Below are 81039 nucleotides of genomic sequence, written 5' to 3'. Positions count from 1 at the left end.
TGGAACACCCAGAGCGGCCCCGGCACGATGACCCCCCACAACGCCATGGTCAACGGCGCCGGCTTCGGCCAGACCATCCGCTCCATCAACGGCTCCCTCGAGTGCGACGGCAAGAACCCCGCGCAGGTGCAGAGCCGGGTGAGCGCCTACCAGAAGTTCACACAGATTCTCGGTGTCGCGGCGGGCAACAACCTCTACTGCTGACCCGTCCCGCGGTGGCCCTGTGCCAGACTCCGTCGATGACCTCCGAAACGATCACCGCGGACGCCTCCGGCACCTGGAGCCTCGGCGATCTGCCCGTCCACCGTCTCGGCTTCGGCGCGATGCGGTTGACGGGCAGCGTCGCCTTCCACCGCGGCACACCGAGCGACCGCACCCGCTCGGTCGCCGTACTGCGCAAGGCCGTGGAACTCGGTGTGAACCACATCGACACGGCCGCCTTCTACTTCTCCGCACTGCGCTCCGCCAACGAACTCATCAACACCGCGCTCGCCCCCTACCCCGACGACCTGGTCATCGTCACCAAGGTCGGCCCCTTCCGCGACTACTCCGGCGAGTGGGCCACCTCCGCCCGCCCCGACCAGCTGCGCGGGCAGGTCGAGGAGAACCTGCGCCAGCTCGGCCGCGACCACCTCGACGTCGTCAATCTCCGCCGGATGGGCCAGGACTCGATCGCCGAGCACTTCGGCGCCCTCGCCGAACTCCGCGAGGCGGGACTGGTCCGGCACCTCGGCGTCTCCGACGTCACACCGCGCCATCTCGACGAGGCGCTGGCCATCGCCCCCGTGGTGTGCGTGCAGAACCGCTGGGGACTCGACCTGCGGGACGCGGCCACCGACGAACTGGTCCGCCTCTGCGGCGAGCGCGGCATCGCCTTCGTACCGTTCTTCGCCGTCGCCGGCGAGGCCGGGGCGGGCGGCGCCACCGAGAACGACGACGACGCCGTCCTCGCGGTCGCCCGCGCCCATGACGCCAGCCCCGCCCAGGTCCGACTCGCCTGGACCCTGCACCAGGGTCCGCACGTCCTCGCCATCCCCGGCACCGGAAACCCGGACCACCTGGCCGAGAACGTGGCGGCGGGCGCCGTCCGGTTCACCGAGGACGAGCTGACCGAGCTGAACGCCCTGCACACCAGGGCCGTCTGACGGTCCGGCTCAGTCGGCCCGCACGCCGCCCCGCATCGGACGCCGCGGCCGCACGGCCCGTGCTCCTCGTGCCATGCCCCGACCGCGTACGGCCGGATCCGGAACCAGGCGTGCGCCGGGCCGGCCCCGCACGGGCCCCCGCCCGGCCCGGCCCGCGGTGCCTCGACGTCGGCCCCGGTACGTCGTCCGGCGAGAAAAGGGGCCCCTCCCCGGCCGCGCCGCCTCCCATAATGGACGGACGTACAGGACGGACGTACAGGACGGACGTACAGGACGGACGGACAGGACGGACGGACAGGACGTACAGGCGGACAGACGGACAGACGGTGCCGGCCGACCGTCCGACTACACTCACGTAGACGGTCTGCCGGACTGTGGACGAAGAAGAGGTGACAGACCTTCCATGGCCGACGCGAAGGACGAACGCCGGCCCGCCGGCGAGCTGGAGGCGAGCGTCATGGCCGCCCTCTGGGCCGCCGGTGCGCCCCAGACCCCCGGACAGGTGCAGCGCAGCCTCGGCGCGGACCTGGCCCGCACCACCGTGACGACGATCCTCACCCGGCTGCACGACAAGGGCGTGGTCGACCGGCACCGGCAGGGCCGCGGTTTCGCCTATTTCCCCGTCCAGGACGCGCAGGGCCTGACCGCGAAGCGGATGCACAGCGAACTCGACCGTGACAGCGACCGGGAGACCGTGCTCGCCCGCTTCGTCGCCCAGCTCAGCTCCGACGACGAGCGTGTCCTGCGGAGTCTGCTCGACGGCGGCGAGCAGCCCGGGGCGTCATGACCGCCCTGCTGATCCTGCCGCTGCTGGTGCCGTTCGCGCTGCCGGCGCTCTCCCGGCGGGCCCTCGACCGGCTGGCGCCCACCGCCGCGCTCTGGGTGATCACCGTCTCGGCCGTCGCCCTCGCGGGCTGCGCCCTGGCCGCGCTCGGCGCGTTCGTCCTGACCGGACTGTTCAAGCTGCCGTTCTTCGCGGCGCTCGGCGAGCTGGTCCGGCCGCTGCACACGGTCTCCGACCGTTACGCCATGCCGCTCGCGGCCCTCTCGGTCGGCGCTCTCGCCGTCTGCGTCTGGACCGGCACGCGATCGGTGCTCCGGCAGGCACGTGCCTTCCGTGCGGCCCGTGCGGAGGCCGGGCGCGGGCCCGCCGCGGGCGACCTGTGCGTGGTCGACTCGCCGGGTCCGGACGCGTACGCGCTGCCCGGCCGGCCGCACCGGATCGTCGTCACCACGGGGATGCTGCGCAGCCTCGACGGGGCCGAACGGGAGGCGCTGTTCGCGCACGAACGGGCGCACAACGCCGGCGGCCACCACTTCTTCCTGGCCGCGGCGGAGCTCGCGGCGCACTGCCATCCGGCGTTGCGGCAGGTCCGGGACGTGGTACGGCTGGCCGTGGAGCGGGTCGCCGACGAGGCCGCGGCGCGCGCGGTGGGGGACCGGCGGCTGACGGCCCGTGCGATCGCCCGGGCCGCGCTGGCGGGACAGGGCGGGGGCATCGAGCGGCCGGCGTTCGTGTCGGGGGCGTCGTCGGGGCCGGTGCCGCGGCGGGTGGCGGCGCTGCTGGCCGCGCCGCGGGGGCGGCGCCGGGCCGGTTCCGGGGTTGCGGTGCTGCTCGCGGCGTGCGCCGCGCTCTCGTGTGCCGCGTCCGCGACCGGGATGATCGACTTCCATCATCGGGTGGAGGTCGCGCAGGGGGAGGCGGAGCGGTAGGCCGAGCGCCGTTCGGAGGGCGCGGGTGCGTAGTGGCTGGTCGCGCAGTTCCCCGCGCCCCTGTCGGGGCGCCCCGGCGGGCGCCTCCCGAAAATACCGCCGTGGGAAGAGGGCGACTGGCGTCCGTCTAGTTTTACGTATAACCTCTCCCGCTAACCGCTCCACCGAAAGGCCCCCATGCGACGCGTCGCCCTGGTCACTCTCGTCGTCGGCGACTACGACGAGGCGATCCGCTTCTACACCGAGGCTCTCGGGTTCCGGCTGGTCGAGGACGCGCCGCGGCCGGACGGTTCCCGTTGGGTCGTCGTGGAGCCCGGGACGGAAGGGCAGGGCACCGGACTGCTGCTCGCCCGCGCCAAGGACGACGGACAGCGCGCCCGGGTCGGCGACCAGACCGGCGGGCGCGTCGGGTTCTTCCTGCACACCGACGACTTCGCCCGCGACCACGCCCGGATGACCGCCGCCGGCGTGACCTTCCTGGAAGAGCCGCGGCACGAGCCGTACGGCAGTGTCGCCGTCTTCCAGGACCTGTACGGCAACCGCTGGGACCTGCTCCAGCCCACCGACTGACCCGCCACCCCGAATCACCCGCCGAGGAAAACCCCGCCATGACTGCTACGCGCGTAGACTCCGATGTGATCCGCCGCCTCCCCAAGGCCGTCCTGCACGACCACCTCGACGGCGGCCTGCGCCCCGCCACCCTCGTCGAGCTCGCGGCCGAGGTCGGTCACACCCTGCCCACCACCGACCCGGACGAGCTGGCCGCCTGGTACTTCGAGGCCGCCAACTCCGGTGACCTGGTGCGGTACATAGCCACCTTCGAGCACACCCTCGCCGTCCTGCAGACCAAGGAGGGGCTGCGGCGCGTCGCCGAGGAGTACGTGCTCGACCTCGCCGCCGACGGTGTGGTGTACGGCGAGGTGCGCTACGCCCCGGAGCTGAACGTCAAGGGCGGGCTCACGCTGGGCGAGGTCGTGGAGAGCGTGCAGGAGGGGCTGGCCGCCGGTATGGCGAAGGCCGCTGCCGCCGGCACGCCGGTCCGGGTCGGCACCCTGCTCTGCGGGATGCGGATGTTCGACCGGGTCGGCGAGGCCGCCGCGCTGGCCGTCGCCTACCGGGACGCCGGAGTCGTCGGCTTCGACATCGCGGGCGCCGAGGACGGCTTCCCGCCCGCCGACCACCTCGCCGCCTTCGAGCACCTGCGCCGCGAGAGCGTGCCCTTCACCATCCACGCCGGTGAGGCGCACGGCCTGCCCAGCATCCACCAGGCGATCCAGGTGTGCGGCGCCCAGCGCATCGGACACGGTGTGCGGATCACCGAGGACATCGCCGGCGACAAGCTCGGCCGGCTCGCGAGCTGGGTGCGCGACCGCCGGATCGCCCTGGAGATGTGCCCCACCTCCAACCTCCAGACCGGCTGCGCCACCTCCATCGCCGAACACCCGATCACCGCGCTCAAGGAGCTGGGCTTCCGGGTCACCCTCAACACCGACAACCGTCTGGTGTCCGGTACGACGATGACCCGGGAGATGGCCCTGCTGGTCGAGGAGGCCGGCTGGACGGCCGAGGACCTGCGCACGGTCACGGTGAACGCCCTGAAGAGCGCGTTCATCCCGTTCGACGAGCGCACGGCCCTCATCGAGGACGTCGTGCTGCCGGGTTACGCCTCCGTGCTCTGAAGCAGCCCCCGCAGGTAGGCGGCCTGTCCGACGTGCTGGAGATCGTCGGACAGGACGCTCACCAGCCGTACGCCCAGCGTGACCGGTGGGTCGAAGCGGGTGTCCACGATCCGTTCGAGATCCTTGGCGGGGAGCTCGCGCAGCACCCCCAGGGTCTGCTCGTGCACCGCGTCGTAGTAGCCGGTCAGCAGGTCGCCGGAGTCCACCGTGACCTTCGCGACCTTCGCCGGGGTGTGGCCGTACCCGTGGTCACGGGGCGGCAGATCGAGGCCGAAGCGTTTCTCCCAACCCTGGGCCAGCCACACCTGGTCGAGGTCGAAGGCGTCGGCCACATGGTCGTCTTGGATCCGGGTGAGGTGCCAGACCAGCCAGGTGATGGAGTTGGCGCCGGCGGCCGGTGGCCTGTTGATCAGGCCGGGGTCGAGGCCGTCGAGGGCGGCGTGGACTTCTTCCTGGATGCGGCCGAAGCCGTCGATGAGGATGTCCCTTGCATGCATGCGACCACGATCGCGCATCACGGCTCGTCATGCGTCCGGAATCCAGGTTCCGAGAAACCCCGACGGCACCCGGCCCGGCAGCCGCACCCGGCCCGGCAGTCGCCCCCGGCCCGGCAGTCGCCCCCGGCCCGGCAGCCGCCCCCGGCCCGGCAGCCGCACCCGGGCCGCGGCTCGCCGGTGAAGTCCTCGCGGTGAGGATCAGCAGGTCGGCGGCGCCGCGGTCGCGGTTGTGGACGCTCATGAGTCCGCGGCGACGGGAGGTCGAGGTCAGGAGGGGTGGGCGCCCTCCAGGGGTGTTGCCAGGCCCCCTGTTTCGAGAAGGGTGATCAGCGCCCGCGCCGCCGGGCTGGTGGCCGTCTCGGGCGGCAGCAGGGCGACGGTCTCGTACGCGGCCTCGTCGGTGTCCTTGAGGGCGAGCGCGCTGAGCGAGGGCCGCTTGTGCCGGAAGTGCCGGGGTACGACGGCGATGCCGAGGTTCTCGTCCACCAGGTCGAGGAGGCTGTGCACGTCGTTGACCTCCAGCGCGACCGTGCGCCGTACGCCCGCCGCGGCGAAGGCCGAGTCGGTCGTGCGGCGCGGGCCCCAGTCCGGGTGGAAGTCCACGAACACCTCCCCGTCGAGGTCCCCGGGGACCACCGCCGTACCGGCCGCGGCCAGCCGGTGGCTGGGATGGCACAGCACGGTCATCGGCTCGCCGGTCAGGGCCACCGAGCGCAGCTGGTCGGTGTCGTCCTGGGTGCGGTAGGCGAAGGCCAGGTCCAGCCGGCCCGCCGCCACCTCCTCGGCGAGCGCGCCCGAACCGGCCTGCCGCAGCCGGATCTCCACGTCCGGGTGCCGGCGCCGGAAGGCGGCGAGCAGCCCCGCCACATGCACCCCGGCGATGCACTGCTCGGTGCCCAGCGCCAGCGTCCCGCGCAGCACGCCCTGCACCGCCGCCACCGCCTCGTGCGCCGACCGCACCTGTGCGAGGATGCGCTCCGCCTCACCGAGCAGCGCCCGGCCCGCCTCGGTGAGCGTCACCCGGCGGGTGGTCCGCACGAACAGGGGCGCCCGCAGTTCCCGTTCCAGGGCCCGGATGGAGGCGGACAGGCCCGACTGGGACACCAGCAGCCGTTCCGCGGCCCGGGTGAAGTGCTGGTCCTCGGCGACGGCGACGAAGTGCTGAAGGTGGCGCAGTTCCATGATTGAGAAGCCTAACCGCACAATTCCATCGGATTCTCCTGTTGGACCACTGCGGAGGCTCGGGGAAGAGTGGAACCGGTAGATCCTGTGCCCACCCCTCTGGAGTCGCGTTGTACACCGCACACCCCGACCGCTACGCCGACATGCCGTACCGCCGCAGCGGCCGCAGCGGCCTGAAGCTTCCCGCGCTGTCGCTCGGCCTGTGGCACAACTTCGGGCCCGACCGGCCCGTGACGACGCAGCGCGCCATCCTGCGGCGCGCCTTCGACCTCGGGGTCACCCACTTCGACCTGGCCAACAACTACGGCCCGCCGCCCGGCGCCGCCGAGTCGGCGTTCGGCGAGGCGCTGAAGGCGGACTTCGCGGGGTACCGCGACGAGCTGGTGATCTCCACCAAGGCCGGCTATCTGATGTGGCCCGGCCCGTACGGCGAGTGGGGTTCGCGCAAGTACCTGCTGTCCTCGCTGGACCAGTCCCTGACCCGGATGGGGCTGGACTACGTCGACATCTTCTACTCGCACCGCCCGGACCCGGAGACTCCCCTGGAGGAGACGATGGGCGCCCTGCACTCCGCGGTCCAGCAGGGCAAGGCGCTCTACGTCGGCGTCTCCAACTACTCGGCGGAACAGACCCGCGAGGCCGCCCGGATCCTCGGCGAACTGGGCACCCCGCTCCTGATCCACCAGCCGCGCTACTCGATGCTCGACCGCCGCCCGGAGACCGAGGGCGTCCTGGACGCCCTCGACGAGCTCCAGGTCGGCTCCATCGTCTTCTCGCCGCTGGAGCAGGGCCTGCTCACCGGCCGCTACCTCGACGGCATCCCGGAGGGTTCTCGGGCCGCGAGCGACAGCCCGTTCCTGAACTCGGACGCGGTCACCGAGGACCTGGTCGCCCAGCTGCGCGCCCTCGACGACGTCGCCAAGGGCCGCGGCCAGACCCTGGCCCAGCTCGCCCTGTCCTGGGTGCTGCGCGGCGGCCGGGTGACCTCCGCGCTGATCGGCGCGAGCAGCCCGCAGCAGGTCGAGGACTGCGTCGGCGCCATCGGCAACCTCGACTTCGACGCCGAGGAACTGGCCCGGATCGACGCGATCGTCAACCAGTGAGCGACGCCGTCGTCGAGTGGTGTTCGGCGCCCTCGTCGACCGGCGTCGTCGCCGACCGGTGAGCGGCGTCGTCGTCAACCGGTGACGCGCTCGGTGAGGCGGACGCACACCGCGTCCCCCTCGCCCTTGCCGATCGCCGCGCGGACATCGGCCTTCACCGGCAGCTTGTGGGTGCCGTCGCCCAGGGCCATGAAGGAACTCCGGAACGGATGTCCGTCCACCGTCCCGCGGACCTTGACGAGCCCCCGGGTGCCGAAGAACTCCGCGGACCCGGGCCACACCACATAGGTCCAACCGCCCTTCTCCGGGCTCCTGCGCAGGACGGCGGTGAACTCCACGTCCAGCCGTGCGGTCGTACTCATGGCGGTCCTCCGCTCGCGGTGGTCTCTCCTGCACAGGAGACCGCCGCGAGCGCGGGAACTCATCGCGGACGCCGGCTTCAGGCCCCGGTCGGCACCCGGTCCAGGAAGCCCAGCACCTGCCGGATCCGGCCGTCCTCGCTGAGCGTGACCACGTCAAAACCGGCCACCGGTGCTGAGCCGTCGGCCTCGTTCACCAGCTCCCAGCCGAAGCGCGCGGTGTCGTGGTGGCCGTCGACGGCCCCGAGCGGACGGAACACGAAACCCGGGAACTGCTCGTGCGCCGCCGCGATCACGGCCGTGATCTGGGCGTGCCCGGAGACGTCGGCGAGCGGGTCGGTGTACGAGCCCTCCGGGGCCCAGGCCTCGGCGACCGCCTTGCTCAGCGCCTCGGGCCCGGTGGCGTTCCAGGCCTCGAAGTAGCGGGCGGCGGCGGTCTGGTAACGGTCGGTGTTCACGGACATGGCGAATCAGCCTCCATTGAGGGTGTCACTGCTGGTCGGGGGGTGGATCGCGGTTTGCGGCGACCCGTTGACACCACCATGCCCGGATCCGGGTGACGGGTCGATTACCCCTCGGGTAATGAAGGCGGGGTCGTACAGCTGGAGCATTTCGGCCAATTCGCAGGCGGAATATGCCAAGAGACTGGCCGGAAAGGTGTGGTGACAGTGTTTCGAAAGTGAACATACTCGAATGTCAGGAGCACTTCACCGCACAGGAGCCGCACGGAAAACCGGCCCGCGACGGCACACCGGCGAGCTACGGGGGAGTGATCGTGCACGATGAATTCCTGTGCCATGTCACGGCATACGGCATCTGCGGCGGGCAGCGCATCGGCGTCCCGCTCGGCACCTACCGTGCGCCGACCCTGGCACTGGCGCTGTGGTGGTTACGGGACCGGGCCTCGTGGATCGCGGAACGGCTGGACCCCTTACCCGAGAACCCCAGATATCCGCAGGGGGCGCTCGTCCCGGTGGGGGCGACCGTCTCGGACGTACCCGGTCTGCTTCGCGCCTGGTGTTCCGACGTGGTCCGGCAGGAGCTCGTCGCCGACGAACTGGCCGGCGGACGGCTGGTACGGATCGCCGTCCAGGACGACACCACCGAGTACGAACTGCTCGCCGAGTCCGTCGACGCCCTCCGTATGCAGCGCACCATCCCCGCCCTCGTCGTCCCCGTGGCCTGACACGTGACAGCCGTCGGCCGGGGGTCCGCAGTCGGGTCGCCGTGGTCGGATCGCCGTGGTCGGGTCGCCGCAGTCGGGTCGCCGTGGTCGGGTGGTCGCAGTCGGGCGTATAAGCTGACAAATCTGTAGAATTCTGGCCATGGCGGAGCGGCCGGTCACGTCGACGGCGCCCGAACTCGTCCTGGAGACCGACACGGGATCCACGGTGATGAGCCCGGGCCGCGACTACCACGTCGGGCGTGACCCGTACAGCGACATCGTCATCGACGACTCCCGGGTCTCCTGGCACCACGCGGTGCTGCGGCCCTCCGACGGCCACTGGACCCTCGAGGACGAGCAGAGCACCAACGGCACCTACGCCGACGGCCGCCGCATCCGGGAATGGGAAGTGGGCCCCGGCACGGTCATCCGCTTCGGCAGCCCCGCCGACGGGCCGAGCGCGGTCCTCGTCGGGCGCCCGCCGCCCGCCCCCGACCGCCCCTCCGCCGTCTCGATGCCCAGCCGCACCGGCACCTTCCGGCAGCCTTCCTCGGTACGACGGCTGCACGCCCGCACCATCCGCATCGGCCGCGCCACCGACAACGACGTCGTCGTCGACGACCTGGTCGTCTCCCGCCACCACGCCGAACTGCGCGCCCACCCCGACGGCAGCTACGAGATCGTCGACCTCGACAGCCACAACGGCACCTACCTCAACGGCCGCACCGTCATCCGCGCCCCGGTCGGCCCCCGGGACGTCGTCGGCATCGGCCACTCGGCGTTCTGTCTGGTCGACGGCCAACTGCAGGAGTACGTCGACACCGGCGAGGTCTCCCTCGACGTCCAGGAACTCACCGTCGCCGTCGACCGAGGCCGCAAGATCCTGCTCGACCACGTCTCCTTCCCGGTCGGCGAGAAGTGCCTGCTGGCCGTGGTCGGGCCGAGCGGCGCCGGCAAGTCCACCCTGCTCGGTGCCCTCACCGGCCAGCGCCCCGCCGAGCACGGCACCGTCCTCTACGACGGCCGTGACCTCTACCGCGACTACGCCGAGCTGCGCCAACGCATCGGCCTGGTCCCGCAGGACGACATCCTGCACGTCCAGCTGACCGTGCGCAGCGCCCTCACCTACGCCGCCGAACTGCGCTTCCCCGAGGACACCGCGAAGGCGGAGCGGCGGGAGCGGGTCGAGGAGGTCATCCGGGAACTCGGCCTCGAACAGCGCGCCGAGCAGCCCGTGCACAGCCTCTCCGGCGGGCAGCGCAAGCGGGTCAGCGTCGCCCTGGAGCTGCTGACCAAGCCGTCCCTGCTCTTCCTCGACGAGCCGACCTCCGGACTCGACCCGGGCATGGACCGTTCGGTGATGAACATGCTGCGCGGCCTCGCCGACGACGGCCGTACCGTCATCGTCGTCACCCACAGCGTGCTCAGCCTCGACGTCTGCGACCGACTCCTGGTCCTGGCGCCGGGCGGCCGGACCGCCTACTTCGGCCCGCCGGGCGACGCCCTCGGCTTCTTCGGCTTCGACGAGTGGCCCGAGGCCTTCGAGGCGTTCGAGCGGGACACCGACCGGGACTGGGCGGGGGAGTTCCGCGGCTCGTCGTACCACCGGAAGTACATCGTGAACTCCAGCGCGCAGCCCGTCGTACCGCGCGCCGGTCCGGTCACCGCGCCCCCGCCACCGCGCCCGCGCAGCTGGGGAGCCCAGTTCTCGACCCTGGTGCGCCGCTACACCGCGGCCCTCCTCGCCGACCGGACCTTCCTCGCCATCATGATCGGACTGCCGTTCGTCATGGGCGCGATGGCCCGGGCCGTCGCCGGCAACAAGCTCACCTTCGACACCGCGACCAACGCGCTGCTCACCCTGTGCGTGGGCGGGGTGCTGACCGGCGCGGCCAACGCCGTGCGCGAGCTGGTCAAGGAACGCGTCATCTACCAGCGTGAGAGAGCCGTCGGCCTGCCCAGATCGGCGTACGTGATGTCGAAGGTCGTGGTCCTCGGCACCATCACCGTGCTCCAGGCGGTCGTGCTCACCCAGGTGGGCCTGGCCGGTGTCGACATCAACGCGCCAGGCGGCGAAGGGGTGTTGATGCCACCCCTGCTGGAGATCACCGTCGCCGTGGCCGTGCTCTCCTTCACCGCGATGATGCTCGGCCTGCTGATCTCCGCCCTGGTCCGCAAGGAGGAGGTGACGATGCCGCTGCTGGTGCTGCTCACCGTCGTCCAGGTCGTCTTCTGCGGAACACTGCTGAAGCTGGACGGCGTACCCGGCCTCGAACAGCTCGCCTGGCTGGTCCCCTCCCGGTGGGCGCTCGGTGCCATGGCCGGCACCGTCGAACTGCACCGGATCGTGCCGGGCAAGCTCACCGCCGACCCGTTCTTCCGGCACTCGGCGGGCGTCTGGCTGCGCAACATGGTCATGCTGGTGGTGCTGTCCGCCGCCTTCGGCTGTGTGCTCTCGCGGCTGCTGCGCCGGCACGAACCCGCCGTGATGCGGAAGTAGGCGAGGCGATGACCACGAGCCCAGGGTTCCGGCCCACCCACGTCGTGCCGGCCGACGGCATGCCCGCCTGGGAGGCCCCCGACCCGGCCCGGCCGACCGTGCCCCTGGACCCGTTGCTGCCGGTGCAGCTCCTGGAGCGGCGCGGCGACTGGGCCCGCATCAGCTGCGCCAACGGCTGGGCCGCCTGGGTCGACGGCCGCTACCTCGTCACCGTGCCCCGGGACCCGCCCCTGACCGGCGGCCCGTCCGCCGACGCCACCGACCCGCGCCCGCTGCTGGCCCAGGCCGCGCAGGCCCTCGCCGACTACCGGGACGCCGTCGAGGACCTGGCCGGCGGCGGCCTCGACGGAGAGTCCTTCCGGGGCCGTACGCACGGACTGCGCATCGGGGTGGTGGTCGACGGGGAGTCCATGTGGCTGTACGACCCGGCCGAGGGGCGCTGGCTGTACGGCGACGGACGCCGGCTGTCCACGTACCTCACCGACCGCGGCGTCACCGACGGGGACGGCACCGGCGGCGACGGCAAAGGCGGGGACCTCACCGATCGGCATCTCACCGAGCGGGCCGAGCCGGGCGGCGACGGCGCCGGTCACCACGCGACCCGGGTGGTGACCCCCGACGGCGAGCGTGGGCGGTAGGCCTCAGGGGCTGGCCGCGACCTCACCCGGCCGGCGCACCGGACCGGCCGGCAGCGCGCCCAGGAACCCGGCGATCAGACCCCAGAGCGCGCCCAGGCCCACCGCCGACCACAGCCGGGGCTTCAGCAGCAGCTCGCCCGACAGATTGCCGCCCAGGTCGCCGATGCCGAGCAGCGAGAGGCCGTAGTGGGCGGAGACCCGGCCGGTCAGGCAGAGCGTCAGCATCGTCAGCGCGAGTGCGATCGCCAGATGCAGGGCGTGCTGCCAGGCGCGGATCCGGGCCGGTGAGCGCACCGCCATCAGGAACCCGGCAGCGAGCAGCAGCACCGCGGCCACCCCCGCCAGCCACCACCAGCGGCCGTCGTGGGCGGTGATCGTACGGAGGTCGAGGGTCGAGACGTCCGGGGTGCGCAGCACCTCGGCGAGGACATGCGGCACCGGCAGCCCGAACGGGCCGTCCACCCGGCCCCGCCAGGTGACGCCGAGGCCGAGGGTGAGCGCCAGCCACGCCAGGTTGGGCAGCCCGAGCAGAATCACCGCGAGCGTCTCCTTGGCGTGCCCGCGCGTCACCATCGCGACCAGCGCGGCCACCAGGGCCAGCGCGACGTACGCCAGCACGAGCGCGACCATCGCGAACGCCGCGGGGCGCACCGACGTCTGGAAGCGCAGCAGCCGCCCCGGCAGTGGCGCCCCGCGCGACACCAGCAGCGCCAGCAGCAGGACCCCGGCCAGCCACAGCAGCCCGAACACGACGGTGAGCGGCACGTCCGTCGTGAAGCCCACCTTCGGCGCGGCGTCCAGCAGGTCGGTGAGGTCACTGAGCGTGCCGCTGCCCACGTTCACGGCGAAGGTGTGCCGGGCGCCGAGCGCGAGCCCGATCAGCACGAGCAGCCACAGCACCGCGATCCGGGCCGCCCAGCCGGCCAGTTCCCGGGCGCCGGCCACCGCCCGGTGCCGCAGCGGCCGCAGAAAGCCCCCGGCGGCGACCAGTGCCCCGACCAGCGTGACCGAGAGCGGTACGACGGTCAGGCCGGCGTTCGTCCGGGCCAGGTCGCCCGCGTCGCCGGAGAGTTCGACGGTGCCGCCGACGGCCGTCACCACGGTCGCGAGCACCACCGGGAGAAACGCGCCGCTCGGCAGGTCCGCCGCACCCGCCGCCCACAGCCCCACGGCGGCGACCACCGCCATGGCGACCAGCGCGGCCAGTACCACGGCCAGGGCAGGCGGCCAGCCGTGCCGGGCGACGGGCCGGCCGGCGGCCGCGGCCACCGGCCGCGCCGAGGCGATTCGGGGGCTCACGCTGTCACGCTAAGCAACACCTTGTCGCTCCGCCTGCCGGGTGAGCCGTCCGCGTCGGCTTGCGGACGGTACGGGTCCGGCGCACATTGGGCTCGTTGTGCATCAAATGAGGCATTTTTCGCAAAAGCCGTTTGCCGTGAATGCCGTCCCTCACAACGGGGAGATGAGCGTGAGCATCGGACCGCCGTCATCCGGGCGCCCCACAGGACCGCCCTCCGGCCCGCTGTCCGGGCCCTCCGGACCACCCCCCGGCCCGCCCTCCCAGCCGCCCGGCGGCGGAGGCGGCGGAGGCGGCGGCAGCCAGGGCGGACAGCCGCACCAGCCGTGGTGGCGGTCCGCGCGCCGGGTCGCGATGCTCACCACCGCCGTCGTGGTCGCCGCGGTGCTGGCCGTGGTCTTCACCCGTCCGGGCGGCGGCTCCGGGAAGGGCGGCGAGGTCTTCCTTCAGGCCGCCGACAGCTCAGGGCAGGACCCGTTCACCGAATCCAGTGCCACGAAGAGCTCCGTGGCACCGGGATCCTCCATACCCGGCGCCTCGTCGGCCGCCTCGGCCGTGTCGGAGGACTCGGCGGTGCCTGCGAACGAGGTGCGCGGGGTCGACGGCGGGGCGCCCGGCCTCTACAGCGGCACGAAGAACAGCGGCAGTTGCGACATCGAGAAGCAGATCAGGTACTTCCAGGCCGAGCCCTCGCGCAACCGGGCGTTCGCCGCCCAGGTCGGCGTCCGGCCCTCCGGCGTCCCCGGCTACCTGCGCTCCCTCACCCCCGTACAGCTGCGCGCGGACACCAGGGTCACCGCCCACGGCTACCGCGACGGCGGCTCGACCACGTACCAGTCCGTTCTCCAGACGGGCACCGCCGTCCTGGTCGACGGGCACGGGGTGCCCCAGGTGCGCTGCGCCTGCGGCAACCCGCTGACCCCGCCGGTGGCGCAGAAGAACCCCCCGCGGACCACGGGCAGCGCCTGGTCCGGGTACCGGCCCTCGAACGTGGTCGTCGTCGCACCCGCCGCTCAGATCGTGAACGTCTTCGTCCTCTTCGACCACCGGCACGACGGCTGGTTCGGCCGCCACCGGGGTGACCACACCGGGCACGAGGACCGCCCGGCGAAGCCCCCGGCCGATCCGAACCCGATGAACCCGCCGGTCCACCACGGTTGCCCGCCCCCGCAGGGCGGGACCGGCCGCCCGGGCGCCACGCCGTGCCCACCGGTCTCCACCCGCCCGTCGGGACCGTCCAGCCCCGGCACCAGCCCCGGCACCAGCCCTGGCACCAGCCCCGGCTCGAAGCCCCCGTCGTCGAACTCGTCGTCTTCGCAAACGCCCTCCTCCAGGCCGCCAGCGTCCGAGTCGCCGTCCTCGAAGCCACCGTCCTCCCAGTCGCCCTCGTCGGAGTCCCCTAAGACCGAGTCGCCGAAGACCGAGTCGCCGAAAACCGAGTCGCCGAAAACCGAGTCGCCGAAAACCGAGTCGCCGAAAACCGAGTCGCCGAAAACCGAGTCGCCGAAGACGGAGTCGCCTAAGTCCGAGGCGCCGAAGACCGAGGCGCCGAAGACCGAATCCCCCAGGTCGGCGGCCCCGCCCTCGCCGCCGTCGCCCGGCTCCGAGTCCGCGGTGTCCTCGGCCGCCCCGGTGTCCCCACAGGCCCCGCCCAGCTCGGCTCCCCCCGCGCCCCCGGAGTCCAAGGGCCCCGGTTCCCCGCCGGTGTGACCAGCGTGACGCGTTTTGTGCGCGTTAGGCGAACGCCCCGGGGACTGCGGGACGACACTCGGGGTACGAGCATGATGTCAACAGCGACTGGGCCGGACGGGCCTCCTGGAGAGACACGCATGATCGAACACCTGGGCGGGGCAGTGATACCGACTGGCTTCGACGTACCCGTGGAGCCGCTGCGGCGGGCGGCGCACTACACCGGCGAACCGGGTTGCATCGCCGAGGCGCGGGATTTCGCGGGCCGCTTCCTGGAACAGCTCAGGACCGAGTGGTGTGCCACGATCGATCACCGGGCCGACGGTGAGCTGCTCCTGGTGGTGAGTGAGCTGATCACCAACGCGGACCGGCACAGCAACGGCCCCTACATCCTCGAGCTGGAGGGTACGGACAGCGCGGTCCTGGTGTCCGTGTACGACAGCAGTGCCGCGCTTCCCCGGCGCTTCCCCAAGGATCCCGAACGGGTCGGCCGGCACGGTCTGGAGATCGTCCACGCCCTGGCCGCCGAGGTCACCGCCGAGCGGGTACCGGTCGGCAAGCGGGTCCGCGCGCTGGTGCCCCTCGCGCACTGAAGACGGATGCCGGACTCCCACCGACATCGGGCTCGCACTGAGACTGCTGACATCTGACATCGGGCTCGCACTGAGACGGATGTCGGACACCGGATCACCCCGAGGCGGGGTCACCACGGGCGCTGCCCCACGCGCCGGTGCGGGGCAGCGCCCGTGAGCCCGCCGTCAGGCGCAGCCGAGTTCGCCCAGCATCCCCTGACGCAGGCGCGCGATGATCCGCTTGATGAGGCGGGACACATGCATCTGGGAGCAGCCGAGCCGCTCGCCGATCTCCGCCTGTGTGGCCTCCTCCACGAACCGCAGATGGATGATCTCCCGGTCCCGTTCGCTCAGCTCGGCCATGAGCGGGGCCAGCGACTGGAAGTCCTCGACGAGCCGCAGCCCGTCCTCCTCGACGCCGATGAAGTCGGCGAGCACCGATTCGCCGTCCTCGGGGCCGTCGCCGGTGAGCGCGGCGTCCAGGGAGGAGGAGTTGTAGCCGTTGGACGCCAGCTGCCCCTCGACCACCTCGCCTTCGGACAGGTTCATGAGCGTGGCGAGCTCGGCGACCGTCGGTTCCCGGTCGAGGCGACTGGAGAGTTCCTCGCGCGCCTTGGCCAGTTCGACCCGCAGCTCCTGGAGCCGGCGCGGAACGTGCACGGCCCAGGTGGTGTCACGGAAGAACCGCTTGATCTCGCCCACGATGTACGGCAGCGCGAAGGAGGTGAACTCGACCTCGCGTGACAGCTCGAACCGGTCGATGGCCTTGATCAGGCCGATCATCCCGGTCTGGACGATGTCCTCCATGTCGTCGCCGCGGTTGCGGAACCGTCCCGCCGCGAACCGTACAAGAGACATGTTCATTTCAATGAGAGTGTTGCGCGCGTACTGGAATTCGGGTGTGCCCTCCTCCAGCTCGCCGATCCGCCGGAAGAACTGGCGGGACAGCTCCCGCGCGTCCCGCGGGGCCACGGTCTTCGGGTCCTCTATCCCGGGCAGCTCCCCTTCCGCCTGGCGCTCCCCGACAGACTGCGCGGTACTCACTGCTTCCGACCGGATCCCGGCGGTGTTCATTACCTCTCCCCACGAAAGTCACGGTACGGCGTGTGCCTCTTCGGCCTGTGTCGTTCCGGCCTTGTCCAGTTGTTGGCCCTGGCCCGGGTACCCGCTATCGGACATCTCATGCGTGCTTGACGGACGGGTACCCGGGGTGACGTACCGCATGCGTACCGTTCACCGGGCTGGCGGAAAACAGCCGGTGAGGTTCGGCGGCGTTCGGTGGGGAGACGCTCACCCCCCGACGCGTACGGCCGTGATCAGCTCGTGCCAGTACCGCTTGGTGACCACACCGTCGTACCGCGCGTCGATGAGCTTCCGGACGCAGTCCAGCAACCCGTTCCGCGCGGCGTCGGGCAGGGCGCGGTGGTTGGAGTAGGTGAGGAGGACGTCCAGATAGGTGTCGGTGGTGTACGTGATCTCCTGGGCGTGGCCGTGCACGGTGACGTCCGTGAAGTAGGGGGAGCCGCTGAGCTCGGCCGTGTCGGGGGAGATCTCCGACTCGGGGGTCTGCCGCAGGCCCGGCGGTGTGGCCGGGTCCCACCGCTCGTAGCACTCCTGGACGTCGGCGAAGAAGTCCTCCGAGCCACCCGCCACATGGTGGGTGGTGACGAGGGCGAGCAGTCCGCCGGTGCGCAGGGCCCGGGCCGCCCTGGGCACCCGGACCGCCGGGTCGATCCAGTGGAACGCGGTCGCGCACACCACCGCGTCGAACGGCTCCGGCGGCAACTCCCACCGTTCGAAGTCCGCGGTCACGACGTCCACCGCCGGGTACGCGGCCAGTTCCCGGCGGGCCACCGCGGCCAGGGACGGGCCCAGCTCCACGGCCGTGATCGCGCAGCCGGACCCGGCGAGGTCCACGGTGAGCTGGCCGGGACCCGGAGCGATCTCCAGCACGCGCACCCCCGGGCCGGCACCCGTGACCCGGCTCAGCTCCTCGACCAGGGAGCGGGGATAGCGGGGCCGTGCGCGCCGGTACCGCTCCGCGTCCTGGTCGAACGTGTCCCGCAGCTCCGGCCCCGCACCCATGAACTCGACCGCATCCATGCCGGGCAGTTTGCCGATCCCCTTCCGCGGCGGGCCACTGCTTTTAGGCTGTCGGAGTGAGCAGCCAACCGCCGAACCACGCGCCCGTCATCCCGCTCCGCCCGCGGCAGCCGGACCTGAAGCCCAGGGAACCCCTCTGGCGCGACCTGGTCGGAGACGTCCTGCGGCGCGAGCGACTGGACCAGGAGCGCACCCTCAAGGACGTCGCCGAGGCGGCCCGGATCTCCATGCCGTACCTGTCGGAGATCGAGCGCGGCCGCAAGGAGGCCTCCTCCGAGGTCCTCGCGGCCGCCGCCCATGCGCTCGGCCTCGACCTCGGCGGCCTGCTGTCCCTGGTCCACTCCGAGTTCGCCCGTAGGACCGCTGCGGGCCGGCCGGCGCCCGGGCCCTACAACGGTCTGTGCCTGGTCGCCTGACGGAGGTTCAGCGCGCGTCCTGCTCCCGCAGCTGCCGGAAGAACGCCCGGACGTCCCCCGCCAGCAGGTCCGGCTCCTCCATCGCCGCGAAATGCCCGCCCCGGTCGAACTCCGTCCAGCGCACGATGTTCTCCGTGCGGTCCGCCCTGTGCCGCAGCGGACGCTGGGGCTCGGCCGGGAACAGGGCGACGGCGGTCGGTACCGTCGACGGCTGGGAGGGCGCGGTGGCGCGGGCGCCGGTGGCGTGCGCCCGCTCGTAGTAGATGCGGGCGGACGAGGCGGCCGTACCGGTCAGCCAGTACAGCATCACGTCGGTCAGCAGCCGGTCCCGGTCCACCGCCTCCTCCGGCAGCTCCTCGGAGTCCGTCCACTCCCGGAACTTCTCGACGATCCAGGCGAGTTGACCGACCGGTGAGTCCGTGAGCGCGTAGCCGGGGGTGTGCGGGCGGGTGCTCTGCAGGACGGCGTACCCCGTGCTCTCCCGGGACCAGGCGGCCCAGCGGCGCCATGAGTCAAGGGTGTTCGCCCGCTCCTCGGCATCGAGGGCGGCCAGTTCCTCGGTGGTGGGCTCGGTGGCCTGCTGGGCGCCCGGCAGCAGATTGAGGTGCACGCCGATCACCCGATCGGGATGGGCACGGCCCAGCTCCCGCGAGATCGCCGCGCCCCAGTCACCACCCTGCGCACCGAACCGCTCGTAGCCCAGCCGCGTCATCAGCTCCGCCCAGGCGTCCGCGACCCGCCCCGCCTCCCAGCCGGACTCCGTGGTCGGACCGGAGAAACCGAAACCCGGGACGCTCGGCACCACCACGTGGAAGGCGTCCGCGGGATCCCCGCCGTGCGCCGCGGGATCCGTGAGCGGGCCGACCACGTCCAGGAACTCCACGATCGAGCCCGGCCAGCCGTGGGTGATGACCAGTGGAGTGGCGTCCGGCTCGGGGGAGCGGACATGGGCGAAGTGGATGTGGGCGCCGTCGATCGTCGTCGTGAACTGCGGCCACGCGTTCAGCCGCGCCTCGGCGGCCCGCCAGTCGTACTCGTGCCGCCAGTACCGGGCCAGCTCCCGGAGATACGGCGTCGGTACGCCGTACTCCCAGCCGGCGCCGGGCAGCTCGGCCGGCCAGCGGGTGCGGTCCAGCCGGGCGTGGAGGTCGTCGAGGTCGCTCTGGGGGATCGAGATGCGGAACGGTTCAACAGCCGACGAAGAGGTCATGGTCGGGATGCTAGGTGGACCGGCGGGCGATCAGCGATGAGTTTCCCGCCGTACGGGGGTCGGTACAGATGACCCTGTTCCACGCCCCAGGAGGTGTCCATGACCACCGACGGATTCACCACGTGTCTCTGGTTCGACGGCCAGGCCGAGGAGGCCGCCCACTACTACGTGTCGATCTTCAAGAACTCCAGCGTCGGGAAGGTCGGCCGCTACAACGAGGCCGGACCGGGGGAGGCGGGCTCCGTGCTGGCCGTCGACTTCACGGCCAACGGGCAGAAGTTCGTCGCCATCAACGGCGGCCCGCAGTTCAAGTTCACCGAGGCGATCTCCTTCCAGATCTACTGCGCCGGCCAGGAGGAGGTCGACCACTACTGGGCCAAGCTCACCGAGAACGGCGGCGAACCCGGCCCGTGCGGCTGGCTCAAGGACAGGTACGGCGTGTCCTGGCAGGTCATCCCGGAGGGACTGATCGAGATGATCGGCGACGCCGACCCGGAGAGGGCGACCCGCACCACGCGGGCCATGTACACGATGGGCAAGCTCGACATCGCCGCGTTGAAGAAGGCGTACGCGGGCGAGTGACCCGCACGACGACGCGGGGCGGTGTCCCCGGACACCGCCCCGCGCCTGCGCCTCGCCGGGTCAGACCCGGTCGGCCACGATCAGCAGGTACTGGAAGCTGCCGTTCTTGTAGGCGGTGAGGAAGGCGTCCTCGATCCCTGTCACCAGGTGGTCGGCCTGCTTGCGCAGTTCCCAGTACGGAATGGCCGCCTCGGTGAGGTCCTCCACATGGACCGGCACCAGGCGGTTCTTGGCCATCGCCCGGAAGTACTCCGACCTCGGGTGGATGTCGCAGATGTAGTGCGCGTTGATCAGGGACACCTCACGCGAGGCCTGTCCGTAGGCGTTGTTGTAGCAGCCGGTGATCGTGACGTAGCGTCCGCCCCGGCGCAGCAGCCGGGCGTGCTCGGCGAAGAGCAGCTCCAGCTCGACGTACATCGTGGACTCGTTGTTCCAGGAGGCCGCGTACGCGCCCGTCTCGAAGCCGGTGTCCAGCATGTTCCGGTGGTGGTAGCGGACCTTGTCACCGACCTCCCGCTTGCGGGCCATGTCGTTGGCGAAGCCGGCCTGCTTGGCGGAGATGGTGACCCCGTCGGCGTGGCAGCCGTAGCGCAGGTTCGCCACGATGCTGCCACCGCCCCGGCCGCAGCCGGCGTCGAAGACCCGGTCGTCCGGGGTGAGCGGGCCGAGATGCCCGGCGAGCAGCTCGGCCTGGGCGTGCTCCAGGCGGTGCAGCTCGCTGGTGACGCGCTCCTTGCGCAGCTCGGCGTCGGTCTCGTCGAGCACCGACCAGTCGGCCTCACCGATGCCGTAGTGGTGGTGGTAGAGGTCGTCGATCTTTCCGAGTTCGAGGTTGACCGGGTTCTCCTCGGCGTTCCAGTACTCCGCGACGCTGTTCTGGTACCTGGACTGGGTCGGCACCGGGGCTGACGTGGTGGTCTTCCGAGCGACAGGGGCGGTGGTCAACAGTTGCTCCTCGAAGTGTTTCTGACGGTGTTTCGGATGGGCTCGCCACTACCAGTAGTCGGGCAGGTGGTAGCGGTTGGTGTTGGTGGAGTGCCACTCGTGGTTGCCCGCGACCCAGGCGGCCAGGCCCTCCGCGTAGCGAGCGACCAGCGGCGAGGTGGCGCCCAGGGCGGCCGACTCCTCCTCGAAGGCCGCCATGATCCGGTTGTGGATGTCGACGGACTTCAGATAGGCCGCCTTCAGCCCGCGCCGGTCGTTGGCCGCCACCACCTGGGGCAGGTTGAGATGGTCCGGATCGCTCGCCAGCTCCTTGGTGAAGGAGTACAGGTCGTTGACGATCGTGGTCGCGTTGCAGGCCAGGGCGGTGATCCGCTGGATCTCCGGGCGGGCGTAGAGCGGCTCGGGCAGCTCGTAGCCGTCCACCGCGTCGACGATCGACAGACACGGCCGGAAGTTGTTGAACTGCCGCATCACCAGGTACTCCCAGATCCGCGGCATGTACCGCGTCTCCATCCAGGCTGCCTCGCCCAGGTACCCGAGGTGCAGCCGGGCGATGTCGTGCACGAACCGGTCGGTCTGGCTCGGGGTGGCGAACCCGGCGAAGTCCGCGAGAGCGAAGTGGTACGAGCGCAGCGGACCGTCGGCCCGGATGCCCTCGCGCCACTCCTCCTCCAGCTCCGGGATGCCGTGGTAGGGGTCGAGCGCCGACTGGGCGATGATCAGCGGGCCGCCGAGTCCGCGCCGGGATCCGCCGCGCCCCTCGTCCTCCTCGCAGTAGCAGGAGTCCACGATGTTCTCGGCCAGCAGCAGCTTGCCGGCGACGGTGAGCCGGTCCAGGTCGAGACCGCCCGGATGCTGGAGGACGACGGCCCGGCCGAACTGGAAGCCCGAGAAGTCCCCCTGCCAGGCCTCGGGGAACAGGTCGAGCTCCCGGGCCCAGGCCTCCAGGCGGCGGTCCAGCTCGGCGGACTTGGCGGGGTCGGCGGGCACGGCCGGCCGGTAGTGCAGTCCGGGGACCGCCCCGGTGCGCCTGGCCGGGCGCAGGCTCCGCGCGATGTTCGGCGGCCCGGGCAGGGCGTAGGAGGTGGTGGGTGTGGTCATGGCTGTGTGCTCCAGGCCGTCAGTCGGCGGTGCGGCCGAGCTGGACGTTCTCCAGGATCCCGGCCGCGTCGGGGACCAGGATGGCCAGCGAGTAGTAGGCGGTCACCAGGTAGTTGACGATGGCCTGCTCGTTGACGCCCATGAAGCGCACGTTCAGGCCGGGCTGGAACTCCTCCGGGATCCCGGTCTGGTAGAGGCCGATGACCCCCTGGTCGGCCTCGCCGGTGCGCAGCGCGATGATGCTGCTGGTGTGGTCGTCGCTGATCGGGATCTTGCTGCACGGATAGATCGGGACCCCGCGCCAGGCCGGGATCTCGTGCCCGTCGATGTTCGCGCTCGGGGGCACCAGTCCGCGCCGGTTGCACTGCCGGAAGAACGCCGCGATCGCCTTGGGGTGCGCCAGGATCACCTTGGTCTTGCGGCGCATGGAGATCAGCTCGTCCATGTCGTCCGGGGTCGGCGGGCCCGTGAAGGAGCTGATCCGCTGCCCGTAGTCGATGTTGTGCAGCAGTCCGAACTCACGGTTGTTGACCAGCTCCCACTCCTGGCGCTCACGGATCTCCTCGACCGTGAGACGCAGCTGCTGCTGGGTCTGGTCCATCGGGTCGTTGTAGAGGTCGGCGACCCGGGAGTGCACCCGCAGCACGGTCTGGGTGAGCGACAACTCGTACTCGCGCGGCGCGAGTTCGTAGTCCACGAAGCCGCCCGGCAGGGTCGGCTCGCCCCGGTGGCCGGCCTGCACCGGCACCTCCGCCTCGCCCTTGCGGTTCATCGGCAGCCGCTGCCGGTCGACGTACGCCTGGAGATGCGCACCGAGCGACGGCACCCGGTCCATGACCTCCTCGACGACCGTCCAGGGCAGCGCCAGCACCACGCCCGCGGTCTCCGCCCGGACCGAGGTGAGCCACAGCGGGTCGGTCTGGCCGACCGCCTCGTCGCCCATCTGGTCGCCGTCGGTGACGACCCCGACGACCTCCTCCTCGCCGTACTTGCCGGCCGCGAACCGGATGAAGCGGCCGTGCACGACCAGGTAGGTCTCGGTGACCGGCTGTCCGGCCTCGAACAGCACCTGCCCGGCGCGCACTTCGCGGGCCTGGAACCGCTCCGCGATCTGGGTCAGCGCGTCCAGGTCGTCGTACCCCCGCAGGACGGGCAGTTCGGTGAGGGTCGCGGGAATGACCCGGATGTCGTCCCCGCCGTTCTGCTCGAAGCTCACCCGGCCGCGTCCGGTGCGCAGTTGGAGGCGCCGGTTGACCCGGTAGGCGCCGCCCTTGACGTCCACCCACGGCAGTGTCCTCAGCAGCCACCGGGAGGTGATGGCCTGCATCTGCGGTTCGGACTTGGTGGTCGTGGCGAGCTGACGTGCCGCCCGAGTGCTCAGACTGGTGAGCTCCCCGTCGGTGGTCGGATCCGGCTCGGGCTCGTCGACGGCGGAACCGATGACGCTGTCCGGTGTGGACACATTCCCTCCAGCAGAGAGGCGAACAGAGGTGACCCGGAGGGTCGGTGGTGTGCGAGGTGGCGTTGCGCAAGGACCAGCCAAACAGCCGTGGTGATCTACGGGTACGGCGCGAAAGGGGCGGTTGTGCGCCTTAGTTGCGCAAACCTGGTGTTCGGGGTGGAAAAGGTTGCGTTTCCCGATCGCGCGCCGGTGGCCCGCTCCGGTGCCCGGGTCCGGCCCGGGTTGGGCTCAGGAAAAGTCGTTGACCAGCACCGCGGCCCCGTCGAAGCGCCCGGCCTTCAGGTCCCGCAGGGCTTGGGGGGCCGCGGACAGCGGATAGGCGTGGGTGGTCGCGTGGACGTGGTGCCGCTCCGCCAGAGCCAGGAACTCCCGCCCGTCGCCACGGGTGTTGGAGGTGACGCTGCGCAGCTCCCGCTCGTAGAACAGCTCCCGCTCGTAGTTCAGTGCCGGTACGTCGCTGAGGTGGATCCCCGCCACCGCCAGCACCCCGCCCCGGTCCAGGGCGCGCAGCGCGACCGGCACCAGATCGCCGAACGGGGCGAACAGGACGGCGCTGTCCAGCGGCTCGGGCGGCGGCTCGGAGACGTCCCGGGCCGAGGCCGCACCCAGCTCCAGGGCCAGCCGCCGGGCCTCGGCACCCCGGGTCAGCACATGCACGGTCGCGCCCTCCGCGAGTGCCACCTGCGCGCACAGATGGGCGCTGCCCCCGAAGCCGTACAGGCCGAGCCGGCCGCCCGGCGGCAGCGCTGCCCGGCGCAGCGCGCGGTGGCCGATGATCCCGGCGCACAGCAGTGGCGCGAGCGCCACGTCCTCGAGAGTGCCGGGCAGCCGGTAGGCGAAGTCCGCCGGCACGGTCGTGTACTCCGCGTAGCCGCCGTCCGCGTCCCAGCCCGTGTACTCCGAGTGCGGGCAGAGGTTCTCGGCGTCCCGCCGGCAGTAGGCGCAGACCCCGTCCGTGCGCCGCAGCCAGGCCACCCCCACCCGGTCACCCACCGCGAAGTCCGCCACCTCGGGGCCCCGGCCCGCGACCACGCCCACCACCTCGTGCCCCGGCGTCACCCCGGGCCGGTGCACCGGCAGATCGCCCTCCGTGACATGCAGGTCGGTCCGGCACACCCCGCAGGCGCGCACCCGGACCAGCAGCTCGTCGGCTCCGGGCACCGGCACCGGACGCTCGACGAGCCGGAGCGGATCCGCCTCGACCGGTCCGGGCCGCGCCACCGTCCACGCCCGCATCACGTCCGTCATGCCGCGCCCCGTCCGCCGAAGGCCGCTCGGTCATCCTTCCCAGTGTCCGCCGGAGTCCGGAGTTCGGCGCGCGGACGGTCGGCCGGATGGCTAGCGTGAGGAACCGGGAGAATCCGTGCGATCGGAAGGGCCGCGGCCATGGCGGTACAACCTGAAGGAACCCCCTGTTGGGCCGACGCGATGTTCAGCGACCTGGAGGGGGCCAAGAGCTTCTACGGCGAGGTCCTCGGCTGGACGTTCGGCGAGTCGACGTCGGAGTACGGCAACTACACCCAGGCCTACGCGAACGGCAAGGCCGTCGCCGCGGTCGTACCGCCCATGTCCGGTCAGGAAGGGCACTCGCAGTGGTGTCTGTACTTCGCCTCGCCGGACGCGGCGGCCGTCGCCGAGCGGATCCGGGAGAACGGCGGTGCGGTGCTGATGGAGCCGATGCAGGTCGGCGACTTCGGCACGATGTGCCTGGCGCGTGAGCCCGGCGGGGCGGTCTTCGGCATCTGGCAGGGCGGCGTCCACGAGGGCTTCGAGGCCACGGCCGTGCCCGGCGCCTACTGCTGGGCGGAGGTCTTCACCCGCGAGCCCGAGAAGACCGACCCCTTCTTCACCGCCGTCTTCTCCTACACGGCCAGGCAGGTCGAGGACGACAACGTCGACTTCCGGATGTTCGACGTGGGCGGGAACACGGTCCTCGGCCGGATGGGGATGACCGACGACTTCCCGCCCGAGATGCCCTCGTACATCAACGTCTACTTCACCGTCGACGACTGCGACGAGGCCGTCGCCAGGGCCACCAAGCAGGGCGCGGTGCTGCGCTTCGGTCCGATGAGCAGCCCCTTCGGCAGGTTCGCGGCGCTCACCGACCCGCAGGGCGCCAACTTCTCGGTGATCGACCTCACCACCACCGAGGGCGAGCAGCCCCAGGTCAAGGACGTCTGACCAGGAGGTACACCGGGCCACGGCCGGGCTCCCCGCCCGGCCGTGGCATGATCGGGCCCATGCGTGAACGAGTGGTGGCCGCGTGCGACGGGGCTTCTAAGGGAAACCCGGGACCGGCCGGCTGGGCCTGGGTGGTGTCCGACGACGCGGCGACGCCGGCCCGCTGGGAGGCCGGGCCGCTCGGCAAGGCCACCAACAACGTGGCCGAACTGACCGCGTTGGAGCGGCTGCTGACGGCCGTCGACCCGGACGTGCCGCTCGAGGTGCGGATGGACTCGCAGTACGCGATGAAGGCGGTCACCACCTGGCTGCCCGGCTGGAAGCGCAACGGCTGGAAGACCTCGGCGGGCAAGCCCGTCGCCAACCAGGACCTGGTCGTACGCATCGACGAACTCCTCGACGGCCGCACGGTCGACTTCCGGTACGTCGCAGCCCACCAGGTCGACGGCGACCCGCTGAACGACTTCGCCGACCGCGCGGCCAGCCAGGCGGCGGTGGTCCAGGAGGCCGCGGGCAGCGCCCTCGGCTCCCCGGTGCCGCCGCCGTCGCCGACGCCCGCCGCCTCCGCCGGGGCCCCGCGCCGCAAGGCGGCACCCCGCAAGACCGCCGCCGGCGGCTCCTCCTCGCGCACCATCAAGGCCAAGTTCCCCGGCCGCTGCCTGTGCGGCCGCTCCTACGCGGCCGGCGAGCCGATCGCGAAGAACGGGCAGGGCTGGGGCCACCCGGAGTGCCGCACGGCGGACGCCTGATCAGCCGTCGTCAGACGTCTGCAGCCGCCGGTCAGCTGTCCTCAGCTGTCCTCAGACGTCGAACGTGTAGAACCGCGTGTGGTCGAGCAGGTCCGCCGGCCGCACGTCGTTCCACGGCTTCATCGTCTCGTTCAGGTCGACGACGTCCGGCGTCCCGCCGCCCGGCACATAGGCCGCCTGCGGGTGCCGCCGCTGCCACTCCGCCCACAGCTTGTCGATGAAGGCGTGGTGCAGCCAGAACACCGGGTCGTTGGGGGAGACCCCGGTGGCCATCTGCCCGCCGACCCAGACGTGGACCCGGTTGTGCAGATTGACCCCGCGCCAGCCCTCCAGATGGTTCCGGAAGCCGTCCGAGGCGCTGTTCCAGGGCGCCATGTCGTACGTCGCCATGGCCAGCACCGAGTCGACCTCGGCCCGGGTCGGCAGCTCGCGCACGCCGGCCCCCAGCGACCTGCGCAGATAAGTACGGCCGTCCACACGGACGTTGAGCGGCCAGTTCCCGCTCGACGCGGCGAACGGGCCGTCCGTCACCCGCCCGTCGGAGCTGCGCCCCGTGCCGCCGAGGAAGTCCGGCGCCCACAGCGCGGCACGGACCGTGCGGTCGGCGCTCCAGTCCCAGTAGGGGAGTGCCACCGAGGAGTCCACCGACTGCAGCGCCTGCTCGAAGTCGAGCAGGAATCTGCGGTGCCAGGGCAGGAACGACGGCGAACGATGGCCGGTGCGCTCCGAGTCGTCGGTGTCGGACATGATGAAGGCGTTGTGCGTGCGCACGAAGTCGTCGTAACGCCCGCTGCGCTTCAGCTCGATGACGGCGGCGACGAACCGCCGCTTCTCGTCGGCGGACAGGCTGGCCTGGTTCTTGCGTATGGTCATGTGCTTCGAGGCTCCGGAAGTCCGTGCGGGGGCGGTCAGTTGGCGGGGAACGGCAGCAGTGCGGCGCCCTGCAGCTCGTCGACCGCCGCGCGGGCCGCGGCACGCGGGGTGCGCACCGGGTCGTAGTGGCTGACCACGCTGATCCAGCTGCCGTCCGCGTTCCGCATGACGTGCAGCTCCACCCCGTCCACGAACACCGCGTAACCGGCGCCGTGTCCGTGGTGGTGACCACCCATGCCGCCCATGCCCTTCATGCCCTTCATGCCGGCCATGCCGCCCATGTCGCCCATGCCGGACGGGCGGCCCTGTATCCGGCGGCCCTTGTAGACCTCGTCGAAGGGTTCGAGGGATCCCTCCTGCGGGTGAGCGGCGGCCGGGGTGCCGGGGGCGACCAGGGTCTGGGCACCGGCCGCGGCGGCGAGGACGGCCGCCGCGGTGAGCGCGCGACGGCGGGTGAGTTCGGGCATACGGATGCTCCTGTGCTGGGTGCGGGTGATGACTCCGTATGCCTATCCGCCGGTTTCCGAGCGGGAGAAATCGCCCGGAACGGGTTGGCTGCGATCAGGACAATTGACTACATGTCATACAAGATTTAACGAAGATGATCTTGCCGGCGCGGGGGGCTCGGCGGTACCGGAACGGGGAATTCCTTGCCCGGGCGGGGGTGTTTCCGTCGATCTTTCGCAAGGGTCCGCCGTCCGGGTGTCGTGGCTCACGCCGTCAATCTGGCGCGATTCGAAAACCCGGCCGGACCCGTCACCGCTGCTACTCTGCGGTGCCAATCGGCCACTTTCAGTGAGACCCAGGGGTGCGTGTGAAGGTCGTCTGCGTCGGAGGCGGGCCCGCCGGCCTGTATCTAGCGATCCTGCTCAAGCGGCAGAATCCGTCCCACGACATCACCGTCCATGAACGCAACCCCGAGGGCTCCACCTACGGCTGGGGCGTCACCTACTGGCGTGCCCTGATGGACCGGCTGCACACGTACGACCCCGAGTCGGCACGCGCCGTCGAGGAGAGCTCGGTGCGCTGGCACCAGGGCATCGCCCATGTCCGCGACCAGGTGGCCCGGCAGCCCGGCGACCCGGGCCACGGCATCGGCCGCCACCGCCTCCTGGAGATCCTCGCCGCACGCGCCCGGTCCCTGGGAGTACGGCTGGAGTTCGAGAGCGAGATCACGCCCGACGACCTTCCCGAGGCGGACCTGGTCGTCGCCGCCGACGGCATCCACAGCGCCCTGCGCACCCGGCACGCCGAGGCCTTCGGGGCCGAGGTCACCGAGGGCCGCAACCACTACGTCTGGCTCGGCACCACCAAGGTCTTCGACTCCTTCACCTTCGCCTTCGCCGAGACCGAGCACGGCTGGGTCTGGTGCTACGGATACCCCTACGACGACGGGCACAGCACCTGCGTCATCGAGTGCGCCCCCGAGACCCTGACCGGCCTCGGCCTCGACACGCTGAACGAGGCCGACCAGCTGGCCCTGCTCGAGAAGCTGTTCGCCGGCATCCTCGACGGCCGGCCGCTGATCGGCGGCTCCTCGGCGGCCGCCTGGCCCACCTTCCGCACGCTCGTCAGCCGCACCTGGCACCACGGCAACCTCGTCCTGCTCGGCGACGCCGCCCACACCACGCACTACTCCATCGGCGCCGGCACCACCCTCGCCCTGGAGGACGCGATGTGCCTCGCCGCTGCCCTGCGCGAGCACGGCGCCGTGCCGCAGGCCCTCGTCGCCTACGAGCGGCAGCGCAAGGCGGAACTGGTCTCCGCGCAGAGCGCCGCCCGCCTCAGCGCCCGGTGGTACGAGAACCTGCCCCGCTATATCGGCCTCCCCCCGCACCGCATGTTCGCCCTGCTCGGCCAGCGTCACTCGCCGCTGCTGCCGTACGTTCCGCCGCAGCTCTACTACGGCATCGACAAGGCGGCCGGACGGCTGGAGGTGCTGCGCCGGCTCAAGCGGTGGCTCGGGCCACGGGCGGCGCGCGCCCTGCACTCCCGGTCGTAGGCGCCCGCCGTCGGCACGAGTTGGTGAAAGGCCATTCACTCGATAGGGTGAATTGGTATTCACCTTCTTGTCTGTGCCGTCCGCAGGAGCGCCGATGGATCACCCCGCCCCGACAGCCGGCCCCTCGGGCTCGTCCGCCGCACCGCCCCGACTGCGCGAGCGACTGACCATCCCGGTACTGGCCTTCGGCGGGATCCTGATGGCCGTCATGCAGACGGTGGTCGTCCCCCTGCTCCCGGACCTGCCCAGGCTCACCCACTCCTCGGCCGGCGCCGTCTCCTGGATGGTCACGGCGACCCTGCTCGCCGGGGCCGTCCTCACCCCGGTGCTCGGCCGGGCCGGTGACATGTACGGCAAGCGCCGGGTGCTCACCGGGGCGCTCGCCCTGATGACCGTGGGCTCAGTGATGTGCGCACTGTCGTCCGACATCACCGTGCTCATCGCCGCCCGCGCCCTGCAGGGCGCCGCCGCCTCCGTCGTACCGCTGTCGATCAGCATCCTGCGCGACGAACTGCCGCCCGAGCGGCGGGGATCGGCGGTGGCGCTGATGAGCTCCACCGTCGGCATCGGCGCCGCGCTGGGCCTGCCGCTGGCCGCGCTGGTGGTGCAGTACTACGACTGGCACACCATGTTCTGGCTGACCAGCCTCCTCGGTGCGCTGGGCGTGGCGGCCGTGTGGTGGGCGGTCCGCGAGTCGCCGGTGCGTGAACCCGGGCGGTTCGACGTGCTCGGCGCGCTCGGGCTGGCCGTCGGGCTGACCTGTCTGCTGCTCGGCGTCTCGCAGGGCGGCCAGTGGGGCTGGGGCAGCCCGCGCGTCCTCGGGCTGTTCGCCGCCACCGTCGTCGTACTGGCCCTGTGGTGGTGGCAGCAACTGCGGACCGCGCAGCCGCTGGTCGACCTGCATCTGGTGTCCCGGCCCCGGGTCGGCCTGTCCCACGTCGCCGCCCTGCTCACCGGGTTCGCCTTCTACGCCAACTCCCTGGTCACCGCCCAGCTGGTGCAGGCGCCGAAGGCCACCGGATACGGCCTCGGCCTGTCCATCGTGGCCACCGGTCTCTGCCTGCTCCCCGGTGGCATCACCATGCTGCTGTTCTCGCCGCTCTCCGCCCGGATCTCGGCCACCCGCGGCCCGCGCATCACCCTCGCCCTCGGCGCCGCGGTCATCGCCTGCGGCTACGTGGTCCGCATTGCCGACAGCCGCGACCTGTGGATGATCATCCTGGGCGCCACCGTCGTCGCCACCGGCACCACCCTCGCCTACTCGGCGCTGCCCACGCTGATCCTGCGGGCCGTCCCGGCGAGCCAGACCGCCTCCGCCAACGGCGTCAACGTCCTCATGCGCACCATCGGCCAGGCCACCTCCAGCGCCGCCGTGGCCGCCGTCCTCACCCATCACACCAGCCTCGTCGGCGGCGCCCCGGTGCCCACGCTGCACGGCTATCTGCTGTCGTTCACGATGGCCGGTGTCATCGCGCTGGTGGCCGGCGCGGCCGCCCTGTCCATACCCGGCGACAAGGCCGCGGGCGACGCCCCGCGCGCCGAGGCCCGACCCCAGGGCGCCCGGGACGACGCGCTGGAGGGAGCATGAGTGCCGTGAGCACCCGACCCGACTCCGGCGACGACACCACCCGAGCGCCCGCGCCCGCCCGCCGGGACGCGGAGGCTACCAAGGCCGCCATCCTCAAGGCCGCCCGCCACCTCCTCGCCCGGCACGCGCACGCCGACATCACCCTGAAGGACGTCGCCGAACGCGCCGGGGTCAGCGCGCCGCTGATCCTCAAGTACTTCGGCAACAAGGACGGCCTGTTCGCCCGCGTGATGTCCTTCGACGCCGACGCGGCCGCCCTGCTGGACGCACCCCTGGACGACCTGGGCCGGCACATGGTCCGGCACGTCCTGGAGGGCCAGCGCGACCGGGGCGCCGACCCGCTGCTGCGGATCGTCTTCGCCCCCCTGCACGGCGAGCACGGAGACGTGCTCCGCGCCAACTTCCGCGCCCAGGTGGTCGACCGCGTCGCCGCCCGGCTCACCGGCCCCGACGCCCCCCTGCGCGCCGAACTCGCCGTCGCCCAGCTCATCGGACTGGGCGTGATGTACGGCATCGCCCGCGGCCCACGGCTGCGCGACTCGGCGATCGACGACCTCGCCGACCGCTACGGCCCCGCCGTCCAGGCCCAGTTGACGCCCTAGGGCGCGGGCCGCCCTGGAGGGTGGACTGGTGGCGCGGCTACCGCGGGTGCACGGCGTAGGTCAGGTGTGTCACCCGCGACGACGGCTCCGAACGGAGCGGCTCCAGCGCGACCTTGGACGCGTCCACGCCGTCGAACAGGCGGGTGCCGGCGCCGAAAAGCACCGGCGAGAGCGTGATCGAGAACTCGTCGACCAGGCCGGCGTTCACGTACTCCAGGATCGTCGCCCCGCCGCCGGCGATGCGGACGTCGCGGTCGCCGGCGGCCTCGCGGGCCTGGTCGAGGGCGTGCTCGATGCCGTCGTCGACGAAGTGGAACGTGGTGCCGCCGGGCCGCTCCCACGGGTCACGCCCGGTGTGGGTCACGACGAAGACCGGGGTGTGGAAGGGCGCCTCCTGCGGCCATGACCGCTCGCCGAGATCGAACATGCGCCTGCCCATGACGCTCGCGCCGGTGCGTTCGAACGTCTCCCGCGCGATGTCGTTGTCGCGGCCCTCCTCGCCGCCCTCGCCCAGCTTCAGGTTCTCCCGGAAGAAGCGCAGCGGGAACACCCACTGCTGCAGCTCCGTCCACTGCGCCAGCCAGCGCCGGACGTCCGGGTCGTCCTGTCTCTCGGGTGCGAAGAGCTGGTCCTGGTCGGGCACGGACTCGGGCGCGACGAAGCCGTCCAGCGACATCGACACGCTGAAGAACACCTTCCCGGCCATCAGCCCTCCGCTCCCTTCCGCGCGAGGTCGGTGACATAGGCCGCCAGGCCGTTCAGGGTCTGCCGGCCGCCCTCGATCGCGTGGTACTTCTCGACCGCCTCGTCGCGCAGTTCCCTGGTGGGGAACACCGTGCGCATCACGATCCGGGTCGCCGCGCCGTCCGGCGCGAGGGTCAGGACCGACTCGAAGGCGTTCGGGTCGTCGCGGTGCTCACCGTGCAGCAGCGTGATCCGCTCCGGCGGGACGATCCGCGTCCAGCGGATCCACTCGGAGTAGTCGGTCCCGTCCGGCCCGTGCAGCACGAAGACCCACTCCCCGCCCTCGCGGAACTCGAAGGACCGCGTGGTGGTGGTGAACCCTTCCGGACCCCACCACCGCGACAGGTGCCGGACCTCGGTGAAAGCCTCGAACACCAGCTCCCGCGGGGCGTCGATGACCCGGGAGATCACGATCTCCCGGTCGGCCGTCACCGGCTCCGCCCGCGTCGTCTCCTGCCCTGCTCCTGCCATCGGTCATTCCTCCTGCCGTGTCTGCTTGAGCTCCTGCACGTAGGTGTCCAGCCGGTCGAAACTCTCGTTCCAGAACCGCTCGAATCCGCCGACCCACTCGTGGACCGGCCGCAGCCCGCGGGCGTCCAGGCCGTACAGGCGCTGTTTGCCTGCCTTGCGGTCCCGCACCAGCCCGACCTCCCGGAGCACCCGCAGGTGTTTGGACGCGCCGGGCTGGGTCATCCCCAACTCCTGGGCCAACTCGGTCACCGGCCGCTCACCCGCCCTCAGCAGGACCAGGATCTCCCGGCGCTGCGGCTCGGCGATCGCGTTGAAGACGTCCGACGTCGTCGCTGCTCGTGCCATGGCAGCCATCGTATTCCCATATCGGAATGCGTCAAGCCGGCCGGGAACCGGGCGAGTCCTGCCGGATGGCGATCGCCGCGGGAACGACCCATCCCGTGATCTCGACCCGGAGCACGCCCCGGACAGGCCCTAGTCCGGCACCGGCCCGGTCAGCAGTGCCTCGGCCGACCTGCGGAAGGCGGTCAGCAGCCGGTGATGGTCCCCGGCGAGGGTCGCCAGGACCACCTGGCCCGGCTCGACTCCGTGCAACGGGACCGTGGTCAGGTCGGGGCGAATCGCCGCACCGGGCCCGCAGACGTCAACGGCGCACAAGCACCCCGTCCAAGAACCCGTTGCTGAACACCCGGTGTGGGTCGAGGCGGTCCAACGTCTCCACCGCCGCATCCCACACCGCACCCCCGAACGACCCCGGAATCCTCGTACCGAGCACCTCCTCGTCACTCCACACAGCCGATCCGGTGTACGCCCAGCCCTTGGACCACTCCACCCGAGTCCCCTCGTACCGCTCGAACAGGAACCGCTCCAACTCCCGCAGGAACGCCTCCGCATGAGGCGTCCCCGGCAGCGTCAGCACATCCAGCCACACCGCCGTGTCCGCCCCGTCCCTCGGCCGCAGGGCGGAGAGCGACGGCACCTGCGCGCCGGCCAGTTCCACATCGGCGGGCTCGTCCAGCCCCGTCACCCGGATCTCCACCGACCCGTTGACGGGGAACCGCCCCGACGCGGCGTACGCGGTGAGCCGTTCCCGATAGAACGACGTGAACTCGTGCACCACACGCTGCACGTCGCCCCGCCGGGTCAGCACCGCGTACCCGTTCGCGTTGATCCGCAGCGTCGTCGGCCGCAGATACAACAGCGTGTTCTTCGACGCCCCCCAGATGTCCGAGGACAGCGTCGCCACCAGCCCGAGCGCCGCCACGTCCAGCTGCGCGTTGCCCAGCACCGGCGCCAGGTACCAGGCCGCGCCGGACACCATCCGCCCCACGAGGTCGGCGACCACGGTCGGCACGACGTCGGAGAAGGGGTAGTTGTACGGCGAGGTCACGTGCCGCGAGGCGAGCGGTCTGGCCGGGGCGACGCTCCACTCCTTCAGCCACGGGTACTCGGTGAACGCGAACCAGATCGCCTCCACCCGCCCGGACCGCGCCAGGAAACCGTCGAGGGTCCGCCCGCCGGAACCGGGCGCGGCGAACAGTTCGCCGGCCGGGATGTCGGTCCGGCTCACGCACCGCAGATTGCTGTCGCCGCCCACCCGCAGCACGACCTCGGTCACCAACGCCCGGCCCAGGTGCGTGAGCAGGGCCGCGCAGTCCGCGTCGGCGCGCCGGAACGTCCGCAGCACATACGATCCCGCGTCCTCGTCCCACACCACCGCCGTCAGCGACAGCACCAGATTGCTCAGCGAACCGTAGGTGTGCCCGGGCAGCGGCCGCTCGCCGTCGGCCGGTACGGCGGTGCCGTGCGCGTCGATCGCCAGCGCCCCGCCGAGCGTCAGATCGCCGGGCGCGGGAGCGGCGGTGAGCCCGAGACCGTGGCCCTCGAGGAAGGTGAGCAGCGTCTCCAGGGTGACTCCGGTCCCGGCCCGCACCTGCGACCCGGAGTCCAGGGACAGCCCCGTGAGGTGCGCCCCGGTGTCGACGAGCAGCACCCTGTCGCCGGCGGCCGTCCCCTCCGTGACGGTCAACGGTGACCAGCCGTGCGAGGAGCCACGCGCCCGGACCCGCCAGCCGTTGCGCCAGGCCCAGTCGACGACCGTGAGCACCTCGTGCGCGTCGGCCGGGGCGCAGGCCCACAGCCCGTCCGCGGTGATCTCGCCGACCCAGTTGCGGTACGCCGAGCGGTACAGCGCCACATCCGCCGGGAAGCCGGGCAGTTCGGCCGCGGCCATGGCCGGATCCGCCGCCGACAGCACCGGTACGGCGGCCAGCGCGGCGGCGGACCGCAGGAAACCCCGACGGCTCCAGCCGTCCGCGGCAGGGAAGTTGTCCGCTGAACGATCAGTCACGCCGACACGCTAGGGCCGGGGGTGACGCCCTCCCGGTTTCTGTCGAACACAATCACCCGTGTGAGTGAAGGATGCACAGGTGGGTGAGGGTGGAGAGGCCTCTGACACCGTTGTCGGCGGCGGATGACAGACTGACGCCATGGACGAACGCGCAATCGGCAGGTCACAGCAGCGGGCATCGGTCGTCGGCCTCGGCACATGGCAGCTCGGTGCCGACTGGGGCGACGTGGACGACAAGGAGGCCCTGGCCGTTCTGGAGGCCGCGGCCGAGTCGGGGGTGACCTTCTTCGACACCGCCGACGTGTACGGCGACGGGCGCAGCGAGGAGACCATCGCCGCCTTCCTGAGCGGCAGGCCGGACCTGCACGTGCTGGTGGCCACCAAGATGGGCCGCCGGGTCGACCAGATCCCGGAGAACTACGTCCTGGACAACTTCCGCGCGTGGAACGACCGGTCCCGCCGGAACCTCGGCGTGGACCGTCTGGACCTGGTGCAGCTGCACTGCCCGCCGACCCCGGTCTACTCCTCCGGCGAGGTGTTCGACGCCCTTGACACCCTGGTCGAGGAGGAGCGCATCGCCGCCTACGGGGTCAGCGTCGAGACCTGCGCGGAGGCGCTCACCGCGATCGCCCGCCCGGGCGTGGCCAGCGTGCAGATCATCCTCAACCCGTTCCGCATGAAGCCGCTGCGCGAGGTGCTGCCGGCCGCCCGGGAGGCCGGCGTCGGCATCATCGCGCGGGTGCCGCTCGCCTCCGGTCTGCTGTCCGGCAAGTACACCAAGGACACCGTCTTCGCGGCCGACGACCACCGCACCTACAACCGGCACGGCGAGGCCTTCGACCAGGGCGAGACCTTCTCCGGCGTCGACTACACGACCGGCGTGGAGGCCGCCGCCGAGTTCGCCGCGCTCGCCCCCGAGGGCTACACGCCGGCCCAGCTCGCCCTGCGCTGGATCATCGACCAGCCGGGCGTCACGACGGTGATCCCGGGCGCCCGCAACGCCGAGCAGGCCCGCGGCAACGCGGCCGCCGCCAAGCTCCCGGAACTGCCCGCGGAGACGGTCACCGCCATCCGCGACCTCTACGACCGCCAGATCAAGGACCAGGTCGAGAACCGCTGGTAGCACCCGCCGGGCCGGGACGCCACCACCGTGCCGCTCCCGGCCCGTGCCGTTTGAACGACGGGCCGGGCGGTTACACGGACTCCATGACCGACCAGGAGCGGCGGCGGGGGCGCGACGAGAGCGAGGAGGAGCGCGCCGACCGGATGTGGGGCGAACTCATCCAGGAGGTCCGCGTCGCCCAGACCGGTGTGCAGATCCTCTTCGGTTTCCTGCTCACCGTGGTCTTCCAGCAGAAGTACGCCGAGTTGTCCGACGTGGACCAGACGATCTACATCGTGACCGTCGTCCTGGGAGCCGCGGCCACGGGCGCCCTCATCGGCCCGGTCTCCCTGCACCGGCTGGTCGCCGGCCGCAAGGTGAAGCCACAGGCGGTGCGGCTGGCCTCCGGGCTGACCCAGATCGGCCTGTTCCTGCTGCTGGCCACCATGGCAGCCTCGCTGGTGCTGATCCTCCGGGTGGCCACCCATGGCAGCCGGGTGAGCTGGGTGGTCGCGGCCGTCGTCGTCTGGTACCTGGTGTGCTGGTACGGCCTGCCGCTGTGGTCCCGGCGCCGTCACACCACCCGTTGAGCCGCCTCCAGCGCCCGCAGTTGCCGGTCGTGCACCCGGCTGAGCAGCAGCACCGACACCGTCGCCCCGACCAGCGCGCAGAACATGTCCCACTGGGTGTCCCAGACATCTCCCTGGGTGGCGAGGAAGGCGTCCGCGCCGTGCCCGCCGATCTCGGCCGCCAGCCACTCCAGCAGTTCGAAGAAGGCGCTGAACGCGAGGCAGGCGCACACCGTCAGCGGGGCCAGCCAGCGGCTGCCGCGCAGCGGTGAGGTACGGCTGAGCAGCTCACGGACCAGGACGGCCGGTACGAATCCCTGCATGAGGTGGCCGAAGCGGTCGTACGGATTGCGGTCCAGGCCGAAGGTGTCGCGCACCCAGTCGCCCACCGGCACCTCGGCGTAGGTGTAGTGGCCGCCGACGGCGAGCACCAGCGCGTGCGCGGTGAGGAGTCCGGCCAGCAGCCCCGTCAGCGGGAAGCGCCGCCAGGTCAGCACCACCAGCGGCAGGCCGGCCAGCACCCACACCGTCTCCAGGAACCAGGTCGTACGGTCCCGGGCACCCCACGCCGACACGGCCATGCCGGCCACCACCACCCCGGCGAGCAGGGCGGGCGGCACCCGGCGTGGCACACGGTGCGGAACGGGGCGCGGGGCGGGGTGCGCTGCGGTCATGGCGGACTCCTCGTCGTGGGAGCCCCATCGTGGCCGCGGGGCCGGGGCGCGGACATGAGTACGGCTACTCAGCCGGGCACGCGCCTACTCAGCCGGTGGCGAGGATCTCCGCCAGCAGGTCGTCCACCAGGACCTCCTCCCGGCCGGGCGGCACGGCCAGGTAGGTGTCGCTCAGGAACGAGGCAAGCGCGGGCGCCCAGGCGAACACCACCGCGTGGTGCCGTTCGCCGCCAGGCAGGGGATCGCCGAGGAAATCCATGCGCACTTCCCTCCAGCGCCCCTGCCGTACCGGACGCAGCCGTACGTCCCCGACCCCGACCGGCGCTCTCAGACCCTCGTTCAGCATCTCCCGGTCCAGCCGCCATCGGGCCAGCACCCGGCCGTCCAGGGTGAACACCGCGGTGACGGCGAACGGGTCTTCGGCGTCGTACGACAGATGGGCGAGGACGGGGCAGCGGGCGGTCCCGTCCGCGCGGAGCTGTACCACCAGGGTCCTGTGCACGATGGGGTTCACGCGAGAGGCCTCCGAGAACGATCGGCTGGGTGCCCTCTAGTACCCCTCTCACATGAAAAACGCTCAATCGCGAGCGGAATCCGCTGCGGTGGGCACTGTGGGATCCACCACGGAGTCGCCCTTCGTGCCGCGCAGTGCGGCCAGGCAGGAGCCGATGGCCTGCTGGAGTTCCTCCAGGCGCTGCACCATGTCGTCCTCGTAGAAGTCCTGGGCGTCGTCGAAGGTCAGCTCCTCGAACGCCTTCGTCGCCTTCTGCAGGCTGCTGTAGAACCTGGTGCGCTTCTCCTGGACGCGGAGTTCCGGATCCGCCTCGACCGTCTCGACGACCAGGTTCTTCATGGTGTCGTAGGCCTCGGTCGCCCACTCGCCGGTGTCCTCGTCCTCGTCCAGCTCGTCGAGGAGCGACAGGTGACGCTCGGCCTCCTGCCGCAGTCCGACGGGGGCGTCGACGGTCTGCCCGGCGGGTGTCTTGATCTGGCCGGACTCGGCGATCTGGCGGACGTATCCGATGCGGTCGGCCGAGCGGCTCTCGGTGGCGACGGCCTTCTTCAGGTCGGCGGTGCGGACCACGTCACGGGCCAGCACGGTCTGCAGGTCCGGGTCCTCCTTGATGCGGTCGAGGAGTGCCGAGCGGGCCGCGCGGGCGGTGGAGGGGTCGGCGAGGATCGCGGCCCGCAACGCGGTCGGGTTCTCGGCCACTTCGAGGGCCTTGGTGGGCCGGATGCCCTCGGCCTCGGCGGCCTGACTGATGGCGGTGCCGCGCTCGGACGTCGCGCTGTTGCGGGAGACGTAGTAGTCCAGCCAGACGTCGGAGTCCGGGAGTTCGACCTCCTGGCCCGGGGCGAGGGCCTCGAACTGCGGGACCACGCCGTCGTCGGCGGCCCTGTCCCACGCCTTGTAGTAGCGCATCACCCGCTCCGGGGAGCAGCCGGCCAGCTCGGCGAACTCCTTCGCCGACACCTTCGGCGTCTCGTCCGCGCCCTGCCCTCCCGGCCGCACACTGCGGGCCACCATCAGCCCGAACGCCCAGCCTCCGGTGCGCACATACGCGCCGAACTCCCGCGCGTCGCGCGCCACGAGGTCGGACAGGGGAGCCGGGGACGCGCTGGACGTCTCGGACGGGTCGATCGCTAGGGTCACGGAGGACACTCCTGAAGGCTGCCGAACTGCGTACGTACCGACGGGCAGCCTATATCGACCCATTGGCCAGGGTTTGCCGCACGGCCGAGTACCAGTCGAGCGCGGCTCAGCTCGCGGACGCCCGGGGACCAGTCGAGCCCGGCTCAGCTCGCGGACGCCCGGAACGTGGCCAGGAAGGTCTTCAGCGCCAGTGTGTTCGCGGCGTCGTCCCAGGTCGCGGCGGGGGCCGTGATGCGCAGCGAGAAGCTGCGGCCGCCGCCGAGCAGGAAGCCGCGGCCGAAGGTGCGCAGCTGGTCGGCACCCGTGCCGGACAGCCACTCCATGTCCGCCGCCCTGTACCCCTGGTAGGTGGTCGCCTTGATCTGGCCGATCCGCCGGTAGCCGTCGAGCTGTTCCAGTTGCGGTTCCACGTCGTCCCGCCAGACCGCGACCGGGTCCGGTCCTGCCTGGGTGCTGTAGGTGACGGCCAGAGTGTGCGGGTCGTCGCCGCCCGGGCCGAAGGTGACCCGGTAGGCGACGTCGTCGACCCGCGAGGTGCCGACGCGCTTCCAGCCCGCGGGGAGCGCCACGGAGAAGCCCTCCGGGGCGGTGTAGCGGTGGTACCCGGCCGGGAGGGCACCGGCCGTGGCCGACGGCGACGCCGTCTTCGAGGGGGATGAGGCAGGAGAGGAGGCCGCAGGGGACGAAGGAGCGGAAGAAGGAGACGCGGAACGGGAGGGCGAGGCGGTGGGCGCGTTGCCGTCCGTGCGGTTGCCCGCGTCGGTGGCCGCCGCGGAGGCGCTCGGCGCCGAGCCGGCCAGGGAGCCGACACCCGGGAGCCCCTGGGTGGCGGCGAGCACCGCGACCGACACGGTCACCACCGCCAGTGCGGTCCCTCCGATCATCGTGGTCCGGCTCCATCCCGAGGCCCGCGCCGCCACGTAGGCGCCGCGCAGCCGGGGCACCGGGGCGGGCTGCCCGATCGCGTCGGGGTCCTCGTCCAGAACACGTGTCAGCGCCTGCCGGACCACCGGCCGGCTCAGCCGTTCCCGGGAGTTCTTGCGCAGCAGCCCCTGGACGACCTGGGTGAGCGGACCGGCCCGCAGCGGGGTGCGCAGCGGCAGCCGGTCCACGCCCTTCAGCGTGGCGTCGGCGCGGCCGCGGTCCCGGAACGGCGGTCGTCCCTCGACCATCGTGTAGAGGATCGCGCCGAGCGCCCACAGGTCGGCGGCCGGGCCGATGCGCTCGTCCCTGGCCTGCTCCGGCGAGGCGTACGACGGTGCGGTGACCCGCGGGGCCAGGGTCGCGCCGGCCAGCCCGAACCCGGTGATCACGACCGGGCCCTTGTCGCGGACGAGGATCTGGCCGGGGCTGAGCTCGCCGTGCGTGTAGCCCTCGCCGTGCGCGCCGTCCAGCACGTCCAGCACCTCGAGGGCGATCCGGGCGGCCCGCACGAAGTCGAACGTGGGCTGCCGGGCGAGCAGTTCACTGAGCGGTGTGCCGTCGATCAGCTCCGTGACCGTCCACAGCGTGCCGGCCTCCTCGAAGGCGTCGATCACCATGGCGACCCGGCCGGGCCGCAGCGCGCCCATGGCCTCGGACGTGCGCAGGATCCGGGAGGTGGTCCGGCGTATCACGTCCTCGGTGAGGGCGTCGGGTAGCACGATCTGGGTCACCAGACGTGGTCGTTCGGCCTGCACGTCCTCCGCGTACCAGCTGATGCGGTTCGGCTCGCGGTCGGCGACCTCGAGGAGCCGGTACCTGCCGGCGAGCAACTGCTGTGCGGAGACATGCGCCTTGACCATCGTCATCCCTCGCTGGAACCCCTGCCTCGTCTTAACCAGAGGTACGCGGGACGCGCCCGGGTTTGTTCAAAGAATCTGCAACTCCGAGCCCCTTCTTGCCTTCTATTCAATCGGTGTCCGGTCCTTGGGACTTGAGGAAAACGGCCGATGGCCGGGCCCCGACCTGCGGGTAACCGACGGTAAAAGCCCGGCTGCGGTCCGCTGGCCGACCCACCGCGAAACACCCGGTATCCGGGTGAACGGGGGCCGGTCGGACCGGATCAGAGGTCCCGGCGCACCAGGAAGTCCAGCAGGCCGCGCAGTTCCGCCGACGCGAGCGGCAGCCCGGTGAGCAGTGCCTCGGCCCGGGCGGTGTGCCGACGGGCCTCGGCGAGCGCGGCCCTGCGTCCGCCCGCCTCCTCGGTCAACGCGGCCGCCGCCCCGGCTTGCCCCGGCGTGTCGAGCAGCCGGGCCAGCCGGGCTCCGGCGGGCGAGCCGAGCGCGGCGAGGACCGGATACGTCTTCTTCCGCTCCCGCAGGTCGCCGTGCACGGGCTTGCCGGTGACGGCCGGGTCGCCCCAGATCCCCAGCACGTCGTCGACCAGTTGGAACGCCACGCCGAGATGGCGTCCGGCCAGGTCCAGCGTGCCCACCGTGGCCTCGGGCGCGCCGCCGAGCGCGGCCCCCAGCGCGACGGCACACCCCAGCAGCGCGCCCGTCTTCCGCTCGGCCATCACCCGGTACTCCCGTACCGACACGCCGGTCCAGGGCCGCGCCGCGAACAGCAGATCGTCCGCCTGCCCGTGCACCAGGTCCGCCAGCGCGGCCGACAGCAGCCGCAGGGCGCCGGGTCCGCCGGGAGTCACGGCCAGGGTCTCGACCGCGAGCGCGAAGAGGGCGTCGCCCGCGAGGACGGCCGGTCCGGTGCCGTACGCCTGCCAGACGGCCGGGCGGCGTCGCCGGGTGGCGTCGCCGTCCATGATGTCGTCGTGCAGCAGCGAGAAGGCGTGCACCAGTTCCACCGCGACCGCGGCCGGAACCCCGCGCTCGGCGGGCGCGCCGGCCGCCTCCGCGCCGAGCACCGCCAGCGCCTGCCGGACGCCCTTGCCGCCCGGGGCGGCGGCGGGGGAGCCGCCGACCTCGCACCAGCCGAACGCGTACCCGGCCATCTCGCCGACCCAGGGGTGCAGCCGTCCCACCGCCGCGGCCAGCGCGGGTCGCACCAGCTCCCGGCACCGGACGAGGGCGTGCGGGGGAGCGGTGACGGGTGCGGGCGCGGTCATCGGACGGCCTCCGTCCCGACGCCGAACTCCGCCTGGGCGCGGGTCACCATGTCCCGGGCGTGCCGCAGGCCGGCCCGCTCCAGCACGCCCGCGAGGTCGGCGAGTTCGGCCGCCGTCTCGGCCCGGTCACGGCCCAGCCGGGCCAGCGACTTGGCCAGCCCGAGCCGTGACAGCGCCTCGCCGCGCGGCTCGCTCATCGCGCGGAACTCCGTGAGTGCCAGCTCGTACAAGTCCCGCGCCTCCGTGTAACGCCCGGCCCGGTAGAGGACGTTGCCGCGCATCTTGTGGTTGTAGGCCAGCGCGCTGGACAGGTTCATCGCCCGGCAGGACCGCTCCGCCTCGGACAGCAGCGCGAGTGCCCGCTCGCTGTCGCCGTCCCGCACCGACACGATGTCCGCGAGCCCGCGCAGCGCCCAGGCGTGCCCGCGCCGGTCCTCCGCCCGTGCCGCTATCCCGGCCGCCTCCTCGAAGAGCGCGTACGCCCGGTCGTACGACCCGGTGTTGCGATGCATCTGCGCGATGCCCTCCAGCGCCCACACCGTGTGCCGGGCCTCTCCGCGCCGCCGGGCCTCGGCGAGCAGTTGCTCGTGCAGCCGGCCCACGGCCGCGTAGTCGCCCTGGATACGGCCGGTCTCGGCGAGACCGGCCAGTGAGTAGCCGCGTACGACGACATCCCCGCCCCGCTCGCCGAGGTCGGCCGCCAGCCCCAGCAGCCGCCGGGCCAGCGGGAACGCGCCGCGCTGCCGGGCCAGGGTGCCGCCGCTCCACAGCGCCCACGCCATCGCCGCCGTGTCCCCGGCCGCCCGGGCGGCACGGTAACTCGCCTTCCAGGCCCGGTCGGCGTCCCCCACCTGGCCGAGGCGCCGATGCGCCTCGGCGACGGCCAGCCCGCAGCGCGCCTCCTCGTCGGGCCGACCCGACCGCTCGGCCTCCCGCAGCCGGTCGATGCCCTCGGCCAGCACGTCGACGAGCGGCGAGTTCACGGACAGGGAGGTCAACGCGCCCTGGTACTCGGGGGCGACTGCCTTGCCGTACATGGGTGACATGGGTGCCTCTCTACGCGGGACGCGTATACACGCCGTCTATACATCATGTGTATACGCAATGTGTATAGTGCGCCCGAATTCTGCCCTGGCCACAGGGGCCAGGGCTTCGCTGTTGTGAATCAAGACGCCGGCACGGCCGCCGGGGTTGCCTGCGTGGTGTGGATCACCGCGCGCGGGTCAATGCTGCTGAGCCTTCTGCGGGGTCACCTCGCTCGGCCGCACCACGACGTAGCCCTCGCCCTGCAGCATCAGCTGGACCGCTTCCCCCGAACCGCCGCGCAGCATCGACCCGATGGACTGCGAACGGTGCAGCGAGGTCTGGAGCTGGGCCGTCCAGCCCACCACCGCGTCCGTGTCCACATAGACCGGCGCCTGCGGCGAGACCGGTATGACCAGCGGATTGCCGTCGCAGATCAGCCCCAGCCTGCCGTGTCCGGTGAACACGCTGTTGAACAGACCGCCGCCGGCGATGCCGGACCCCTTCACGGTCCTGATCTCGTACGACAGCGAGGCGTCGAAACACAGGACGTTGCGGCCGTTGACCGTGAACTGGTCGCCGGGCTCGACCTCGACGATGAAACAGTTCTGTGCCTCGTGCGCGAACCAGGCCTCGCCCTGGCCCTGCACGGACATCAGGGGCAGACCCTCGCCGGTGACCGCGCGCTTGAGCATCCCGCCCACGCCCTGGCCCTTGCGTTCGAACTTCAGATTTCCGCGGTGCGCGATCATGGCGCCCTGGCGTGCGTGCATCTCGCCGTTCACGGCATACCGGACGCACTTCGCGTTCTCGATCGTCATGCCCGGCTCGACGGCCGGCTCCACCATGTGCTGACTGGAAAAGAGATCACCCTTCATGCCGGGCATGGTGTCCCGGACGAACCCGTTCCGCCAAGATCACCGACCATATCGGTTCAGGCACCGAACAGCTGGGTCCAGTAGGTGCCCGCCCGGCCGCCGCCCGCGAAGCCCACGCCGATGTGGGTGAAGTCCGGTTTGAGGATGTTGGCCCGGTGGCCGGGGCTGTTCATCCAGCCGTCCACCACCTCGGCGGCCGAGCGCTGGCCGCAGGCGATGTTCTCGCCGATGGTGCGCCGCCGGGAGCCCGCGGCGGCGGCCCGGTCCCAGGGCTGGGTCCCCTCGGGGGACGTGTGCGAGTAGAAGTCCCGGGTCGCCATGTCCGTGCTGTACCCCTGCGCTGCCGTGGCCAGTTGCGGATCCACGTCGAGCGGCCGCAGCCCGGCCCGGACCCGCTCCCGGTTGGTGAGGTCGACGACCTCGTCCCGGGTGCGGGTCAGTTCGGCCGGGGTGAGGGGTCTCGCCCACAGCGCGGTCCAGTAGATGTCCCCGCCCCTCGGACCCTGGACGTGGGCCAGGCCGGCGTGGGTGAAGGCCGGGTCGAGCAGGGTGCGCCGGGCCCCCTCGGTGCGCAGGCAGTAGTCGACGAACTCGGCCGGGGTGCGCGGGCCGGAGACGAGATGCTCGCCCACCGTGACATACGCGAATCCGGTGCGATCGATCCGCTGGTGGAGCGAGACGCCGTCGGGGCTCTCGGTGGCCAGGCGGCCGGCGTCGGCCATCGCGGTGGCATGGGCGACGGCGGCGGAGGTGAGCCGGGCGTCTCGGGCCACCGGTGGCCGGCCGGCCCGGGCGCGGGCGGAGTTGACCAGGCCCAGCAGGCCGTCCGGGTCCGGGAGCGCGGCCACCGAGGGCCGGGGTGGCGCGGCCGCGGTGCGCTGGGCGGGGATCGTGGGGCGCGAGGCCGGAGCCGGCTGCCGGTCCTCGACGACGTCGACCCCGAAGTCCCGGGCCAGCCCCGCCAGTCCGTCGGCGTATCCCTGTCCGACCGCGCGCAGCTTCCAGCCGGTGCCCCGGCGGTATATCTCGGCGAGCAGCAGCAGGGTCTCCGTCTGCGGGCGCGGCGGGGCGAACCGGGCCACCGTCCGGCCGAGGCGGTCGGTGACATGCAGCGCGGAGGCGGGCAGCCGGCCGAGTGCGGTACCCGGCTCGGCGGCGGTGACCGTGAGGGTGACGCGCTGGGCGCCGGTCCGCAGCCGGGCCGGCTCGACGGTCAGTGTGTCGCCGCGCAGCCGGACGCCGGGGGCGTCCGGCTGGTTGTAGAAGACGAAGTCGGTGTCGCCGCCGACCTTGCCGCTCTCGTCGGTGATCAGCGCGGAGACGTCGAAGGGACCGGGCACCCGTAGCGTCAGCGCGCCGTCCGGAAGGGGCAGATTGCCCCCGGGGACCAGCTCGCTCATCGCGCCGCCTCTGCGAGGTCAGGGGCCGAACATCGCGCCCGGTGGGGGAGTCGCCGGTAGAACGTCCGGCCCGGGCGCGAGGTTCCCTCGCCGGGGGCGAGGCATGCCGCTCCCGCTGCTACTGCTCCCGTGGCGCGGCCGGTGCGATGTCCTCCCGTTCGACCGGTTGCGCAGCGCTCCGCGTCCCCGTCGCCGCCTGCTTTCCGCAGAACGCGGGCTCCAGCGTGTCCGCCAGCGTGTTGAGCACGGCCGAGCTGTTGGAGGCGTTGGCCAGCGCGGTCAGGCTGCGCGTGCCGTCCTTGGTGGTGAAGGCGTACGTGTAGTAGCCCTGCACGGCGCCCGTGTGGCCGTACACCGAGATCCCGCAGGACAGGTCACGGCGGCGCAGCCCAAGGCCGTAGGAGGTGTTGGAGTTGACCCGGGTGAAGCGCTCCATCTCCGTGAGGCGGGCGGCCGACGTCAGCTTGCCCCGGACCAGCGCCGAGTAGAAGGTGTCGAGGTCCTGGGCGGTGGAGATGATGGCGCCCGCGCTCTGCGCCCAGGACACCGTCTGGTCCGTCGCGTCGACGGCCGCGGCGCCGGCCTTGTCGGCGGTGAGGTAGCCCTTGGCGTGCTGCCCGGGGATCTTCGCCTCGGGGTGCACGTAGAAGGTGTCGCGCAGTTCCAGCGGCTTGAAGATGCGGTTCTCGTACTCGGTACGCACGCTGTGCCCGGTGAGCTTCTCGATCAGCATCCCGGCCACCACGAAGTTGGTGTTGGAGTACGAGTAGGCGGCCCCCGGCGCGTTCGTGCGCGGCTTCCTCAGGGAGAGGTCGACCAGCTGGCGGTAGCTGAAGACCTTGTTGCGCACCGCCTCGAACCCCGACACGCTGCTGGCGAACAGGTCGTTGGTGTAGTCGTACAGACCGCTGCGGTGGCTGAGCACGTGCCGCACGGTGATGCGGTCGTCGGGCAGCAGCCCCGGCAGATAACGGTTGACCGGTGCGTCCAGGGCGAGCCTGCCCTCGTCCACCAGTTGCAGCAGGACCACCGCCGAGAACGTCTTGGTGACACTTCCGACGCGGAACCGGTCGCCGGTGGTGATGGCTCGCCGGGTGGTCCGGTCGGCCACGCCCCGCGTCGTCCTGTAGACCTTCGTGCCGTCGTCGATCCGCGCCATCGCGCCGGGCGCGCCCTTCGCCACCACCGAGTTCAGCACCGCGGCCATGCCCGCGGTGTCCGGCGCCGGCAGTGCGGCGGCCGGGCGGGGCTCCGCTCCCGCCTTCATGGGCGCCGCCTGGGCCGGTACCGCGAGCAGCGACAGCGCCACCGCTCCGAGCACCGCACTTCTGCTCATCCTTGCCGAGACCATCCGGACCCAGCTCCTTTCTGTCAGCCTCTGATGCGAGATGGGTCACATTCGGTGCAGGGAACCCTCTCGCATCCCGTCACATCTCCACAGTCGACGCACAGTTGGTCACTCCGCGATCACCACGCGGTGCGGAATCGCAAAGTATTGCTACGAAACGCAAGAAAAGCGATGATCTGTGCTTTACATGGACATGACTCGTCCGGAAGGGTTGCGGCCGGGGGCCCGACCAGCCCCCTTGGCGCCTCGACGGCGCCGTGCCGCAAGGCGGTGGGTGATCGATGCCGACCGTCTTCGAACGTAAGGAACCCTGATCAGTGCGTAGCGCGCACATACGCAGCGTGGCGGTCGCCGTCGCCGTGACGACGGCCGCCACAGCCCTGACCGGTACGGCCTTCGCCGGTCCCACCACGGGGGTGGGACAGCAGGCCACGGCCGCCGCCACAACGGCCGCGCAGGTGGTGACCGCGGCACGGACCGCGGCCTTCGCCCACGCCCCGGCGACCGGAGTCGGCGCGGGCGACGAACTCCAGGCACAGGACGTGATGATCGACCCCGAGGGGGCGCGCCATGTCCGCTTCGTCCGCACCCACCGGGGCATGCCGGTACTCGGCGGCGATCTCGTCGTCCATCTTTCCCGTCGATTGGCCTATACCGGCGTCACCCGAGCGGCCGACCACGCCGTCCGGCCCGCCACCACCGAGGCGAAGCTGACGGCCCGCCAGGCCGAGGAGAAGGCCGCCTCCGCCGCCGACGGCGACGCCGGCACCGCCGCACTCGTGGTGGACGCCCGCGGCGGTGCCTCCGCCCTGGCCTACCAGGTGACGGTCGACGGCTCGGACGGCTCCCGTACGGTCGTCGTCGACGCCCTCACCGGCAGGGTGCGCAGCAACACGCCGGACAACGACGAGTTCCTCTCGCCCAAGGTGCTGGAGCGCCTCCGCGAGCGCGGCGAGACCCTCGACCCGGCCACCGGCATCGGCGCTCACGCCGACGCCTTCGCCGGCGCGTCCGTCTCCGCCCGCTACCCGGCGACCGCGCACGGCTTCGGCAAGTCGCTCTTCGTCGGCAAGGTCCCGCTCACCACCACGCAGACCGCCCGCAAGAGCTTCCTGCTCAAGGACCCGACCCGGTACGGCACCGAGACCCGGGACGCCAGGGGCAAGGAGATCGAGAGCTTCGCGCAGGGCACCAAGTTCACCAGCACCACCGACAACTGGGGCAACGGCGCCACCAGCAGCCGGGGCAGCGCCGCGGCCGACGCCCAGTACGGCATCACCAAGACCCTGGACTTCTACAAGAAGACCTTCGGCCGCAAGGGCATAGCGAACGACTCCAAGCCCGCCCGCGCCATGGTCCACTGGGGCAAGAAGGTCGGCAACGCCTTCTGGGACTCGGACTGCGGCTGCATGCTGTACGGCGACGGCGACGGGCAGGAGATCAAGAAGCCGCTGGTCGTCCTCGACGTCACCGGCCACGAGCTGACGCACGGCGTGGTGGACGCGACCGCCAAGCTCGAACCGACCCGGGTCGACAACGACGGCCAGTACGGCGAGCCGGGCGCCCTGAACGAGTCGCTGGCCGACGTCTTCGGCTCGAACGTGGAGTTCTCCGCGAACAACCCGAAGAACCCGCCGAACTACCTGCTCGGCGAGAAGCTCGGCCTGCGGCAGAAGTTCCTGCGCCGCCTCGACCACCCCTCGCTCGACCGCCTCGAAGGCACGGTCGACTACTGGTCGCCCGAGGTGGCGGACGCCGAGGTGCACGCCGGCTCCGGTGTCTCCTCGCACGCGTACTACCTGCTCGCCGAGGGCAGCGGCCACAAGACGATCGGCGCCACCACCTACGACTCGCCGACCTACGACGGCTCCACGGTCCAGGGCATCGGCCGCGCCAAGGCCACGGCGATCTTCTACCGCGCCCTGACCCGGTACATGGTCTCCTCGACCGACTTCCACGACGCGCGGATCGCGACGCTGAAGGCCGCCAAGGACCTCTACGGCGCGAGCGGCGTCGAGTACCGCACGGTCGACCAGGCCTGGGCCGCGGTCAACGTCACCGAGGCCAACACGCCGGCCGCCCGCCACTGACGGGCACGCCACACCGCTGATCCGGGTGCCCTGTCGGGGGGCCGGGCACCCGGATCGCTCCCACCGGGGGAACGGGATCGAAGTCGCTGGTGGAACGGGACCGCGCCACTGGGGGAACCGGATCGAAGTCGCTGGTGGATCACGAGCCAACGCCCCCACGTCACCCGCCATTTGAAGGCCACGGCAGCCTCACAGTCAACCTTCAGGTGATTCCTGTTTCTTTTATTGACAGCGGAAAATAAGCCACCTAAGTTCCCGGCCATGCGCTCCACCTCCCGAGCCGAGACGTTCCCGGCCCACACGCCGGCCGTCTCGCAGATCTTCACCGCGGTCCTGTCCCACGGCCCCCTCACCCGACTGGAGGCGGCCCGCCGGGCCGGCCTGTCGGCGGCGGCCGTGACCAAGGCCGTCCGGCCGCTGCTGGCGGCCGGGTATCTCGCGGAGGACGCCGACGGCGAAGCCCGGCCGGCCCTCGGCCGCCCCGCCAACCTGGTGCGGGTCGACGGCGGGCGCGCGCTGTTCATCGGGGTCAAGGTCACCGGCGACGAGGTCATCGCCGTCCTCACCGACCTGTGCTGCCGGATCCGGCTGGCCCGCCGGCTGCCGGTCACCGACCGCGCCGCCAAGGCCGTCCTGACCTCCATCGCCGAACTGACCCACGAACTGCGCACCGAGGCCGAGGACTTCGGCGCCCCCGTGCTGGGCCTGGGGATCGCCGTCTCCGGCGACGTGGACCGCGCCGAGGGGGTCGTGCGCTACTCGCCCTTCCTCGACTGGCGGGACGTGGCCCTGGCCGAACTCGCCGCCATGACCACCGGGTTGCCGGTCGTCGTCGACAACGACGTACGTGCCCTGACCGTCGCCGAGCAGTGGTTCGGCGCCGGGGTCGGGCTCTCCGACTTCGCCGTGGTCACCGTCGGCGCCGGCATCGGCTGCGGACTGGTGATCCACGGCCGGCTGGTGGCGGGCGCGCACGGGGTGGCGGGGGAGATCGGCCATGTGGCCATCGACCCGGCCGGACCCCTGTGCCACTGCGGCAACCGCGGCTGCGTGGAGGCGATCGCCGGGGACGCCGCGATCGTCACCCGCATGCGCGAGGTGACCGGCCGCCAGGTGACCGACTCCGCCGAGGCGGTGGCCCTGGCCCACGAAGGCGTGCCCGGAGCGCGGGAGGTGTACGCGAGCGCCGGTGAGGCCATCGGCCGGGGCATCGCCACCGTGGCCAACCTCTTCGGCCCCGAACGCGTGATCATCTCCGGCGAGGGACTCGCCGCCTACGACCTCTTCGCCGAGCAGATCCTCGACTCGTTCACCACGGCCGCCTTCGGCTCCGCCGCGCAGTGCGACGTACAGACCCGTCCACTCCCCTTCGAGGAGTGGGCGCGCGGGGCCGCGGCCACCGCGATCCAGTCCTTCATCACCTCGTCTCCCACCCCAATGGGCAAGGGCTGAGCCGCCCGAGACCCCGAACCCTGGAGGGCCCATGCGGTCACCTTCGCAATCCGTCCTGCCCGTACGCGGGCTGAGAACCGTCCTCGTGCTGGCCCTCACCGCGGCCTTCGCGGCCGCCGTACCGGCCGCCCAGGCCCAGACCCCCGCCCCGATCGCCGCCAAGCCCTACATGGGCTGGTCCAGCTGGAGCATGCAGTCGTCCAAGTACCCGGGCCTGAACGACCAGGGCGACTACAGCTACCTCACCGAGGCGAACGTCCTCAAGCAGACCGACGCCCTCGCGAGCAAGCTGAAGAAGTACGGCTACGAGTACGTCAACATCGACGCCGGCTGGTGGATGGACTGGAACTGGAAGTCCGGCTACGACCAGTACGGCCGCCAGAAGGCCGACTCCGCCCGCTTCCCGAGCGGCATGAAGGCCGTCGCCGACCACATCCATGCCAAGGGCCTCAAAGCCGGCATCTACCTCCCGGCCGGTCTGGAGAAGGGCGCCTACGGCGACGGCAAGACGCCGATCTGGAACGCCGACGGCTGCACCACCGCCGACGTCGTCTACGACGACCTGCGCACCACCAACGGCTGGGACAGCGCGTACAAGATCGACTTCGACAAGCCGTGCGCGCAGAAGTATATAGACTCCCAGGCCCAGTTGATCGCCGGCTGGGGCTATGACTTCCTCAAGCTCGACGGCGTCGGCCCCGGCTCCGGCAAGAGCGGCGACCAGTACGACAACGTCGCCGACGTGGCCGCCTGGAACAAGGCGATCACCGCCACCGGCCGCCCGATCCACCTGGAGGCCTCCTGGTCCCTGGACTTCGGGCACGCCGCCGACTGGCAGAAGTACACCAACGGCTGGCGCATCGACACCGACGTCGAGTGCTACTGCAACACCCTGGTCAGCTGGGAGAACTCGGTCGACGACCGCTGGGACGACACTCCGGCCTGGACCGGCAAGGCGGGCCCCGGCGGCTGGAACGACCTCGACTCCCTCGACGTCGGCAACGGCGCGATGGACGGCCTCACCAAGGCCGAACGGCAGAGCTACGCCACGCTCTGGGCCATCGCCAAGTCGCCGCTGTTCACCGGCGACGACATCACCAAGCTCGACGACTACGGCGTCTCGCTGCTGACCAACCGCGAGGTCATCGGCATCGACCAGAGCGACAACCCGCCGGCCCGGCCCGTCACCCCGTCCGACCCCCAGCAGGTCTGGGCCGCGAAGAACGCCGACGGCACGTACACGGTGGCCCTGTTCAACCTCGCGGACTCGCCCGCGTCGGTCACCGCCGACTGGACGGCCCTGGGCTTCAGCGGCAAGGCGTCGGTGCGGGACGTGTGGAACCGCGAGAACCTCGGTTCGTACTCGAGCAAGATCACCGAGGCGCTGCCGGCGCACGGCTCGCGGCTGTTCACCGTGACGCCCAAGGGCAGCGCGCTGGCCGCCACCGGGTATGAGGCCGAGGCGAGCGCCAACACGCTGAGCGGCAACGCCTCGGTGGCCGGCTGCGACGCGTGCTCCGGGCAGAAGAAGGTCGGAAACCTGTACCAGGGCGGCAAGCTGACCTTCAACAACGTGGTGGTCGACAAGGCCGGCACGTATCTGGTGAAGGTCGCCTACGTCAGCGGAGACTCGCGGCCGGCCACGATCTCGGCCAACTCCGGGGGCGGCACCAGCCACAAGTTCCCGTCCACCGGGGACTGGGGGACCGTCTCGACGGTGAGTGTGCCCGTGACCCTGAAGGCCGGTGCGAACACGATCACCTTCGACAGCGGGTCGGGGTACGCGCCGGACGTCGACCGGATCGATGTCCCCAAGTCGCCTCGATAGGCGAGTTGTTCGGGAACTGCGGGCCGGTGGGGGCCGGCCGCGCAGTTCCCCGCGCCCCTGAAGGGGCGCCCCCTCACGGACGTTGGATTGGAACCCCATGGACAACCACCCCAGCAGACGCAGTTTTCTGGCCCTCGCCGCCGCCACCGGGGCCCTCGCCTCGCTCCCCTCCTTCACCGCTTCCGCCGCCCCGCTGCGGTCCTCCGAGCCGCTCGCCTCCTCCCGTCACCGGCTCTGGTGGCAGGCGCCCGCCGACGACGGGTCGATGATCACGCAGGGTCTGCCCGTCGGCAACGGCCGGCTCGGTGCCCTCGCGAGCAACGACTCCGGTCGTGAGCTCCTCCTGATCACCGACGCCACCCTGTGGACCGGCGGTCTCAACGACACCCTCGACTCGGACGGCCAGTTCCCCTACGGCCGCGCCGACTTCGGTTCGCTCACCCTGCTGGCCCGGCTCCTCGTCGAGATACCCGACCACGACCTGGGCGCCGTCTCCGACTACCGCCGCACCCTCGACCTCGACAACGGCGTGGTCTCGGCGTCCTACGTCCGCTCCGGGGTGACCTACCGGCGGCAGATCTTCGCCAGCCGCCCCGACGACGTGATCGTGGCGCACTTCAGCCAGGACGGCGGCGGTCGCTACACCGGCACCCTCACCTTCGAGGGCACCCACGGCGAGACCGGCGGCACGGCCGAGTCGTTCGCCGGATCCTTCGCCAACGGGCTGAAGTACGGGGCCGCCGTGAACGCGTACGGCACCGGTGGCAGCGTGCGCGTCAGCGGCTCGCACATCACCTTCACCGACTGCCGGGAGCTGACGGTCGTAGTCAGCGGTGGTACCGACTACGCGCCGGACGCCGCCGCCGACTACCGCGACCCGTCCCTCGACCCCCGCGCGCTCGCCCGCACCAAGGTCAAGTCGGCCGCCCGGCACTCGGCGGACTCGCTGCTGCGTACCCACGCCGCCGACCACCGGGCGCTGTTCGGGCAGTTCGACCTGTCGCTCGGCACCTCGACGGCCGACCAGCGCGAACTCGACACCTGGGCGCGCATCCAGGCCCGCGCCGACACCGGTGACCCCGACCCGGAACTGGAGGCCGCCTACGCCCAGTTCGGTCGCTACCTGATGATCGCCGGGTCGCGTGACAGTCTGCCGATGGGCCTCCAGGGCCTCTGGCTGGACGGCAACGACCCGGACTGGATGGGCGACTACCACACCGACATCAACATCCAGATGAACTACTGGATGTCCGACCGGCTCGGCCTGTCCCAGTGCTTCGACGCCTACACCGACTACTGCGTCGACCAGCTCCCGTCCTGGACGGACCTCACCCAGCGGCTCTTCCAGGACTCCCGCAACCGCTACCGCAACTCCAGCGGCAAGGTGGCCGGCTGGACCGTCGCCATCTCCACCAACCCCTTCGGCGGAGGCGGCTGGTGGTGGCACCCGGCGGGCAACGCATGGCTGTGCCAGAGCCTGTGGGAGCACTACGAGTTCACCCAGTCCCGCGCCCACCTGGAGAAGATCTACCCTCTGCTCAAGGGCGCCTGCGAGTTCTGGGAGGCGCGGCTGCTCACCACCACCCTGGACGACGGGAAGGAGGTGCTGATCGCGGACAGCGACTGGTCGCCGGAGCAGGGACCGCTGGACGCCAAGGGCATCACCTACGCCCAGGAACAGGTGTGGATGCTGTTCGGCAACTTCCGGACTGCGGCCGCCGAGCTGAAGAGGGATGCTGGATACGCGGACACCATCGGCAGGCTCCGCGACCGCCTCTACCTGCCGGTGGTGAGCCCCAAGACCGGCTGGCTGGAGGAGTGGATGTCCCCGGACAACCTCGGCGAGACCACCCACCGCCACCTCTCGCCGCTGATCAACCTCTTCCCCGGCGACCGGATCCGCCCCGACGGCTCCACCCCCGGCGACATCGTCAAGGGCGCCACCGCCCTGCTCACCGCCCGCGGCATGGACAGCTTCGGCTGGGCCAACGCCTGGCGCTCGCTGTGCTGGTCCCGGCTGAAGGACGCCGACAAGGCCTACCAGCTCGTCATCCGCAACCTCCGGCCGTCCAGCAACGGCAGCAACGGCACCTCACCCAACCTCTTCGACATCTACCAGGTCGAGGAAGGCCGGGGCATCTTCCAGATCGAGGCCAACTTCGGCACCCCGGCCGCGATCCTGGAGATGCTGCTGTACTCCCGCCCCGGCCACCTGGAGCTCCTGCCCGCGCTGCCCGCCGCCTGGGCCGCCTCCGGCAAGGTCACCGGAGCGGGGGCGCGCGGCGGCTTCGTCGTCGACCTCAGCTGGCGCGACGGCAAGCCGACCGAGGCCCGGATCCGCAGCGTCGGCGGCCGCACGACGACGGTCGCCTACGGCGGCAAGTCACGGACGGTCACGCTGAAGCCCGGCGCCTCCGTCACGCTGAAGGACCTCGCGCGGTGACCGGCCGGTTCGCGCGCCTCCTCGGCCTCGCCGCCGTGTTACTGGCGACGGTCGCCTGCCAGACCGGGCCCGCCCAGGCGGCACCCGTGTGGGAGCCTTCCTCCGGGGCCGCCGTCTCCGCCCGGCACGACGTCGTCACCTGGGGCGCCAGCGCCGACCAGATGGGACAGGGCACCGCCGACCGCGGCTACCGGCTGGTCGTGCGCACCAGCGCAGCCGGCAGCGGACCGCGGGTACGCCTGTCCAACGCCTTCGGCGACCGGCCGCTGACCCTGGACAGCGTCTGGGCGGGACTGCAGAGCCAGGGCGCCGCCCTCAAGCCGGGCAGCAACAAGCGGCTCACCTTCGACGGCGCCCGCACGGTCACCGTGCCGGCGGGCGCCACCGCCTGGAGCGACCCGCTGCCCGGCAGCCTGCCCGCCGGCAGCAACCTGGTCGTCAGCCTGCACAGCCCGGACGCGGCCGGCCCCGCCACCGGCCACTGGATGGCGATGCAGACCTCCTACGCCACCCAGGGCGACCACACCGCCGAGGAGAGCGCCGCCAACTGGACGGAGACCACCGGCTCCTGGTGGTACCTGGACTCGGTCTCCGTACGGCCGTCCGACCCGGCCACCGGAGCCGTGGTGGCGCTCGGCGACTCCATCACCGACGGCTGGGCGTCCACCACCGACCTCGACCGCCGCTGGCCCGACTACCTCGCCCGCCGTCTCCAGAAGGCGGACACCGAGGTCAAGGGCGTGGCCGACGAGGGGATCTCCGGCAACCAGGTCCTCGCGGACGGCGCCGGGCAGGCGGCTCTGCACCGGCTGGACCGCGACGTCCTCAGCCAGCCGGGCGTCCGTACCGTCTTCCTCTTCGAGGGGGTCAACGACATCAAGGCCCACACCGGGGTCACCGCGGCCGACCTGATCGCCGGTTACCAGGAGATCGCCCGGCGGGCGCACGCGGCCGGCAAGTGCGTGGTCGCCTCGACCGTCGGCCCGTTCGAGGGCTGGTCGGAGTGGGACCCGGCGGGCGAGGCCGTACGCCAGCAGGTCAACCAGTACATCCGCACCAGCGGGGAGTTCGACGGGACCGCCGACTTCGACCGGATCCTGCGCAGCCCCTACGACCAGGCGCGGATGCTGCCGTTCCTCGACGGCGGCGACCACATCCACCCGAACGACAAGGGAATGCAGGCCATGGCCGACTCCGTCGACCTGGCCGGTCTCGACTGCGACCGCTGAACCCGTGCAATGCCCTGATCACCCCTGGGCCGTCGGCTCCGGGGTGATCAGGCCTTCGCGATAGGCGATCGCCACCGCCTCCGTACGACTCGCCGCACCCACCTTGGCGAGGATGTTGGAGACATGGACGCTCGCCGTCTTGCCGGTGATGAACAGTTCCTCGCCGATCTGCCGGTTGCTGCGGCCGAGCGCCAGCAGCCGCAGCACCTCCCGCTCACGGGCGGTGAGCGGGAAGGCCCGGACCTCGGCGGCCCGGCCGAAGAGCGCGTCCAGCCGCTCCAGCAACACCACGGCCCGCAGCGCCACGGCCGTCTCCCGCGCCGCCCGCGCCTGCTCCTCGGCCTCCGCACGGCGGCCGTCGGCCGACAGGGCCTCGGCGTACCGGAGCCGGACCCGAGCCAGCTCGTACACATCGGCGTGCGCGAACGCGGCCACCGTCTTCTCCCAGGCCGCCGCGTCCGGCCCGGACACCGCGCGGGTCCACTCCGCCTCCGCGCGCGCCAGCCAGGCCTGTCCCTCAGGACCCTGCCGGGCGGCCGAGACCCGGGCCGACTCCACCAGCTCGCCGGCCAGGTCCGTCCAGTGGCCCCCGCCCCCGGTGCCGCGCACTTCGGCCGCCCGGTCCGCGACCGCCGCCAGTGCCAGAGCCGCCAGCCGGACCGTCACGTCCGCGGGCCGCCCCGACTCGTCGGTCAGCGCCGCGACCGAGTCCCGCAGCACCGCCACCGCCTCCTCCGGGTCACCGCGCAGTGCCGCCGCGTCGGTGAGCACGATGCCCCCGACGAGCCGGCCCATCCAGTCGAAGGGCTCCCCGAGCAGGGCCCGGCCCCGGTCCACGACATCCGGCTCGCCGCGGGCCAGCGCCACGTACAGGGCGGGCCCCCGGGCAAAGCCGGGCGCCGGGTCGGCGTCGGCCGAGCCCACGCACTCGTCCCAGTGCCCCAGCGTGTACAGCACCAGCAGCCGCAGATACCGCATCTCCGCGGCGTACGGCGAGGACAGCAGCCCCGAGCGCCGGGCCCGGTCGAGCCCCTCGTTGATCCACGGCAGGCACTCCTGGAACTCGCCCGCCTCGAAGCACCCGGTGGCCAGGGCGAACAACGCCCGTATCTCCACCGGCGCGTCCCCGGCCGACCGGGCCAGCTCGCGGGCCTCCCGGAGCCGTGCACGCCCCTCCAGGCTGCGGCGGCCGCCGCCTTCGAGACGGGCCAGGGAGATCAGCAGGTCGGCGCGGGCCGCGGTGGCACCGATCCGTTCGGCGACCTCCAGGGCCTGCCGGGCCACCCGCAGCGCGGTGTCGTCGTCGCCGATCTGGCGGGCCGCCATCACATGGGTGGCCGCCGCCCACACCCAGGTCCGCGAGGGCGGATCGGCGGGGATCAGCGCGAGCGCCTCACTGCTGTAGGCGAACGCGGCGGCGAGGTTGTCGACGGTCATCAGGTTCCCGGCGAGCGTGTAGCGCACCCGGGCGGCGAGTTCGGGATCCGCGTCCTGTCCGGCGCCGGCCAGCGCGGCCCGGGTCAGGGACACCGCCCGGTGCGCGTCACCGGCGTGCGCGGCCGCCGCCGAGGCCCGCAGCGTCAAGGTCACCCGGTCCAGCCCGTCACCCGTGGGCCGCGCCTCGCCCGGCACGGCCGGCCACAGGTCCAGGGCCGTCTCCAGCTGCCGCAGCTCCTCCGCCGGGGCACCCACCCGCCGGGCGTGGTCGGCGGCCTCCAGGGACGCGGCCAGCGCCTCGGGCAGATCGTGGCTCTCTCGGTAGTGATGGGCCCGTTCGGCCGCCGTCGCCGCGCCGCCCCCGCCCGCGGCGAGCAGCCTCGCGAAGGTGCCGTGCAGCCGCGACCGCTGCCCCGGCAGCAGATCGGCGTAGACCGCCTCCCGTGCGAGAGCATGCCGGAAGGCGTACGTGTCCTCGTCACCCGGGACCAGCAGCTGCCGTCCGACCGCCTCCCGCAGCGCCGACTCCAGCTCCTCCTCCGGCAGCCCGACCGCGTCCCGGAGCAGGTCGTGCCCCACCCGGCGCCCGGCGACCGCGGCCGTACGCAGCACCCGTTGGGCCGTCTCCGGCAACTGCTCGACCCGGATCAGCAGCAGATCGGCGAGCCCGGAGGGCATCCCCTCGGCGTCGGCGGTGGCCACCAACTCCTCCGTGTAGAAGGCGTTGCCCTCGGCCCGCTCGACGATGTCCCGCACGGCCGCGTCCGACAGCGGCCGCTCCGTCAGGGCCCGCACCAGCCGTGTCACCTCGGCGTCGGCGAGCGGCCGGAGCTCAAGACGCTCGACGGCCGGCAGCCGCACCAGCTCGGCGAGGAGCGGCCGCAGCGGATGCCGGCGGTGCAGGTCGTCCGCCCGATAGGAGGCCAGTACGGTCAGCCCCCGGGCGGGTCCGGTCCGGCTGAGCAGAAACCGCAGCAGGTCCCGGGAGGACTGGTCGGCCCAGTGCAGATCCTCCAGGACCAGCAGCAGCGGCGTGGTCGCGGCGAGGTCCGCGAACAGCCCGGCGACCCCCTCGAAGAGCCGCAGCCGCGCGTCCGCGTCCCGGGCGGAGTCCGCCCCGGCACCGAGCAGCCGGTCCACCACCGGATGCGCCGAGACGACCGCGGCGAACCGGGCATCGGCGGCCAGCACCCCGAGGATCTCGGTGAAGGGCAGATACGGCAGCCCGACATCACCGAGATCGACACAGTGCCCGACGACGACGGTGGCCCCGGCGGCGGTCGCGCGGCCGGCCACCTCGTCCAGCAGCCGGGTCTTCCCCACCCCAGCGTCCCCGGCGACCAGCACGGCCTGCCCACTGCCGTCCCGGGCCCGGTCAAGCGCCCTGGCAAGGCGGGCCAGTTCGCCCTCGCGCCCGATCAGGGGAGTGGAAAAGGATCTCTGCGACACGTCCACATCCTGACAAGGGACGAGCGGAGAAACCAGGGGCGCGGGACTGTGTCGGTAAGCGGCCCCGCCGCGTGGGCGCGACCGGCCGGCACGGACCCGCAGCCGCCGTAACCCATGGCCCCATCCCCGTAGGCGCTCAACCCCGCAGTACCTGCGCCCAGTTCTCCGGCACCCGCTCCGCGGGACCCGGCACGGACTGGTCCGCCGGATGGCACTCCGGCGGCGCCAACTCCGGTCCCGCCTCGAAAACTTCCTCCGTCTCGTAGTTCCAGAACCATCCCTCGTCCGGCTCGTAACTACGAATGATCGGATGCCCCGTGTCGCGGAAGTGCGCCGTCGCGTGCTTGGCCGGCGAGTCGTCGCAGCACCCTATGTGCCCGCACTGCGCACACCGCCGCAGATGGAACCACCAACCCCCCGCTTTGTCGCACTCCACACACCCGGCACCGCTCGGCGGAACGTTCGGGTCGATCGCGGTGTCGCCACTCATACCGTCTCCTCGGATGATCGGGGCGCCTCTGCCTCGGGCGCTTCGGCGGTCAGCGGAAGCAGTACCTGGAACCGGGTGTCCCCGGGCACCGACTCCACCCGCATGGTGCCGTGGTGCTTGTTCACGACGATCCGCCACGAGATGTCCAGACCGAGACCCGTGCCCTGCCCCACTGGCTTGGTCGTGAAGAAGGGGTCGAAGATCCGGTCCTTGATCTCCGGCGCGATCCCGGTCCCGGTGTCCCGGAACTCGACCAGCAGGTGCTCGTGGTCGAGCGCGGTCCGCACGGTCAGCGTGCCCTGTCCGACGCCGACACCGTCCTTCATCGCGCACACCGCGTTGTCGATGAGGTTGGTCCACACCTGGTTGAGCTCGGCGGGGTAGGCGGGGACCGGCGGGAGCGTACGGTCGTACTCCTTGACCACCTGGATGTCCTGCCCGATCTTGGCGGACAGCATCAGCAGGGTGCTGTCGAGGAGTTCGTGCACGTCCACGACCCGGTACGGCGCCCGGTCCAGCTGGCTGTACTGCTTGGCCGCGTCGACGAGGTTCGAGATCCGGGTGGTGGAGTCGTCGATCTCGTTCATCAACAGCTCGGTCTCGATGGTGTAGTTGAGCCAGCCGACCGCGTTCGGCAGGATCTCCTCGTCCACCGCCGCCGAGACCTGCTCCAGCCAGTCGACGTCAAGGCCGGCCTGCACGAAGGTCGGCGCCAGCTGCCAGCCGTAGTCGATGCCGTGGTCGTCGAGCCAGTCGGAGAGCGCGTCCTCGCGGTCGGTGGCCTCCAGCGGACTCATCGCCGGGGCCTTGGCGACCCGTTCGGCGGTGCGCTCCTGGATCTCGATCAGCCCGGCCAACTGCTCTCGCGAGAACGGCCCCTCGGCGATCACCGCGAGCTTGTGCCGCATCTTCGCGATCCGCTCGCGCAGCGTGGACGTGGCCCGGACGGCCGCCGCGGCCGGGTTGTTGAGCTCGTGGGTGAGCCCGGCGGACAACGAGCCGAGCGCCAGCAGCCTCTCGCGCTGCCCGATCGCCGCCTGGGTGTTCTTCGAACCGAAGAACAGGCCCTCCAGCAGATGCACGGCCATCGGGAACCACTCGCGCATGATGTCCGCGAAGGTGTCCGCCGGCAGCACGAAGAACCGCGTCGGCTCGGTCACCCGCATCGAGTTGTTGTACGCCTGCCGCACCCGGTCCCCGAGATAGGCCTGCATGGCACCCGCGTACACCCCGGTCTGCGAGGTCCGGGTGACCTCGACGTCGTCCCCGCCGACCTGCCGGGAGAGCACCACGGTGCCCTCGAGCATCACGTAGAAACAGGTGGCGGGCTCACCCTCGGTGTAGACCGGACCGGGCTCGAACCGCTCGACCCGGCCCGTGGCGCACAGCCGCGCCAGCTGCTCCGGCTCCAGCTTCTCGAAGAGGAAGAGCGAGCCGATCTCCTTCGGGCTGCACGGACACAGCTGCCCGCTCATGACTGCTCCAGATAACGGTGGACGAGCATCACGGCCATGGCTCCTTCTCCGACGGCGGACGCGACACGCTTGGCGGACTCGGCACGAGCGTCGCCCGCCACGAACACTCCGGGCACGCTGGTCTCGAGGTGGTACGGCGGCCGGTCCAGCTCCCAGGCCGTCGGCGGCCGTCCGTCGACCGTCAGATCGGGGCCGGCCAGGATGAACCCGCGCCCGTCGCGCAGCACGGTGTCGCCGAGCCAGTCGGTCAGCGGAGCCGCGCCGATGAACACGAACATCCACTGCGCCTCGACCGACTCGGTCTCGCCGCTCACCGAGTGACGGAGCGTCAGCCGCTCCAGCCGGTCGGACCCGTGCGCGGAGTCGACCACCGTGTGGCCGCGCACCGAGATGTTCGGGGCCTCGTTGATCTGCTGGATCAGGTAGTACGACATCGAGGACGACAGGTCGGCGCCGCGCACCAGCAGCGTCACCGACTTGGCGAACCGGGACAGGTACATGGCCGCCTGGCCCGCCGAGTTGGCGCCGCCGACGATGTACACGTCGTGGCCCTGGCAGGAGGAGGCCTCGGTCAGCGCGGAGCCGTAGAACACCCCGCAGCCGGTCAGGCCGAGGCAGCCCTCCGCCTCCAGCTGCCGGTACTGCACACCGGTCGCCAGGATCACACTGTGCGCGGCGATCGCCGAGCCGTCCGCGAAGTGCACCACCCGGGCGGCCCCGCTGACCTCAAGTGCCGTGACCTCGCGGGCGGTCAGCACCTCCGCGCCGAACTTGGCGGCCTGCCGCCGGGCCCGGTCGGTGAGCTGAGCCCCCGACACGCCGTCCGGGAAGCCCAGGTAGTTCTCGATCCGGGAGCTCTGCCCGGCCTGCCCGCCGGTCGCCGCGCGCTCCACGAGCACGGTCCGCAGCCCCTCCGACGCCCCGTACACCGCCGCGCCGAGCCCGGCCGGGCCGCCGCCGATGACCACCAGGTCGTAGAAGTCCGCCGTGGGCGTGGTCGCGAGCCCCACCCGGGCGGCCAGTTCGGGCGCCTCCGGCTCGACCAGGGGCGTGCCGTCCGGCGTGATCACCAGCGGCAGCCGCTGCCCGTCGGCCCCGGCGGCCGCCAACAGCCGCTGGCCCTCCGGTTCCTCGACCGAGTACCAGCGGTAGGGCACCTGGTTGCGGGCGAGGAACTCCCGCACGTCCGAGGACCGGGCCGACCAGCGGTGCCCGACGACCTTGGTGGCCGGCACCGGCTTGTACTCGCTGCACCGCCAGGCGTCCAGCAGGTCGTCGAGGACCGGGTACAGCTTCTCCTCGGGCGGATCCCAGGGCTTGAGCAGATAGTGGTCCACATCGACGACGTTGATCGCGTCGATCGCCGCGCTGGTGTCCGCGTACGCGGTCAGCAGCACGCGCCGCGCGCCCGGGTACACGTCCAGGGCCTGTTCCAGGAACTCGATGCCGTTCATCTGCGGCATCCGGTAGTCGGCCAGGATCACCGCCACCAGGTCGCCACGCAGCTTCAGCTCGCGCAGCGCGTCCAGCGCCGACTCCCCGGACTCCGCGCGCACGATCCGATAGGACGCGCCGTAACGGCGCCGCAGGTCCCGGGCGACGGCACGGGAGACCCCCGGGTCGTCGTCCACGGTCATGATGACGGTCCGTGCTGCGTCGGCAGCCTGTGCCATACGTCTCCCACCCCGAGCCGTTGGTTTCCCGGTACGGCGGGCCCTCCTGGAGGAGCGCGGCCACCGCACCCGCCCATCGTATGTTCGATCGCCCGCCTTCGCTCTGGTACGCCGGTGCACAGCGGGCACCCGTCCGTGCGGAAGACTGATCACGCGGACGCGGAACCGACGAGGAGGCCGGTGCATGACACGCCCGATCACGGCAGGGGTCGACGGTACGGAGGAGAGCCTCGCGGCTCTGGACTGGGCGGCCCGGGAGGCGGTGCGCCGCGGTCTGCCGCTGCGGGTGGTGCACGCCTGGCGCTACGAGGAGCAGGAGGCGCTCGGCGGCGACCGGGAGACCCAGCACGGGTGGGTGGCGGACGGGGTGGCCGAGTCGGTGCGTGCGATCATCGGGCGGCATCCGGAGCTCGCGGTGAGCGTCGACGTCCTGGAGGGCGGGGCGGTCGAGGTACTGGCCGAGGCGGCCGCCGGGGCCGAGCTGCTGGCGCTGGGCTCGCGTGGGTACGGACCGGTCGTCGGGTTCCTGCTGGGCTCGGTGGGGCAGCAGGTGATCGCGGAGGCCGCCCGGCCGGTGGTCCTGGTGCGTGCCGGGGACCGGCCCGTGGCCGAGGCCGCCGGGCGGGAGGTCGTCGTGGGCCAGCAGGGCGGGGCGGAGGACAGCGCGGCCGTGCTGGAGTTCGCGTTCGAGACGGCGGCGGCCCGTGGCGCGACGGTCCGGGTGGTCCGGGCCTGGACCCTGCCGCCGGTCTTCGCCTACAGCCCGGGCTCGCTGAAGCTGCTGGACGAGACCGGCGGCCTGGAGCCCTACGAGAAGAAGGCCCTGTCCGAGGCGGTACGACCGCTGCGGGAGCGGTTCCCGGACGTGCCGGTCGCCGAGCACGTGGAGATGGGCAGCGCCGGCCAGGTGCTGCTCTCGGTGGCCGGCCGGGCCCAGCTGATGGTCGTCGGCCGGCGCGCCCACCGCACGGCGGTCGGCGCGCGCATCGGCTCGGTCGCGCACGGGGTGCTGCACCACGCCGACTGCCCGGTGGCCGTGGTGCCGCACGGCTGACTCATTCGGGAGTGACCGGCTCCAGGGTCTCGCGGGCCTTGGGCAGCACGTTCTCGATGTAGTCCTCGACCGCGCTGTCCAGGCCTATGTCGTGCTGCGCCCGCTCGGACAGGTACCAGCGGTGTTCGAGCAGCTCGTGGTAGATCTCGGCCGGGTCCATGGAGCCGCGCAGCTCCAGCGGTACGGCCCGCACGGTGGGGCGGAAGACGTCCCGCACCCACCGGTGGGCCAGCACCTCGGGCCGGGCGGCCAGGGGGTCGCCGGGGGCGTAGTCGTCCTGGGTGGCCATCCAGCTCTCCAGGTCGTTCAGCAGCCGCCGGGCCTGGTTCTCCTCGGCGTCCAGGCCGGTCAGCCGGAGCAGCTGGCGCTGGTGGTGCCCGGCGTCGACGACCTTGGGCACGAAGGTGACGCTGTCGCCGTTGGAGGAGTGCTCGATCTGCATCTCGGCCACGTCGAAACCCAGCTCGTTGAGCCGTCGGATCCGGCGCTCGATGTAGTGGTACTTGCCGGCCGGATACACCGAGGTGCGGGTCAGCTCCTCCCACAGGTCGCCGTACCGGGTGCAGATCTCGAACCCGAACTCGATCGGGTCCAGCGAGGGGTGCAGCGCCCCCGACGCCTCCAGGTCGAGCAGCTCGCCGCTGATGTTGACCCGGGCCAGGTCGAGGTCGTACTCCCGCTGCCCGTTGCTCAGCTGCGGATGCAGGTCTCCGGTCTCGGCGTCCACCAGATACGCCGCGTAGGCGCCCGCGTCACGCCGGAACAGCGTGTTGGACAGCGAGCAGTCGCCCCAGGCGAACCCGGCGAGGTGCAGTCGTACGAGCAGCACGGCGAGGGCGTCCATGAGCCGGTGCATGGTGGCCGGCCGCATGGTCGTCTCGAACATCGAGCGGTACGGCATCGAGCCGCCCAGGTGCCGGGTGACCAGCACCGACTCCAGCGGTTCGCCCACCGTGTCGGTACGGCCGGTGATGACCGCGAGCGGGTCGACCGCGGGGATGGCGAGCCGGTCCAGGTCGCGCAGCAGCTCGTACTCGCGCAGCGCCGGGCGCTCCGCCAGCTCCTTCACGGCGATGACCTCGCTGCCGGCCCGGGCGTAGCGCACCACGTGCCGGGAGATACCGCGGGGGAGCGGCACGAGGTAGTCCTCGGGCCACTCCTCCAGCGGGACGTCCCAGGGGAGTTCCAGCAGGAGCGCGGGGTGCTCCGGGTTGGTGGCGCTGATCTGCAATGCCATGGCCCGACTTTAGACGGCGCGTTCGCGGGCCTGCCGGGCGGCCGCCGCGACGGATCCCCGATGCACGGGGCCGTGTCCGGGCAGCAGCACGTCCCCGTCGAGCGTCTCGATGACGCCGAGCGACTCCACCGCCCGGGAGCGCTCGTGGTGGAACATGTCGGGCAGCAGCTGCGGGCCGGTCAGGCGCGAGGTGCGGTGGCCGCTGACCAGGGCGTCACCGGAGATCACGATCCCGGCGTCGGGCAGGTGGTAGACGGTGTGCCCGTCGGTGTGGCCGGGCGTGTGCACCGGAACGGGCCGGCCCGGCAGGTCCAGGGGGCCGTCCGTGACCGCGAACGCCTCGGGCGCGGTCACCGGGTGCTGCTCGGTGCCGCCGACCCGCAGGACGTGCACCAGCCAGGGCACCACACCCGGCCGCCAGGCGTTCCTCAGCACCGCCCCCACCGAGACCTGCTGGAGGAACTCCCGCCGCGCGTGCGGCACTTCGGCCTCGTGCAGATAGACCGGGGTGCCGTGGGTGTCGCGCAGGTACTCGGCGGAGCCGAGGTGGTCGTTGTGCGCGTGGGTGATCAGGACGGCCGCCACCGCCTCCGGTGAACTGCCCACCTCCGCCAGGGAGTCGAGCAGCCCCGGCCGGTCGCCGGGGTAGCCGGTGTCCACCAGCGTCACGGCGTCCCCGTCCTTGAGGATCACCCAGTTGGTGTGCTGCCCGTGCACCAGGTAGATGCCCTTGGCGACTTCGTTTACCTCTGCGCGCATGCTCTCTCCGACGTTCCCGCGGCGACCCGACCGAACCGGGGGACAGCCAACCAGATGGCCCGGGGTGGCTGTCGACGGGGGATCCGGGTCACCGCACCCCGTGTGGCCGGAACTGGACGCTGATGCGCGGTCCGGCGGCCCGCGCGGTCTTCGGTACGCAGTGCTCCCAGGTCCGCTGGCAGGAGCCGCCCATCACGATCAGGTCGCCGTGGCCCAGCGGGCGCCGGACCGAGGGGCCGCCGCGCAGCGGGCGCAGCAGCAGGTCACGGGGGGCGCCCACGGAGAGGATCGCGACCATGGTGTCCTCCCGCGCGCCCCGGCCGATCCGGTCGCCGTGCCAGGCGACGCTGTCCCGGCCGTCGCGGTAGTAGCAGAGCCCCGCCGTGGTGAACGGCTCGCGCAGCTCGTCGGCGTAGTGCCGGGTGAGTGCCTCGCGGGCCTCGACGAGGACGGGGTGCGGGAGCGGGTCCCCCGCGCCGTAGAAGGCGAGCAGCCGCGGTACGTCCACGACGCTGTCGTACATCGTGCGGCGCTCGGCGTGCCAGGGGACGTCCGCCGCCAGCTGTTCGAACAGGGCGTCGGCGCCGCTCAGCCAGCCGGGCAGCACGTCGATCCAGGCGCCGGAGCCCAGCTCGGTCCGGCCGGCGCCGTCGAGCGAGCCGAGCCGCAGCTCGTCGGTCTGGTCGAACAGGGAGCCCTGGAGGTGCGTGGCCATGGGGCCAGCGTACTCCTTAATCGAAAATGTGTTCCCATTCGATCATGGCGACCTCGCTCCGAGGTCTTTCGATACGTTCATGTATCGGATACGTTCGTGTATCGAACGGAGGTCGGGACATGGCAGTGGACGGTGCGCCCCAGCGTGTGACCAGGCGCCGGGTGCAGACCCGGGCCCGGCTGCTCGACGCCGCGTTCACGGTGTTCGCGGCCAAGGGATTCGGGCGCGTCTCCATCGAGGAGGTCTGCGAGGCCGCCGGGTTCAGCCGGGGCGCCTTCTACTCCAACTTCGCCACCCTCGACGAGCTGTTCTTCGCCCTCTACCGGGACCGCGCCGACCTCATCGCCCGGCAGGTCGCCGACGCCCTTGCCCTGGACCGGGCGGACATGGACGTACCGGCCTCCGTGGACCGGGTCACCGACGTGCTGCTCCTCGACGTGGACTGGCTGCTGGTGAAGACCGACTTCCTGGTGCACGCCGCCCGGGACCCGGCCGTCGCCGAGGCGCTCCTGGACCACCGCGCCCGGCTGCGGCAGGCCATCGCCGACCGGCTCTTCCGGGCCCGTGGCCACGCCCCGATCCCCGCCGTGCTCGGCGGGGTGGACGGCGCCGCGCACGCGGTGGTCGCCGCGTACGACGGCGTGACCACCCAGCTGCTCCTCGACAAGGACATCGACCGGGCCCGCGCCTGGCTCAAGCAACTGCTCACCGCGCTGCTGACCGACGGCAGCACCGCAAGCGAACCCCCGAGCGCATCCTCCGATCGGGATCCGACCGGGATCCGACCGGGATCCGAATGAGAAAGGCAACGGTCGCCATGGACGCGGACGTCATCGTCGTAGGAGCGGGCCTCGCCGGCCTGGTCGCGGCGCACGAACTCACCAGCAGGGGCCGCCGGGTCGCCCTGGTCGACCAGGAGAACGCCGCCAACCTCGGCGGCCAGGCGTTCTGGTCCTTCGGCGGGCTCTTCCTCGTCGACTCGCCCGAGCAGCGCCGCCTCGGCATCAAGGACTCCCTCGACCTGGCCTGGAACGACTGGCAGGGCAGCGCCCAGTTCGACCGCCAGGACGACGAGGACTCCTGGGCGGTGCGCTGGGCGCGGGCCTACGTCGAGTTCGCCGCCGGGGAGAAGCGGCCCTGGCTGCAGAGCCACGGCATCAGCCTGCTGCCGACCGTCGGCTGGGCCGAGCGCGGCGACCTGCGCGCGACCGGGCACGGCAACTCCGTACCCCGCTTCCACATCGCCTGGGGCACCGGAACCGGCGTCGTCGAACCCTTCGCCGAGTACGCCAAGCAGGCCGCCCGCGACGGACTGCTCACCTTCCACCACCGCCACCGGGTCGACGAACTCGTCGTCGAGGACGGCGCGGCACGCGGTGTGCGCGGCACGGTCCTCGCCCCCGACGACTCGCCGCGCGGTGTCGCCTCCAACCGTGACCGCGTCGGCGACTTCGAACTCACCGCCCAGGCCGTCGTCGTCACCACCGGAGGTATCGGCGCCAACCACGACATCGTCCGCCGCCACTGGCCCGAACGCCTCGGCACACCCCCCGCCGAGATGGTCACCGGCGTCCCCGCCCACGTGGACGGCCGGATGCTCGACATCAGCGCCGAGGCGGGTGTACGCCTGGTCAACCGCGACCGCATGTGGCACTACACCGAGGGCATCCAGAACTGGAACCCCGTCTGGCCCGGCCACGGCATCCGCATCCTGCCCGGCCCGTCCTCGATCTGGCTGGACGCCCTCGGCCGCCGGCTCCCGGACCCCTGCCTGCCGGGCTACGACACCCTCAGCACCCTCAAGTACCTGCGCACCACAGAGGACATCGCCGGACACGACCACTCCTGGTTCGTCCTCACCCGGAAGATCATCGAGAAGGAGTTCGCGCTCTCCGGCTCCGAGCAGAACCCCGACATCACCGCGAAGGACCGCAAGGCCGTGCTGCGCGACCGGCTGCTCGGCAGGGGCGCCCCGGGCCCGGTGCGGGCCTTCGTCGACAAGGGCGCGGACTTCGTGACCGCGAACTCCCTGGAGCAGCTCGTGGAGAAGATGAACGGGCTGACCGACAAGGCGCTCCTGGACGCGGCCGAGGTACGCCGCCAGATCGTCGCCCGCGACCTGCAGATCAACAACTCCTACAGCAAGGACTCCCAGGTCCAGGGCATCCACAACGCCCGCCGCTACATCGGCGACCGCCTCGGCCGGGTCGCCGCCCCGCACCGCATCCTCGACCCGGCCGCCGGGCCGCTGATCGGCGTCAAGCTGCACGTCCTCACCCGCAAGACCCTCGGCGGCATCCAGACCGACCTGGACTCCCGCGCCCTGGGCGCCGACGGGCAGCCGATCGACGGGCTCTACGCGGCCGGTGAGGTGGCCGGCTTCGGCGGTGGGGGTGTGCACGGCTACAACGCGCTGGAGGGCACGTTCCTCGGCGGCTGCCTCTTCTCGGGTCGGGCGGCGGGACGCGCGGCGGCCCGGCAGACGGCCTAGGCCGGGGAGCCTCCCGGGCCGGGGCCTACGCGGAGAGGAGCCGCGCCAGCACGGTGGCGTGGCTCTCCTGCGGTGTCTTCGACGCGGTGAGCAGCGTCACCCGGCCCTTCCGGGCCGACTCCCGCAGGCCGTCCAGGAGTTCGGCGGCCTCGGGAGCGGCCAGCTCCGCCTCGTAGCGGCCCGTGAACTCGTCGTAGGACCCCTCGCTCGAGTGGAACCAGCGGCGCAGCTCGTTCGACGGCGTCAGCCCCTTGGGCCACTCGTCCACGTGCGCGTCCGCCTTCGACACCCCGCGCGGCCACAGCCGGTCCACCAGGACCCGCACGCCGTCCTGCGGCTCGGGCGGTTCGTAGATCCTGCGGACGCGCACGCTCACGGTCGGGCACCTCTCGGCTCGGTGGCGGTGCCGCGAGGGTACGCGCCGGGTCCGTACCACCGGCTGCCGACGCGGCGCGGCTTGACCAGAATGAGGGGGAAACGCGGACACCCGCACGCCTAGTCTGTGGGCCATTGATCATTGGCCACCTCCCAAGGAGCGCATGTGCAGGGCGCAAGCAGACGTACCGCAGTCCTCCGCCGCGAGGCCGTCCTCGCCACCGTCCCGGTCGCCGTGGCGGCCCTGCTCGCCGCCGCCGGACCGGCCTCGGCGAGCACGATCGGCGCCGCGGGCGCGGGCGACCCCTACTTCCCGCTCAGCGGCAACGGCGGCTACCACGTCGGCCACTACGATCTGACGCTCCGCTACGACACCGCCTCCCGCCACCTCGACGGCAAGGCCGTGCTCACCGCCCGCGCCACCCAGAAGCTCACCCGCTTCGACCTCGACCTCAGCGGTCTGAAGGTCACCCGGGTGACGGTCGACGGCCGGACCGCCCGTTTCAACCGCAGCGGACAGGAACTCGTCGTCACGCCCGCGCACGCGCTCGCCAAGGGCCGGGAGTTCCGGATCGCCGTCACCTACAACGGCACCCCCAAGCAGGTCACCGACCCCGACGGCTCGCCGGACGGCTGGATCCGCACCGACGACGGCGCGTTCGTCGCCGGCGAGCCGCAGGGCGCGATGACCTGGTTCCCGGCGAACAGCCATCCCAGGGACAAGTCGTCGTACGACTTCACGATCACCGTCCCCAAGGGGCGCACCGCCGTCGCCAACGGCGTCCTCCTCGGGCAGCACACGTCCGGCGGCCGCACGACCTTCCGGTGGCGGCAGGCCGAGCCGATGGCCGCGTACCTCGCCACCGCCACGGTCGGCACGTTCAAGGTGCAGCAGTACACCACCCGGGACGGGATCAAGGTGTACAACGCGGTCGACCCGCGCGAGGCGAGCGGGTCGGCGGCGGTGCTGAAGAAGCTGCCGTCGGTACTGGAGTGGGAGAGCAAGCTGTTCGGGCCGTACCCGTTCCGGTCCGCCGGGGCGATCGTCGACCACGCGCCGAACGTCGGCTACGCCCTGGAGACTCAGGGCCGGCCGATCTACGACTCCGCGCCCGACCTCGGCACGCTGGTGCACGAGAACGCCCACCAGTGGTTCGGCGACTCCGTCTCCCTCACCGCCTGGAAGGACATCTGGCTCAACGAGGGCTTCGCGACGTACGCCGAGTGGCTCTACAGCGAGCAGCACGGGGGCGACAGCGCGCAGAAGTCCTTCGACGCGCTCTACGCCAAGCCGGCGAGCAACGAGTTGTGGGCGTATCCGCCCGGGGACCCGGGCAGTGGCGCGAACATCTTCGGGACGCCGGTGTACGCGCGGGGTGCGATGGCTCTGCACGAACTGCGTAAGGCGGTCGGGGATCCGGTGTTCTTCCGGATTCTGCGGGTGTGGGCCTCGGAACACCGGTACGGGCACGGGACCACCGCGGAGTTTGTGAAGCTCGCGGAAGGGCAGTCGGGGCAGGATCTCGGTTCGTTGTTCCAGACGTGGTTGTACAAGAAGGGCAAGCCGTAGCGGTTCGGTTGCGGGCCGGTGAGGGCTTGTCGCGCAGTTCCTCACACCCTCAAAGGGGGCGCTGAAGCTGACGAGTTTCTTACATTTGTCGGCCAGAGTCGGTCTCATGATCCATCGCAGAACAGCTGTCGCCCTCCTCGCCTCCCCCCTCCTGCTCTCGGGGTGCGGGGGTGGCGCCGAGGCCGCGCCGAGTCGGTCGGACGACGACCGGCCGGCGCGGACGACGGCTTCCCCCACACCCGAGAGCAGCAGCCCGCGGCCCACCGGCATACCGGGGCTGGGGCCGCGGACCGCGGCCGCGATACCCGAGCGGACCGAGCAGGTCGTCGTCGCCAGGGGGCGGGGCAAGGACTCGCCCGTCTCCACCGTCGTCCTGTACGAGCGCGACGACAGCGTCTGGCAGCCCGGCGCGAGTTGGCCCGCGCACAACGGCAGGGACGGCTGGAGCGAGCACCACATGGCCGGGGACCTGCGCTCACCCGTCGGCGTGTACGGGCTCACCGACGCCGGAGGCCTGCTCCCCGACCCGGGAAGCCGGCTGCCGTACGACCACGGGTACGGCTTCCACTCGCCCGGCACCGGCTTCGAGGGGGAGCCGCTGGAAGGCTCCTTCGACTATGTCGTCGCCATCAACTACAACCGGCGGCCCGGCACTTCGCCCCTCGACTGGACCCGCCCCATGGGCGCCGGGCGCGGCGGCGGTGTCTGGCTGCACGTCGACCACGGCGGCCCGACACACGCCTGTGTCAGTGTCGCCAAGGCGCACATGAGGGAACTGCTGCGCACCCTGGACCCGGCCCGGCACCCGGTCGTCGTCATGGGGCACGCCGACTGGCTCGCCCAGTAGGCCGCCGCGGACCCCGTCTAGGATCCGAACCTGTGTGCGCACATGTGCTGGTCGCCGAGGACGACGAGATGCAGGCCGAGCTGATCCGGCGCTCCCTGCTGGCCGAGGGCCATACCGCGACGGTGGTCCACGACGGCGCCGCCGCGCTGGACGCGGCCCGGCGGCTCGGCCCCGACCTGGTCGTCCTCGACCTGATGCTCCCGGTGATCGACGGCTTCGGCGTCTGCCGGGTGCTGCGCGGCGGCGACCCGGAGATCCCGGTGCTGATGCTCACGGCCCGGTCCGAGGAGGACGACGTGCTGCTCGGACTGGAACTGGGCGCCGACGACTACATGACCAAGCCGTACAGCCCACGAGAGCTGATGGCCCGGATCCGGACGGTTCTGCGGCGCAGCGGGCGGACCGCCGAGGTACGGGAGGAGCCGGCCGTGACCGCGGCCGGGATCAGCGTCGATCCGGTGCGGCACGAGGTGCGCTGCGACGGGGTGCCGGTGGAGGTGACCCCGGCCGAGTTCCAGATCCTGCTCGCCATGGCCGGGGAGCCCGACCGGGTGTTCACCCGGCGGCAGCTGCTCCAGTGCACCCGCGGCTTCGACCGGGCCTCCACCGAACGGGCCGTCGACGTCCATGTGATGAACCTGCGCCGGAAGATCGAGGCCGATCCCCGGCGGCCGGTGCGGCTGGTGACCGTCTTCGGCGTCGGCTACAAGCTGAGCGGCGGCCGTCCGTGAGGGCCCGGATACCCTGGCGCAAACGGCTGCTGGTCCGGCTGCTGTTCGCCTCCGTACTGATCGCCGCGTGCTCGGTGGCCGCCACCGCCTGGCTCGCGGTGACGACCACCACCAGCGCGCTGGAGGAGGAGCAGGGCCAGGACCTCGCGGCCGACAACAAGATCCTCGCCCAGCTCAGCGGCTACGCCGCGGAGCACCCCGACTGGAGCGGGGTGCGGCACACGGTCCGCTCGCTGGCCGCGCAGACCGGCCGCAGGATCGCGCTGACCACCGCCGACCGCACCCTGATCGCCGACTCGGCGGCACCGGGCACCGCCCTGCCGCCCCGGCCGGCCGCCGCCATCGACCCGCTGCACACCGACACCTACACCGAGTCCGGCGCCCAGCTCAGCGGCATCGACCCGCGGGTGGTCGGCCCGTACCGGCTCACGGCGAAGGAACGCGGGGAGCTGGACATGGTCGTGGACAAGGAGCGGTCCTGCTACAACTCCTACGGCGTCCGGACCACCGTCGCCCACACCCCGAGCGGGCGGCCCTACCTCGTCGACGACGACGGCACCGACGCCTCGGCCTTCCGCTCGATCGGCTGCGGCGGGCTGGACGACCCCCTCATGGCGATGAAGAAGGGGTACCTCGGCGCCACCCGCACCGAGGCGAAGGCCCTCGCCACGCTGACGGACCTGGTCCGCCCCTGTCTCCAGGGCAAGCACCTGGACCTCGCCGGACAGCTGTACCTCACCTACGACCAGACCGGACGCAACCCCGTCACCGGCGGCTTCCTCGTCACCGCCAGGCAGGCCGGGCGCGACCAGGCACGGACGGACCAGATGGCGAAGAGCTGCATCACCAGCGCCCGCCGCACCCAGCTCGAACCGTATGCCGCGCCGGCCGCCGAACTCTTCCTCGGCCTGGGCGACCAGACCGTGCCCCGGTTCGACATGTCCCGCGCCAACAAGGCGAAGATCGTCGGCGCGGCCGGACTGGTCCTCGCCTTCACGGTCGCCGTCACCGCCGTGGTCGCCACCCGGCTCGTGCGGCCGCTGCGCGCGCTGACCGTCACCGTGCGCCAGCCTCCCGAACTGCACGCGCGGGCGCCGGTGCGGACCCGGGACGAGACCGGGCTGCTGGCCGAGGCGTTCAACGACCTCACCGAGCGCCGGGAGCGGCTGGAGGAACAGCGCAAGGCGATGGTCAGCGACATCGCCCACGAACTGCGCAGCCCGCTCACCAACATCCGGGGCTGGCTGGAGGTCACCCGGGACGGTGTGGTCGACCCCGACCCGGCGCTCCTGGCCTCGCTGCACGAGGAGGCGCTGCTGCTCCAGCGGATCATCGACGACCTCCAGGACCTGGCGGCCGCAGACGCCGGCACCCTGCGCATGCACCGCGAACCGGTCCGCGCCGCCGACCTGTTCGACCAGGTCGCCGCCGCCCACCGGGTGGCCGCCGACGCGGCCGGGGTCACCCTGCTGGCCGACGTCGAGGGCACGGTCTGGCTCGACGCCGACCCGGTGCGGATGCGGCAGGCGCTGGGCAACCTGGTCTCCAACGCGATCCGGCACACCCCCGCCGACGGCACGGTGACCCTGGCCGCCCGCCGGGCCGGTGACGAGGTCGTGCTCACCGTCACCGACACCGGCAAGGGCATCGCCCCCGACGATCTGCCGCACGTCTTCGAGCGGTTCTGGCGCGCGGAGAAGTCCCGCAGCCGTCGTACCGGGGGCAGTGGGCTCGGTCTGCCGATCGTGCGCCACCTGGTCGCCGCGCATGACGGGACCGTCGAGGCCGCGAGCGAACCGGGCGAGGGCGCCGAGTTCACCCTGCGGCTGCCGGCCGCCGACGTACCGGCCGACGCACCGGCCGACGTCAGCTGAACCGGCGTGCGGCCCGCTGCCGGCGCCGGGCCAGCAGCCGGCGCTCCGCCTCGGTCGTACCGCCCCAGATGCCGACGGTCTGCCCGCTGTCCATCGCCCAGTCCAGGCATGGATCCTGGACCGGACAGCGCTCACAGACGGCCTTCGCGCGCCGCGTCTGCTGCAGCGAAGGCCCGGTGGTGCCGATCGGGAAGAAGAGGTCGGGGTCCTCCTCGCGGCACTCGGCGTGGTCTCGCCAGTCGTCCATCGAAGTCACCTGCGATCCAAGTCGATTCTGCCGTTTCACGTGCGTACTCGGTTCCGGGTCACCGGAGCGGGCGGGTCCGAAACGGGCAAGTCCCCTGGAATTCGCGGGCGGTCACTGCTCGCGCAGCCCCCAGGGCGAGCCGTACTCGGTCAGCAGGTCGAGGAACGGGCGGGCCGGGAACGCCTCCGGGCCGAGGACGCCCGAGCCCGACCACGCACCGGTGGCCAGGAGTTCGAGGGCGACGACCGGGTTGAGGGCCGTCTGCCACACCACGGCCTGACAACCGTACTCCGTCATGGACCACTTGTTGTCGACCACGTGGTAGAGATACACCTCGCGCGGCTTGCCGTCCTTGACGCCGCGCACCCAGGTGCCCGCACAGGTCTTGCCACGCATCCGGTCGCCCAGCGTCGCCGGGTCGGGCAGCGAGGCGGCGACCACGTCCCGTGGCGAGACCGAGACCGGGCCGTCGGCGCCGGGCACGGTCACCGGCGTGGTCCTGTCCAGACCGAGCAGGTGCAGCGTCTTGAGCGTGTCGATGAACTCGCGGCCGAGCCCGTACTTGAAGGTGACCCGCCGTGCCTCCACCCAGCGGGGCACGAGCAGCACCTCCTCGTGCTCGACGTTGACGCACTCCACCGGCCCGATCCCCTCAGGGAAGTCGAACACCTCCGGCTCGCTGAAGGGGGCGGTGGTGAACCAGCCGCGCCCCTCCTCGTACACGACGGGCGGGTTGAGGCACTCCTCGATGGTGGTCCAGATGTTGAAGGAGGGTGCGAAGTCGTAACCGTCCACCGTCAGGTCCGCGCCGTCGCGGATGCCTATCTCCTCGATCTCGTCGAAGAGCTCGTCGGCCGCGTACCGGGCGAACACATCCGAGAGCCCCGGCTCCACGCCCATCCCGACGAGCGCCAGCGCGCCCGCCTTCGTCCACTCCTCGGCCAGGGCGAACTGCTCGTCGCCCAGCTTGACCCCGCACTCCTCGTACGGCCGTTCGGCGTGCGGCCGGGACAGTGACATCGCCATGTCGAGGTAGCCGGCGCCGGCCTCGCGGGCGGCCCGGAAGAGCGGCATCACAAAGCGCGGGTCGGTGGCGTTGAGCAGCACATCGCAGCCGTGCCGGGCCAGCAGGCCGGCCACGGCCGCCTCGTCACCGGCGTCGACCCGCTCGGCGAGGAACCGGTCGTCGCCGACGGCGGCCACGGCCGCCTCGGCGCGGGCCGGGTCGTAGTCGGCGACCACCATCACCTCGAAGAACGGGCGACGGGCCGCGATCCGGGTGACGGCGGTGCCCACACCACCGGCTCCCACGAGCAGTACACGCATGGCGGAATCTCCTTCTCGAACAGGGTGCGAGGTCGAGTACGGGGCGCCCGGCCGGAATCAAACGCCGGACCCTGTCGTAAGGTCAATGGCGTTGGCATAAGAACCTCGTCGGTGCGCGCCGGCGTGAGAGAACCCAGCGGGAGTGCCCGATGCCCAAACCGGTCGTACCGGAGGAGAAGCGCCGCCGGCGCCGGCCCACCCGTGGCGGCACGGTGCTCTCCGAGGGCCTGATCGTGGCGACCGCCCTGCGTCTGCTGCGCGAACACGGCAGTACGGGCCTCACCGCCCGCCGCCTGGGGCTGGCCCTCGACTGCGATCCCAGCACCCTGTACCGCTACTTCCGGGGCATGGACGACCTGACCCTGGCGATCGGCGACGCGCTGATCGGCCAGGCGCTCGCGGGCTGGGCGCCGACGGGGGAGTGGCGCACCGACCTGCGCACGATCGGCCTGCGCATCCACGCGCAGTACGTGGCCCATCCGCAGGCGGCCCTGCTGACGGCGAACCGGGTGACGGGCCGGGCGCAGGAGCTGGCAGCGGACGAGGCGATCCTGGACGTCCTGCGCACGGCGGGCCTCCCCCTGCCGGAGACGGTCCGCGTCTACCACGCCTTCATCGACCAGACGCTGGCCTTCGCGGCACTGGACGCGGCATCCCTGGCCCTGCCGCAGGACTCCCAGCGGGCGGACGAGGCCAAGTGGAACTCGACGTACGCCCAGCTGCCGCCCGCGACTCATCCCCGCATCGCGGAAGCGGCCCCGCTGCTGGCGAAAAGGATGGTGACCAGCGCATATCCGACGGCCCTGGAAATGCTCCTGGACAGCACCGAACGGTCCTTGCAAGCGCCCCTGGCGGGGGCGCCCCGAAAGGGGGCGCGGGGAACGGCGCGATCAGCCCCCGCCAGCCCGCGCTCGCACGACCACCGGTAGAGTCCCCCTCACGGCTGGCGCAACGCGTTCCCCGCCGTACTCACCACCGCCTCCGCCACCGCCCCCAGAGCCGGCGAATCCAGCTTCCACTGCTGCCAGTACAACGTCACGTCCGCCCACAACCCGGGCTCCCCGAGCCGTACCAGCCGCCCCTCCCGCAACCGCGGTTCCGCCTGTACCTCCGGCACCATCCCCCACCCCAGCCCGGCCGTCACCGAGTCCACGAACCCCTCCGAGGTGGGCACGTAATGCCGTAGCGAGGCGGCGCCGCCCCGCCCCAGGCGGCGTACGAACCCGTCCTGGAAGTCGTCCCGCCGGTCGAAGACGATCACCGGCGCCTCGGCGAGCGCATCCGGCAGCGGCCCGGTGAGATGCGCCGCCGCGAACTCCGGCGCGGCCACCGGCAGGTACCGCATCCGCCCCAGCGCCCGCACGGAGCAGCCCGGCACCGCGTCCGGCGACGAGGTCACCGCCGCCATCACCAGCCCCTCCCGCAACAGCGCGGCCGTGTGCTCCTCGTCCTCCCGGCGCAGTTCGACGAAGACGTGCGGGAGGCCGGTCAGCGCACCCAGGAACCACGTCGCCAGCGAGTCCGCGTTGACCGCGACCGACACCCGGGTCGGCTCCCCGGCGCCGCTCATGCCCAGCGCGCCGCGCGCGTCGCGTTCCAGCCGGGCCAGCTGCCGGGCGAACCGCACCAGCACCTCGCCCGACTCGGTCGGCCGCACCGGCTTGGTGCGCTGGAGCAGCACCCGGCCCGTGCGCTGTTCCAGCGCCTTCACCCGCTGGCTGACCGCCGACGGCGTCACGTGCAGGGCCGCGGCCGCCGCGTCGAACGTACCCTCGTCCACCACCGCCAGCAGCGTCCGCACCTGGTCGAGAGGAAGTTCCACCGTCCGCTCCCGTCTGCAGCTGCGCTAAGGGTACGTAAGAATCTTTAGCTGTACCTCCAGAGATCACCTCCTTACCGTCGAGGACATGTCCAGCTCTCTCGCCGCCGCTGCCGCAGGTTTCGGCAGCGGCCTCTCGCTCATCGTCGCCATCGGCGCCCAGAACGCCTTCGTGCTGCGGCAGGGTGTCCGCCGGGACGCGGTCCTCGTGGTCGTCGCCATCTGCGCCCTGTCCGACGCGGCCCTCATCTCGCTCGGCGTCGGCGGGGTGGGTGCGCTGGTGGTGGCCTGGCCGGGCGCGGTGCGGGCGGTCGGTCTGGTCGGCGGCGTCTTCCTGCTCTGCTACGGCGTCCTGGCCGGCCGCCGGGTGCTGCGGCCCGGCACCGGCGGCCTGCGCACCGAGGGCGAGGCGGCCGGTTCCCGGCGCCGGGCCGTGCTCACCTGCCTCGCCATGACCTGGCTGAACCCGCATGTCTACCTGGACACCGTGTTCCTGCTCGGCTCGCTCGCCGCCGACCGGGGCGACCTGCGCTGGACCTTCGGCCTCGGCGCCGCGCTGGCCAGTCTCTGCTGGTTCGCCGCGCTCGGCTTCGGTGCCCGGCAGCTCGGCCGGTACCTCGCCAGGCCGGCCGCCTGGCGGGTGCTGGACGGACTGGTGGCCCTGACCATGATCGGGCTCGGCCTGATGCTCGTGACCGGCTCCTGACGCCCGCGGACCCTGATGCGGCGCCGCATCCTGAGACAACCGGTTCGGCGGTCACAGAAGTTGCTGGGATAGTGATCCTGCGGTCGAAAGATGTAGCGAGCACCAAGAGGACCAGGACACCAGGAACTCCGTGGACACCAGCGAGAGCGGCACCCAGTCCGGCATACAGCCCCCCGAAGACACCACGGCGGCCCCGCCCCCGCCCCGGCGGGGCTGGCGCCGCTGGGCGATGGACACCCGCCCGCTGGCCGTCCCGGCCTACCGCCGGCTGTGGACCTCGACGATCGTCACCTCGGTCGGCAGCCAGCTCACCGCGGTGGCCGTGCCCAAGCAGATCTACGACATCACCGGATCCTCGGCCTGGGTCGGCGCCGCGAGCCTCGCCGGACTGCTGCCGCTCATCGTGTTCGCGCTGTGGGGCGGCGCGGTCGCCGACGCCATGGACCGCCGCAAGCTGCTGCTGATCACCAACTGCGGTATCGCCGTCACCTCGCTGCTGTTCTGGCTCCAGGCCGTCACCGGCCTGGAATCCGTGGCCGCGCTGATGGTCCTGCTCGCCATGCAGCAGGCGTTCTGGGGGCTGAACGCCCCGGCGCGTACCGCCTCCATCGCCCGGCTCGTCCCCGAGGGACAGCTGCCCGCCGCCAACGCCCTGGGATCGACGGTCATGCAGACCGGGCAGGTGATCGGCCCGCTGCTGGCCGGTGCCCTGATTCCGGTCATCGGCCTGCCCGAGCTGTACCTGATCGACGCGCTGGCGCTGACCGTGACGGTGTGGGCCGTCTACCGGCTGCCCGCGCTGCCGCCGCTGGCGCGTGCGACGGCCCGCCGGGCCGGAGTGCGGGAGATCGTGGCGGGTTTCCGCTACATCTCCATGCACAAGGTGCTGCTGCTGTCGTTCCTGGCCGACATCATCGCGATGGTCCTCGGCATGCCCCGCGCCCTGTTCCCGCAGCTGGCCGCCGAGACCTACGGCTCCTACGGCGAAGGGCTGGCGCTCGGCCTGCTGTTCGCGGCGATCCCGGTCGGCGCCGTGCTCGGCGGGCTCTTCTCCGGCACCTTCTCGCGGGCCCGCCGGCACGGCTGGATGGTGATCGGCGCGGTCGTCGGCTGGGGAGCGGCCGTCGCCGGGTTCGGGCTCAGCCGCAACCTCTGGGTGGCGGTCGCCTTCCTCGCCGCCGCCGGGGTCGCCGACATGGTCTCGATGGTCTTCCGGGGCGCGATCCTGCTGTCCGCCGCGACCGACGAGATGCGCGGCCGGATGCAGGGCGTGTTCACGGTGGTGGTGGCGGGCGGGCCGCGGCTGGCCGACGTCCTGCACGGCACCATGGGATCCGTCTTCGGGCCGCGCGCGGCCGTCACGGGCGGCGGCCTGCTGGTCGTGGCCGTGATGCTGGCCCTGGCCGCCGCCGTGCCCGCCCTGCGCCGCTACCGCATCTGAGCGCTACGCGGGCCGCCGCCCCACATAGGCGTCCAGCAGCTTGCCCCGGGTGACCTCCAGCCGGCTGGCGAGGATCTCGGCGACGGTCCGCACCAGTGAGAGCCCCAGCAGCGGATCCTCCACGCACAGCGCGAGCACGGCCGCGGCGTCGTACTCGTAGGCCCGCACCTGACTGAAGGCCACCGCCCCGAAGTCCCAGGTGTACGGCGGGAACAGCCATGACCAGCCGAGCAGGTCGCCGGCGCCCAGGCTGGCGACGGTGACGCGTTTGTGGGACGTCACCTCCTGGTCCAGGTTGACCGCTCCCGAGCGGATCACCCAGAAGCGGTCCGCGGTGCCGCCGGCCTCGAAGATACGGGCGTCCTCCGGGAAGGAGACCTCCTGGGCCAGTTCCATGAGGCGCTCGCGCTGCGCCTGCGGTAGGGCGGTCAGCAGTTTGATGGCTTTGGTCATGGCGCGGTGCTCCTCGCCGGCGAGGGTACGGGGGCTCTGCCTACGCCCATTTCAGCCGCTGCCGCCGCGCCGGGCACCTCGAAGGGGATGGGAGTCGCCTGCCCGGAGCCGTCCGGGCGTTAAAAAGCCCTGGCTGGACGGGGGAGGCCAGCCAGGGCCGTCAAGCGGTGGTGCGGGAGGACCTGCTGTCGACTCCTCGACCACTTATGGATGAACGCTAAACCATCCGGGGCCATTTCGGGTACCGGGGAACAGGCTACGTGACCCGTTTCACTCAGGGGAAGCCTTTGCTGCCCCCGGATGTGTTTGTCGGCGCCCCGACAGGTGAGCCGAACAGAGAGAGACCCGCGCGGACGGGCCAGACAGATCAGCCGGTCCACCACTCAGGGAGCGAAGGGATGCGCGAGAAGTTCCGGACCGAATCAGTAGTGATACCACCCGACTCCCACCGGCCGTCGCTGCGGCCGGCCGACGCCCGCAGAGCGGTTCGCGGCGCGGTCGCCCGGCAGGCTGTGCCGTGCGCCGCCGAGGCCCTGGAGGACGCCCTGCTCGTCACCTCGGAGCTGACCACCAACGCGATCCTGCACGGCGGCGGGATCACCGGCTTCGACGTGGACGTCGACGGACGCGCGGTACGCGTGTCGGTTAGCGACCGCAGTGACGCGCTGCCGATCGCCGAGCAGGTCCCGGACGGGCGCGACCGCGGCCGGCTCGGCGGCCGGGGCTGGCCCATCGTCTGCCGGCTGGCCCGGGACGTGGAGGTCGCCGGACTGCCCCGCGGGGGCAAGCGCATCACCGCGGTCGTGTCGCTGAGTTGAGCCGGCGAACCGGGTTTCTCCTGACGGTGTTTGCGTCGGGGGCGAGGGGGCAGGCGGAGTTTCGTGCTTCGGACCGGAGGCGCGCGCCAGTGGGAGCGGTCATATCGCCCCCGGGCCCGCAGAGCGGTCCGGGTGATGCTCCCGCGGCGACTCTGACACCGCAGTTCGGGTCGTGTCCCGGAACGACGTTCCGGTGATGCCCTGGAACCCACAGTTCAGGAGCGAGTCCGCATGCCGACCGACTTGTCGAACAGCAGCCTCCGCACACCCGCCCACACCACGCACACCCCGCCCCGGCGTCCGCACGACGACGCTCCCGTGACCGCAGACCTGTTCGCCCGGCTCGCCGATCTCGGGGAGGGTCCCGAGCGGGAGGCTCTGCGTGAGGAACTGGTGGC

75 protein-coding genes and 1 pseudogene are annotated in these 81039 nt (G+C 71.9%); 37 read left to right on the top strand and 39 right to left on the bottom strand.

What is annotated here, in order from left to right; all coding sequences use genetic code 11:
• The 6 genes from ACWDGI_RS41320 to ACWDGI_RS41295 form a co-directional block, all read left to right on the top strand.
• On the top strand, nucleotides 1-204 hold a 204-nt coding region (locus tag ACWDGI_RS41320), incomplete at its 5' end, for a chitinase (RefSeq protein ID WP_450768192.1).
• Between the two features lie 35 nt (nucleotides 205-239).
• Nucleotides 240-1145 carry an oxidoreductase gene (locus tag ACWDGI_RS41315; protein WP_450768191.1) on the top strand — a complete coding sequence of 302 codons (906 nt, stop codon included), beginning with the start codon at nucleotides 240-242 and terminating at the stop codon, nucleotides 1143-1145.
• Between the two features lie 403 nt (nucleotides 1146-1548).
• Nucleotides 1549-1932 (top strand): BlaI/MecI/CopY family transcriptional regulator, encoded by a 384-nt coding sequence (locus tag ACWDGI_RS41310; RefSeq protein ID WP_450768190.1) that lies wholly within the window; start codon nucleotides 1549-1551, stop codon nucleotides 1930-1932.
• Nucleotides 1929-2858 (top strand): M56 family metallopeptidase, encoded by a 930-nt coding sequence (locus ACWDGI_RS41305; protein ID WP_450768189.1) that lies wholly within the window; start codon nucleotides 1929-1931, stop codon nucleotides 2856-2858. The genes ACWDGI_RS41310 and ACWDGI_RS41305 overlap by 4 nt, the downstream gene beginning before the upstream one ends.
• Nucleotides 2859-3035: 177 nt before the next feature.
• A complete protein-coding gene (locus ACWDGI_RS41300) occupies nucleotides 3036-3428 on the top strand; it encodes a VOC family protein (RefSeq protein WP_450768188.1) in 393 nt (130 codons plus the stop codon).
• Between the two features lie 38 nt (nucleotides 3429-3466).
• A complete protein-coding gene (locus tag ACWDGI_RS41295) occupies nucleotides 3467-4537 on the top strand; it encodes an adenosine deaminase (RefSeq protein ID WP_450768187.1) in 1071 nt (356 codons plus the stop codon).
• On the opposite strand, the gene ACWDGI_RS41290 is transcribed toward ACWDGI_RS41295, so the two are convergent.
• Nucleotides 4519-5034: a mycothiol transferase gene (locus ACWDGI_RS41290; protein ID WP_450768186.1), complete on the bottom strand. Its 516-nt coding sequence runs from the start codon at nucleotides 5032-5034 to the stop codon at nucleotides 4519-4521. The genes ACWDGI_RS41295 and ACWDGI_RS41290 overlap by 19 nt on opposite strands.
• 267 nt (nucleotides 5035-5301) lie before the next feature.
• A complete protein-coding gene (locus ACWDGI_RS41285; protein ID WP_450768185.1) occupies nucleotides 5302-6216 on the bottom strand; it encodes a LysR substrate-binding domain-containing protein in 915 nt (304 codons plus the stop codon).
• Nucleotides 6217-6326: 110 nt separating this feature from the next.
• Here ACWDGI_RS41285 and mgrA point away from each other — a divergent pair, with 110 nt between their 5' ends.
• Nucleotides 6327-7319 carry an L-glyceraldehyde 3-phosphate reductase gene (gene mgrA, locus ACWDGI_RS41280; RefSeq protein WP_450768184.1) on the top strand — a complete coding sequence of 331 codons (993 nt, stop codon included), beginning with the start codon at nucleotides 6327-6329 and terminating at the stop codon, nucleotides 7317-7319.
• Between the two features lie 74 nt (nucleotides 7320-7393).
• On the opposite strand, the gene ACWDGI_RS41275 is transcribed toward mgrA, so the two are convergent.
• A complete protein-coding gene (locus ACWDGI_RS41275; protein ID WP_362576362.1) occupies nucleotides 7394-7681 on the bottom strand; it encodes a DUF1905 domain-containing protein in 288 nt (95 codons plus the stop codon).
• A 77-nt stretch (nucleotides 7682-7758) separates the two neighbouring features.
• The gene (locus ACWDGI_RS41270) at nucleotides 7759-8142 is read right to left on the bottom strand and encodes a nuclear transport factor 2 family protein (protein ID WP_450768183.1); all 384 of its coding nucleotides are present in this window, start codon (nucleotides 8140-8142) and stop codon (nucleotides 7759-7761) included.
• A 311-nt stretch (nucleotides 8143-8453) separates the two neighbouring features.
• Between ACWDGI_RS41270 and ACWDGI_RS41265 the strand changes: the two genes are divergently transcribed.
• The 3 genes from ACWDGI_RS41265 (at nucleotide 8454) to ACWDGI_RS41255 (ending at nucleotide 11981) form a co-directional block, all read left to right on the top strand.
• On the top strand, nucleotides 8454-8864 hold the full coding sequence (locus tag ACWDGI_RS41265) for a hypothetical protein (RefSeq protein WP_450768196.1): 411 nt from the start codon (nucleotides 8454-8456) through the stop codon (nucleotides 8862-8864).
• Nucleotides 8865-9003: 139 nt separating this feature from the next.
• Nucleotides 9004-11343: an FHA domain-containing protein gene (locus ACWDGI_RS41260; protein ID WP_450768182.1), complete on the top strand. Its 2340-nt coding sequence runs from the start codon at nucleotides 9004-9006 to the stop codon at nucleotides 11341-11343.
• 8 nt (nucleotides 11344-11351) lie between these two features.
• The gene (locus ACWDGI_RS41255) at nucleotides 11352-11981 is read left to right on the top strand and encodes a hypothetical protein (RefSeq protein WP_450768181.1); all 630 of its coding nucleotides are present in this window, start codon (nucleotides 11352-11354) and stop codon (nucleotides 11979-11981) included.
• A gap of 3 nt (nucleotides 11982-11984) precedes the next feature.
• On the opposite strand, the gene ACWDGI_RS41250 is transcribed toward ACWDGI_RS41255, so the two are convergent.
• Nucleotides 11985-13280, bottom strand: coding sequence for a streptophobe family protein (locus ACWDGI_RS41250; protein WP_450768180.1), 1296 nt, complete (start codon nucleotides 13278-13280; stop codon nucleotides 11985-11987).
• A 169-nt stretch (nucleotides 13281-13449) separates the two neighbouring features.
• On the opposite strand from ACWDGI_RS41250, the pseudogene ACWDGI_RS41245 reads away from it, so the two are divergent.
• Nucleotides 13450-14715, top strand: a pseudogene (locus ACWDGI_RS41245) (DUF6777 domain-containing protein); the annotation flags it as partial.
• Nucleotides 14716-15107: 392 nt separating this feature from the next.
• Complete coding sequence (locus tag ACWDGI_RS41240; protein WP_450768179.1) at nucleotides 15108-15560, top strand: ATP-binding protein; 453 nt, start codon at nucleotides 15108-15110, stop codon at nucleotides 15558-15560.
• Nucleotides 15561-15725: 165 nt separating this feature from the next.
• Here the strand turns inward: ACWDGI_RS41240 and ACWDGI_RS41235 are convergent, their stop codons facing one another.
• Both ACWDGI_RS41235 and ACWDGI_RS41230 read right to left on the bottom strand, forming a co-directional pair.
• The gene (locus ACWDGI_RS41235; RefSeq protein WP_450768178.1) at nucleotides 15726-16613 is read right to left on the bottom strand and encodes an RNA polymerase sigma factor SigF; all 888 of its coding nucleotides are present in this window, start codon (nucleotides 16611-16613) and stop codon (nucleotides 15726-15728) included.
• Nucleotides 16614-16829: 216 nt separating this feature from the next.
• A complete protein-coding gene (locus tag ACWDGI_RS41230) occupies nucleotides 16830-17642 on the bottom strand; it encodes a class I SAM-dependent methyltransferase (RefSeq protein ID WP_450768177.1) in 813 nt (270 codons plus the stop codon).
• Nucleotides 17643-17698: 56 nt separating this feature from the next.
• Between ACWDGI_RS41230 and ACWDGI_RS41225 the strand changes: the two genes are divergently transcribed.
• Nucleotides 17699-18058, top strand: a complete 360-nt coding sequence (locus ACWDGI_RS41225) for a helix-turn-helix domain-containing protein (RefSeq protein ID WP_450768176.1) — start codon at nucleotides 17699-17701, stop codon at nucleotides 18056-18058.
• Between the two features lie 7 nt (nucleotides 18059-18065).
• On the opposite strand, the gene ACWDGI_RS41220 is transcribed toward ACWDGI_RS41225, so the two are convergent.
• Nucleotides 18066-19268, bottom strand: coding sequence for an epoxide hydrolase family protein (locus tag ACWDGI_RS41220; protein WP_450768175.1), 1203 nt, complete (start codon nucleotides 19266-19268; stop codon nucleotides 18066-18068).
• A 99-nt stretch (nucleotides 19269-19367) separates the two neighbouring features.
• Between ACWDGI_RS41220 and ACWDGI_RS41215 the strand changes: the two genes are divergently transcribed.
• Nucleotides 19368-19850, top strand: coding sequence for a VOC family protein (locus ACWDGI_RS41215; protein ID WP_450768174.1), 483 nt, complete (start codon nucleotides 19368-19370; stop codon nucleotides 19848-19850).
• 60 nt (nucleotides 19851-19910) lie between these two features.
• On the opposite strand, the gene ACWDGI_RS41210 is transcribed toward ACWDGI_RS41215, so the two are convergent.
• The 4 genes from ACWDGI_RS41210 to ACWDGI_RS41195 all read right to left on the bottom strand — a co-directional run bounded on the left by ACWDGI_RS41210 (nucleotide 19911) and on the right by ACWDGI_RS41195 (nucleotide 24594).
• Nucleotides 19911-20795 carry a geranyl diphosphate 2-C-methyltransferase gene (locus ACWDGI_RS41210; protein ID WP_450768173.1) on the bottom strand — a complete coding sequence of 295 codons (885 nt, stop codon included), beginning with the start codon at nucleotides 20793-20795 and terminating at the stop codon, nucleotides 19911-19913.
• A 48-nt stretch (nucleotides 20796-20843) separates the two neighbouring features.
• Nucleotides 20844-21896 carry a family 2 encapsulin nanocompartment cargo protein terpene cyclase gene (locus ACWDGI_RS41205; protein ID WP_450768172.1) on the bottom strand — a complete coding sequence of 351 codons (1053 nt, stop codon included), beginning with the start codon at nucleotides 21894-21896 and terminating at the stop codon, nucleotides 20844-20846.
• Nucleotides 21897-21915: 19 nt separating this feature from the next.
• Nucleotides 21916-23358 carry a family 2B encapsulin nanocompartment shell protein gene (locus ACWDGI_RS41200; RefSeq protein ID WP_450768171.1) on the bottom strand — a complete coding sequence of 481 codons (1443 nt, stop codon included), beginning with the start codon at nucleotides 23356-23358 and terminating at the stop codon, nucleotides 21916-21918.
• Nucleotides 23359-23586: 228 nt separating this feature from the next.
• Nucleotides 23587-24594 carry a zinc-binding alcohol dehydrogenase family protein gene (locus tag ACWDGI_RS41195; protein ID WP_450768195.1) on the bottom strand — a complete coding sequence of 336 codons (1008 nt, stop codon included), beginning with the start codon at nucleotides 24592-24594 and terminating at the stop codon, nucleotides 23587-23589.
• A gap of 150 nt (nucleotides 24595-24744) precedes the next feature.
• Between ACWDGI_RS41195 and ACWDGI_RS41190 the strand changes: the two genes are divergently transcribed.
• Nucleotides 24745-25539, top strand: coding sequence for a VOC family protein (locus ACWDGI_RS41190; RefSeq protein ID WP_450768170.1), 795 nt, complete (start codon nucleotides 24745-24747; stop codon nucleotides 25537-25539).
• A 47-nt stretch (nucleotides 25540-25586) separates the two neighbouring features.
• Complete coding sequence (locus ACWDGI_RS41185) at nucleotides 25587-26288, top strand: ribonuclease H family protein (protein ID WP_450768169.1); 702 nt, start codon at nucleotides 25587-25589, stop codon at nucleotides 26286-26288.
• A 51-nt stretch (nucleotides 26289-26339) separates the two neighbouring features.
• Here ACWDGI_RS41185 and melC2 read toward each other — a convergent pair whose 3' ends face one another.
• A complete protein-coding gene (gene melC2, locus ACWDGI_RS41180; RefSeq protein ID WP_450768168.1) occupies nucleotides 26340-27161 on the bottom strand; it encodes a tyrosinase MelC2 in 822 nt (273 codons plus the stop codon).
• Nucleotides 27162-27196: 35 nt separating this feature from the next.
• Nucleotides 27197-27628, bottom strand: a complete 432-nt coding sequence (gene melC1, locus ACWDGI_RS41175; protein WP_450768167.1) for an apotyrosinase chaperone MelC1 — start codon at nucleotides 27626-27628, stop codon at nucleotides 27197-27199.
• 341 nt (nucleotides 27629-27969) lie between these two features.
• On the opposite strand from melC1, the gene ACWDGI_RS41170 reads away from it, so the two are divergent.
• From ACWDGI_RS41170 to ACWDGI_RS41160, 3 genes are all read left to right on the top strand, one after another.
• A complete protein-coding gene (locus ACWDGI_RS41170) occupies nucleotides 27970-29163 on the top strand; it encodes an FAD-dependent monooxygenase (protein ID WP_450768166.1) in 1194 nt (397 codons plus the stop codon).
• Nucleotides 29164-29257: 94 nt separating this feature from the next.
• Entirely contained in the window at nucleotides 29258-30751 is a 1494-nt protein-coding gene (locus ACWDGI_RS41165) for an MFS transporter (RefSeq protein WP_450768165.1), read from the top strand.
• Nucleotides 30748-31353 carry a TetR/AcrR family transcriptional regulator gene (locus tag ACWDGI_RS41160; protein ID WP_450768164.1) on the top strand — a complete coding sequence of 202 codons (606 nt, stop codon included), beginning with the start codon at nucleotides 30748-30750 and terminating at the stop codon, nucleotides 31351-31353. Before ACWDGI_RS41165 ends, ACWDGI_RS41160 begins: the two co-directional genes overlap by 4 nt.
• Nucleotides 31354-31390: 37 nt before the next feature.
• Here the strand turns inward: ACWDGI_RS41160 and ACWDGI_RS41155 are convergent, their stop codons facing one another.
• The 4 genes from ACWDGI_RS41155 to ACWDGI_RS41140 all read right to left on the bottom strand — a co-directional run bounded on the left by ACWDGI_RS41155 (nucleotide 31391) and on the right by ACWDGI_RS41140 (nucleotide 34918).
• Complete coding sequence (locus ACWDGI_RS41155) at nucleotides 31391-32059, bottom strand: dihydrofolate reductase family protein (protein ID WP_450768163.1); 669 nt, start codon at nucleotides 32057-32059, stop codon at nucleotides 31391-31393.
• On the bottom strand, nucleotides 32059-32568 hold the full coding sequence (locus ACWDGI_RS41150; protein ID WP_450768162.1) for an SRPBCC family protein: 510 nt from the start codon (nucleotides 32566-32568) through the stop codon (nucleotides 32059-32061). The genes ACWDGI_RS41155 and ACWDGI_RS41150 overlap by 1 nt, the downstream gene beginning before the upstream one ends.
• Nucleotides 32569-32571: 3 nt before the next feature.
• Nucleotides 32572-32913 carry an ArsR/SmtB family transcription factor gene (locus ACWDGI_RS41145; RefSeq protein WP_450768161.1) on the bottom strand — a complete coding sequence of 114 codons (342 nt, stop codon included), beginning with the start codon at nucleotides 32911-32913 and terminating at the stop codon, nucleotides 32572-32574.
• Between the two features lie 298 nt (nucleotides 32914-33211).
• The gene (locus ACWDGI_RS41140) at nucleotides 33212-34918 is read right to left on the bottom strand and encodes a cholesterol oxidase substrate-binding domain-containing protein (protein WP_450768160.1); all 1707 of its coding nucleotides are present in this window, start codon (nucleotides 34916-34918) and stop codon (nucleotides 33212-33214) included.
• 139 nt (nucleotides 34919-35057) lie between these two features.
• Between ACWDGI_RS41140 and ACWDGI_RS41135 the strand changes: the two genes are divergently transcribed.
• Nucleotides 35058-36041 (top strand): aldo/keto reductase, encoded by a 984-nt coding sequence (locus tag ACWDGI_RS41135; RefSeq protein ID WP_450768159.1) that lies wholly within the window; start codon nucleotides 35058-35060, stop codon nucleotides 36039-36041.
• 83 nt (nucleotides 36042-36124) lie between these two features.
• Nucleotides 36125-36610 (top strand): DUF6328 family protein, encoded by a 486-nt coding sequence (locus ACWDGI_RS41130; protein ID WP_450768158.1) that lies wholly within the window; start codon nucleotides 36125-36127, stop codon nucleotides 36608-36610.
• Here ACWDGI_RS41130 and ACWDGI_RS41125 read toward each other — a convergent pair.
• The 9 genes from ACWDGI_RS41125 to ACWDGI_RS41085 form a co-directional block, all read right to left on the bottom strand.
• Nucleotides 36595-37263, bottom strand: coding sequence for a DUF2238 domain-containing protein (locus ACWDGI_RS41125; protein ID WP_450768157.1), 669 nt, complete (start codon nucleotides 37261-37263; stop codon nucleotides 36595-36597). The genes ACWDGI_RS41130 and ACWDGI_RS41125 overlap by 16 nt on opposite strands.
• Before the next feature lie 88 nt (nucleotides 37264-37351).
• A complete protein-coding gene (locus ACWDGI_RS41120) occupies nucleotides 37352-37777 on the bottom strand; it encodes an SsgA family sporulation/cell division regulator (protein ID WP_450768156.1) in 426 nt (141 codons plus the stop codon).
• 63 nt (nucleotides 37778-37840) lie between these two features.
• Nucleotides 37841-38917, bottom strand: coding sequence for a hypothetical protein (locus tag ACWDGI_RS41115; protein ID WP_450768155.1), 1077 nt, complete (start codon nucleotides 38915-38917; stop codon nucleotides 37841-37843).
• Between the two features lie 143 nt (nucleotides 38918-39060).
• Nucleotides 39061-40707: a serine/threonine protein kinase gene (locus ACWDGI_RS41110; RefSeq protein ID WP_450768154.1), complete on the bottom strand. Its 1647-nt coding sequence runs from the start codon at nucleotides 40705-40707 to the stop codon at nucleotides 39061-39063.
• Nucleotides 40708-40961: 254 nt separating this feature from the next.
• Nucleotides 40962-41963 (bottom strand): polyprenyl synthetase family protein, encoded by a 1002-nt coding sequence (locus ACWDGI_RS41105; RefSeq protein ID WP_450768153.1) that lies wholly within the window; start codon nucleotides 41961-41963, stop codon nucleotides 40962-40964.
• A complete protein-coding gene (locus ACWDGI_RS41100) occupies nucleotides 41960-43000 on the bottom strand; it encodes a tetratricopeptide repeat protein (protein WP_450768194.1) in 1041 nt (346 codons plus the stop codon). The genes ACWDGI_RS41105 and ACWDGI_RS41100 overlap by 4 nt, the downstream gene beginning before the upstream one ends.
• A 186-nt stretch (nucleotides 43001-43186) precedes the next feature.
• Nucleotides 43187-43864, bottom strand: a complete 678-nt coding sequence (locus ACWDGI_RS41095) for an AIM24 family protein (RefSeq protein WP_450768152.1) — start codon at nucleotides 43862-43864, stop codon at nucleotides 43187-43189.
• A 56-nt stretch (nucleotides 43865-43920) separates the two neighbouring features.
• Nucleotides 43921-45264 carry a CAP domain-containing protein gene (locus tag ACWDGI_RS41090; RefSeq protein ID WP_450768151.1) on the bottom strand — a complete coding sequence of 448 codons (1344 nt, stop codon included), beginning with the start codon at nucleotides 45262-45264 and terminating at the stop codon, nucleotides 43921-43923.
• A gap of 118 nt (nucleotides 45265-45382) precedes the next feature.
• Complete coding sequence (locus ACWDGI_RS41085) at nucleotides 45383-46600, bottom strand: serine hydrolase domain-containing protein (RefSeq protein ID WP_450768150.1); 1218 nt, start codon at nucleotides 46598-46600, stop codon at nucleotides 45383-45385.
• Between the two features lie 329 nt (nucleotides 46601-46929).
• Between ACWDGI_RS41085 and ACWDGI_RS41080 the strand changes: the two genes are divergently transcribed.
• The 5 genes from ACWDGI_RS41080 to ACWDGI_RS41060 all read left to right on the top strand — a co-directional run bounded on the left by ACWDGI_RS41080 (nucleotide 46930) and on the right by ACWDGI_RS41060 (nucleotide 55654).
• Nucleotides 46930-48702, top strand: coding sequence for a M4 family metallopeptidase (locus ACWDGI_RS41080; protein WP_450768149.1), 1773 nt, complete (start codon nucleotides 46930-46932; stop codon nucleotides 48700-48702).
• A 261-nt stretch (nucleotides 48703-48963) separates the two neighbouring features.
• Nucleotides 48964-50154: an ROK family protein gene (locus ACWDGI_RS41075; RefSeq protein ID WP_450768148.1), complete on the top strand. Its 1191-nt coding sequence runs from the start codon at nucleotides 48964-48966 to the stop codon at nucleotides 50152-50154.
• Between the two features lie 31 nt (nucleotides 50155-50185).
• Nucleotides 50186-51982: an alpha-galactosidase D gene (locus tag ACWDGI_RS41070; protein WP_450768147.1), complete on the top strand. Its 1797-nt coding sequence runs from the start codon at nucleotides 50186-50188 to the stop codon at nucleotides 51980-51982.
• Between the two features lie 97 nt (nucleotides 51983-52079).
• Nucleotides 52080-54425 carry a glycosyl hydrolase family 95 catalytic domain-containing protein gene (locus tag ACWDGI_RS41065; RefSeq protein ID WP_450768146.1) on the top strand — a complete coding sequence of 782 codons (2346 nt, stop codon included), beginning with the start codon at nucleotides 52080-52082 and terminating at the stop codon, nucleotides 54423-54425.
• Complete coding sequence (locus tag ACWDGI_RS41060; RefSeq protein WP_450768145.1) at nucleotides 54422-55654, top strand: SGNH/GDSL hydrolase family protein; 1233 nt, start codon at nucleotides 54422-54424, stop codon at nucleotides 55652-55654. The genes ACWDGI_RS41065 and ACWDGI_RS41060 overlap by 4 nt, the downstream gene beginning before the upstream one ends.
• Nucleotides 55655-55672: 18 nt before the next feature.
• Here the strand turns inward: ACWDGI_RS41060 and ACWDGI_RS41055 are convergent, their stop codons facing one another.
• The 4 genes from ACWDGI_RS41055 to ACWDGI_RS41040 form a co-directional block, all read right to left on the bottom strand.
• Nucleotides 55673-58540, bottom strand: coding sequence for a helix-turn-helix transcriptional regulator (locus tag ACWDGI_RS41055; protein WP_450768144.1), 2868 nt, complete (start codon nucleotides 58538-58540; stop codon nucleotides 55673-55675).
• A gap of 136 nt (nucleotides 58541-58676) precedes the next feature.
• Nucleotides 58677-59030 (bottom strand): UBP-type zinc finger domain-containing protein, encoded by a 354-nt coding sequence (locus ACWDGI_RS41050; RefSeq protein ID WP_450768143.1) that lies wholly within the window; start codon nucleotides 59028-59030, stop codon nucleotides 58677-58679.
• Nucleotides 59027-60505, bottom strand: a complete 1479-nt coding sequence (locus ACWDGI_RS41045) for an ATP-binding protein (protein WP_450768142.1) — start codon at nucleotides 60503-60505, stop codon at nucleotides 59027-59029. The genes ACWDGI_RS41050 and ACWDGI_RS41045 overlap by 4 nt, the downstream gene beginning before the upstream one ends.
• Entirely contained in the window at nucleotides 60502-62178 is a 1677-nt protein-coding gene (locus ACWDGI_RS41040; protein WP_450768141.1) for an FAD-dependent oxidoreductase, read from the bottom strand. The genes ACWDGI_RS41045 and ACWDGI_RS41040 overlap by 4 nt, the downstream gene beginning before the upstream one ends.
• Nucleotides 62179-62362: 184 nt before the next feature.
• Here ACWDGI_RS41040 and ACWDGI_RS41035 point away from each other — a divergent pair, with 184 nt between their 5' ends.
• Nucleotides 62363-63232, top strand: a complete 870-nt coding sequence (locus tag ACWDGI_RS41035) for a universal stress protein (RefSeq protein WP_450768140.1) — start codon at nucleotides 62363-62365, stop codon at nucleotides 63230-63232.
• 1 nt (nucleotide 63233) lies between these two features.
• Here ACWDGI_RS41035 and ACWDGI_RS41030 read toward each other — a convergent pair whose 3' ends face one another.
• From ACWDGI_RS41030 to ACWDGI_RS41020, 3 genes are all read right to left on the bottom strand, one after another.
• Nucleotides 63234-64469 (bottom strand): DUF4032 domain-containing protein, encoded by a 1236-nt coding sequence (locus ACWDGI_RS41030; protein ID WP_450768139.1) that lies wholly within the window; start codon nucleotides 64467-64469, stop codon nucleotides 63234-63236.
• 9 nt (nucleotides 64470-64478) lie between these two features.
• Nucleotides 64479-65228, bottom strand: a complete 750-nt coding sequence (locus ACWDGI_RS41025; protein WP_450768138.1) for an MBL fold metallo-hydrolase — start codon at nucleotides 65226-65228, stop codon at nucleotides 64479-64481.
• Between the two features lie 88 nt (nucleotides 65229-65316).
• Nucleotides 65317-65943, bottom strand: a complete 627-nt coding sequence (locus ACWDGI_RS41020) for an alpha-ketoglutarate-dependent dioxygenase AlkB (protein ID WP_450768137.1) — start codon at nucleotides 65941-65943, stop codon at nucleotides 65317-65319.
• A 119-nt stretch (nucleotides 65944-66062) separates the two neighbouring features.
• Between ACWDGI_RS41020 and ACWDGI_RS41015 the strand changes: the two genes are divergently transcribed.
• Nucleotides 66063-66743, top strand: coding sequence for a TetR/AcrR family transcriptional regulator (locus ACWDGI_RS41015; protein WP_450768136.1), 681 nt, complete (start codon nucleotides 66063-66065; stop codon nucleotides 66741-66743).
• 17 nt (nucleotides 66744-66760) lie between these two features.
• On the top strand, nucleotides 66761-68434 hold the full coding sequence (locus tag ACWDGI_RS41010) for an FAD-binding dehydrogenase (RefSeq protein WP_450768193.1): 1674 nt from the start codon (nucleotides 66761-66763) through the stop codon (nucleotides 68432-68434).
• Nucleotides 68435-68459: 25 nt separating this feature from the next.
• Here ACWDGI_RS41010 and ACWDGI_RS41005 read toward each other — a convergent pair whose 3' ends face one another.
• Nucleotides 68460-68810 (bottom strand): DUF488 domain-containing protein, encoded by a 351-nt coding sequence (locus ACWDGI_RS41005; protein ID WP_450768135.1) that lies wholly within the window; start codon nucleotides 68808-68810, stop codon nucleotides 68460-68462.
• 165 nt (nucleotides 68811-68975) lie between these two features.
• Here ACWDGI_RS41005 and ACWDGI_RS41000 point away from each other — a divergent pair, with 165 nt between their 5' ends.
• From ACWDGI_RS41000 to ACWDGI_RS40985, 4 genes are all read left to right on the top strand, one after another.
• Entirely contained in the window at nucleotides 68976-70379 is a 1404-nt protein-coding gene (locus ACWDGI_RS41000) for a M1 family metallopeptidase (protein ID WP_450768134.1), read from the top strand.
• A 106-nt stretch (nucleotides 70380-70485) separates the two neighbouring features.
• Complete coding sequence (locus ACWDGI_RS40995; RefSeq protein ID WP_450768133.1) at nucleotides 70486-71226, top strand: L,D-transpeptidase family protein; 741 nt, start codon at nucleotides 70486-70488, stop codon at nucleotides 71224-71226.
• Nucleotides 71227-71258: 32 nt separating this feature from the next.
• The gene (locus ACWDGI_RS40990; protein ID WP_450768132.1) at nucleotides 71259-71957 is read left to right on the top strand and encodes a response regulator transcription factor; all 699 of its coding nucleotides are present in this window, start codon (nucleotides 71259-71261) and stop codon (nucleotides 71955-71957) included.
• Nucleotides 71954-73831, top strand: a complete 1878-nt coding sequence (locus ACWDGI_RS40985) for a sensor histidine kinase (protein ID WP_450768131.1) — start codon at nucleotides 71954-71956, stop codon at nucleotides 73829-73831. The genes ACWDGI_RS40990 and ACWDGI_RS40985 overlap by 4 nt, the downstream gene beginning before the upstream one ends.
• Here the strand turns inward: ACWDGI_RS40985 and ACWDGI_RS40980 are convergent.
• Both ACWDGI_RS40980 and ACWDGI_RS40975 read right to left on the bottom strand, forming a co-directional pair.
• Nucleotides 73824-74078: a WhiB family transcriptional regulator gene (locus ACWDGI_RS40980; protein WP_450768130.1), complete on the bottom strand. Its 255-nt coding sequence runs from the start codon at nucleotides 74076-74078 to the stop codon at nucleotides 73824-73826. The two genes, ACWDGI_RS40985 and ACWDGI_RS40980, sit on opposite strands and share 8 nt — an antisense overlap.
• Nucleotides 74079-74189: 111 nt before the next feature.
• Nucleotides 74190-75404 carry a saccharopine dehydrogenase family protein gene (locus ACWDGI_RS40975; RefSeq protein ID WP_450768129.1) on the bottom strand — a complete coding sequence of 405 codons (1215 nt, stop codon included), beginning with the start codon at nucleotides 75402-75404 and terminating at the stop codon, nucleotides 74190-74192.
• Nucleotides 75405-75553: 149 nt separating this feature from the next.
• Here ACWDGI_RS40975 and ACWDGI_RS40970 point away from each other — a divergent pair, with 149 nt between their 5' ends.
• Entirely contained in the window at nucleotides 75554-76333 is a 780-nt protein-coding gene (locus tag ACWDGI_RS40970; protein ID WP_450768128.1) for a TetR/AcrR family transcriptional regulator, read from the top strand.
• An 8-nt stretch (nucleotides 76334-76341) separates the two neighbouring features.
• Here the strand turns inward: ACWDGI_RS40970 and ACWDGI_RS40965 are convergent, their stop codons facing one another.
• Nucleotides 76342-77226 (bottom strand): LysR family transcriptional regulator ArgP, encoded by an 885-nt coding sequence (locus tag ACWDGI_RS40965; protein ID WP_450768127.1) that lies wholly within the window; start codon nucleotides 77224-77226, stop codon nucleotides 76342-76344.
• A gap of 85 nt (nucleotides 77227-77311) precedes the next feature.
• Here ACWDGI_RS40965 and ACWDGI_RS40960 point away from each other — a divergent pair, with 85 nt between their 5' ends.
• Nucleotides 77312-77929: a LysE/ArgO family amino acid transporter gene (locus ACWDGI_RS40960; protein WP_450768126.1), complete on the top strand. Its 618-nt coding sequence runs from the start codon at nucleotides 77312-77314 to the stop codon at nucleotides 77927-77929.
• Nucleotides 77930-78059: 130 nt separating this feature from the next.
• Nucleotides 78060-79370, top strand: a complete 1311-nt coding sequence (locus tag ACWDGI_RS40955) for an MFS transporter (RefSeq protein ID WP_450768125.1) — start codon at nucleotides 78060-78062, stop codon at nucleotides 79368-79370.
• A gap of 3 nt (nucleotides 79371-79373) precedes the next feature.
• Here ACWDGI_RS40955 and ACWDGI_RS40950 read toward each other — a convergent pair whose 3' ends face one another.
• Complete coding sequence (locus ACWDGI_RS40950) at nucleotides 79374-79823, bottom strand: cyclic nucleotide-binding domain-containing protein (RefSeq protein ID WP_351707852.1); 450 nt, start codon at nucleotides 79821-79823, stop codon at nucleotides 79374-79376.
• Nucleotides 79824-80221: 398 nt separating this feature from the next.
• On the opposite strand from ACWDGI_RS40950, the gene ACWDGI_RS40945 reads away from it, so the two are divergent.
• A complete protein-coding gene (locus ACWDGI_RS40945) occupies nucleotides 80222-80641 on the top strand; it encodes an ATP-binding protein (protein ID WP_450768124.1) in 420 nt (139 codons plus the stop codon).
• Nucleotides 80642-81039 lie beyond the last annotated feature (398 nt).

It is taken from the genome of Streptomyces sp. NPDC001220 (assembly GCF_053597895.1).
Note: the sequence above shows the minus strand (reverse complement) of the source record. Positions and strands in the feature narration are given on the sequence as shown.

What these genes read in the sequence shown, in the direction of transcription:
- ACWDGI_RS41315 (WP_450768191.1), top strand. Translation starts at nt 240, where the DNA reads ATGACCTCCGAAACGATCACCGCGGACGCCTCCGGCACCTGGAGCCTC.
- ACWDGI_RS41310 (WP_450768190.1), top strand. Translation starts at nt 1,549, where the DNA reads ATGGCCGACGCGAAGGACGAACGCCGGCCCGCCGGCGAGCTGGAGGCG.
- ACWDGI_RS41305 (WP_450768189.1), top strand. Translation starts at nt 1,929, where the DNA reads ATGACCGCCCTGCTGATCCTGCCGCTGCTGGTGCCGTTCGCGCTGCCG.
- ACWDGI_RS41300 (WP_450768188.1), top strand. Translation starts at nt 3,036, where the DNA reads ATGCGACGCGTCGCCCTGGTCACTCTCGTCGTCGGCGACTACGACGAG.
- ACWDGI_RS41295 (WP_450768187.1), top strand. Translation starts at nt 3,467, where the DNA reads ATGACTGCTACGCGCGTAGACTCCGATGTGATCCGCCGCCTCCCCAAG.
- ACWDGI_RS41290 (WP_450768186.1), bottom strand. Translation starts at nt 5,034, where the DNA reads ATGCATGCAAGGGACATCCTCATCGACGGCTTCGGCCGCATCCAGGAA.
- ACWDGI_RS41285 (WP_450768185.1), bottom strand. Translation starts at nt 6,216, where the DNA reads ATGGAACTGCGCCACCTTCAGCACTTCGTCGCCGTCGCCGAGGACCAG.
- ACWDGI_RS41275 (WP_362576362.1), bottom strand. Translation starts at nt 7,681, where the DNA reads ATGAGTACGACCGCACGGCTGGACGTGGAGTTCACCGCCGTCCTGCGC.
- ACWDGI_RS41270 (WP_450768183.1), bottom strand. Translation starts at nt 8,142, where the DNA reads ATGTCCGTGAACACCGACCGTTACCAGACCGCCGCCGCCCGCTACTTC.
- ACWDGI_RS41260 (WP_450768182.1), top strand. Translation starts at nt 9,004, where the DNA reads ATGGCGGAGCGGCCGGTCACGTCGACGGCGCCCGAACTCGTCCTGGAG.
- ACWDGI_RS41255 (WP_450768181.1), top strand. Translation starts at nt 11,352, where the DNA reads ATGACCACGAGCCCAGGGTTCCGGCCCACCCACGTCGTGCCGGCCGAC.
- ACWDGI_RS41240 (WP_450768179.1), top strand. Translation starts at nt 15,108, where the DNA reads ATGATCGAACACCTGGGCGGGGCAGTGATACCGACTGGCTTCGACGTA.
- ACWDGI_RS41235 (WP_450768178.1), bottom strand. Translation starts at nt 16,613, where the DNA reads ATGAACACCGCCGGGATCCGGTCGGAAGCAGTGAGTACCGCGCAGTCT.
- ACWDGI_RS41230 (WP_450768177.1), bottom strand. Translation starts at nt 17,642, where the DNA reads ATGGATGCGGTCGAGTTCATGGGTGCGGGGCCGGAGCTGCGGGACACG.
- ACWDGI_RS41220 (WP_450768175.1), bottom strand. Translation starts at nt 19,268, where the DNA reads ATGACCTCTTCGTCGGCTGTTGAACCGTTCCGCATCTCGATCCCCCAG.
- ACWDGI_RS41215 (WP_450768174.1), top strand. Translation starts at nt 19,368, where the DNA reads ATGACCACCGACGGATTCACCACGTGTCTCTGGTTCGACGGCCAGGCC.
- ACWDGI_RS41205 (WP_450768172.1), bottom strand. Translation starts at nt 21,896, where the DNA reads ATGACCACACCCACCACCTCCTACGCCCTGCCCGGGCCGCCGAACATC.
- ACWDGI_RS41195 (WP_450768195.1), bottom strand. Translation starts at nt 24,594, where the DNA reads ATGCGGGCGTGGACGGTGGCGCGGCCCGGACCGGTCGAGGCGGATCCG.
- ACWDGI_RS41190 (WP_450768170.1), top strand. Translation starts at nt 24,745, where the DNA reads ATGGCGGTACAACCTGAAGGAACCCCCTGTTGGGCCGACGCGATGTTC.
- ACWDGI_RS41185 (WP_450768169.1), top strand. Translation starts at nt 25,587, where the DNA reads ATGATCGGGCCCATGCGTGAACGAGTGGTGGCCGCGTGCGACGGGGCT.
- melC2 (WP_450768168.1), bottom strand. Translation starts at nt 27,161, where the DNA reads ATGACCATACGCAAGAACCAGGCCAGCCTGTCCGCCGACGAGAAGCGG.
- melC1 (WP_450768167.1), bottom strand. Translation starts at nt 27,628, where the DNA reads ATGCCCGAACTCACCCGCCGTCGCGCGCTCACCGCGGCGGCCGTCCTC.
- ACWDGI_RS41165 (WP_450768165.1), top strand. Translation starts at nt 29,258, where the DNA reads ATGGATCACCCCGCCCCGACAGCCGGCCCCTCGGGCTCGTCCGCCGCA.
- ACWDGI_RS41160 (WP_450768164.1), top strand. Translation starts at nt 30,748, where the DNA reads ATGAGTGCCGTGAGCACCCGACCCGACTCCGGCGACGACACCACCCGA.
- ACWDGI_RS41155 (WP_450768163.1), bottom strand. Translation starts at nt 32,059, where the DNA reads ATGGCCGGGAAGGTGTTCTTCAGCGTGTCGATGTCGCTGGACGGCTTC.
- ACWDGI_RS41150 (WP_450768162.1), bottom strand. Translation starts at nt 32,568, where the DNA reads ATGGCAGGAGCAGGGCAGGAGACGACGCGGGCGGAGCCGGTGACGGCC.
- ACWDGI_RS41145 (WP_450768161.1), bottom strand. Translation starts at nt 32,913, where the DNA reads ATGGCACGAGCAGCGACGACGTCGGACGTCTTCAACGCGATCGCCGAG.
- ACWDGI_RS41135 (WP_450768159.1), top strand. Translation starts at nt 35,058, where the DNA reads ATGGACGAACGCGCAATCGGCAGGTCACAGCAGCGGGCATCGGTCGTC.
- ACWDGI_RS41130 (WP_450768158.1), top strand. Translation starts at nt 36,125, where the DNA reads ATGACCGACCAGGAGCGGCGGCGGGGGCGCGACGAGAGCGAGGAGGAG.
- ACWDGI_RS41125 (WP_450768157.1), bottom strand. Translation starts at nt 37,263, where the DNA reads ATGACCGCAGCGCACCCCGCCCCGCGCCCCGTTCCGCACCGTGTGCCA.
- ACWDGI_RS41110 (WP_450768154.1), bottom strand. Translation starts at nt 40,707, where the DNA reads ATGACGATGGTCAAGGCGCATGTCTCCGCACAGCAGTTGCTCGCCGGC.
- ACWDGI_RS41105 (WP_450768153.1), bottom strand. Translation starts at nt 41,963, where the DNA reads ATGACCGCGCCCGCACCCGTCACCGCTCCCCCGCACGCCCTCGTCCGG.
- ACWDGI_RS41100 (WP_450768194.1), bottom strand. Translation starts at nt 43,000, where the DNA reads ATGTACGGCAAGGCAGTCGCCCCCGAGTACCAGGGCGCGTTGACCTCC.
- ACWDGI_RS41095 (WP_450768152.1), bottom strand. Translation starts at nt 43,864, where the DNA reads ATGAAGGGTGATCTCTTTTCCAGTCAGCACATGGTGGAGCCGGCCGTC.
- ACWDGI_RS41090 (WP_450768151.1), bottom strand. Translation starts at nt 45,264, where the DNA reads ATGAGCGAGCTGGTCCCCGGGGGCAATCTGCCCCTTCCGGACGGCGCG.
- ACWDGI_RS41085 (WP_450768150.1), bottom strand. Translation starts at nt 46,600, where the DNA reads ATGAGCAGAAGTGCGGTGCTCGGAGCGGTGGCGCTGTCGCTGCTCGCG.
- ACWDGI_RS41075 (WP_450768148.1), top strand. Translation starts at nt 48,964, where the DNA reads ATGCGCTCCACCTCCCGAGCCGAGACGTTCCCGGCCCACACGCCGGCC.
- ACWDGI_RS41070 (WP_450768147.1), top strand. Translation starts at nt 50,186, where the DNA reads ATGCGGTCACCTTCGCAATCCGTCCTGCCCGTACGCGGGCTGAGAACC.
- ACWDGI_RS41065 (WP_450768146.1), top strand. Translation starts at nt 52,080, where the DNA reads ATGGACAACCACCCCAGCAGACGCAGTTTTCTGGCCCTCGCCGCCGCC.
- ACWDGI_RS41050 (WP_450768143.1), bottom strand. Translation starts at nt 59,030, where the DNA reads ATGAGTGGCGACACCGCGATCGACCCGAACGTTCCGCCGAGCGGTGCC.
- ACWDGI_RS41045 (WP_450768142.1), bottom strand. Translation starts at nt 60,505, where the DNA reads ATGAGCGGGCAGCTGTGTCCGTGCAGCCCGAAGGAGATCGGCTCGCTC.
- ACWDGI_RS41040 (WP_450768141.1), bottom strand. Translation starts at nt 62,178, where the DNA reads ATGGCACAGGCTGCCGACGCAGCACGGACCGTCATCATGACCGTGGAC.
- ACWDGI_RS41035 (WP_450768140.1), top strand. Translation starts at nt 62,363, where the DNA reads ATGACACGCCCGATCACGGCAGGGGTCGACGGTACGGAGGAGAGCCTC.
- ACWDGI_RS41030 (WP_450768139.1), bottom strand. Translation starts at nt 64,469, where the DNA reads ATGGCATTGCAGATCAGCGCCACCAACCCGGAGCACCCCGCGCTCCTG.
- ACWDGI_RS41025 (WP_450768138.1), bottom strand. Translation starts at nt 65,228, where the DNA reads ATGCGCGCAGAGGTAAACGAAGTCGCCAAGGGCATCTACCTGGTGCAC.
- ACWDGI_RS41020 (WP_450768137.1), bottom strand. Translation starts at nt 65,943, where the DNA reads ATGGCCACGCACCTCCAGGGCTCCCTGTTCGACCAGACCGACGAGCTG.
- ACWDGI_RS41015 (WP_450768136.1), top strand. Translation starts at nt 66,063, where the DNA reads ATGGCAGTGGACGGTGCGCCCCAGCGTGTGACCAGGCGCCGGGTGCAG.
- ACWDGI_RS41010 (WP_450768193.1), top strand. Translation starts at nt 66,761, where the DNA reads ATGGACGCGGACGTCATCGTCGTAGGAGCGGGCCTCGCCGGCCTGGTC.
- ACWDGI_RS40995 (WP_450768133.1), top strand. Translation starts at nt 70,486, where the DNA reads ATGATCCATCGCAGAACAGCTGTCGCCCTCCTCGCCTCCCCCCTCCTG.
- ACWDGI_RS40980 (WP_450768130.1), bottom strand. Translation starts at nt 74,078, where the DNA reads ATGGACGACTGGCGAGACCACGCCGAGTGCCGCGAGGAGGACCCCGAC.
- ACWDGI_RS40975 (WP_450768129.1), bottom strand. Translation starts at nt 75,404, where the DNA reads ATGCGTGTACTGCTCGTGGGAGCCGGTGGTGTGGGCACCGCCGTCACC.
- ACWDGI_RS40970 (WP_450768128.1), top strand. Translation starts at nt 75,554, where the DNA reads ATGCCCAAACCGGTCGTACCGGAGGAGAAGCGCCGCCGGCGCCGGCCC.
- ACWDGI_RS40960 (WP_450768126.1), top strand. Translation starts at nt 77,312, where the DNA reads ATGTCCAGCTCTCTCGCCGCCGCTGCCGCAGGTTTCGGCAGCGGCCTC.
- ACWDGI_RS40950 (WP_351707852.1), bottom strand. Translation starts at nt 79,823, where the DNA reads ATGACCAAAGCCATCAAACTGCTGACCGCCCTACCGCAGGCGCAGCGC.
- ACWDGI_RS40945 (WP_450768124.1), top strand. Translation starts at nt 80,222, where the DNA reads ATGCGCGAGAAGTTCCGGACCGAATCAGTAGTGATACCACCCGACTCC.